General features: G+C 63.1%; 96 protein-coding genes, 1 tRNA gene and 1 riboswitch (2 of these 98 running past the window's edge). Of the genes, 37 read left to right on the forward strand and 60 right to left on the reverse strand.

Features of this window, described 5'->3' with window-relative positions; translation table 11 throughout:
* The 5 genes in view from D9R08_RS09135 to D9R08_RS09155 are tightly spaced (at most 58 nt apart) and all read left to right on the forward strand, a layout consistent with a single transcriptional unit that may run on beyond the window.
* Window positions 1-1,466, forward strand: partial view of a hydantoinase/oxoprolinase family protein gene (locus tag D9R08_RS09135; RefSeq protein ID WP_121897749.1) — the 3' portion only. It extends 610 nt beyond the left edge of the window; only the last 1,466 of its 2,076 coding nucleotides appear in the window; its start codon lies off the left edge, out of view; the stop codon is at window positions 1,464-1,466.
* Entirely contained in the window at window positions 1,463-3,112 is a 1,650-nt protein-coding gene (locus D9R08_RS09140) for a hydantoinase B/oxoprolinase family protein (protein ID WP_121897750.1), read from the forward strand. Before D9R08_RS09135 ends, D9R08_RS09140 begins: the two co-directional genes overlap by 4 nt.
* A 58-nt stretch (window positions 3,113-3,170) precedes the next feature.
* Window positions 3,171-3,962, forward strand: coding sequence for an aspartate/glutamate racemase family protein (locus D9R08_RS09145; protein WP_121897751.1), 792 nt, complete (start codon window positions 3,171-3,173; stop codon window positions 3,960-3,962).
* A complete protein-coding gene (locus D9R08_RS09150; RefSeq protein ID WP_121897752.1) occupies window positions 3,962-5,047 on the forward strand; it encodes a M24 family metallopeptidase in 1,086 nt (361 codons plus the stop codon). Before D9R08_RS09145 ends, D9R08_RS09150 begins: the two co-directional genes overlap by 1 nt.
* Window positions 5,040-6,596 carry a hydantoinase B/oxoprolinase family protein gene (locus D9R08_RS09155; RefSeq protein WP_121897753.1) on the forward strand — a complete coding sequence of 519 codons (1,557 nt, stop codon included), beginning with the start codon at window positions 5,040-5,042 and terminating at the stop codon, window positions 6,594-6,596. Before D9R08_RS09150 ends, D9R08_RS09155 begins: the two co-directional genes overlap by 8 nt.
* A 72-nt stretch (window positions 6,597-6,668) precedes the next feature.
* On the opposite strand, the gene D9R08_RS09160 is transcribed toward D9R08_RS09155, so the two are convergent.
* From D9R08_RS09160 to D9R08_RS09185, 6 genes are all read right to left on the reverse strand, one after another.
* Complete coding sequence (locus D9R08_RS09160; RefSeq protein ID WP_121897754.1) at window positions 6,669-6,878, reverse strand: YgaP family membrane protein; 210 nt, start codon at window positions 6,876-6,878, stop codon at window positions 6,669-6,671.
* A 66-nt stretch (window positions 6,879-6,944) separates the two neighbouring features.
* Entirely contained in the window at window positions 6,945-7,625 is a 681-nt protein-coding gene (locus D9R08_RS09165) for a Crp/Fnr family transcriptional regulator (RefSeq protein ID WP_121897755.1), read from the reverse strand.
* 234 nt (window positions 7,626-7,859) lie between these two features.
* On the reverse strand, window positions 7,860-9,368 hold the full coding sequence (locus tag D9R08_RS09170) for a tripartite tricarboxylate transporter permease (protein WP_121897756.1): 1,509 nt from the start codon (window positions 9,366-9,368) through the stop codon (window positions 7,860-7,862).
* A 20-nt stretch (window positions 9,369-9,388) separates the two neighbouring features.
* Window positions 9,389-9,898, reverse strand: a complete 510-nt coding sequence (locus tag D9R08_RS09175) for a tripartite tricarboxylate transporter TctB family protein (RefSeq protein ID WP_121897757.1) — start codon at window positions 9,896-9,898, stop codon at window positions 9,389-9,391.
* A 100-nt stretch (window positions 9,899-9,998) separates the two neighbouring features.
* Window positions 9,999-10,958, reverse strand: a complete 960-nt coding sequence (locus D9R08_RS09180; RefSeq protein WP_121897758.1) for a Bug family tripartite tricarboxylate transporter substrate binding protein — start codon at window positions 10,956-10,958, stop codon at window positions 9,999-10,001.
* Window positions 10,959-11,049: 91 nt separating this feature from the next.
* On the reverse strand, window positions 11,050-12,246 hold the full coding sequence (locus D9R08_RS09185; RefSeq protein ID WP_121897759.1) for a pyridoxal-phosphate-dependent aminotransferase family protein: 1,197 nt from the start codon (window positions 12,244-12,246) through the stop codon (window positions 11,050-11,052).
* Between the two features lie 124 nt (window positions 12,247-12,370).
* On the opposite strand from D9R08_RS09185, the gene D9R08_RS09190 reads away from it, so the two are divergent.
* Both D9R08_RS09190 and D9R08_RS09195 read left to right on the forward strand, forming a co-directional pair.
* Complete coding sequence (locus D9R08_RS09190) at window positions 12,371-15,262, forward strand: FAD-binding and (Fe-S)-binding domain-containing protein (protein WP_121897985.1); 2,892 nt, start codon at window positions 12,371-12,373, stop codon at window positions 15,260-15,262.
* Between the two features lies 1 nt (window position 15,263).
* On the forward strand, window positions 15,264-15,920 hold the full coding sequence (locus D9R08_RS09195; protein WP_121897760.1) for a GntR family transcriptional regulator: 657 nt from the start codon (window positions 15,264-15,266) through the stop codon (window positions 15,918-15,920).
* A gap of 101 nt (window positions 15,921-16,021) precedes the next feature.
* On the opposite strand, the gene D9R08_RS09200 is transcribed toward D9R08_RS09195, so the two are convergent.
* The 6 genes from D9R08_RS09200 to D9R08_RS09225 form a co-directional block, all read right to left on the reverse strand.
* Entirely contained in the window at window positions 16,022-16,543 is a 522-nt protein-coding gene (locus tag D9R08_RS09200; RefSeq protein WP_121897761.1) for a DUF2478 domain-containing protein, read from the reverse strand.
* An 85-nt stretch (window positions 16,544-16,628) separates the two neighbouring features.
* Complete coding sequence (locus D9R08_RS09205) at window positions 16,629-19,298, reverse strand: arsenate reductase (azurin) large subunit (protein WP_121897762.1); 2,670 nt, start codon at window positions 19,296-19,298, stop codon at window positions 16,629-16,631.
* Window positions 19,299-19,313: 15 nt separating this feature from the next.
* Entirely contained in the window at window positions 19,314-19,868 is a 555-nt protein-coding gene (locus D9R08_RS09210; protein WP_121897763.1) for an arsenate reductase (azurin) small subunit, read from the reverse strand.
* On the reverse strand, window positions 19,865-20,992 hold the full coding sequence (locus tag D9R08_RS09215; RefSeq protein WP_121897764.1) for a cytochrome-c peroxidase: 1,128 nt from the start codon (window positions 20,990-20,992) through the stop codon (window positions 19,865-19,867). Before D9R08_RS09215 ends, D9R08_RS09210 begins: the two co-directional genes overlap by 4 nt.
* An 11-nt stretch (window positions 20,993-21,003) precedes the next feature.
* Entirely contained in the window at window positions 21,004-22,146 is a 1,143-nt protein-coding gene (locus D9R08_RS09220; RefSeq protein ID WP_121897765.1) for a cytochrome-c peroxidase, read from the reverse strand.
* Between the two features lie 184 nt (window positions 22,147-22,330).
* Window positions 22,331-24,502 carry a PAS domain S-box protein gene (locus tag D9R08_RS09225; RefSeq protein ID WP_158598964.1) on the reverse strand — a complete coding sequence of 724 codons (2,172 nt, stop codon included), beginning with the start codon at window positions 24,500-24,502 and terminating at the stop codon, window positions 22,331-22,333.
* An 87-nt stretch (window positions 24,503-24,589) separates the two neighbouring features.
* Here D9R08_RS09225 and D9R08_RS09235 point away from each other — a divergent pair, with 87 nt between their 5' ends.
* The gene (locus D9R08_RS09235; RefSeq protein WP_121897768.1) at window positions 24,590-25,345 is read left to right on the forward strand and encodes a response regulator transcription factor; all 756 of its coding nucleotides are present in this window, start codon (window positions 24,590-24,592) and stop codon (window positions 25,343-25,345) included.
* Window positions 25,346-25,394: 49 nt separating this feature from the next.
* Here the strand turns inward: D9R08_RS09235 and D9R08_RS09240 are convergent, their stop codons facing one another.
* The 15 genes from D9R08_RS09240 to D9R08_RS09310 all read right to left on the reverse strand — a co-directional run bounded on the left by D9R08_RS09240 (window position 25,395) and on the right by D9R08_RS09310 (window position 40,939).
* Window positions 25,395-25,793, reverse strand: coding sequence for a RidA family protein (locus D9R08_RS09240; protein ID WP_121897769.1), 399 nt, complete (start codon window positions 25,791-25,793; stop codon window positions 25,395-25,397).
* 29 nt (window positions 25,794-25,822) lie between these two features.
* Entirely contained in the window at window positions 25,823-27,499 is a 1,677-nt protein-coding gene (locus tag D9R08_RS09245; RefSeq protein ID WP_121897770.1) for a M14 family metallopeptidase, read from the reverse strand.
* A gap of 25 nt (window positions 27,500-27,524) precedes the next feature.
* Window positions 27,525-28,877 carry a M20/M25/M40 family metallo-hydrolase gene (locus D9R08_RS09250; protein ID WP_121897771.1) on the reverse strand — a complete coding sequence of 451 codons (1,353 nt, stop codon included), beginning with the start codon at window positions 28,875-28,877 and terminating at the stop codon, window positions 27,525-27,527.
* Window positions 28,874-29,587, reverse strand: a complete 714-nt coding sequence (locus D9R08_RS09255; protein ID WP_121897772.1) for an SDR family NAD(P)-dependent oxidoreductase — start codon at window positions 29,585-29,587, stop codon at window positions 28,874-28,876. Before D9R08_RS09255 ends, D9R08_RS09250 begins: the two co-directional genes overlap by 4 nt.
* The gene (locus D9R08_RS09260; RefSeq protein ID WP_121897773.1) at window positions 29,587-30,669 is read right to left on the reverse strand and encodes a Gfo/Idh/MocA family protein; all 1,083 of its coding nucleotides are present in this window, start codon (window positions 30,667-30,669) and stop codon (window positions 29,587-29,589) included. Before D9R08_RS09260 ends, D9R08_RS09255 begins: the two co-directional genes overlap by 1 nt.
* A gap of 60 nt (window positions 30,670-30,729) precedes the next feature.
* Complete coding sequence (locus D9R08_RS09265; RefSeq protein ID WP_121897774.1) at window positions 30,730-32,277, reverse strand: ABC transporter substrate-binding protein; 1,548 nt, start codon at window positions 32,275-32,277, stop codon at window positions 30,730-30,732.
* 78 nt (window positions 32,278-32,355) lie between these two features.
* On the reverse strand, window positions 32,356-33,390 hold the full coding sequence (locus tag D9R08_RS09270) for a Gfo/Idh/MocA family protein (RefSeq protein ID WP_121897775.1): 1,035 nt from the start codon (window positions 33,388-33,390) through the stop codon (window positions 32,356-32,358).
* Window positions 33,387-34,322: an NAD-dependent epimerase/dehydratase family protein gene (locus D9R08_RS09275; protein ID WP_121897776.1), complete on the reverse strand. Its 936-nt coding sequence runs from the start codon at window positions 34,320-34,322 to the stop codon at window positions 33,387-33,389. The genes D9R08_RS09270 and D9R08_RS09275 overlap by 4 nt, the downstream gene beginning before the upstream one ends.
* Window positions 34,319-35,221: a dihydrodipicolinate synthase family protein gene (locus tag D9R08_RS09280; protein ID WP_121897777.1), complete on the reverse strand. Its 903-nt coding sequence runs from the start codon at window positions 35,219-35,221 to the stop codon at window positions 34,319-34,321. The genes D9R08_RS09275 and D9R08_RS09280 overlap by 4 nt, the downstream gene beginning before the upstream one ends.
* A gap of 25 nt (window positions 35,222-35,246) precedes the next feature.
* Window positions 35,247-35,750, reverse strand: coding sequence for an ureidoglycolate lyase (locus tag D9R08_RS09285; RefSeq protein WP_121897778.1), 504 nt, complete (start codon window positions 35,748-35,750; stop codon window positions 35,247-35,249).
* On the reverse strand, window positions 35,747-36,658 hold the full coding sequence (locus D9R08_RS09290) for a polysaccharide deacetylase family protein (protein WP_121897779.1): 912 nt from the start codon (window positions 36,656-36,658) through the stop codon (window positions 35,747-35,749). The genes D9R08_RS09285 and D9R08_RS09290 overlap by 4 nt, the downstream gene beginning before the upstream one ends.
* A 30-nt stretch (window positions 36,659-36,688) precedes the next feature.
* Window positions 36,689-37,687: a succinylglutamate desuccinylase/aspartoacylase family protein gene (locus D9R08_RS09295; RefSeq protein ID WP_121897780.1), complete on the reverse strand. Its 999-nt coding sequence runs from the start codon at window positions 37,685-37,687 to the stop codon at window positions 36,689-36,691.
* Complete coding sequence (locus D9R08_RS09300; protein WP_121897781.1) at window positions 37,684-38,175, reverse strand: VOC family protein; 492 nt, start codon at window positions 38,173-38,175, stop codon at window positions 37,684-37,686. Before D9R08_RS09300 ends, D9R08_RS09295 begins: the two co-directional genes overlap by 4 nt.
* 15 nt (window positions 38,176-38,190) lie before the next feature.
* Window positions 38,191-39,393 carry a pyridoxal phosphate-dependent aminotransferase gene (locus D9R08_RS09305; protein WP_121897782.1) on the reverse strand — a complete coding sequence of 401 codons (1,203 nt, stop codon included), beginning with the start codon at window positions 39,391-39,393 and terminating at the stop codon, window positions 38,191-38,193.
* Window positions 39,394-39,418: 25 nt separating this feature from the next.
* On the reverse strand, window positions 39,419-40,939 hold the full coding sequence (locus D9R08_RS09310) for a carboxypeptidase M32 (protein WP_121897783.1): 1,521 nt from the start codon (window positions 40,937-40,939) through the stop codon (window positions 39,419-39,421).
* Between the two features lie 212 nt (window positions 40,940-41,151).
* On the opposite strand from D9R08_RS09310, the gene D9R08_RS09315 reads away from it, so the two are divergent.
* Genes D9R08_RS09315 through D9R08_RS09350 form a run of 8 tightly spaced genes read left to right on the forward strand, consistent with a single transcriptional unit; the run spans window position 41,152 to window position 50,358 of the window.
* Complete coding sequence (locus D9R08_RS09315) at window positions 41,152-42,015, forward strand: DUF4438 domain-containing protein (RefSeq protein ID WP_121897986.1); 864 nt, start codon at window positions 41,152-41,154, stop codon at window positions 42,013-42,015.
* A 3-nt stretch (window positions 42,016-42,018) separates the two neighbouring features.
* Window positions 42,019-42,897: a DUF4438 domain-containing protein gene (locus tag D9R08_RS09320; protein ID WP_121897784.1), complete on the forward strand. Its 879-nt coding sequence runs from the start codon at window positions 42,019-42,021 to the stop codon at window positions 42,895-42,897.
* A complete protein-coding gene (locus tag D9R08_RS09325) occupies window positions 42,894-43,982 on the forward strand; it encodes an Ldh family oxidoreductase (protein ID WP_121897785.1) in 1,089 nt (362 codons plus the stop codon). Before D9R08_RS09320 ends, D9R08_RS09325 begins: the two co-directional genes overlap by 4 nt.
* Window positions 43,979-45,130: a M24 family metallopeptidase gene (locus D9R08_RS09330; RefSeq protein WP_233557386.1), complete on the forward strand. Its 1,152-nt coding sequence runs from the start codon at window positions 43,979-43,981 to the stop codon at window positions 45,128-45,130. The genes D9R08_RS09325 and D9R08_RS09330 overlap by 4 nt, the downstream gene beginning before the upstream one ends.
* Window positions 45,131-45,142: 12 nt before the next feature.
* Window positions 45,143-46,369, forward strand: a complete 1,227-nt coding sequence (locus D9R08_RS09335) for a metal-dependent hydrolase family protein (RefSeq protein WP_121897786.1) — start codon at window positions 45,143-45,145, stop codon at window positions 46,367-46,369.
* Window position 46,370: 1 nt separating this feature from the next.
* Window positions 46,371-47,558 (forward strand): pyridoxal phosphate-dependent aminotransferase, encoded by a 1,188-nt coding sequence (locus D9R08_RS09340; protein WP_121897787.1) that lies wholly within the window; start codon window positions 46,371-46,373, stop codon window positions 47,556-47,558.
* The gene (locus D9R08_RS09345; protein ID WP_121897788.1) at window positions 47,555-48,985 is read left to right on the forward strand and encodes an alpha-amylase family protein; all 1,431 of its coding nucleotides are present in this window, start codon (window positions 47,555-47,557) and stop codon (window positions 48,983-48,985) included. Before D9R08_RS09340 ends, D9R08_RS09345 begins: the two co-directional genes overlap by 4 nt.
* Entirely contained in the window at window positions 48,982-50,358 is a 1,377-nt protein-coding gene (locus D9R08_RS09350; RefSeq protein WP_121897789.1) for a dihydroorotase, read from the forward strand. The genes D9R08_RS09345 and D9R08_RS09350 overlap by 4 nt, the downstream gene beginning before the upstream one ends.
* A gap of 175 nt (window positions 50,359-50,533) precedes the next feature.
* Here D9R08_RS09350 and D9R08_RS18895 read toward each other — a convergent pair whose 3' ends face one another.
* The 3 genes from D9R08_RS18895 to D9R08_RS09365 all read right to left on the reverse strand — a co-directional run bounded on the left by D9R08_RS18895 (window position 50,534) and on the right by D9R08_RS09365 (window position 54,447).
* On the reverse strand, window positions 50,534-52,195 hold the full coding sequence (locus tag D9R08_RS18895; RefSeq protein ID WP_147450648.1) for a glycine-rich domain-containing protein: 1,662 nt from the start codon (window positions 52,193-52,195) through the stop codon (window positions 50,534-50,536).
* A 324-nt stretch (window positions 52,196-52,519) separates the two neighbouring features.
* Complete coding sequence (locus tag D9R08_RS09360) at window positions 52,520-53,461, reverse strand: ABC transporter permease (RefSeq protein WP_121897791.1); 942 nt, start codon at window positions 53,459-53,461, stop codon at window positions 52,520-52,522.
* Window positions 53,462-53,472: 11 nt separating this feature from the next.
* Window positions 53,473-54,447: an ABC transporter permease gene (locus D9R08_RS09365; RefSeq protein ID WP_121897792.1), complete on the reverse strand. Its 975-nt coding sequence runs from the start codon at window positions 54,445-54,447 to the stop codon at window positions 53,473-53,475.
* Between the two features lie 416 nt (window positions 54,448-54,863).
* Here D9R08_RS09365 and D9R08_RS09370 point away from each other — a divergent pair, with 416 nt between their 5' ends.
* The 4 genes from D9R08_RS09370 to D9R08_RS09385 all read left to right on the forward strand — a co-directional run bounded on the left by D9R08_RS09370 (window position 54,864) and on the right by D9R08_RS09385 (window position 59,554).
* Complete coding sequence (locus D9R08_RS09370) at window positions 54,864-55,898, forward strand: ABC transporter ATP-binding protein (RefSeq protein ID WP_233557388.1); 1,035 nt, start codon at window positions 54,864-54,866, stop codon at window positions 55,896-55,898.
* Window positions 55,895-56,863 (forward strand): ABC transporter ATP-binding protein, encoded by a 969-nt coding sequence (locus D9R08_RS09375; RefSeq protein WP_121897794.1) that lies wholly within the window; start codon window positions 55,895-55,897, stop codon window positions 56,861-56,863. Before D9R08_RS09370 ends, D9R08_RS09375 begins: the two co-directional genes overlap by 4 nt.
* Window positions 56,864-57,173: 310 nt before the next feature.
* On the forward strand, window positions 57,174-57,866 hold the full coding sequence (locus tag D9R08_RS09380) for a GntR family transcriptional regulator (protein WP_121897795.1): 693 nt from the start codon (window positions 57,174-57,176) through the stop codon (window positions 57,864-57,866).
* A 134-nt stretch (window positions 57,867-58,000) separates the two neighbouring features.
* Entirely contained in the window at window positions 58,001-59,554 is a 1,554-nt protein-coding gene (locus D9R08_RS09385; protein ID WP_121897796.1) for an ABC transporter substrate-binding protein, read from the forward strand.
* 164 nt (window positions 59,555-59,718) lie between these two features.
* Here D9R08_RS09385 and D9R08_RS09390 read toward each other — a convergent pair whose 3' ends face one another.
* Window positions 59,719-60,588: a Hint domain-containing protein gene (locus D9R08_RS09390; RefSeq protein ID WP_233557389.1), complete on the reverse strand. Its 870-nt coding sequence runs from the start codon at window positions 60,586-60,588 to the stop codon at window positions 59,719-59,721.
* Window positions 60,589-61,420: 832 nt separating this feature from the next.
* On the opposite strand from D9R08_RS09390, the gene D9R08_RS09395 reads away from it, so the two are divergent.
* From D9R08_RS09395 to D9R08_RS09415, 5 genes are all read left to right on the forward strand, one after another.
* The gene (locus D9R08_RS09395) at window positions 61,421-62,455 is read left to right on the forward strand and encodes a sugar ABC transporter substrate-binding protein (protein ID WP_121897797.1); all 1,035 of its coding nucleotides are present in this window, start codon (window positions 61,421-61,423) and stop codon (window positions 62,453-62,455) included.
* A 75-nt stretch (window positions 62,456-62,530) separates the two neighbouring features.
* Window positions 62,531-64,030, forward strand: coding sequence for a sugar ABC transporter ATP-binding protein (locus D9R08_RS09400; protein WP_121897989.1), 1,500 nt, complete (start codon window positions 62,531-62,533; stop codon window positions 64,028-64,030).
* Window positions 64,027-64,995, forward strand: coding sequence for an ABC transporter permease (locus D9R08_RS09405; RefSeq protein ID WP_121897798.1), 969 nt, complete (start codon window positions 64,027-64,029; stop codon window positions 64,993-64,995). Before D9R08_RS09400 ends, D9R08_RS09405 begins: the two co-directional genes overlap by 4 nt.
* Complete coding sequence (locus D9R08_RS09410) at window positions 64,992-65,939, forward strand: ABC transporter permease (protein ID WP_121897799.1); 948 nt, start codon at window positions 64,992-64,994, stop codon at window positions 65,937-65,939. The genes D9R08_RS09405 and D9R08_RS09410 overlap by 4 nt, the downstream gene beginning before the upstream one ends.
* Entirely contained in the window at window positions 65,936-66,802 is an 867-nt protein-coding gene (locus D9R08_RS09415; RefSeq protein ID WP_121897800.1) for an SMP-30/gluconolactonase/LRE family protein, read from the forward strand. Before D9R08_RS09410 ends, D9R08_RS09415 begins: the two co-directional genes overlap by 4 nt.
* 12 nt (window positions 66,803-66,814) lie before the next feature.
* Here D9R08_RS09415 and D9R08_RS09420 read toward each other — a convergent pair whose 3' ends face one another.
* From D9R08_RS09420 to D9R08_RS09450, 7 genes are all read right to left on the reverse strand, one after another.
* A complete protein-coding gene (locus D9R08_RS09420) occupies window positions 66,815-67,900 on the reverse strand; it encodes an ABC transporter ATP-binding protein (RefSeq protein WP_121897801.1) in 1,086 nt (361 codons plus the stop codon).
* Window positions 67,897-68,724 (reverse strand): carbohydrate ABC transporter permease, encoded by an 828-nt coding sequence (locus D9R08_RS09425; protein WP_121897802.1) that lies wholly within the window; start codon window positions 68,722-68,724, stop codon window positions 67,897-67,899. Before D9R08_RS09425 ends, D9R08_RS09420 begins: the two co-directional genes overlap by 4 nt.
* Window positions 68,721-69,623, reverse strand: a complete 903-nt coding sequence (locus D9R08_RS09430; RefSeq protein WP_121897803.1) for a carbohydrate ABC transporter permease — start codon at window positions 69,621-69,623, stop codon at window positions 68,721-68,723. Before D9R08_RS09430 ends, D9R08_RS09425 begins: the two co-directional genes overlap by 4 nt.
* 69 nt (window positions 69,624-69,692) lie before the next feature.
* The gene (locus tag D9R08_RS09435) at window positions 69,693-70,907 is read right to left on the reverse strand and encodes an ABC transporter substrate-binding protein (protein ID WP_121897804.1); all 1,215 of its coding nucleotides are present in this window, start codon (window positions 70,905-70,907) and stop codon (window positions 69,693-69,695) included.
* Between the two features lie 70 nt (window positions 70,908-70,977).
* Entirely contained in the window at window positions 70,978-73,059 is a 2,082-nt protein-coding gene (locus D9R08_RS09440; protein ID WP_199709312.1) for a glycoside hydrolase family 31 protein, read from the reverse strand.
* 4 nt (window positions 73,060-73,063) lie between these two features.
* On the reverse strand, window positions 73,064-73,819 hold the full coding sequence (locus D9R08_RS09445) for an SDR family NAD(P)-dependent oxidoreductase (protein ID WP_121897805.1): 756 nt from the start codon (window positions 73,817-73,819) through the stop codon (window positions 73,064-73,066).
* Window positions 73,816-74,145 carry an EthD family reductase gene (locus D9R08_RS09450; RefSeq protein WP_121897806.1) on the reverse strand — a complete coding sequence of 110 codons (330 nt, stop codon included), beginning with the start codon at window positions 74,143-74,145 and terminating at the stop codon, window positions 73,816-73,818. Before D9R08_RS09450 ends, D9R08_RS09445 begins: the two co-directional genes overlap by 4 nt.
* Window positions 74,146-74,274: 129 nt before the next feature.
* Between D9R08_RS09450 and D9R08_RS09455 the strand changes: the two genes are divergently transcribed.
* Complete coding sequence (locus D9R08_RS09455; RefSeq protein WP_158598965.1) at window positions 74,275-75,327, forward strand: LacI family DNA-binding transcriptional regulator; 1,053 nt, start codon at window positions 74,275-74,277, stop codon at window positions 75,325-75,327.
* Here the strand turns inward: D9R08_RS09455 and xylA are convergent.
* Window positions 75,311-76,612: a xylose isomerase gene (gene xylA, locus D9R08_RS09460; RefSeq protein ID WP_121897808.1), complete on the reverse strand. Its 1,302-nt coding sequence runs from the start codon at window positions 76,610-76,612 to the stop codon at window positions 75,311-75,313. The two genes, D9R08_RS09455 and xylA, sit on opposite strands and share 17 nt — an antisense overlap.
* On the reverse strand, window positions 76,609-78,048 hold the full coding sequence (gene xylB / locus D9R08_RS09465; protein WP_121897809.1) for a xylulokinase: 1,440 nt from the start codon (window positions 78,046-78,048) through the stop codon (window positions 76,609-76,611). Before xylB ends, xylA begins: the two co-directional genes overlap by 4 nt.
* A 133-nt stretch (window positions 78,049-78,181) precedes the next feature.
* Between xylB and D9R08_RS09470 the strand changes: the two genes are divergently transcribed.
* The 7 genes from D9R08_RS09470 to tenA all read left to right on the forward strand — a co-directional run bounded on the left by D9R08_RS09470 (window position 78,182) and on the right by tenA (window position 86,790).
* The gene (locus D9R08_RS09470; protein WP_121897810.1) at window positions 78,182-80,212 is read left to right on the forward strand and encodes a glycoside hydrolase family 31 protein; all 2,031 of its coding nucleotides are present in this window, start codon (window positions 78,182-78,184) and stop codon (window positions 80,210-80,212) included.
* Between the two features lie 261 nt (window positions 80,213-80,473).
* Window positions 80,474-80,689: a helix-turn-helix domain-containing protein gene (locus D9R08_RS09475; protein ID WP_121897991.1), complete on the forward strand. Its 216-nt coding sequence runs from the start codon at window positions 80,474-80,476 to the stop codon at window positions 80,687-80,689.
* Window positions 80,686-83,484, forward strand: coding sequence for a cation-transporting P-type ATPase (locus D9R08_RS09480; protein WP_121897811.1), 2,799 nt, complete (start codon window positions 80,686-80,688; stop codon window positions 83,482-83,484). The genes D9R08_RS09475 and D9R08_RS09480 overlap by 4 nt, the downstream gene beginning before the upstream one ends.
* 238 nt (window positions 83,485-83,722) lie before the next feature.
* Window positions 83,723-83,819: riboswitch (TPP riboswitch) on the forward strand.
* A 52-nt stretch (window positions 83,820-83,871) separates the two neighbouring features.
* On the forward strand, window positions 83,872-84,666 hold the full coding sequence (thiM, locus tag D9R08_RS09485) for a hydroxyethylthiazole kinase (protein WP_233557392.1): 795 nt from the start codon (window positions 83,872-83,874) through the stop codon (window positions 84,664-84,666).
* Window positions 84,663-85,298 carry a thiamine phosphate synthase gene (thiE, locus tag D9R08_RS09490; protein WP_121897812.1) on the forward strand — a complete coding sequence of 212 codons (636 nt, stop codon included), beginning with the start codon at window positions 84,663-84,665 and terminating at the stop codon, window positions 85,296-85,298. The genes thiM and thiE overlap by 4 nt, the downstream gene beginning before the upstream one ends.
* The gene (gene thiD / locus D9R08_RS09495; RefSeq protein ID WP_121897813.1) at window positions 85,295-86,122 is read left to right on the forward strand and encodes a bifunctional hydroxymethylpyrimidine kinase/phosphomethylpyrimidine kinase; all 828 of its coding nucleotides are present in this window, start codon (window positions 85,295-85,297) and stop codon (window positions 86,120-86,122) included. Before thiE ends, thiD begins: the two co-directional genes overlap by 4 nt.
* Window positions 86,119-86,790, forward strand: coding sequence for a thiaminase II (gene tenA / locus D9R08_RS09500; protein WP_121897814.1), 672 nt, complete (start codon window positions 86,119-86,121; stop codon window positions 86,788-86,790). The genes thiD and tenA overlap by 4 nt, the downstream gene beginning before the upstream one ends.
* A 51-nt stretch (window positions 86,791-86,841) precedes the next feature.
* On the opposite strand, the gene D9R08_RS09505 is transcribed toward tenA, so the two are convergent.
* The 3 genes from D9R08_RS09505 to D9R08_RS09515 form a co-directional block, all read right to left on the reverse strand.
* Complete coding sequence (locus D9R08_RS09505; protein WP_147450649.1) at window positions 86,842-87,180, reverse strand: helix-turn-helix domain-containing protein; 339 nt, start codon at window positions 87,178-87,180, stop codon at window positions 86,842-86,844.
* A 106-nt stretch (window positions 87,181-87,286) separates the two neighbouring features.
* Entirely contained in the window at window positions 87,287-88,591 is a 1,305-nt protein-coding gene (locus D9R08_RS09510) for an HlyD family type I secretion periplasmic adaptor subunit (protein ID WP_121897816.1), read from the reverse strand.
* Window positions 88,588-90,258, reverse strand: coding sequence for a type I secretion system permease/ATPase (locus D9R08_RS09515; RefSeq protein WP_233557409.1), 1,671 nt, complete (start codon window positions 90,256-90,258; stop codon window positions 88,588-88,590). Before D9R08_RS09515 ends, D9R08_RS09510 begins: the two co-directional genes overlap by 4 nt.
* A gap of 136 nt (window positions 90,259-90,394) precedes the next feature.
* On the opposite strand from D9R08_RS09515, the gene D9R08_RS09520 reads away from it, so the two are divergent.
* The gene (locus D9R08_RS09520; protein WP_121897817.1) at window positions 90,395-91,045 is read left to right on the forward strand and encodes a class I SAM-dependent methyltransferase; all 651 of its coding nucleotides are present in this window, start codon (window positions 90,395-90,397) and stop codon (window positions 91,043-91,045) included.
* A 58-nt stretch (window positions 91,046-91,103) separates the two neighbouring features.
* Here the strand turns inward: D9R08_RS09520 and D9R08_RS09525 are convergent, their stop codons facing one another.
* From D9R08_RS09525 to D9R08_RS19395, 9 genes are all read right to left on the reverse strand, one after another.
* Complete coding sequence (locus tag D9R08_RS09525; RefSeq protein WP_121897818.1) at window positions 91,104-91,718, reverse strand: class I SAM-dependent methyltransferase; 615 nt, start codon at window positions 91,716-91,718, stop codon at window positions 91,104-91,106.
* An 83-nt stretch (window positions 91,719-91,801) separates the two neighbouring features.
* Complete coding sequence (locus D9R08_RS18900; protein WP_147450650.1) at window positions 91,802-92,107, reverse strand: hypothetical protein; 306 nt, start codon at window positions 92,105-92,107, stop codon at window positions 91,802-91,804.
* Window positions 92,108-92,819: 712 nt separating this feature from the next.
* Window positions 92,820-94,889: a glycosyltransferase gene (locus tag D9R08_RS09535; RefSeq protein ID WP_121897820.1), complete on the reverse strand. Its 2,070-nt coding sequence runs from the start codon at window positions 94,887-94,889 to the stop codon at window positions 92,820-92,822.
* Window positions 94,886-95,917: a glycosyltransferase family protein gene (locus D9R08_RS09540; RefSeq protein WP_233557395.1), complete on the reverse strand. Its 1,032-nt coding sequence runs from the start codon at window positions 95,915-95,917 to the stop codon at window positions 94,886-94,888. Before D9R08_RS09540 ends, D9R08_RS09535 begins: the two co-directional genes overlap by 4 nt.
* A 98-nt stretch (window positions 95,918-96,015) precedes the next feature.
* Window positions 96,016-102,345 carry a peptidoglycan DD-metalloendopeptidase family protein gene (locus D9R08_RS09545; protein ID WP_121897822.1) on the reverse strand — a complete coding sequence of 2,110 codons (6,330 nt, stop codon included), beginning with the start codon at window positions 102,343-102,345 and terminating at the stop codon, window positions 96,016-96,018.
* Between the two features lie 164 nt (window positions 102,346-102,509).
* Entirely contained in the window at window positions 102,510-103,073 is a 564-nt protein-coding gene (locus D9R08_RS09550; protein WP_121897823.1) for a DUF5681 domain-containing protein, read from the reverse strand.
* 17 nt (window positions 103,074-103,090) lie between these two features.
* Complete coding sequence (locus D9R08_RS09555; RefSeq protein ID WP_267898148.1) at window positions 103,091-103,687, reverse strand: DUF5681 domain-containing protein; 597 nt, start codon at window positions 103,685-103,687, stop codon at window positions 103,091-103,093.
* Complete coding sequence (locus tag D9R08_RS09560) at window positions 103,627-104,733, reverse strand: DNA modification methylase (protein ID WP_233557399.1); 1,107 nt, start codon at window positions 104,731-104,733, stop codon at window positions 103,627-103,629. Before D9R08_RS09560 ends, D9R08_RS09555 begins: the two co-directional genes overlap by 61 nt.
* The gene (locus D9R08_RS19395) at window positions 104,727-104,915 is read right to left on the reverse strand and encodes a ParB N-terminal domain-containing protein (protein ID WP_233557401.1); all 189 of its coding nucleotides are present in this window, start codon (window positions 104,913-104,915) and stop codon (window positions 104,727-104,729) included. The genes D9R08_RS09560 and D9R08_RS19395 overlap by 7 nt, the downstream gene beginning before the upstream one ends.
* A 177-nt stretch (window positions 104,916-105,092) precedes the next feature.
* Here D9R08_RS19395 and D9R08_RS19100 point away from each other — a divergent pair, with 177 nt between their 5' ends.
* The 3 genes from D9R08_RS19100 (at window position 105,093) to D9R08_RS09570 (ending at window position 107,310) form a co-directional block, all read left to right on the forward strand.
* The gene (locus D9R08_RS19100; RefSeq protein ID WP_158598967.1) at window positions 105,093-105,236 is read left to right on the forward strand and encodes a hypothetical protein; all 144 of its coding nucleotides are present in this window, start codon (window positions 105,093-105,095) and stop codon (window positions 105,234-105,236) included.
* Between the two features lie 65 nt (window positions 105,237-105,301).
* Entirely contained in the window at window positions 105,302-105,718 is a 417-nt protein-coding gene (locus D9R08_RS19105) for a DUF2924 domain-containing protein (protein ID WP_158598968.1), read from the forward strand.
* On the forward strand, window positions 105,715-107,310 hold the full coding sequence (locus D9R08_RS09570) for a recombinase family protein (protein ID WP_121897825.1): 1,596 nt from the start codon (window positions 105,715-105,717) through the stop codon (window positions 107,308-107,310). Before D9R08_RS19105 ends, D9R08_RS09570 begins: the two co-directional genes overlap by 4 nt.
* Window positions 107,311-107,692: 382 nt before the next feature.
* Here the strand turns inward: D9R08_RS09570 and D9R08_RS09575 are convergent.
* The 8 genes from D9R08_RS09575 to D9R08_RS09610 all read right to left on the reverse strand — a co-directional run.
* Window positions 107,693-107,782 (reverse strand) — tRNA-Ser (locus D9R08_RS09575).
* A 306-nt stretch (window positions 107,783-108,088) separates the two neighbouring features.
* The gene (locus D9R08_RS09580) at window positions 108,089-108,808 is read right to left on the reverse strand and encodes an alanyl-tRNA editing protein (protein WP_121897826.1); all 720 of its coding nucleotides are present in this window, start codon (window positions 108,806-108,808) and stop codon (window positions 108,089-108,091) included.
* A complete protein-coding gene (locus tag D9R08_RS09585) occupies window positions 108,805-111,147 on the reverse strand; it encodes a DUF3772 domain-containing protein (RefSeq protein WP_121897827.1) in 2,343 nt (780 codons plus the stop codon). The genes D9R08_RS09580 and D9R08_RS09585 overlap by 4 nt, the downstream gene beginning before the upstream one ends.
* Window positions 111,144-112,172 (reverse strand): cysteine synthase A, encoded by a 1,029-nt coding sequence (locus tag D9R08_RS09590; protein WP_121897828.1) that lies wholly within the window; start codon window positions 112,170-112,172, stop codon window positions 111,144-111,146. The genes D9R08_RS09585 and D9R08_RS09590 overlap by 4 nt, the downstream gene beginning before the upstream one ends.
* A gap of 60 nt (window positions 112,173-112,232) precedes the next feature.
* On the reverse strand, window positions 112,233-113,381 hold the full coding sequence (locus D9R08_RS09595; protein WP_158598969.1) for a gamma-glutamylcyclotransferase: 1,149 nt from the start codon (window positions 113,379-113,381) through the stop codon (window positions 112,233-112,235).
* Window positions 113,378-113,818, reverse strand: coding sequence for a TrgA family protein (locus tag D9R08_RS09600; protein WP_121897830.1), 441 nt, complete (start codon window positions 113,816-113,818; stop codon window positions 113,378-113,380). The genes D9R08_RS09595 and D9R08_RS09600 overlap by 4 nt, the downstream gene beginning before the upstream one ends.
* Window position 113,819: 1 nt before the next feature.
* Window positions 113,820-115,031, reverse strand: a complete 1,212-nt coding sequence (locus D9R08_RS09605; protein WP_121897831.1) for an SAM-dependent methyltransferase — start codon at window positions 115,029-115,031, stop codon at window positions 113,820-113,822.
* An 87-nt stretch (window positions 115,032-115,118) separates the two neighbouring features.
* Window positions 115,119-115,343 carry the final stretch of a cryptochrome/photolyase family protein gene (locus tag D9R08_RS09610; RefSeq protein ID WP_121897832.1) on the reverse strand. Its footprint extends 1,197 nt past the window's final position, so the window shows 225 of its 1,422 coding nt (coding positions 1,198-1,422); its start codon lies beyond the right edge, outside the window; the stop codon is at window positions 115,119-115,121.

Genomic DNA, 115,343 nt, shown 5'->3' on the forward strand with positions numbered 1-115,343 from the left:
AACGCACCAACACCGCCGTCCTTTCCGCGTTCGTCCAGCCCGTGGCGGCCCGTTATCTGGGCAAGCTCGACGAGGGGCTGAAGGAACAGGGCCTGCCCAAAAGCCCCTACATCATGCAATCGAACTGCGGCGTGGACAGCCTGAAGGCCACCTCCGCCGTGCCGATCACCATGGTCGAAAGCGGTCCCGCCTCGGGGTTCTGGGGTGCGGCGGAACTGGGCAAGCTGATCGGCGAACCCAATATCCTCGCACTCGATATCGGCGGCACCACCGCGAAATGCTCCCTGATCGAAGGTGGCGAAGTGCGGATCATGACCGACTACTGGATCGAACGCAGCCGGACCTCCGCGGGTTATCCGATCATGGTGCCCGTCGTGGATCTGGTGGAGATCGGCAATGGCGGCGGCTCGATCGCGTGGGTGGATGATTTCGGCAAACTCCATGTCGGGCCGCACTCAGCCGGTGCCCTGCCCGGGCCCGCCGCCTATGGCAAGGGCGGCAAGGAGGCAACGACAACCGATGCCAATCTGTGGTTGGGCCGGATCAACCGCGACTTCTTCTGCGGCGGCGAGATCGACGCCGACATGGAGGCCGCCGGTGCAGCGCTGAAAGCGGTGGGCGACAGGCTCGGTGTCTCGGTGGACGAGGCCGCCGAGGGGATCATCCGCATCGCCAACAACAACATGGTCAACGCGCTGAAGCTCGTCAGCCTCAACCGGGGCCATGACACGCGCGATTTCACGCTTCTCGCCTTCGGCGGCGGCGGCGCGATGCATGGTGTGGCGCTCGGTCAGGAGTTGCAGGTGAAAAAGGTCGTGGTGCCCAATGCGGCCTCGGTCTTCTCTGCCTGGGGCATGATGATGTCGGATCTGCGGCGGGACTACTTCGTCACGCAATTGGTCGATCTGGCCGACGGTGCGGGCGATGTGATCGAAGATGTCTTCGCCACGGCCGAAGCGCAGGCGCGCGCCACATTCGAGGCCGAAGGCGTCGCCCCCGCAAAGATCGGCTTCCTGCGCTATGGAAAGTTCCGCTACCAGAATCAGGAACATACGACCGAAGTGCCGCTTGAAGGCCCGGTGACCGACGCCGCGCTCGATCGCATCACGAGCGATTTCCACGACGCGTATGAGCGCGAATACACCTACCGGCTGGACGCGCCGGTCGAGATGGTGGGCATTCATCTGGTGGCCCGCGCCGAGGTCGGCAAGCTGACAATGCAGCCCGCCGAGATCGGACCGCCGGAGGCGAAATCGGCCCTGAAGGGCACGCGGCAGGTCGACTACGCGCTTGAGGGCAAGCATCAGGCCGACATCTATGACGGCGAGAAACTCGCGCCCGGCATGGCCTTCAGCGGGCCGGCAATCATCGAAGATCCGGGCACGACGGTCGTGGTCCATCCCGGCAACCGGGTTGAGATCGACGCCTATCGCAACATCCACATCCATCTGGAGGGCCGGGCATGAGTGGCGCAAACGATCCGATCACGCTGGAAATCATCCAGAACTCCCTGCAGGCCACTGCCGACGAGATGTTCGCGGCGATGCGCAAGACCGCGATGTCCTCGATCATCTACGAGGTATTGGACATGGGGACCGGCATCACCGATGCCCAAGGCCGCATCGCGTCGTCCGGCGCGGGAATTCCGGCTTTTATCGGGGTTCTGGACAAGTCGGTGCAGTTCATCCTGTCCAAGCACAAGGATATCCGGCCCGGCGACGTGTTCATCACCAACGATCCGTGGCATGGCGGAGTGACGCATCTGAACGATCTGGTGTTGGCGATGCCGGTTTTCTCGGGCGAGCAGTTGATCGCATGGACCGCCAATATCGCGCATAACTCCGATGTGGGCGGCATGGCGCCCGGCTCTCTCTCGGGGGATGCGACCGAGATCTTTCAGGAAGGTCTGCGCCTGCCCGCGGTCAAGCTGATCCGCTGTGGCGAGACCGATCAGGCGGTGATGGACATCATCACCACCAACTCGCGAATGCCCGATTTCCTGCTCGGCGATGTATGGGCCGCGATCGCCGCCGTTCGGGTCGGGGCGAGACGTCTAGAGGAGTTGGCCGTCAAATACGGCATCGAGACTTTCATCCGCGCGATGGACAGTTTCATGGAGTTCGGCGAACGAACCGCCAAGGCGGAGCTTGCCAAGCTGCCCCACGGCACGTTCGACCTGCGCGAGGAACAGGATGACGGCCGCATCTTCAACGTGACCGTCACCATCAGCGCCGATGAAATGGTGGTCGATCTGCGCGACAATCCCGATCAGGACCCGGGCTGCACCAACACTTCCCGCGACGGAACACTGGTCTGCGCGCAAATGGTGTTCAAATCGCTGACAGACCCCGAAACCCCGGCCAATGACGGCTCGTTCCGGCCACTGAAGGTCCTGACCCGCGAAGGGTCGATTTTTCACGCGCAGGAACCCGCCGCCATCGGCTTCTACTTCGAAACCGAGGTCCGGGTCTATGACCTGATCTGGCGCTGCCTTGCGCCGCATATCCCCGAGCGTCTGCCCGCCGGGCATTTCAGCTCGATCTGCGGCACCTTCATCGGCGGTATCCATCCGGACACCGGGCGACAATACACGATCATCGAGCCCCAGATCGGCGGCTGGGGCGCCTGGGACGGCCGCGACGGTAATCCCTGCATCTTCTCAGGATTCCACGGCGAGACCTACAACACACCAGCCGAGATATCCGAGGCGCGCAACGGGCTGTTCGTCGACCGCATGGCGCTCAACACCGCGCCGGGTGGCGAAGGCCAGTACAGCGGTGGGCGGGGCCTGATCCTGGAATACCGGATCCGCACCGAAAAGGGCTTCCTGACAGCGGGCTATACCCGCTCCCGGATCAAACCCTGGCCTCTGGAAGGCGGAGAGGAGGGTTCCGGCAATTACGTCGAGGTGCGAAAGGCCGATGGCGCGACGGAAACCTACAGTTTCGTCTCGGGTCTCGATGTCACAACCGATGACGTGATCCGCGTGGTGACGTCCTGCGGTGCCGGCTATGGCGATCCGAAGGCCCGCGATCCCGAGGCCGTGCGCCGCGACCTCAAGGACGGGCTGATCACGCCCGAGCGCGCCCGCGAGATCCATGGCGTGACATGACACCGGCCGGGTCCGGCCCCTCGCCGCCGGATCCGCCGCAAACTCAAGGAGATTGAAAATGGTCAAGATCATGTATCACAACCCGCTCGGAAACAGCAATTACGATCAGGTGTTTCTGGATGCGACCAAGGCCCATGCCAGACCTGGCACCGAAATCCATGTCACATCGCTTCCGCCGGAAGATGGCGCGTTCGAGCATATCGAGTACCGGTCCTATGAAGGCCGCGTGACCACTGGCGTGATGCGGGCGGTCCGCGCCGCCGCGCGCGCCGATTTCGATGCCTTCGTGATCGGCTGTTTCTATGACACCGCCCTGCACGAGGCGCGCGAATTGTCCGGCGACATGATCGTCGTGGCCCCCTGCATGGCCGCCTGCGAAATCGCGACATCGCTGGCCAATCGTTTCGGTGTGATCATCGGGCGGCGGAAATGGGCCAACCAGATGCATGGCAATATCGTGGAATATGGTCACGGCGGTCGATGCACCGGTCTCTACCACGTGGAACTGGGCGTAACCGAATTTCAGGCCGATCACGACGAAACCGAAAAACGCCTGCTTGCGGCCGGACGCCGCGCGGTCGAGGAGGATTACGCCGAAGCGATCATTCTGGGCTGCACGCTGGAGATCGGCTTTCACGAGCGGTTGCAGGACCAGCTTGGCGTGCCTGTCATCGACCCCTCCATCGCAGCCTTCAAACGTGCCGAATATGCAGCCGCGCTCCGGCGCGATTGCGGCTGGGTCCCGTCGCGCAAATGGACCTGCGAGGCCCCGCCGGAAGAGGAAATGGCCCGTGTCGGCGGGTTCGACGTGAACCGACCCTTTGGAAACCATATTTCGGGAGCAGCCTGATGGACAGATTGAACAGACTTCGCCAGGCAATGAAAACGGAAGGTGTGGACCTTGTCGCGCTTGGGCCGGGCGCGCATATGGCCTGGCTTCTGGATGTGCGGCCCCATGGCGACGAGCGGCCGCTGGTGGCGTGTATCACTGCCGATCACGCGGGCTTTCTGATGCCTGGGCTGGAGGCAGACAGCGCCCGACAGCAGACCGATCTGCCCTTTTTCCCGTGGGACGATGCCGACGGGCCGGATGCGGCGCTTGCAAAGCTTCTGAGCGAGTTCAACCTGACGGGCGCGCGGTCGCTGGTTCTCGACGAAACCATGCGAGCCGATCATGCCGCCCTCATTCAGGATGCGCTGCCCGGTGCGACACGGCAATTCACCGCGACCACTGTGGGTGCGTTGCGCATGCGCAAGGACGCCGACGAATACGCAAAACTGAAAGCAAACGCCCGGAGCGCCGATGCCGCGATGAAGGCCGCCTGGGCGGCGATGCGGCCCGGCATGACCGAGGCGGAGGTCGCCGAGGTCGCGCGCGAAAGCTTCCTGTCCCAAGGCGCGAAGCCACTTTTCACCATCATCGGTGCGGGCCCGAACGGAGCCTTCCCCCATCACCATACGGGCCAAACACGGCTGGCCGGCGGTCAGGCCGTGGTGATGGATATCGGCGCGGGCATGGCGGGCTACTCCTCCGACATCACGCGGATGGCGATCCTCGGACAGGCGCCGGAGGGATATGACAGGGTTCACGACATCGTCGACGCGGCGGTGGAGGCCGCCCTTGCCGCCGCACGGCCCGGCGTGCCGGCAAAGGCAGTGGACGCCGCGGCGCGCGGTGTCATCGCCGAGGCGGGGTACGGGGACTACTTCCTGCACCGCACCGGCCACGGCATGGGTGTGGAAGTGCACGAGCCGCCCTATCTGACAGGCGCGTCGGAAACCCTGCTGGACGAAGGCATGGTGTTTTCCATCGAACCCGGCATCTATCTGCCCAACCGTTTTGGCATCCGGCTGGAGGAGATCGTGATCCTGCGGGCGGACGGCCCCGAGATCCTGTCGGATCTGTCCCGCGCAGCCGTGCGGATCGATGCCTGACACCTTCACGCTTTCGGTGGTACAGGCCGCCCTCGAGTCCGCCGCCGAGGAGATGTTCGAGGTTCTGCGCAAGACCGCCATGAGCCCGATCATCTACGAGGTGCTCGACGTGGGCACGGGCATCACCGATGCCGAAGGCGCGCTGGTCAGTTCCGGCGCGGGCATCCCCTCCTTCGTGGGTGTGCTCGACAAGACGGTGACCGCCATCCTGACGCAGGAGGGCTCCACCGTCGCGCCGGGCGACGTCTTCCTGACAAATGACCCCAATCACGGCGGGGTCACCCATCTCAATGATGTCGTGGTGGCCGAACCGGTCTTCGTCGGGGCGGACTGCGTCGCCTGGGTCGCCTCCATCGCGCATTGGGGCGATATCGGCGGTCGCACGCCCGGCTCGATGGCCACCGATGTGACCGATATCGTTGCCGAAGGCTTGCGACTGCCGGTCGTTCGACTGTTCTCCGGCGGCCGGAAGAACGAGGCCGTGATCGATATCATCCGCTGCAACTCGCGCCTGCCCGATCAGGCGACTGGCGATCTCTGGGCGCAGGTTTCGGCCGGACGGCGGGCGGCCGCGCTTGTTCGCGGGCTGTGCGCGCGCTACGGGTCCGATACGTTTCGCGCCGCCATCGCCGAAGCACGCAGGACTGGCCACGCGCGTGCCACGGCCGGTCTGGGGCGCCTGCCCCACGGCACCTTCGGGATTACCCAACCGCAGGATGACGGCGGGATCTGGCATGCCGGGATCACGATCACGGCGGAGCGGTTCACGGTCGATCTGCGCGATGCGCCTGAGCAGACCGAAGGCCCCTACAATACCAGCCGCGACGGCGCGGTCATCGCCTGTCAGATCCTCTTCAAGGCTCTGACGGACCCCGCGCGCTTCGCCAATGCCGGATCCTTCGAGCCGCTCGACGTGCTGACGCGGCCGGGCAGCATTTTCGACCCGGACCCCCACGCCCCCCATGGCTACTATTTCGAAACCCGGATCAGGCTGATCGACATGCTTTGGCGCGGTCTGGCCACGCAGGCGGGCGCAGATCTGCCGGCCGGCCATTTCGCGTCGATCTTCGGGACGGTGATTTCAGGGATCAACCCCGATACCGGCCGCCGCTATGCCATGGTCGAGCCGCAGATGGGTGGCTGGGGCGCGACGCCGGACCGACCCGGAAACGACGCGATGTTTTCCACCAGCCATGGTGATACATTCAACTGTCCCGTGGAGGTCGCGGAGGCACGATACGGCTTTGAAGTCGTGGAAAAGACACTGGGGAACAGATACGCGCAGCCGGGCGAGCGGCCCGGCGGGCGGGGCATCAAAACCCGCCTTCGCATGCGGGCCGCCGCGGTCATGTCCGCGGGCTATTCCCATGCGGTCGTACCGGTCTGGTCCCTGCCGGGCGCAAGCGACGGCGGCACAAACAGCCTGTCGCTTCGTCGCAACGGCCGCGTGTTCGAACAGGCGGGCTTCGTAAGCGGACTCACCCTGCAGCCGGATGACGAGATCGTGCTCACAACGGCTCATGGCGGCAATGCCACCCGGCGGAACTGACATGGGGCAAGCCGGACAAATCCGCCCTGCCCGCCCTGGGCTACATCACCCGCGACCCGCCGCCCGGCGCGGTCAGTTCATGCGACAGGTTTTGATCCCGATCAGGCTGTAAAGCGGGCAATTGCCAAGCACGGAGGTCAGCAGGAAGACCGCCGCGATCGCGATGAAGAGCCAATGCAAAACGCCGGTTGCGGCAAAGCCGGTCCCGAATGCGAGCCCGAGAAGAACAACCGCGACTGCGATCCGTATTCCCCGGTCGATCTTACCCATATTGATGGTCATATCCGTCTCCTTCTGGTCGGTTTTTACCAGTATGACACATTACAGGTCTCGGGCTTGGTGACTTCGTCACCATTCTCCCGCAGATCGCGCGAGGCGTTCCAGCCCTCCGCGCCCGACAAGCCGCAGCTCGCCGCGGGATTGCTCTACCCAGCCCCGGCGCTGAAACTCGGCCAGCGTGCGGGAGATCACCTCTCTGGCGGTGCCCAGCTCCGTGGCGAGCATCTGATGCGTGGCCTGCACCACGTCGCCCGCGCCCGCCAGTTCCAGAAGCCGCCCGGCCAGACGCACGTCCAGACGCCGGAACACGATATCATCGATCAGCGTGAACAGGGCGGTGATCCGCCGCGAATAGGCCGTGAAGATGAAGTTGCGGAACACATCCGACCGCGCGGCGAGAGCGTCGAACGTGGCGCGCGGAATGGCGACTGCGGACACGTCGCTTTCGGCCAGCCCGTCGGCGGAATAGTTCTCGCAAGCCAGCATGCAGGCCGTTGTCAGCACGCAGCTTTCGCCCGCATGCACTCGATAAAGCAGGACCTCGCGCCCGGTGTCAGATTTCTGGTGTACACGCACCGTGCCTTCCAGCAGCAAAAGCAGATTGTCTGCGGGTTGCCCGGGCTCGAAAACCTGCGTGCCGGACGGCACCGACACCACCTTGCTACCCTTGATCAGCTCCGCCTGCATCTCTTCCGAAAGGCTTTGCAACCCTTCGAAATGACGGATCCAGCCCTTGCCCGGATCACCCATGTTTCCGCCCGCCGCGCCATCGTGTCATCGAACAGTTTCGCGACACCCGTCCTACCGGCGCATTCCTGTGCACGGGCCGGCCTGCGCCCACGTCCCGCACAACTGCCACTGTGCCGTTGCGCGTCCTTCATGGCAGAATGATCGGCGTATGGCATGAACGCAAGTTAACTCTGGAGCGGCATCGCCGCCCCGGGGGGTGATCCCCGCGGCCATGCATTGATTTTCGAGCCACTCTTATCCCGTGGCTGCGGGCGAACCCCGGCCCTCCCGATGCCGCTTCCACTGGCCGTAGAAGCCGTAGATCAGGGAAAGCAGGCTGGCGATCAGCAGAACCGCAGTGATGGGGCGGGACACGAAATCCCAGTAATCGTAATCGCTTATCACCAGACCCTGGCGTAGGCTGCGTTCGGCGATCGGGCCAAGGACAAGGCCGATCACGAAGGAGGCGATCGGGTATCTCAGCTTGCGCAGCAGGAACCCGAACGCGCCCATGGCCAGCATCACGCCGACATCAACGATGTTGGAGTTCAGCGCATAAACGCCTGTCATGCAGAGAACGACGATGGCCGGACCGACCAGCGCATAGGGCGCCTTCAGCACCAGCGCGAAATAGCGCGCCGCCCGGATGCCGAAGATCAGCATCAGGATATTGGCGATGAACATGCCGATGAAGACGGTATAGACGAGCTGCGTGTTGGTCTCCATCAGCAGCGGCCCCGGGATGATCCCGTGGATCGTCAACCCGCCCAGCATGACGGCTGTCGTGGCACTTCCCGGAATGCCAAGGGCAAGAAGCGGGATCATCGAGCCGCCGACGGCGGAGTTGTTGGCCGATTCCGGGGCGGCGATACCCTCTGCCACGCCGGTGCCGAAATCCTGCGGTCTTTTCGACCAGCGCACCGCCTCCGAATAGCTGATGAAGGCCGCCGTGGTCGCGCCCACACCGGGCAGTGCGCCGATCACCGCGCCAATGGAGGAGGACCGCAGGAGCGTGAACCGCGTCGCCATGAATTCCTTCATGCTAGGCAGCTTGGTAGAGACATCGGTGATCACCTCGGCCGTCGATGTCTTCTCGCCCGCCCGTTGCAGAACCTCCGCCAGAGCGAATGTGCCTATGATGGCCGGGACGAAGCTGATCCCCGTCAGCAGGGAGAGATTGCCAAACGTGTACCGCTCCGTCCCGGTGATCGGGTCAAGACCGACCGTCGCGATCCCGAGGCCCAGAAGCCCCGCGACCAGCCCCTTGAGGATCGAGCCGCCGCCGATGGCGGAAATCGCAGTGATCCCCAGAACCGCCAGCGCGAAATACTCCGCCGGGCCGAAATTCAGGGCGAATTGCGCCATGGGCGGCGCCAGAAGCATCAGCACGATCGTGCCGAAAATGCCTCCGATCGCGGAGGAGGCGAGCGCGATCCCGAGCGCCTTGCCCGCCTGTCCCTTCTTGGCCATGGGATAGCCGTCGAGCGCGGTGCAGGCCGCCTCGGGACTGCCCGGCGTGTTGAACAGAATGGCCGAGATCGAGCCGCCGAATGTGGAGCCCACATAGACCCCCGAGAGCAGCAGCAGCCCCGCCGTCGGGTCGAACACGAAGGTGAACGGGATCAGAAGCGCAACACCGACGATACCGGTCAGGCCCGGGACCGAGCCGAATGCGATCCCCCAGATCACCGAGAAGATGATCAGCAGAAAGGACGACGGGTTGCCGAAGAGATAGGCAAGCGCTGAACCATAGGCTTCCAACATGGGCGGTATCCTTCCGGAGCTTAGTAGAACAGCACGTTCAGATCATAGAAAACCCCGGTTCCCCGGGGCAGCGGCAGTTCAAGCGCTTGCGTGAAGAACAGGACCAGCACCGCCGTAAAACCCGCCGCGAAGAGCACCCGCGTCAGGTTGTTCCGATAGGGCAGAACGAAGCTTGCCAGCACCAGAAACGTAAACGTCGCCAGGATGAAACCCAGATGCTGGAACGCGACGAAATAGATCAGCACAAGCACGCCCATCCCGCCGATCCGTAGCGCCGAGTTACGGAAATCCCGCGACATCGTGAAGGCCCCCGCCGCCGACATACCGCTGCGGCGCATGTCCCACGCGGAGCGGATGGCCAGAATAGCGGCAATCAGGGCCATCGTCCCGAAGATGATCTTGGGCCAGTAATCGGCATCCGCCTGCGCGAAACGGCGCGATTCCGGAAAGCCGTCCGCGACGACCCACAGAAAGATCGAAAGGCCGCAAAGAAAGACTGCAAAGGCCAGATCCAGCAGGCGATGTGCCATGTTATTCGCTCCTATCGGGATATGAGGCGGGCCGGGGACCACGCGGCGCCCGGTGGCGGGCCCGGCGCATGATCGGCCGGGCCCGCCATAACGGTGCGCGTCAGTTCAGAAGGCCAAGCGCATCCAGAACGCGCGTATAAACCTCTATCTCTTCGTCGATGAAAGCCTGAAACTCTTCGGGACCAAGCAGTTCGGAGCGGAATTGAAGCGCGGCCTGCTCCTGCACTTCCTGATACGCACCGGAGGCGACGGCTTCGGAGATCAGACCGTAAAGCGTTTCGACATGTGCCGGATCGGCATCCGCAGGCATTGCGAAGGCCCGCCAGCGCCCAAGGGTCACGTCATAGCCAAGCTCGACCGCGGTGGGTACATCCGGCAGCACCGGCAAACGCTCGTCGGAAAAGACCACGAGCGGGCGCATGTCGCCTGAGTCGATCAACCCGCGTGCGGGGCCATATTCCTCGTGCATAGCATCCACCTGTCCGCCGAGCGTGTTTGACACCATCTCGGACGAGCCGAACGGCACGGTCGTGACCTCGGCACCGGTTTCGATGTTCCAAAGACCCATCACGGTATCGTCGAACCCGGCGGCGCCGGTGATCCCCACGGTCAGATCGCCGGGGTTTTCGCGGGCATGGGCGATGAACTCCTCGATGGTCTGGAACGGGCTGTCGGCAGGCACCACGATCATCCCCTGATCGTATTGCACGCGCGCCAGCGGCTGGAACGCGTCCATGCTGATCCGGCCAAGGGCATGAGCGATGATCTGGTCGGGACTGATCGCCATCAGCGTGTAGCCGTCAACGCGGCGCTGCTGGAAGTTGGCGAAGGCCGGCATGCCGCCACCGCCCTGGATAGAGATCGGCACCATGGACTGGCCCGAGATCTCCTCGAACGGAACCGCAACGGCCCGCACGAAACGGTCGGTGCCGCCGCCCGGCCCATAGGAGTGAATGACCTCGATCGTGCGCGACGGGTAATCCTGGGCCAGGGCTGCCGGTGCGGCAATGGACATGCCGGCGATTACCGCGGCGATGGTGGTGATTTTCAGAGACAGCATATTCTCTCCTCCAAGAACTTGTCTTTGGCGTGCGGCACTTTCGTGACGGGCGTTCCGGGGCCACACATGCGTGGACCGCCCCCTCAGGTCGTCACTCCGCGGCGAGATGTTGCGGAACGTTCTCCTCCAGAACCTTCATCGCAGCCGCAGTTCCTCCTGTTGAATGCGGGATGCCGGCCTTCGACAGCCCCATCTCGATCCCCGACAGGGTGCCGATCAGCATCGCATCGTTGAAATCCCCCAGATGTCCGATGCGGAATACTCGATCTGCAACCTTGGAGAGGCCATTGCCGAGCGAAATGTCGAAATGCGCCAGAACCGTCGCGCGGAACGCATCGGCGCTGTGGCCTTCGGGCATCAGAACGGCGGTCAGCACGCCGCTTTCCTGTCCCTGCTGGCGGCAAAGCACCTCCAGCCCCCAGGCCCGCACGGCCGCGCGGGTCGCCGCACCGTGCCGGGCATGGCGCGCGAAAACGTTTTCCAGCCCCTCTTCATGCAGCATCGCAACCGCTTCGTTCAGGCCGTAGAGCATGTTGGTCGCGGGCGTGTACGGGAAATACCCCGTTTCATTCGGGCCGGTCATATCCTGCCAGTCCCAGTAGGACCGGCGCATGCCGCCCCCGCGCGAGATCTCCATCGCCTTGTCGCTGACGCAGTTGAACGAGATACCCGGCGGCAGCATCAGACCTTTCTGGGAGCCCGAAACACACACATCCACGCCCCACTCATCGAAGCGGAAATCGACGGATGCGAGCCCGGAGATGGAATCCACCATCAGAAGTGCCGGGTGCCCAACCGCGTCCATGGCCGCCCGCACCTCGGCGATGGGCGAAACCGATCCGGTGGAGGTTTCGTTATGCACCACGCAGACGGCCTTGATCTCGTGGCCCTTGTCCGCGCGCAGACGCTCCGCGATGGCGTCGGGGTCTGCGCCGCCGCGCCAGTCGCCTTCAATGAATTCAGGCGCCAGCCCGAGACGTTTGGCCATCTTCATCCACAGCATGGAGAAATGGCCGGTCTCGTACATCAACACCCGGTCGCCTTCGGAAAGAGTGTTGATCAGGGCCGCCTCCCATGCGCCGGTGCCGGACGCCGGAAAGATGATGACATGGCCCGCATCGGTCTTGAAGATCGTCTTCATACCCTCCAGCGCCGCCTTGCCGACAGCGGCGAAATCCGGGCCGCGATGGTCTATCGTTTGCGCGCTGATCGCCCGCAGAATACGATCGGGCACCGCACTCGGCCCGGGGATTTGCAGGAAATGCCGACCGGCCTTTCTCGATGTCATTGGATACCCTCCCACTGATCCGGCCCGACCAAGACGCGACATATTGCCGAATGCATAATGTTGAATTATGAATACAATTTGAAATGATCCGGTGTCAAGCCGGGACGAGACGGAGGAGATCGATATGCCGCTGGACGCTCTAAAGGGCCGGTTTTCCGGGGAAATCCTCGAAGATGCGTTTTCGCGGGGCCGCTATTCCACGGACGCGTCGATCTATCAGATGATGCCCGCGGCGGTGGCGATTCCCCGCTCAAAGGACGACATCGCGAGCGCGCTCGCGGCGGCGCGGGACGCCGGTATTCCTGTGACCGGGCGCGGGGGCGGCACGTCCCAATGTGGGCAGACGGTCAATTCCGGACTGATCCTCGACAACTCCAAACACTTCAACCGCATTCTGGAGATCGACGTGGAAAACCGCCGCGCCGTGGTGGAGCCCGGCGTTGTGCTGGACGAGTTGAACCGCGCGCTGAAACCCCATGGGCTGTGGTTTCCGGTCGATGTCTCCACCGCGTCGCGCGCCACCATCGGGGGCATGGCGGCCAATAACTCCTGCGGTGGGCGGTCGCTTCGCTATGGCACCATGCGGTCCAACGTCCATGCCATCGACGCGCTTCTCGCCGACGGGACCGAGGCGCGCTTTGCCGAGGTTCCGGGCGGCGCGTTCTCCAATCACCCGGCCCAGGCCATCGTGGATGACATGCTTCGGATCGGCACCACCCATGGCGATCTGATCGACACCCGCTTTCCCAAGCTGAACCGCCGGGTCGGCGGCTACAATCTCGACGCACTGGTCCCTGGCGCGGCACCGGTAAACCTGTCGCATCTGCTGGTCGGCTCCGAAGGCACGCTGGCCTATTTCACGGCAATCGAGCTGAAGCTCTGGCCCCTTGTGGGGGAACGTGTTCTCGCCGTCTGCCATTTCCCCAGCTTCTACCAGGCGATGGACGCAACCCGGCATCTGGTCGCGCTCGACCCGCTTTCGGTGGAACTGGTCGACAGCACGATGATCGGCCTCTCGCGGCAGATACCGCTCTTCCGGCGCACCATCGAGGCCTTCGTGGAGGGCGATCCGGCGGCGCTGCTGCTGGTGGAGTTCGACGAGGGGTCAGCCGCCGCCAATGCGCGCAAGCTGACCGAAATCGAAGTGCGCATGGGCGATCTGGGTTTTTCGTGGCGTGGCGAAGGCCGCAACTGGGGTGGTGTGAAACAGATCACCGACCAGCGCCTGCAAGGCCAGATCGCGGAGGTGCGAAAATCCGGCCTCAATATCATGATGTCGATGAAGCAGGAGGGCAAACCCGTTTCCTTCGTCGAGGATTGCGCAGTCGAACTGACCGATCTGGCCGATTACACCGCCAGGCTGACGGAAGTGTTCGAGCGCCACGGCACGCAAGGCACCTGGTACGCCCATGCCTCCGTCGGATGCCTGCATGTGCGGCCGGTCCTGAACCTCAAGCTTGAAGACGACGTAAAGAAGATGCGGTCGATTGCGGAGGAGGCCTTTGCGCTGGTCGCCGAGTACAAGGGCTCGCATTCCGGCGAACATGGCGACGGCATCGTCCGCTCGGAATTCCATGAACGCATGTACGGGACCGAGATCACCGATCTGTTCCGCGACGTGAAAGAGCGGTTTGACCCCGATGGCGTTCTGAACCCGGGCAAGATCGTCGATCCGCCCAGAATGGATGACCGCAACCTGTTCCGCTACAGCGACGCCTATGCCGTGCCGCCGCTGAAAACCGCCTTCGACTGGTCTGACTGGCCCGGTGCGGGCGGCGGCTTTCAGGGAGCGGTGGAGATGTGCAACAACAATGGCGCCTGCCGAAAGCTGAAAGGCGGCGCCATGTGCCCGTCCTACCGCGTGACCCGGAACGAGCGCGACGTGACACGCGGGCGGGCGAACAGCCTCCGGCTCGCAATATCCGGCCAGCTTGGGCCCGACGCGCTGACCTCCGACGCGATGGCGGAGACCATGAAGCTCTGCGTCTCCTGCAAGGCCTGCAAGCGCGAATGCCCCACCGGCGTGGATATGGCCCGGATGAAAACCGAGGTTCTGGCCGCGCGGGCCGCGAAATACGGGCTGACCCTGCATGACCGTCTGGTGGGTCGGATGCCCCGCTACGCGCCCTTGGCGTCGCGCGTGCCGTGGCTGATGAATTTGCGCAATCGCATCCCCGGCGTCGCGAAACTGACCGAAGGGCTGACCGGGTTTGCGGCCTCCCGCGATCTGCCGATATGGTCCTCACATCCGTTTCGGGATAATGAATTTGCCGATGGCGCACCCGATGTGATCCTGTTCGCCGATGCGTTTAACCGCTATTTCGAACCCGAAAACCTCCGCGCCGCGGGCCGCGTGCTGCGCGCCGCGGGGCTCAGGGTTCAGGTCGCCACGCCCCTCGATGGCACGCGCCCGCTGGATTGCGGCCGGACGCTTTTGTCCGTCGGTCTGGTGGATGAGGCACGATCCGAGGCCGAGCGGCTGATCTCCGCGCTTCTACCCCATGCGGAGGCCGGTCTGCCGGTTATCGGGCTTGAGCCCTCCTCGCTCCTCACGCTGCGCGATGAAATCCCCGCCTTGATCACCGATGGCCGGGCCGAGACGGTTGCCGCGCAGGCCCTGATGCTGGAGGAGTTTCTCGTCAAGCGGGACATACGCCTGCCGCTGCAGCCCTTGGGCAAGAAAATCCTGCTGCACGGGCATTGCCATCAAAAGGCGCATCAGGTGATGACGGATGTGCAGGCGGCGCTTGATCTGATCCCGGGTGCCGAGGTCGAGCTGATCGAGACAAGTTGCTGCGGTATGGCCGGGGCTTTCGGCTATGGCCGTGATACGGTAGACATATCGCTGAAGATGGCCGAGGCCGATCTGCTTCCGGCTGTGCGGAACGCGCCTTGCGACACGCTGATCGTCGCCGATGGCACGTCCTGCCGCCACCAGATCGCCGACGGCGCGGGCCGCGCGGCGATACATGTGGCGCGGGTGCTTGAAATGGCCCTGGCAGAGGGAGACCGCTGAGATGAACCTGTCCACCCCGTTGACCCGCCCGTCGCTTCACGAAGAACTTGTGACCCGTCTGCGCGAAGCGATCGTCCAGGGCACGCTGGCGCCCGGCGCAAAAGTTCCCGAGCGCGAGTTGTGCGAAAGCCTCGGCGTGTCGCGCACACCGTTGCGCGAGGCGCTCAAGGTCATGGCCAATGAAGGTCTGGTGGTCCTTGAATCGAACCGTGGCGCGCGGGTGTCGAACGTCACAATGGAAGAGCTTGAGGCGGCCTTCCCCGTCATAGCGGTTCTGGAAGGTCTGGCCGGCGAACTTGCCTGCGCACGGGCGAGCGATGACGAGATCGCGCGGATCGCCCTGCGCCATCGGGATATGTTCCGGCACTATGAGGCCGGGAACAGACCCGCCTATTTCCAGGCCAACCGCGACATCCATGATGCGCTGATGGCGGCGGCCCGCAATCCGGTTCTGGCGCAGCATTACACGATGTTGTCGTCCCGGGTTGAACGGGCGCGGCTTTTGGCAAACGTTTCGGACAGCCGATGGGCCGAGGCGGTGGAGGAACATCACGACATTCTCGCCGCGCTAGAAGCCCGCAACGGCGCGCGCTTGCGCGATTTGCTGACCGCGCATCTCAACAACAAGCTGGCGGCGTTGAAAAAGGCCCTGAGCTAAGGGATCGGCAGCGCAGCGTTTTCGCCCGCACCGTCCGCGTTTTGGCCGGGGCGGACGCAACGCCCCTGCCCTGCCCCGCCAAACCAACCGGAAATGTTCCGTCAGACAGCGATCCGCTGATCTCCCAACACGTCGTCGATCCAGGCCTGCAACCTGTCAGGGTCGGCGGGCACAGTCTCGGCAAGGCCGGCGGCGAAACTTTCGAATGCGAAACGATTGAGCGTGTTCGCCGCGGTCAGAACCGGCAAGCCAAGCGCAAGAGCATCGGCGATGAGCGGGCGGAAGCCACGGCCCTCGGCCTCGTGTTTGCCAAACTTGTTGATGATGACCAGATCGGTATCCGGCGTCATCCGCGCCCGCACCTCTTCAACCGCGCCTTCAAGCGCGGAGAGATCGAGCCTGCATCCCCGCGACCCCGGCCCGAGCGACTGGCTGATACGAATACCGGGCCCGCCACCGAGCACACGGAGATCCATGTCGCAGCGCCCGCCATCGGCACGGGCCGCATTGGACTGAACCGTGCCGGCAAGACGCAGACCGCCCGCCTCAAGCCGCGCCGCCAGGCCGCGGAGCAGAGCGTCGGCCCCGGCCTTCTGCTGCGGATAAATGACACCCAAACGCATTCTTTTTGACCCCCGCCGCGAAAAGTGAAGGCCCGCCCCGGTCCGCAGGCTGTCGCGGGCGGGACGGGCCATTTTGATGCGCGGCCTAGGACATGATCGGCCGCGGTTTCAGGGACATCTCCAGGAAGTTGTCCTTGTAGGCGCTTTCCCCGATCCTGCGCAGAACCCCGCGGCCAAGCTTGTAGCGGTAGTTTCCGCTGACCGGATCGGGCACCGCATGACAAACCGAGTTAGCCATGGACCCCGGATAGTTGAACGCCGCCTTAGCCACGCCGGGCCGCATCTCGTCGGAGACGATGGCGACCGCCACGAACTGCCCTTCGGTGGTGCGGATATGGCCGTTTTCCATCAGCCTGGAGAAGCTCAAATCTCCGTCGAGCACGCCCACAGGCTCCCCGGTCTGGACATAGACCGTGTCGTTGTAGCCCTCCACCAGATCGCCGCTTTCGATACCGTGGGGCGCGGCATCATCGGGGTGGATCACGATATGCGGCCAGGGCCAGCGCTTGGCCAGGTAGGGTTTGCGCAGATCGTCGAAGCCCGACTGCCATGTCTCGTTGACCCGGCCATTGGTGATCCAGATCTCGCCCTTCTCGGCCCGCGGCTTGATCGCCTCGTAGAAATCCGACCAGCTGTCATTGGTCCACGGGGTCTTGAGCATGTTGGCCTTGCCGGTATGCGTGCCGAAGGCATAGAGCCATTTGCGGTCGAACGTATCGCCTTCGATCTCGCCCCAGTCGTTGGACGGATCATGCAGACGCTGCGTGCCGACCATCTGCCCGTCGACCATGCGGATTGGCGTCTGGATGCCCGTGGTGCCAAGCTCGCGCAGTTTCTCATGCCCGGTCTTGCCCTCGCGTTGGGCCTCGCGAACCAGCACGTTGTAGGACAGAACCCCGGTGCGGGAGAAGCGCGCGGCCTCTTCGAAGATATCGTTGGACTCCTCCCACTCGAACCCCTCGTATCCCATCTTCTGTGCGAACTGACCTATGGCCCACCAGTCCGGTTTCGCCTCACCCGGCGCATCGTTGAACTTCGCATAGAGACGCAGGCGGCGTTCCGCATTGCAGCGGGCGAAATCCACCTCGCCCCACCCGGCCGCGGGCAATACGATATCGGCGTATTGGGTGTTGAGCGGCTCGACCGGGTAGATGTCGCTGTCGACCAGCACCATGCCCCCTGAATCCACCCGTTCCTTGAACACCTCGAACAGGTGGTCGCGATCGACGGAGCGGGGCTGGTTCGGGTTGCGCACCGTCATGTCGGCGACACGGCTGGCCAGTTCCTGCGACGCAAGCATCGCGGGGAACCATGTCAGCCCGATGGTCCACATGAAGCGGACATTGCCGTCCATCACCCAACGGTCCACGTTCAGCGCCTTCTTCCGGCGCCCGGGATGTTTCTCGGGCGAGAGCCATCCGCGCCCGCCACCGGCACTCATGCCACCACGCTGGTGACCGCCGCCGCGGCTGATCACCTGACCCGGCCGGTTGCCCGCGCCGCACATCAGACCAAGCGACGCCAGAGAGGCCGTGTTCATGTAATTGTTGGACCAGTAGTTGCCTTTTTCCAACATGAATGAGGTTTTTGGCCGGGTGCCATCCTCCCGCGGGCGCGCGATCATCTCGGCGGCGCGCCGGATGTCCTCGGCCGGTAGCCCGGTGATCCGGGCGGCCTCTTCCAGTTCTGCGGCCGGTTCATTGGCGATGAACTCCTGAAAATCCTCCCAGTCCGACTGCCAGCGGCCCCAGGTCGTGCGCCACTGCCAGCGGGTGTTGCGCGTGCCGCGCCCATAGCCCGACTCGATTTCCCAACGGTTATTGACCCAGTTGTCTATAAACTCCCGATCCTGCCAGCCGTTGTCGATGATGATCTTGGCCAGCGCCAGATGCAGCGCGGTATCGGTGCCCGGAATGATCGGCAGCCAGAGGCCGCCATTGCGAATGCCGTATTCCACACCCATGGTCCGGTGCGGGGTGACGAAAATCATCTGCTTGCCCGGATTGGCGCCACCCATCATCCATTCGGTGAACAGCACCGTCTTGGTCTCATAGGGATCCACCCCTGACAGAAATGCAACATCGCAGGATCCCCAGTCCTCATAGGAGGCCGCGAAGGAGTTGATCCCCGCATCGTCCAGCCCGGCGGCGTCCTCGGCGGCCTGAGGCTTGTCGTGGGGCGCATAGACCGGCGTGCCGACGCCGCGATTGACCAGCTTCGAGATCGCATAGGTGTTCTCGAAATACTCGTAGGAATAGGTCTTCATGCCCCAGGCATGCTCGCCATATTCGGAAAGGATGTATTGCGAGATATCCGCCATTACATCGGTCACCAGATCCCAGCTTACCGGGGTCAGGATGCCGCCAATGCGGATCTGCGGGTATTTCAGACGGTCCCGTGTTGGGGTATCGGGGTTGTAGATCTTCTGCGCGAGCGTGCCGCCCCGGACGGAATAGTTGCCATTCGGGTTGACCACTTCTGCATCGGCATCTGCGATGATGACGAAATGGTGCGGGCGCCCCTCATGCATGCCTATATTGTGCTGGCTGCGCGCGACCCAGGGCGCGCCGAAAGTGGGAAACTCCACGCCGAAGGCATTCTGGTCGGCGGCCTGTCCACCCTCCCGTCCCACGGGCCAGCGATAGACCTTGTAGGAACAGGCGACGATGCAATAGCTGCACGCCGTGGTCAGAATCTCCGCATCGGGCGGCGGAAGGGGCACGTAATCGCGGTTATTGACGACAGTCTCATTCATGGTCGTGCTCCTATCTTACGCTTCGCCCGAGGGGTTTTGGTTATAGCCGTAGAACAGCCCCATCACGCCCGTCGCCACGATGTCATCGCCATCGATCTCCAGAACGATCTGCGGCAGGCTCTCCACGGCATGGCCGGATACGATCATGCCGTGCTTGGTCAGATCGAAGGTCGACAGGTGCAGTGGACATGGCCCGAGCACCGAATGCTCGGCATGGAAATCGGCGGCCCCCATATAACCGCCCATATGCGGGCAGATGGTGTTGAACGCGACGATATTGCGCCCCTCGCCCACGCCGCCCCCGGCCTCTTCGCCAAGCATCACGAGGACGTTCTCCACGTCGTCATTGGGATAGAGGAAGGTCGTGGCCTCGCCGGGCACAAGCTCCGACACCTTGCCCACCACGGTCCTGACATAGGAGGAGGAGACAAGCTGTTGCGCCCCGGCACCCGTCCCGTAGGTGGCCAGCACCGCGACGGAGGCTCCGCCCAGGATCAGAAACTGGCGGCGGCTGACTGCCGAACAAGGGTGTTTTTGGCCGACACCCTCGGCCTTGGCTTTTTGTGTCATTGGTCGAACTCCGCCCAGGTTGCGGTTTCAGGGATCTCCGGCGGTTCCATCAGAAGCGGCTCGTCCATCGAGAGCGCCTCCAGGAAAGCCACCAGATCGGCCATTTGCTGATCGTCGAGGTTCAGGGGCTCCAGCTCCGCGGTCTGCTCCTCTCCGCCGCCCGCATTGTAGAAGGCGACGACGTCCTCAAGCGTGGCGAAGACGCCGTTGTGCATATAGGGCGCGGTCCATACCAGCTCGCGCACCGACGGTGTTCGGAAGCTGCCGATATCGCCGGGCCGCTTGGTGACATGATAAAGGCCCATGTCGTCGGTCACCGTCCGGTACAGCTCTTCCGACGCGCCCTTGGCATAGGTCTCCCAAAGCATGACCAACTGGAACTCGGGGAACTCGTTGAACTCCGGCGGCGTGGGAACGCCCGTGTTGTAGAACTGCTGGTTGGAGCCGAGCGCACCGTTGTGGCACGCGATGCAGCCAGCCTCGCCGTTGAAAAGCTCCATCCCGCGCAGGGCGCTGTCGCTCATAGCGCCCTGGTCGCCCGCAAGGTAGCGATCGAAGGGCACCTGCTCCGCGTCGGTCACGACCGTCCGCTGAAACGCGGCAATCGCATTCCACGCCTGGCTGACGCGCGGATAGTCCGTCCCGAAGACGTCGTTGAAACGCTCGACATAATCCGGAACGAAACGCAGCCGCATCTCCATCATCGACCCGTCGCCGTTGCCCCCCACGGCCCCACCTGCGGCCGCACTGGCCTGAGCCTCAAGCGAGGTCTGACTGCCGTCCCAGAAAAGCCGCGTGTAATAGGCCGAGTTCAGAATCGTCTGGCTGTTGCGCCAGTGCTGGTTGCCGGAATAGCCGAAGGAAATCGGCGTCCCGTTGCCCCAGCCGACATCCGGCAGGTGGCAGGCCGAACAAGGCATGGTTCCGTTGCCGGAAAGCCGGCCGTCCCAGAACAGCATCTCGCCCAGTTCGACGATCTCTTCGCTCATCGGGTTGTCGGCTGGAATGGGCGGCGGCCCCAAGGTCTGAAGCGGGGGGAAATCCTCCGTGTCGGCGGCCACATTGGCCGCCACCGCAAGCGCGAGCACCGATGCGCCGCCGAGGATGACTGCAAATCGTTTCATAATGTCTCTCCTCAATTCTGGCCCAGGGTGCGAAGCTCGTAATCGGGCAAATCCGGCAGCGTGACATTCGGCGCGTTGCCGGTCAGGCTGTCCAGAAAGGCGACCAGATCGGCCATTTGTTGATCGTTGAGATCTAGCGGCTCCAGCCCCGCGCGATCGTCCGCGCCGCCACCGTCGTTGTAGAAGGCCACGACCTCCTCAAGTGTGCCGTAGACGCCCGAATGCATATAAGGCGCGGTCTGCCCCACATCCCAAAGGGAGGGCGTGACGAAGCGGCCCCAGTCGGCCTCGTCCTTTGTCACGACGTAGTGGCCGACATCTTCGCGCAGGTTCATGTAGTTGGGCGTGCCCATCGTGGCGTAGTGGCGCAGCAGCGTGATCTGCCGCAGCGCGGTCATTTCCGCATCGCCGGCTGTTCCCAGAAGCTCGGGGTGATCCGGCGCGCCCGTGGCGTGAAGCCCGCCATCCGACAACATCGCGCCGGCGTGACAGGCGGCGCATCCCGCCTCCCCCGCGAACAGGTCCATCCCACGCAGCGCGGCCTCGGATATCGCAGCCTCGTCCCCGCGCAAATAGGCGTCGAAAGGGGCCCCTTCGGTGCGGATGGTTTTCAGGTATTCGCCGATGGCACCGTAGATGCGCCCGCCATAGGGCTCGTTGCCATAGGCGTCCTGAAACATCCGGGCATATTCGGGAACCTGCGCCAGACGATGCTGCATCAGGCGGCTGTCCATCAGCATCGTGTGGCTTTCGGTGATCATGTCGCGCACGACCGTGCCCAGATCGGCCCCGTCGAGCCGCCCGTCCCACATGAAATATGTGCGGTTCGCCACGTTGAAGAGGCTGGGCGCGTTGCGGAAATACTCGACGCCGGTATAGCCGGTCGACATCGGCTGGCCATCCGACCAGCCGGCTTCGGGGCTGTGGCAGGTGGCGCAGGAATTGGCCATGTCACCGGACAGGCGGCTGTCGAAAAACAACATCTCGCCGAGGGCTGCCCGCGCCGCATTCACCTCGCGCGGGTCCGGCAGCGGGGCGAATACCTCCGGCGCACCGCCTTGCGGCATTGCGCCACTCGCCATCAAGAATGCGGCCAGGGCCGCACCACCAAGACGACGGGCAGCCCGTGGCAGAAAGGTGGGGGTTTCTCGCATCTTGCTGTCCTTTCAGTTCCTGACGCTCGCACCGGCGGACCCTGGGCGCAGGCAAAAGCGCGCGCCGCAGGATCGCGGGGTCGACTCAAAGGTTAACGCCGACGCTGTTAACGCATGTTGCGGCCGAGGCGACGAAGCGTGAAAAGATGTGACGGGTTGTGACGGCCGTGCGAGGCGCCGTCGCTCAGGACTGCTTGGCTGGCAAGAGCGCTTCATGAACGGCGCGCGCCAGATCGAGCGGGTCGACGGGTTTGCTCAACACCGCCGGCGCCGGGCCCGGCAGATCGAGTGCTGCTCTTTTGAACCCGGTCCACAGAACCACCGGAAGATCGGGCCGCAACTTGCGCATTTCGGTTACCAACTCGGTTCCGGACATGCCCGGCATGACCACATCGGAAATCACCAGATCGACGCGGTCGGGCTTCTCACGGAAGGCCTTCAGCGCGATCTCGGGCGCGGTGAAGGCATCCACGCGATAACCCAGGCGCTCCAGGACCCGGCGGAAGGTCGCGGCGATCTCTGTCCGGTCATCGACCAGCAGAAGCCGGCCATGGCCATGCGGCACCACACCCGCGTCGGGAACCGCCCGTTGCCCGGAGCCGGCCGCGGCCGCAGGCAACAAGACACAGAACCGCGCGCCGCCCTCGGGCGATGTCCCGATCCGCACCAGCCCGCCCATATCCTGAACCAGCCCCTGCACCACCGCGAGGCCCAGCCCCGACCCCTTTCCCAGGGGTTTGGTGGTGTAGAAGGCGTCGAATACCCGCTGCCGCTCGACCTCGGGGATGCCGGGACCGTCGTCATCGACGCAAAGCTGAACCCAGCCATCCGGACGATCGGGCAGATCCGCGGGCGGATCGGTCGGCCGGTCCACCGAAAAGCGGATGGATCCGGGCCGCTCGCCAATCGCTTCGGCCGCATTGGTGCCGAGATTGATCAGGATCTGATGCAGATGGGTCTGATCCGCCAGAACGCAGATCGGGGCATCGTCAGGCGTCTCGATCAAGATGGTCGGCGCAATCGCCGCGCGCAAAAGATCCGCGGCCTCCCCGATCGCGCCATAAAGCTTGATCGGTTCGGATTTCGACGTCTCCCGGCGGGCGAAGCCCAGAAGCTGCCGGACAAGCGCCTTTGCGCGGCGGGCCGCGATGGAGATCTGGGCGATATCCTGCGCCTGCTCCGACCCGGTCGCGGCCTCTTCAGCGGCCAGATGGGCCGAGCCGATGATGGTGGTCAGGATATTGTTGAAATCATGGGCGATCCCCCCGGCCAGCAGCCCCACCGCTTCCAGTTTCTGGGCGCGCGCGACCTGATCGCGGGCCTCGCGGCGGTCGGTGATATCCTCGCCCACGCCCACATAGCTGTGGATCACGCCGTCGGTGCCCCGAAGCGGCAGGATCACCGTATCCACCCAGAAACTCGACCCGTCGCGCCGTAGATTGCGGAACAGGCCCTGCCACCGATCTCCATTTCGCAACAGGCGCCAGATCTCCTTGTAATCGTCGCGCGGCGTATCCCCGGATTCGAGGAATTTCGGCGTCTGCCCGATCACGTCTTCCCGCGGCCAGCCCGAGGCTTGTTCGAAGCGGCGGTTGACATAGCGGATAATCCCGCCGGTATCGGTGATCAGGATCGTGGCCGGGCTCTGCTCCACCACCTCGGCCAGCAGTTTCTCGGATCGCTCGACCCGGGCGCGCGCCGCAAGCTCCTCGGCCAGACGGGCCACCGACCTGCGGACGTTCCGGGCCAGCACGAAGATCAGCGTCGACAAGATCGCCGCCGCGACCACCAGCAGGAACATCGCCACGAACCCCGTGATCGTCAGCGTCTCGCCCCGCCGGACGGCATCGATAAGCCGCGCGGTGCTTTGCCGCCGCGCATCGCGCCAGACCGACTCCAGCGTGGCGAGCCCGGCGATGGCGCGCGCGTCGTCCACCCGCACCAGCCCGTCGGTGCGCTCAGCCGGCCAATTTGCCGCGGCCCCCCTGTCGGCGATGGCCAGGTTGTCGCGGTAGCGCGCGACCGTATCGACGATATCGCCAAGCGCGGCCTGCTCCGCCTCGGACGGCTCACTTGCCCTGTAGGCCGCGACCACACCTTCGAACCGCTCAAGCTGCCGCAGCACCTCGTCGCGATAGGTGGGATCCTGGCGGATCACGTAGTTCTTGAAATTGTGGATAATCCCGCCGTAGCCCAGATGCCCGCGGATCGCGCTGATCCAGTCTCCGGTCTGCTCGGCTTCGCTGGAATAAAGGGTCCAGCTCTCGGTCAGATCCGCAAAATGCCGTCGGGTTTCGGCACCGAAATGCAGCCCCGCCGCAAGCGCCCAGATCAGAACCGCCGCAGATGCGATCATCGCCAAAGACAAATGTTTGATCGAGATCAATGCTGCATCCTCCAGTCCTATTATGGGTAGTTGACGATCCAGGAAAGGCCCAGGTCAATGGCAGATAGCATCCTTGCAGTAGATGACGATCGGCAGCTCACGAAGTTTCTCGACCGGTTTCTGACAAAGCAGGGTTTCGATATCTCCACCGCCGGATCCGGCGTGCAGATGGGCATGGCGATGGAGCATCGCGACTTCGATCTGATGATCCTCGATGTGGGCCTGCCCGATCTGGATGGCTTCGACATCGCGCGGGAACTGCGCAAAAGCTCGTCCATGCCGATCATCTTTCTGACCGCACGCGACGAGATCTATGACAAGATCATCGGTCTGGAAATCGGGGCCGACGATTATCTGACCAAGCCTTTCGAACCGCGCGAGCTTCTGGCGCGCATCCGCACCGTGTTGCGGCGGCGGCACATGGTGGCGGACAAGACCGCGGAGGAGGAGACGGAGCATTACAGCTTCGCCGGTCTCACCCTCGACATTCCGCGCCGCACTCTGTTCGATCAGTTCATCCGACCGATCCCGCTTACCGCCATGGAGTTCGCGATCCTGCGCTGCCTTGTCGAGTCGTCCGGTCAGGTCGTGTCCCGGGATCGTCTGATGCGCGAGTTGTACGGCCACAGTGTGACCGCAACGAACCGGGCGATTGACGCCCATGTCGCGAGACTGCGCAGGAAACTCGGCGAGGCCGGGCTCGACCGGGATCTGATCCGCACCGTGCATGGAACGGGCCATGTCCTGACAGCTGTCGCGAATGCCTGTGCGAACGGCCCCACGCCCGCGGGAGCCGATTTGCTGTCGGCATGAAAGAGAGATCCCGCGCCCGCCCTCTGGCTCCGGCGCGGGAGGCCACGCCCTAGGCGCCTGGCAGATATGCGACCACCTCCACCTCAAGCTTGACCTGCGGCCCGCCGAGGCCCGCGACCAGCAACCCGGTATGAGGCGGCTTGTGATCCCCGAAGAAATCCAGCCGCGCCTTGGTGATCGCCGCGCTGTCGGCCCGGTCGAGCATGTAGACGGTGATCTTGACCACATCCTGCGGTCGGGCCCCCATATGGGCCAGAACCCGGCCGATATTGCGGTAGACCTGAACGGCCTGGGCTCCGGCATCGTCGCCGCCGATCCAGTTTCCGTTTTCGTCGCGGGCCACCTGCCCCGCCACATGGATGAAATCGCCCGCGCGGGAGGCGTGTTCATAGGTCGGGGCACGGGCCACATCGGGCGGGCTGCTGAGCGTGATGGTGGAAGATGTCATGCCGGGGGTCCTTTTCCTTGGTTCCGATCTCAATCAAGCGCGGCGCTCTGCCGGTGAACGCCGCCTTTTTCCGAACGTGCCGTGACCGTGACACTGGCCGCCGGCGCAGTCGCCTTCACGAGCCATTCCACCTTCTTCGTCACCGGGGACCATTGCTGACCCCAGTTGGAATAGGCATAGCGACGCTCGTTTCGCCCGGCCAGGTTGCCAAGCTTCACATCGCCGGGGTTCATAACCAGATCCGCCCCTTCGCAGTCCAGCTCCACGGTCACCGGCTTGGCGACACCGTTCTTCACCGCAACATCCGACAGGTTCGTGGGCAGATAGCCGTGGTTCGATACGACCGCTGTGATCCGGTGCAAATCCGCGCCAAGCGCCTCCACCTCAAGCGTGTCCACGGCGATCCGCGGGGCCGCCGCCGCATGGCGGAGGTTGAACAGCACATTGTTGTGGCAGATCTCTTCCAGCATGGTGCCGGGCGGGTTCCGGTAGCTCCAGATATAAACCATGCCGCCCACCTCCACCGGGCCAAGCTGCGGGTGGTCGAACGCGGTCCACGGGCGGAAGCCGTGCGCGCCGACATTCTCCACCACCCAATCATGCACCAGCCGTTGGGTGGCCGCGTCGCGCGGACCGAGGTTGTAATAGCCTTCCTTGGGCACACCCGCGGTGCGCTCCAGATCCCAAAGCTCGGTCGCGAAGGAGATGATGCCCATCTCCTCATAGGTCCAGTCGGTCAGGGAGCCATGCCGCGCCTTGGTCTTGTCAGGCGTGAAATCCTCATAGACCGAGATCGTGGGATATCCGGTGAGGCGCTCCCCGACCTCGCCAAGCGCCTTGTAAAGCGCCAGATCGGGCGGGCTCATCTCACTGTCGGGCTGCAGCATGGACGGCCGCAGGATGATGCCGCCATGGGTGTGATAGGCACATATGCCGGTGATGTTGGGATGATCCAGGATCAATTTGCCGATGCCCGCCGCTTCGGGCTCGGAAAACGGATAGTCGCCCGCGCCATATTCCTGCGGTGTCCAGTTGGTCGGGAAGTTGCGGTTCATGTTCCCGTCCTGCTGCATTTCGATATGCACATGGACGCCGTCATAATTGCGGATCATACCTTCGGGGTAGAGCCGGTAATAAGTGCCCCCTTCCTCTCCCGGTTCGCGCTGCACCATGATGTCGGGGTTCTCGTCATCTTTCTTCCACTCGCCCTTGCCGTCCGGAACGCGCATTTGGACAATGTATCCGTCGCCATCGATATCCTGCGGGATGAGCCCTTCGATCCTGTCCTCGCCGGGCAGGAAACGGCCGTTTCCGCACCAGGGATGATAGGGAGTGGTCAGCGCGTATTCCGCCCCATCGGGATTGATGCGCGGGACGATATAGAACACCTGCCGGTCGAGAAGCCGCGTCACCTCTTCGTCCCGCCCGTATTTTGTCAGCAGATACCAGCAGGCATATAGCGCGGTGGCGCTGGTCGCATGCTCCTCCGCATGGATCTGCGCGTCGATATAGAAACCCGGCTTTTCCGATGCGGGTCCGGTCTCGGGGTTCGTAATCGTCAGAAACCAGACATCGCGGCCACGGAAGCTCTTGGCGATGGAGGTGAGCGTACACAGATGCGGGTAGGCTTCTGCCAGCGCGTGCAGATGCACGGTCAGTGCCTCGTAGTCATGGTAGGTGTCAAAGGCGATATCGACCTCTGGCATGGCGTTGTCCTTTCAGGCAGACCGCTCAGGTGCGGCCGAAATGGTCCATAATGGCAGCAGCGTATTTGATGCCCTGGATATACTTGTCGATATGGATGTTCTCGTCCGGCGCATGCAGATTGCAGCCCGGGTTGGCAAACCCGGTCAGAACGCAGGGGATCCAGACGTGTTTCAGGATCGCCCCCTCGGCGGAAACGCCGTTGACGATGGGCGGCTCGCCATAGACCTCATGGGCGGCGGCGATGATCGACTGGCTGATATCCTCGCGGGCGGAGATCTTGTAGGGGTCTTCTGTCCGCGCCTCGCCCTTCACCTCGATCCTGTCGAACCCCTGGGCCTTGAGATGATCGCGCAGCTTCACGATCGCCCTGGCCGGCGAGATGTTGGGGATCAGACGGAAATCCATCCTTACCCGCGCTTCGGCCGGAACGATTGTCTTGGTGCCTTTTCCGGTATAGCCGCCCGTGATGCCCTGGATGTTGGCCGTCGGCTCGTAGGTCCGCGCCCTCAGCGCCTCGACCCCATCGCGGCCAAGCGCGAAGGCGTCGACGCCCATTTCCTCCTTGAGGAGATCGAAATCGATCCGCGCGGCCTTGTCTTCCAGATACCCCATATCCTCGGCATCTGGTTCGTAGATACCTTCGGCCCAATCGGGAATGAGAATGCGCTTTTCGCGGTCCATGATCGTGGCCAGCGCATGAACCAGATCCCAGACCGGGTTCGGCACCAGCGGCGCATTCAGCGAATGCACATCCGTCCGCGGCCCCCGTGCGATCAGTTCCACGAACAGCACCGATTTCAGGCCCAGTGACACGTCCGGCACCTCAACGCCGATCTCAAGGCTGCCATCGAGGCAGTGCATTCCGTCCGCTTCGAGCATCTTGGCATTGGCCTTGGCCCATGGTCCGAGATTGGGCGAGCCGATCTCTTCCTCTCCTTCGATGAGAAGCTTGAGGCCCACGGGCACCTCTCCGCGCACCGCGAGAAATGCCTTGGCCGCCTTGTTGAAGGCCAGAACGCCGGATTTGTTGTCGGTCGCGCCGCGCCCGTAAAGCACACCGTCGACCACCGCGCCCGACCACGGGCCGCCATAGCTCCATGCCTCGATCGGTTCGGGGGGCTGCACGTCGTAATGGGAATAGCACAGAAGCGTCTTGCGGGATTTGGAGGGTATTTCCCCGTAAACGACCGGCGGCCCTTCCTCCAGCTCGTGAAAATCTGCCGGAAGCCCGTCGCGGTGCATCATGTCCCGGATAAGCGTCGCGCAGTCGCGCAGACCGATATCCTGCGCCGAAACCGAGGGTTGCCGCACGAAGGCCTGAAGGTCCGCCACGAACTCATCCGCATGGGCGTCTATATAGGCGTAGATGTCTTTCATGACGGATGCTCCTGCGAGAGATCCCAGGCATTGAGGCGCTGGCCGCTCAACGCCAAGTCACGTGCGCTGGCGATATGGGCAAAGGCAGGCGCAAGGCGCGCGGGATCGATCCATTCGGCCTTCAGCTCGGGCGGGTAGTTCGCCTCCGACATCGGTGTGTGCATCGCCTTGCCCGGCGTAATCGTGCAGGACAGGATGCCATGGGCCGCACCCTCCAGAGCAAGGCATTTGGAGAACCCCTCCAGCGCATGTTTCGCCGCGCAATAGGCGGTTTCATCCGCGAACCCCTTGATGCCCGATTGAGAGGAGACGAAGATCAGCGCCCCGCCGCCCTGCGCCTTCATATCGCTCCAGACGCCCTGAGACAGCTGGAAACCGGCCTGGATGCCCACGTCCATCGTCGCCCTGAATGTCGCCAGGCTGACCTGTTCCAAGGGCTCGGGCCGCAATATGGCGGCGTTGTGGATCAAGGTACCGACCGGGCCCGGGATCGCGGCAATCGCATCGGCGGTGGCCTTCGCATCGGCCAGATCCACCGTCAGGGTCGTGGCCCTGCCGCCGGTCTCTGCCTTCACCGCGGCCAGACCTTCGGCGTCGAGATCCATCAGCACCAGCCGCGCGCCCCGTTTCGCGAAGGCCCGCGCAATCGCGGCACCCAGCCCCTGCGCCGCCCCGGTGATAACGACCGTCTGGTCCGCCAGTGCAGGCATCAGACGGCGCCCGACATGTCGAGATCGACCCAGCTGCGGCCGGCGGTCGAGGCGATGACCGCGTCCAGCACCATCTGGTTGCGAAGCCCGTCGACGAAGCTCGCGCCACGCCGCAGCCCGCGGTCTTCGATGATCGCGCCGGTCAGTTCCTGCAACGCGGCCAGAACGGAGACGTTCCAGATCCCCGCATTCAGCCCCTCCAGAGAGGCGTTCGGGTCGTCCACGCTGATATCTTTGAAGCTTTCTCCGGCCTTGGCGAAATAGAGCTTCTCGTCACTGTTCGACAAGGTCAGCGTGCCCCTGGAGCCGAAAACCTGCGTCTCGTTGCCCATATTCGTGGCCGCGACCCCGCTCATGAAGACCTGCGCCAGCGCGCCCGAGCGCATCTCCAGCGTGAAATGAGACAGATCATCGGCCGTCGCCGTCCAGGCCTCTCCGGTCTTGGGGTCGACCCGGTCGGGCAGGACCGTGAGCGCCTGACCGATGACCGACGCGGGCTCTCCCAGCCACCAGCGCAGCATGTCGACCTGATGCGAGCCATTGGCCCCCAACCGTCCACCGCCCATGGACGCATCGGACCACCAGTCGCCCTTGGGGCGCGAGGCCGGATCGGCCCAGGAGGCCCCGATATTCGTGATGTTGACATGGCGGATATCCCCCAGATCGCCGCCGTGGATCATCTCGGCAATCCGGGCGCGGGTCGGGTTGAAGCGCAGCTCGTGGTCGATCATGTGCAGCCGGTTGCCCGCGCGCGCCGCATCCAGCATCCGGCGCGCCTCGCCCGCGTTCATCGCGGTGGGCTTCTCGCACAGCACATGCGCCCCCCGGCTGATCGCGGCCAGCACCATCGGCGCATGCATAACTGTGGGCGTGGCGATGCAGACCAGATCAAGCCTGTGTTCGGCCAGCATCTTTTCCCAGTCATCATAGACCGCCGTGATGCCATGAGGCGCCGCCGCGGCCCGCGCGCTTTCCAGCCGCCCCGACGCAAGCGCCACGACCCGGGCCCCCTTTATATGCGCGAAGGCGGGAAGATAGGCGTCCCGCGCGAAGCTGGCGCCGATGATGCCGACATTTAACATGGGTTCTCCTTCAGAAATGGAGGCGGCGCCGGGGATACCGGCGCCGCCCGAAAGCTCGGGTCACTCCGCCAGGCGGGCATCCCAGAGGTTGACGTGTTCATCGCGCCGGGCCTGCCATACGATCCGGCGGCTGACACCGTAAAAATCCGGCTGGAAATACATGTGCAGCCACGGGCCATAATCGTAGAAGACCTGAAGCATCTCGTTGATAACCTCGCGTTCCTCCTCCGGCGTTGCGGCATTGGCGATGTCTTCCCAACGGTCAAACCAGCGCGGATCGGCCCAGTCGGTGTAGTTCGGGCCGCTTTCCACCGTGGCCAGCACGGCCATGTCGTAAAGCGCGCTCCAGAGTGCACCACCCGAGCCGAGGAAGAACAGCGGGCCCGCGTCATGGCCCCGGATCAGCGGCACGTAGACGGACGACCATTCAAGAAGCTCCACCTCGGTCTGAACGCCGACCTCGGTCAGGAAACTGCCGACCGCAAGCGCCACATTGGCATCGTTCAGATAGCGCCCGCGCGGCGCCTGCAACGTGATCTCGAAGCGCACACCGTCATCCCCACGCGGGTATCCGGCCTCATCCAGCAGCCGTTCGGCGGTTGCCGGATCGTAGGGATAGGGCTCCAGATTGGGGTTGTCGTTGGGCGGGTTCACCAGCCCGGTCGCCCGCTCGCATTCGAAATTCAGGAGTTGCGAACAGATCGCCGGCACATTCACTGCATATTGCAGCGCGCGGCGCACATTCTCGTCGCGCACCGCCTCCCCGGCGATACCTTCGAACTGGTCGGACTGGTTGAAGCCGATATACATCCGCCGCAGCCCCTGAACGACCTGAACATCGGCCACGCCGCTGGCGTTGACCACATCCATCTGGTCGGGCGACACATTGGTGATGATATCCACATTGCCGGTCAGAAGTTCGGCAACCCGGGTCGATGCTTCGGGAATGATACGGAACTCGATCCGATCGAAATTGCCCTCGCCCTGCCATTTCTCCAGCGTCAGGTTCGACCCGATGTTCCAATCCACCAGCCGGTACTCGCCGGACGAAACCGGCGAGCGGGCGATTTCGTCCTCGCTCATGGTCTCGTAGCTGTCCTTGCAGTGGATGAAGACCTGCGAGGTGAAGCCAAGCGCCATGCCGGTGTCGGAGGCGGTGTTGATGGCAACGGTCAGGTCATCCACCACTTCGGCGCCCGCGAACTGCATCGAGGTATAGACGAAGCCGGGCGTGTTGCCCGCGAAGGCATTCTCCGGGTCTCCCGCCCTGTTCCAGGAATAGGCCACGTCCTCCGCCGTCAGCGGTTCGCCGTCTTCGCAGACGCGGCCTTCGGGCAATGTGAATTCCAGCCTTGTGCCATCCTCGCTCATGGTCCAGCCGGTGGCCAGGCGCGGCAGGATCTCCCCGTCATCGCCAATACTGGTCAATGCCGTAAAGATGTGCCGCGCGATGTTGGAGTTATCCATCGAGCGGATCTCGGCCGGCTCGAAGGTGCTTGCATCGGCGCTGAGCCCGACCACAAGCGTGTTTTCGTCCGGTTGAGCTGATGCGATGGCTGGCAGGCCGATCGTCAGCGCGGTTGCAAGAAGCGTTCCCTTGTATCTCATGTCTCATGTCCTTCGTTGTAGCAATACGCCATCGGTGGAACTGGTCATGGGCCCGATTGAGAGGGCTTCTCGGTTTGCTCAGCCCGGCGCCAGCGTGGCGGACCGGACCTCCTCGATCTCGACCGCGGCACGGCGGTCTGAGGCCAAAATGCAGGCTTGCAGCATGTAGAGGGATTGAAGGTGATCGCGCCCGGTGCATTCGGGCGGCGCATCGCCCCGGCAGGTCGCGACAAACGCCTCCAGCAAAGCGGTCGCGTCGCTGATCCAGGGCGTGTGGTCGGGTAAGGGAACGGGTGTCAGCTTAGGCTCCATACGGTGTGCCATCGCCAGATCGCCGAACATCTCGCGCTGGACGATCACGCCTTGCGAGCAATCCGTGCGCCAGTCGAAATGCATCGGCTCATGGCCGGATTGCCATGTCCCCTGATAATTGACGGTCATCCCGTTCTCGAACGCGATCAGGGCCGAGACATTGGCGTCGCCCGCATACATGGTCCAGCTCGGGTTGAAGGTATCGGCCTGAATGCGCAGCGGCTCGGTCCGGTAAACGTACCGCATGAGATCGAAATGGTGGATCGACTGCTCCCAGAGCATCGGATGCGCCATGCGCAGCGGATAGGAGTTCAGCCAGTCCTGCGTGCCATCGCGCCAGCGTTCATAGGTGAATCGCCCGAAACCCGGCGTCCCCAGCCCCCCCTCATCCAGAATGCGGCGCATCGCCCGGGTCACGGCCAGATAGCGGAAGTTCAGACCGACGATCAGGTGAACCCCCGCCGTCTCCGCCATCGCCACGAATTTCGCGGCCGTCCCCACATCGTCGGACAGCGGTTTTTCCGCCAGAATGGCCAGACCGGCCTTGCAAGCCGCTTCAATCTGCGCCTCCCGCCCGCCCGGCGGCGTACAGAGCAGAACCGCATCGGCCCCGGTCCCGACCACATCGGACAGATCCGCGCCGATGGGCAGATCCGGAAACCGCTCCGTCGCACGAGTGCGGGCATCCGCGTCGGGGTCGCAAAGCGCCGCTATCTCGACATCCGGGGAGTTGCCCACGACATCCAGCCAGGTGCGCGACCGGGCGCCAAGCCCGACGATGATCAGGCGCAGCGGCGTCATAGCGCCGCCTCGACCGGGACGAGCCGATCAAGCGCGGCTTCCATCCCGGTCCAGTGGATCGCGGTGAAGACGCTTCCGTGATCGCTGCCCATCGGCGGGCGCACCGGCCGGTGCGGCGGTGGCGCAAGACGGATCAGGGTGCCCCGCAGCCGTTCCGCAATGGCCCGGGCCAGCGCGAGATCGCTCTGCACCGGCGGCGTACCGGCGTGAAGGACGCGCGCGCCGTTTGCGGCGATTGTCCCGATATGCGCCGCGATCCCGTCGGCAAGATCGGGCAGCCAGGACCATTCACGGCACGCTTCGGGCGTGTCCACGGTGATGACGCCGCTGCTCCGCGCCTCCGCCAGCATGCGCTGCACCAGGCAAAGCGTCTGGCGGCTTTCCCGCACAGCTTCATGGGGGCCGAAGACATTTCCGAGGCGCAGGCTCGACGTGGCGAAGCCGTCTTCGGCGGCGGCCTCGGTCAGAAGTTCGCCCGCGCGTTTGGCGGCGGCATAGGCGCAGAGCGCCGTTGGGGTGGTGGCTTCGGTGAAGCGTCCGCCGGGCGCCGGCGCGTCCTGCGGCTCGAACACGCCCATGGAACTGAGAAAGAGAAAGGCGCGCGCGCCCGAACTGCGCGCCATCTCAAGCGATCGGGTCAGAAGCTCCGTGTTGCGCCGGATATGGACGGCCCGCGACAGCCCAAGCCGCTCCGGGGCGGCCGTGATCGCGGCCCCATGGATGACAGCCGAAGGCGCAAGAGCCACCAGAGCGGGCAGCGTCTCGTCCAGCGGTCCTTCGATCCGGCGGATAGTTCCAAGACGCGCGGCGGTCGCGCTGTCGAAATGCCGGTCCGCGGCAAGAACCTGCCGGCCAGCGCGATGAAGCGCCAGCGCGATCTCGGAGCAGACGAAGCCACCCGCCCCGGTGACAAGGACCGGACCCTCGCTCATGGCGGTGTCTGCGCGCCCGCGATGCGCACGGCCTCGGCAATCGCGTCGGCGTGGTGCCGCCCGGTCGCGGTGAAGGGCGGGCGGACGCGGGCATATCCCGCATCCCCGGTCTGAAGCGCCACCGCCGCCTTGATCGCGGGGATCAATGGCAGAGTTTCGAAAATCTTCCGAACCTCGCTCACCTGCCGGTGATGGGCGGCTTGGTCCGGCCCGCCGAGCCCGTCGATCAGGCGGCGGATGCCTGCCGCATTCACGTTAGAGCTGGCGCTGATGCATCCCGCGCCGCCCGCGGCCATATTATCCGGGATCAGCGATTCCGAGGCGGAATAGGTGTCGATCCCGGGGAAGGCCGCGATCACCGCGGCGGTGTTTTCCCAGTTGCCCGAGCTGTCCTTGAGGCCGGCGATGGTGTCCGGAAAGGCCGCGATCAAGCGCTCGATCAGTGACAGTGTTATGGGTACGCCTGACATCTGCGGTATGTGATAAAGATAGACACGCAGATCAGCGCCCACCGCCTCGATCACCTGCGCATAGGCATCGAAAACGCCGTCATCGCTGACACCCTTATAGAAGAATGGTGGCAACATCAGCACCCCCCGGCAACCGAGGCCGGTCGCATGGGATGACAGCGCGATGGTATCCGCCGCCGCCGAGCAGCCGGTGCCCGGGATCAGTTGCGCAGGCGAAATTCCGGCTCCGATCAGCGCTTCCAAAGCCTGCATTCGTTCCGCAACAGACAGCGAGTTCGCCTCGCTCGTGGTGCCGAACGGCGCCAGACCGTGCGCTCCGGCTGCGATCAGCGCTTTCGCATGCGCAACGAAACGGTCCGTATCCACGGACAGATCCGCCGCAAAAGGCGTGATGGCGGGAACAAACAGTTCGGTCTTGCGTAGTGTCATCTTCGATGTCTCTTTCGGGCGCCTGTCATGCGCCGGCCAATGGGTCCATGGGGTCGATCAGGGTCAGGGGGGCGATGGTGCGGAAATCATCGTCCTGCATCGGGCCGCCACGCCACATCAGAACGGTGAAATGGCCCGGTCGGTCCAGCACGGTCGCGCCCAGATGCCAGACGCCGGGGTTGAAGATCACGCCGATCGTGCCGGGCATAAGAAACGCCAGCGCCCGGTCGGGCAGCGGACGCCCCTCGGTGTCGGAGGGCATCACCATCACCGCGTAGCGCGACACGTCGAGGGGGAAAAAGCACTGCGCCGCGAAGGGATGGCGTTCGATGCGGGTCACCGCCAGCGGCAGCGCCTGAGGCGCGACGTTGTTGACATGCAGCACCGGGGCGCTCGTTTCGCCGCGCGCATGCAACGCGGTGCTGTAGAACCGCCGGGCGCCGGGCTCCTCCGGCGGCAGAACCAGATCCCCGTAGGGGGCGAACGCAGCCACATCGGGGGGTTGCAGCTTCAGCACCGGGCCGGTCATCGGCCCTGCCCCGACGGGACCGCATCGCGCCAGAAATCCGCGATCTCGTCACGCCCGCAAACCCAGACATCCGCCCGACCCGCGATATGATCCATGAACCGTATCAGCCCGGCCATCCGGCCCGGGTGGCCGATGATGCGTGAATGCAGGCCCACCGACATCATCCGCGGCATATCTCCCGCCTCGTCCAGCAATATGTCGAAACTGTCGATCAGGAAACTCGCATAGTCGCTTGCCGCGAAGACGTCTCCCGACAGGAACTTGGCGTCGTTGGTGACCATCGAATAGGGAATGACCAGGTGCGGCTTGCCCGACACGTCCGTCCAGTAGGGCAGATCGTCGTTATAGGCGTCGCTGTCATAGGTGTAGCCGCCATGGGCCACCAGAAGATCCCGCGTCGCGGGCGAGGCGGAATAGCGGCAATACCAGCCCTTCGGAGGGCGGCCGACGGTTCGGGTCAGGCTCTCATGAGCCTTCGCGATATGATCGGCCTCGGTTTGGGCATCCAGATGGTAATGCTCGATCCAGCGCCAGCCATGGGCGCAGATATCCCAGTCCGTCGCGGAAATCGCCGCCGCGATGTCGGGGCAGCGTTCCAGCGCAAGGGCGCTTGCGAACACCGTCAGCGGCAGGCCGCGCGACCGGAACAGTCGGTGCAGCCGCCAGAAGCCCACACGCGATCCGTATTCATACATGCTTTCGGCGGCCAGATCCCGGTCGCCTGCGGGAACCCGGCTGGCCCGAACCTCGCTCAGCGCGCTTTCGGAACGGCCATCGCCATCGCCGACGGAATACTCGGAGCCCTCCTCGATGTTCAGCACGAAGTTGACGGCGAGACCCGCGCCGCCCGGCCAGCGGATATCGGGCGGATTGGCGCCATATCCGGCCAGATCGCGGGGCCGGGTCATGAATGCGCCTTGCGCTGGCGGCGGGTCCGTTCAGTCACGCGGCCCCTCCACCTTGTTGAAGAAACAGCACCAGTCGCCCCGGTTGACATTCGGCAGCGCCCGGAGGCCGAAGAACATGCCATCGGCGGGTGCGTACAGCGCGCCGACCTCGTCGCCGAAGATGTTGACGATGGAGGCGATCTTGTCGCCCTTCCGCATCATGGTGAGGAACTCCACGCCCTCCTCGGGCAGGAATATGCCGGATGCAGGCGCCAGAAGCGCCTCCTGCTGGCCCTTGGTGGCGTCGTCGGGATAGGTCGCCTCGCCGTCCAGCATGTCGTAGTGGTAGCAGATGTTCAGGATCGACTTCGCAAGCTCGCGGCCCACGTAGCGGAACCGTTCGGGCGAGGTGTAGGAGCGCCCGCCAAGCTCGACGGTGATCCCCACTTTGCCGGCATTGTTCAGCGCCGCCATCGGGCTGCCCGACTTGGTAAAGTTCGACATGATGCAGCCCCAGCCCGCGCCCATGGCCTTGGCGAGTTCCACACTTTCGGGGCGCTCGTCGACGAAGATCGCCTTGTCGAGGAAGGAATGCGCGCCGCCGGAATGGATCGAGATCTCCAGATCGGCCACGTCCTTCATCGCCTGCCAATGGGCATCGGCCACCCGGTCGGAAAAATAGCCGTCGGGTTTGCCCGGATAGATCCGGTTCATGTCATAGGTGAAGGTATCCAGCGGGTTGCCCCGCTCGGCAGCCGAGAACGCCAGCGGGTTCACGCAGGGCACCATCACCACCGCGCCGCGCAGCTTGGCCGGATCGATCTGCTTTTGCGCCATCATGCAGGCCAGCGGCCCCTCGGGCTCATCGCCGTGGATTGCGGCATTGACCCAGAAGGTCGGCCCGGCGCCCGCGCCATTGATCACCACCACCGGGATCTCGACCCTGATCCCTCCGGCCAGATCGCCCGCGGGGATCGCGCCGCGCACCGTTTCACCAGGTTTCGCCGTCGCGGTGCCCACGCTCAGCGACTGGTTTGCATCCGTGCTCATACCGCTTCGGCCCCCGATTTTTCATAAGCCGCAAGCTGTTCGGGCGTGTAGACCTGCATGAATTCGATCTCGATCCCGCCGGCATCATTGTCGAGAAATGCAACCCAGCCCTCGGGATGGGCGTGGCTGCCATAGACACCGCAGGCCTGACAGATGCGAAGCTCCGCGCCCTGGGATTTCGCGTGTTCCAACGCCTTGTCGATATCGTCGACCTCATAGCAGATATGGTGGAGACCCTCGGCGCCCCGCTCCTTGATCCAGGATGCGAAGCGACCGTCCGGATCGGTCGACTGGCAAAGCTGATACTCGATGCCGCCCAGATAGAAGAGCGCGACCTTGTTTCCGGATTTCGGGAAATGCGTGATCTCGGTCTCTGCAGGCACATGCAGGAACTTCGCATAGGCGCTCAGCGCCTGCTCGGCATCCTTCACGGCAAAGGCCATGTGCTTGATGCTTCTGATATTAGGGTTGTCGGATTTCACATCCATGTCTGCGTCCCTTTCCTAAATGGCTGCAGCCCGCGCATCGGCGCGGAAGCTTTCGACGACCTGCGCCATGCGTTGCATCGCGATCTCGATCCGGTCGACGGGCTGGGTCATCGACATGCGGACGAAATCATCCGTGTGATCGCCATAAATCGTGCCCGGATACATCATCACCCTGCCCTCGGCCAAAAGCCGTTCGCAAAATGCCCCTGCGGTGATCCCGAGGCCCAGGCTGGCGACATTGGCATAAACATAGAAGGCGCCCTGCGGCTCGGCATAGCCCATGCCGATCGCATCGAGCCCCTTGCAGATGGCGCGGCGGCGCGCATCGTAGGTCTGGCGCATCTCCTCCACGCAGTCCTGAGGGCCGGTCATCGCGGCCAGCGCGGCATGCTGGCTGACGGCGGCGGTGGAAATCGCGAAAGCGTGGTTGACCTCGGACATCGGCATGATCAGATCGCGCGGCCCGGCCAGATAGCCGATCCGCCAGCCGGTCATCGCATAGGCCTTGGAAAACCCGCTGAGCGTGATCGTCCGTTCCTTCATGTCCGGCAGCGAGGCGACCGGCAGCACCGTGTTGTTGCCGAAGGTCAGCCGGGAATAGATCTCGTCCGAGATCACGATCAGATCGTGCTTCTTGGCCAGTTCCGCGATCTTGCGCACCTCATCGGGCGGGGTGACAGAGCCGGTCGGATTGTTGGGGTTGATCAGGACGAGGATTTTCGACCGTTCGGTGATGTGGGGTTCGATCATCTCGGCGGTCAGGGTGAAGTTCGTGGCCAGCGTCATCGGGATTTTCACCACGACAGCGTCGGACATCTCGGCGGCCTGCTGATAGGGGTTGTAGCCTGGGCATGGCACGATGATCTCGTCACCGGGGTCAAGCAGCGACAGCGCGATGATGAACATGCCCTGCTGGCCGCCCGGAGTGATCATGATCTCATCGGCCGCGTAATCGGCTCCGCCATAGGCCCGGATGTTGTCGGCAATCGCCTCGCGCAGCGGCGCGATCCCAAGCGGATGGGTGTAATGGGTCGCGCCGTTGGCCAGCGCCTCCTGCCCGGCCTTGATGATATGGGCGGGCGTATCCAGATCGGGGTCGCCGCGGCCCAGCTTGATCACGTCCTCAAGCCCCTCGGCGATATCCAGCATCCTTGTGATCAGCGCCCCGTCGGACAGTTTGACCCGTTTGGCCAGTCGTGCGGTGTTCGGTGTGGTCATTGTCGTTTCCTTGCCAAGCAGGCGATCAGGCGAGAGCGTAGAGATCGGAGTATTTGCGCGTCAGATGCGCGATGTAGGGATCGGGGTCGAGCGTCCGCCCGGTGGCCTTTTCCAACAACTCATCGCGGCTGAAGCGGCGGCCATGACGGCAGACCTTGTCGGTGAGCCACGCCCGCAGAGGGGTGTAGTCCGCGCCGTCCAGCGCGGCTTGAATGCCGGAGTTTTCGTCCGTCGCGGTCTCGAACAGCTGAGCCGCCATGATGTTGCCGATGGTGTAGTTGCAGAACGTCCCGATCTGCCCCGAGGACCAGTGGACATCCTGCAGGACGCCTTGCGCATCATCGGGCACATCCACGCCCAGATAGCTCTTCATCCCAGCATTCCACGCGTCGGGCAGATCGGCCACGGCCAGCGACCCGTCGATCAGAGCGGCCTCAAGCTCGCAGCGCAGCATGATATGGAAATCATAGGTCAGTTCGTCCGCCTCAACCCGGATGAAGCTCGGCTCGGACCGGTTCACCGCCCGGTAGAACTCCTCCTCGGTGACGTCGTCCAGCGAGCCGGGATAGGCCGCCCTGATATCGCCCATGTGATTGGCCCAGAAGGCGCGGCTGCGGCCCACGTGGTTTTCCCAAAGACGCGACTGGCTTTCATGGGCCCCGAAACTGACGCCGCCGACGGCATAAAGGCTGATCAGGTCGGTGGCGAGCGGTGTGCGGGTATAGGCGGGATCGACCCCCTGCTCGTACATCGCGTGACCCGCCTCGTGCAGCGCCCCGAACAGGGACATCGGCATGTAGGATCTGTTGACTCGTGTGGTGATCCGCACATCGTTGCGGGTGAAGGACACCTCGAAGGGATGAACGGTGGTATCCAGCCGGCCGCGATCCGTGTCATAGCCGATCCGCTTGGCCATTTTCAGGGCAAATTCCATCTGCGCCTGAACCGGATACTCGCGGAACAGGAAATCCGACCGCGGCTTCTCCGCCCCGGCGATCGCGCGCACCAATGGCAGCATGCCGTCGCGCAGGCGGGCAAACAAACGGTCCAGACCAGCCTTGGTCGTGCCCGGCTCGAACCGGTACATCAGGGCGTCGTAGGGATGGTCGTCGAACCCGATGGCCTGCGCCATTTCCCGGTTGATATCGACCATCGTGGTCAGCGCATCGGCAAAAATCGAGAAATCGGCCTTCTCGCGGGCCTCCGCCCAGACTTCGTGAGCGGCCGAGCCCAGCTCGGTCTTCCGGCGCAGAAGCTCTGTCGGGATTCGCTCATGGTAGTTGATGGCCTCGCGAACCTGCGCCACGATCCGCGCCTCGGCGCTGTCGGCGGGCTTGTCGGAGATCTCCGCCCCGTCGAGCGCGCGTTTCGTCTCGTCCGAGCACAGCAGGTTGCGGGCCGCGACAGCCAGGGTGGCAAGTTGCTTGGACCGCGTCTCGGCGCCGGCCTTCGGCATCATCGTCCGCGCGTCCCAGGACAGGACCGATCCGGCGTTCAGAAAATCGTTCACCCGGCCCGTCACGTCGATTAATCCTGCATAACTCATCCTGGCTGCTCATCCCTCTCGGATCGGTGCGGATCTGCGGGTTTCCGGGAACCCGATCAGGCTGACGCACGGTGCTTGACTATCCATTCTGCTCGTGTATCTCAGTTGGACAAGAGCAATGTCGACAATATACTGATGGCAAGGAAGAGGCCGGAAGTCAAACCAAAACATTGTTGTCCGCCAGCCGCCCAGAAACGGAGGAGCCGCGCCCGATGCCAAGCCCGAACACCAATGAATCCAGCCTTGTCGAGATGGCCGTCTCGGGCGTGATTACCACGCCAGCGGTGCGACCGGGCCAGTATATCCCTTATCCTGATGGCCACGCGACGGTGCTGCCGGGGATGTACGGGATCACCTATAACGTGCGCTGCGGGGATCGCGCCTTCGGTTGGGCGGGCGATCACGTGGAACCGGGCGTGTCCATCGATGACGAGACCGATGCCGGCCGCCACCATGCGCTGCATTACCTCAACTGCATCGGCAACGAGGCCATGGTGACCTCCGGCATGGCCGCAGGCGAACGCGGCATCGTTGTTGGCGAACATGCACGCATTCTGGTGCAGTTCTCGCCCGAAGCGCATGAGGTGATGGCGCCCGGAGACCGCATTCAGGTGATGACAATGGGTCAGGGCCTTGCGCTGACCGATCATCCCGGCGTCGCCCTGAAGAAGATGAGCCCACGCCTGTTCCACGCGATGGGAATCACCGAACAAGGGTCGCGGCTGCATGTGAATGTGGCCATGGAACTGCCGGTGCGCATCATGGGCTCCGGCGCCGAGCTGAACTCGGAATATGTCGATCAGGATCTGATGTCGGGGGACCGGGCGCTGATGGCGGAGCTTGGCATCGACCAGATGCGTTTGGGCGATCTGATCGCCATCCGCCATGCCGATCACCACTGGGGGCGGTCCTACCGGGAAGGCGCGGTGTCGATCTGCCTGTGCATCCATGGCGACAGCGTGATGGCGGGACATGGCCCCGGCATCCTGACCCTGATGACCGCGCGGGACGGCACGATCGATTTCGACATCAGTGCCGACGCCAATATCGCCCAACTTCTCGATCTCGGAGCCTGATCCATGAGCATTCAAACAAACGCCGCCGATATCGTCACCGTTTCGGTTTTGGGGCAGGTCGCAAACCCGTCCCTGTCCGGTCTGCCCGCCGAGCCCTACCGGCTCGATGCCGATGGCCGCGCCTTTCTCTGGCCGACGTTCGGCGGGATCGTCTACAACGTCACCGTGGGAGACAGCGCCTTCGGCTGGTCCGGCGACTGCATTCATCCCTCCGTCAGCATTGCCCACCCGGACGCCAACAAGAACCGGGGCCTGAACGTTTTTGCCTGCGTCGGGAACGGGGCGCTGATCGTCAGCGGTGCCGCCAAGGGCGCGCGCGGCGTCGTCACCGGCAAATCAGGCCGGTTTTCGGATCAGGTGATCATCCATTTCGATGGCGAGACCCGACGCAAGATCGCCGTCGACGACCGGATTCTGGTCAAGAGCGAGGGTGTCGGCCTATGCGTGCCCGCCTGCCCGGAGGTTCATTTCAAATCCCTGTCGCCAACCCTGTTCGATGCGCTGCCGAAACGGATCGAAGACGATGTGCTGATGATGGGTGTCTGCGCGACGATCCCGCCCCACCTGGTCGGCGCGGGCGCGGGTCTGACATCGGAAGGCGGGTCGCTTCATATCCAGTCCACCGACCGGGCAGAGCTGGCCAAGTTGGGGCTGGACGGGCTGCGCCTTGGAGATGTGGTGGCGATCGAGGACACCGACAGCCGGTACAATCACGGCTATCTGCGTGGTGCGATGGGGATCGGGATCATCGGCCAGACGGATGGTCCGCGCGCGGGCTACGGCCCCGGCATGACAGTGGTGATGACCGCGCCCGCCGGACAATTGGGCGCCTATGACGCGCCCGGCACGAACATCGCCGATATCCTGGGGCTGAAAGCATGACCCGCGCCATCCCCATGACCAATGTCGACCGGGCGCAACTGCGCGCCTTCGTGTCCGAAGGGTTCGAGGCGCTCGGCCTCACCGCGGAGGATGCGGGCATCTTCGCCGATGCGCTGATCTTCTCGGAGTTGCGGTTCCACCCCGGTCAGGGCCAGGGCGTGGCGCGGTTGCGCCGGTATCATGAGCGGATCGGCAATGGTGAGGTGAACCCGCGCGCGGACTGGTCCATCGTCAAGGAAGGCCCCGCACTGGCGCTGGTCGATGCGCATAACGGCATCGGCACGGTGGCGGCGGCCAAAGCGATGCGGCTTGCGATCGGGAAGGCTAAGGAGGGCGGCATCGGCACGGTGATCGTGCGCAACTCCACCCATTACGGCTCCAGCGCGGTCCATGCCTGTCAGGCGCTGGATCACGGCTGCATCGGCATCGCCTTCACCAATGCGGGCCCGGAGATGGCCCCCTGGGGCGGGCGCGAAGGTGTGACCGGCACCAATCCGTGGTCCATCGCGGCCCCGTCCGATCAGGGTTTCCCGACAGTGCTCGACATCGCGATCACGACCGCGGGCAAGGGCATGATGAACTGGCTGATCCGTGAGGGGAAGAAAATGCCGCTGGACTGGGCGATCACCCCCGACGGCGAGGAAACCGACGATCCGGCGGCCGCGCTGAAAGGTCCGCTTTTGGGGATCGGCGGGCATAAGGGCTATGGGCTGGCCTTCATGACCGAGGCCTTGACTGGCGTGCTGTCGGGCGGCGGCTTCGGCCTGACGCCCTATTCCGACCCGAAGAAACTCGATGTGTCCCATTACTTCCAGGCCATCGACATCTCGTGGTTCATGGCCCCCGAAGACTATGCCGCGCGGATGGGTGAGTTCGTCCAGATGGCCAAGAGCCGCGCGCTCCGCCCCGGTTTCGACGAGATCCTCGTCCCCGGCGAACAGGAGGCGCGGCGCACGGCGGCGAAATCCGAAAACGGCGTGCCAATCGATGATGTGGTACTGGCCGACATGCAGGCGCTTGGCCGCGAGTTGAACCTCAAGACCACGCTGGACCCCATCGGCCCCTATACCGGCGACACGCTGTGAAACCGCTCGACGCCGCTTTCCACGCCCGCGCAGGCGACAGGCTGCGGGCGCGGGCACAGGCGGCGGGACTGGACGGGTTATTGCTGCTCCGCGCGGCCAATCTGGCCTATGCGACGGGGCTGTTTCTCTCGGCGAATGAACGGCCCATGGGGGTCTGGTTGCCGGTGGAGGGCACGCCGATCCTGATGCTGCCAGGCTTGGAGCGGGAAAATGCCGAGGGCACGGGCCTGTCCGATCTGCGTTTCTATGACGAGTTTCCGGGCGAGGTGCCGCCGGTGCTTTGGATGCTCGACCAGATCGGACGCAAGCGCGTCGGCATCGACCTGCTGGATGCCGCCCTCCTGGACGCCGTGCGCGACCGGCTGGCGCATCTTGACCTGACCGATCACGCGATGGCCGCGCGCACGATCAAGGAACCGGAGGAGATCGCGCTGATCGCCGAAGCCGCCTCCTTCGCCGACCTCTTCCTGACCCGCCTGCACCATACCGCCGGGGACATCATCGCCCAGGGCGGCACCGAAACCGACCTGATGGCCGATGCCATGGACCACGCGAAGGGCGCACTTTTCGCGCACCACAAGGCCGCCTTCGCGGGCACGCCCATGGGCATCACCGCCTCGGTCCATTCGGGGCCACGCGCCGCCCTGCCCCACGGCGCGGTGCTGGAGCGGGTGCCACAACCCGGCGAGACGCTGATCGCCGGGATCGGGGCCAGCCTCGGCGGGTATCACGCTGAAAGCGGCGTGACCCTGATCCTGGGCGAGATCACCGCCGAACAGCACCGGATCATGCAGACGATGGCGGCCTGCAACGACGCCGCTGTCGCCGCCTGCGCTGCGCGCCGGACCTGCGCGCAGGCCAACGACGCGGCGCTGGAGACCCTGCGCGCGGCGGGTCTCGGAGACGCCATCCGTCACCGGATCGGCCACGGCATGGGACTGGAGGGGCACGAGGCCCCGTGGCTCGCGCCCGGTGATCCCACCCCGATCCGGACGCATATGATCTTTTCCAACGAGCCAGGCGTCTACCGCCCCGGCATTGACGGATACCGCACCATCAACACCATGATCGTGACCGAAACAGGGGTCGATATCCCGTCCCGGTTTCAAGCCAATACGCCGATCGACGCCCGTGTCATCGCAATCTGAGGAGTTCCCGAGATGCCCGAACCAGCCGCCTGGAAATACCAGAAAATCACCAAGCCGATGTTCGATGCCCCCGTCGAGGAACGCCTCTTCTATGGTCGGGTCATCACCTGCGTGGGCGATGAGGTGATCGAGGACGGGTTTGTCCATCTCAAGGACGGTAAGATCGCCGCGGTCGGCGCGCGCGCCGATGCGCCCGGCGGGATCGCCGAGACCGATACCGGCGGCAAGACCCTGATGCCGGGCATGATGAACAGCCACGCGCATCTCAGCTGGGACGGCATTCACGAGTTGAGCCAGCAAAGCATGTTCGATCCGCCCGAAATCCGCGCCTACAAGGCGGCCGGCAACATGCTCAAATCCCTGCGCGCGGGCATTACGCTGGTACGCGACCTGGGCGTGCACAACGCCAACCTCTTTACCAAGCAGGCCGTGGCGCAGGGCATCTTTCCCGGCCCCCGCCTGCTGGTCTCGGGCGAGGCCATCATCCAGACCGGCGGGCACACCTACTGGGTCTGCCGCGAGGCGAGCGGTGCCGATGAAATGCGCCGCGCCGTGCGCGATCAGGTCAAGGGCGGCGCGGATCTGATCAAGATCATGGCCTGCCACGACACGCTGGAATTCACCGATGACGAGTTGCACGCCGTCATCGACGAGGCCCATCGCAACGGCATCCCGATCACGGCCCACGCCACCTACAACGACTGCATCAAGCGCGTGGCCGAGTTCGGCATCGATTGCGTGGAGCATGGCGGGTCGATGACCGACGAGACGATTCAGGTGCTGCTGGACCGCAAGCTGCCCATCGTCACGACCTTCTCCGCCCTGGTCATACAGGCGAACGAGGAAATCGCGCGCGCTTTCGGCATCCCCGAATGGAAGATCGCGGAGCGTAAGCGCGCCGTGGCCGACAAGAGCCGGTTCGACGGTCTGGTCCGCGCCGCGAAGGCGGGCGTGCCGATCGTCTTCGGCACCGACGCGGGCAGCCCGGCGGTGGAACATGACCGGATCGTGCCCGAGCTTGGCTTCATGGTGGAGGTGGGCGTCTGCCCCGACAATCTGGATGCCCTGCGCGCCATCACAGCGCGGGCGGCGGTACTGAACGGGTTCGGCGACAGGCTCGGCACGCTGGAGGCCGGGAAACTGGCCGACATGATCGTGGTCGACGGCAAGCCGGACCAGGACCTCACGGCACTGGAGAAGGTCGAGATGACCTTCATCGACGGCAAAAGGATGCACTGACATGGCCCAATCGCTTTTGCTGCAACGCACAGCGCCCCGCATCGTCGACGAGGACGGATCGTTTCGCACCAGAATGCTGGAGATCGCCTCCGGCCTCGACGATGTCATCGCCCTTGGCCGGGGCGACCCGGATTTTCACACCCCCGCCCATGTGGTCGAGGCCGCGAAGGCCGCGCTCGACGACAATCAGCACCACTATACCGGGCCCACCGGGCTGCCCCAGCTTCGGCAGGCGATCTGCGACAACCTGCGGGCGGATTACGGCCTGGATTACACCGCCGACGAGATCATCGTCACCGCCGGCGTGCAGGAAAGCATCATGTTGTGCATGTTGGGTCTGGTGCAGGCCGGCGACGAGGTGCTGATCACCTCGCCGCGGTTCACCACCTATGACACGGCGGTGCATCTCTGCGGTGGCACACCGGTGCCGGTGCCGACCTACCAGAAAGACGATTTCGCGCTGGACGTGGCCGAAATCGAAAAACGCATCACGCCGAAAACGCGCATGTTCGTGATGGTCTCCCCCAACAACCCCACGGGCGCCGTGACGCCGCCCGATGTGATCCGGAAGATCGCCGATCTGGCGGTCAGGCACGATATTCTGGTCATCGCCGACGAGATCTATGCCAAGTTGGTCTATCCGCCGCACGAGCACCTGTCGCTGGCGACACTTCCGGGGATGAAGGAGCGCACGATCACGCTCAACGGCTTTTCGAAGACCTATGCCATGACCGGCTGGCGCGTGGGCTACATGGCCGCGCCCGCGGATTTCGTGGAGAAGCTGACCGAGCCACGGCACACACTGTCGATCAACACCTGCACCATATCGCAATTCGCAGCGCTGGCCGCCCTTACCGGCCCGCAGGACGAGATGGAAGCGACCTTCCGCGCCTATGCCGAGCGCCGCGCCTATCTGATGGGGGCGCTGACCGAGTTGGGCCTGAGCTTCGGCGCGCCAGGCGGCGCGTTCTACATCTACACCAACATCTCCTCCACGGGCATGAAGGCCAAACCGTTTTGCGAGAACCTGCTGCGGGAGACCGGCGTCATGGTCTTTCCCGGTGACATGTTCGGCGAGCCGGACAGCGATTTCATCCGCATCTCCTATCTGCAACCGCTGCCGGTGATCGAAGAGGCGATGGCGCGGATCAAGGGGTTCATCGCCAGACATGCGGGGGCGGCGGCATGAGCAACATGACCCCAAATCCGGAGGAGAAATTCGTCGGCATCCAGGTCTCGCCGATCAGCTTCATCGACGAGGGTGTGGAGACCGTCCTCGATACGCTCAAGGATCGCGTCGGCGTCAACGTCCTGATGCTCGGCACCGTGTCCTGGCTCGGCCTGAAGACCGGGCGCAGCATCGCGCACGAGCTGGATGGCTGGCCCGATCACGGAGTGCCTGAACCTTTCACCATGAAGGGCGGGGCCTATTTCAACCCCGATCCGCGCTACTACACCAAGACGCTGATCAAGGAGTTCCGCGCCACCGATGCGGAGATGGAGGGGATCGACATCCTCGATCTGGTGATCCCCGAGGCCCATAAACGCGGCATGAAGGTCTATGTCGAACTGATGGAACCCTTCTTCAAATACGCAGGCCACGGATCGGCCAGCGCGGTGGATATCCCCAACCTCGCCACCTGCATGGAGGTCGACGTGTTCGGCCGCCGCAAAGACGAGCCGTCGACCTCGAACACCGACTACCGCAACTGGATGCACGCGATCATCGAGGATCAGGTGCGCAATTACGAGATCGACGGGATCATGTGGTGCAATGAGCGGAACTCGCCGCTGGACCAGATGATGCAGGGCCAGGCGCCGGGCGATTTCTCGGAGGCGGCGCGGGCGGAGGCCACGCTGCGCGGTATCGACGTGGAGGCCTGCCGCAGGGGCTGCATCGCGATGTATGATTTCATGCAGAACGCCCTTGGCGGCAAGGAATTCGACGACGGAGCCTTCATCACCTTCATCCGCACGCTTCTCGAAAATCCCGAAGTGCTGATCTGGGAACGCTTCTGGCTGGAGCGCAACAAGGATCTGGACCGGGAGCTTTACGGGCTGGTGAAATGGTGCAAACCCGCCCTGCCCTTCGGCCTCAATGTCTGGAACCGCAATCATTTCAACCTGTTCCGCCGCGCCCAATGGCCGTGGCACGAACAGACGATGTATGCCGACTGGGTCAAGCCGATCACCTATCAGCACCAGTCGGGCGAGATCTGGCACAAGGAGTTCGGCTTTTTCCGGAACACGATCCTGCGGGATTTCGACCCTGCGGTGGCGATGAAGATCATGGACGGGATCCTCGGCATCCAGGGCTCCGGTATCGACACCGTGATCCAGGACGGTCTGGATCCCGACACCTACGTTTTCGGGCAATGCGAGGCGGCGCTGACGGGGGTGCACGACAAGGCCAAGGTCTTCATGGGTCTCGGCATCGACGCGCCGCGGGTGCGCGCGGATCAGGCAAAATGCACTCCCGATATCGCCTACCGCTCGGTCATGGCCACCTATCGCGCCGGCGGGCACGGGGTGGTGTTGTCCCCCAATTACGCCTCCATGCATCTGACCAATCTGGACGGTGTTGCCAAGGCACTGACCGAACTGGGACTGAAATGACGGCGCTGGATACGCTGATTTCGGGTGGCGACGTGCTGCTGCCCGATGGCCTTCATCGCGTCGATCTGGGGCTCGCGGATGGCAAGGTGGCGGGCCTCTATGCGCCGGGCACCGCGCCGGAGGCATCCCGGATCATCGACGCCCGGGGGAAAACCGTGCTGCCCGGTATCGTGGATATTCATTTTCACGTCCGCGCGCCCGCCTATCCCGAACGCGGCACCGTCCTGTCGGAAACCCGGGCGGCGGCCGCAGGCGGGGTGACGACGCTCTTCGAGATGCCGATTTCCAAACCCTGCTGTTCGACGCCCGAAGAACTGGCCCGGCGCCGCGATCATTTCAGCGAAAATGCCGTCATCGACTTTGCGCTCTACGCCGCGCCTGGTGACCTGACCGAAGCCGGTCGCGACGCGATGATGGATCTCGGCTGCATCGGCTGGAAGATCTTCACCACGCCCTCGCCGCCAGGACGCGCCGACGAGTTCGAGGGGCTGGCCTTTCCCGACGAGGCCGACCAGCTTCGCGCGCTTGAGCTTTTGTCCGACACTGGGCGACCGGTGGTGGTGCATGCCGAAAGCGCCGCGCTGCTGGCTCATTACGAGAATCTTGCCAAGGCGCTTGATCCGGCGGATGCCGCGACCCATGGCCTGTCCCGCCCGGCGATCTGCGAGGCGGTGGCGGTGGCCAAACTGCTGGCGATGAACCTCACCGCGCAGGCGAAGCTGCATATCGCGCATGTCACCTCCGCCGAAACCGTGGCCGTCCTGCGCGGCTTTGCCGGCACCTCGGACTTCACCGCCGAAACCTGCCCGCAATACCTGTTCGCCACCGAAGAGGACGTGGCGCGCGCGGGCATCTACGCCAAGGTGAACCCGCCGATCCGCCATCAGGCCGATCAGGATGCGCTCTGGCAGGCCATCGCCGACGGGGTGATCAACTACGTCACCACCGACCACGCGCCCTTTGCAAAGGCCGAGAAACAGGCCGCCGAGGGGGATTTTCCCGGCGCGCCCCCGGGCGTTCCCGGCATCGAGTTCATCCTGCCCGCGATGCTGGATGCGGTGGCGCGCGGGCGGCTCGACCTGAAACGGGCCCATGATCTGATCTGTGCCAATGGCGCGCGGCGTTACGGGCTCTATCCGCAAAAAGGCGCCCTCTTGCCCGGGTCTGCGGCGGATGTCGCGATCGTGGATCTGGAAGGCGAGACCAGATTCGCGCCCGCCACGATGCACACCCACGCCCGCGACGTGGCGCATCTGTTCTATGGCCGCGTGTTGCGCGGAAAGGTCTGCGAAACGATCCTCGCAGGGCGAAGCGTGTTCAAGGACGGCGCGGTGACCGGCAAGCAGGGGGGCGGCCGGTTCGTCCGGCGCTGACGGCCTGCCGTTTGGCATTCCAGCCCCTTGGGTCGTGCAGCAGGATGGCGCGGTGCAGGCCGTGAGCAACCCTGGCTTTGAGAGGTCTGGATCGCGGGACGAAGCGGCAGCTCGACCGTCTTTGCCAAAGGTCTGCTTTTTGCAAATCGGGTTTAGCGATAGCTATCCTGACGGGTCAGTAACAGATCCTCTGCTGATGGATGATGCAGGTTCCGGGAAGACCCATGTCGCACGAGCGCGTGCTTGCAGTGACACAAGTGCTCCCACCACCAAGGTTTTCCATCATCATTCTATTGTCTATTCTGCTTGCCCTTCTTTGCAGCTCTTCTGGACTCAACCCATCGAAGACGGGTGCTCCGCCGAGACCTCGCTGAGACTCCATGTAGTTCCCGTGCGCCTCAATTTCGCGTTCAGCACGCACTCGAATTTCACGGACCAAAATCTCAATTCTGTCCTCCAAGTCGTCAAGCAGCAGGATGTTATGAGGATTTCGACCGCCAAGATGCTCGACACCATATGCCACTGCAGAGTGGGCCTGCGCCAGCGCTGCTAGACTTTCGTTCAACTCTTGCGTTGATACACCGGCAAAATCAGGGTTCAGGCCAGATTGCTGCTGATGAACATGACTCTGGTTTATCATCCAAATTGTCGCGGACCAAAGTAGGCGTTGGACTGTTGGGTTCGCTAATAGCGCTCCTACTCCGGCTTCTGATACCTCGGGTTCTCGGAGGCTGGTCAAATCAGGTCCAACTGTCCCCGTAGCATTTGCGTAGCTGCTCGAAAGGAGACCCCATGCCTCTGTAGTTTTACTGCTCTGAAACGCTTCAGCGACTTCCTGCTGTTCTGATTGGCTTAGGGGATTGAAAAATAACTCGTTATTGTAAAGGTAGGTGGGGTTCTCCAAGAACTCTATTGCTTGCTCTTCAGAGGAGTTTTGCTCGTGTATCAATTCATAGGTTGCCTCAGCGATTAGTCTTTCGGCGTCGATACCATTGAACACGTATATTATAACTCCCCCATCTGATCCGTGACGGCCAAAAAATGTCTGTGACCCATCACACCAATCCCGATTGTCGTATGGCGCATAACCAGAACCGGGTGGGTTTGTAACTACTCCGCGTGTTGCATCATAAGTACCGCTATCCCCTCCCGATCCAAATCCTATTGGTAGTTCGCCCCCACTGACTCCTGCAATTATAGTGGTTCCTCGAATAATTTCAGCATTTGCGATACCATCAGAGCCAGAAACCCCGGTAGATTGAGCTAAGCCGCCTAAGGGCTTGGACTGTAGAATGAAACCTGCCCCGTTTTCACAGTCACCGCCCCAACAAGTGGAGCTATTGAACGGCGTACCACCACCGCGTCCACCATTGGCTTCGACCGTTACCACATCCGTATTCTCGGATGCGGTTGAAATTGTGACCACAGTGGGTGAACCGTTTTCCCCGGCTCCGGCTTCCCCTCCCCAGTCCGTGCCACGCAGCTCGCACAAGATACGTCCACCACCGCGACCCCCGACTCCAATTTCGACATCAATATTGAATCTGGCTTCGCTTTCTTCCGTGCTGATCGTGTAGAGTTCAATTTCACCCGAAGCGCCGCCGCCGCCTACTCTAACGCGATCATGATAACGGGTGGCATGCCCACCGCCGCCGCCGCCGCCAACAGCGACAATCAGTGCGACCTCACCGTGTTCCAACGTAAGAGACTGACTGCCCGTACTGGAAAACGTTGTTTCTTGGGTGGCAGCGGAAAATATACTCTGAGCTGTTGCTACAGTAGCAGCGCTAAAGACTACGCCGACAGAAACCGATAGAGCTTTTATGTGCTCAATCATTTAAGGCCTCCCACGTTTCCAAGAAACGTCTGAAATGATTTGAAAGACATGTTATCTCGGTTGGGTAGGAGGTCAAGTTATCCGAGAGCAGACCAACAGAACGATTTGATGGAACGATCAACGCTTTGCTTTAGAGCCATTTTGACGTTCCGGAACACTCTGATCGGCGGGTCTAGAATCATTTGTAACGCCCGATCGCCATCCGAGCGAGTTTCGCGGAAGCGGACGCTCGTGCATCGTGCAGCATCGGTCTAAATGGGCTCTTTGCGGACCTTCCACTCGCCGTCGCCCCGACGCCGACTTCAGATCTCCGGAGCGCAGCCCCTACCCGTTCTCCTTGAGCCGCGGGTCGAGGAAATCGCGCAGCCAGTCGCCGATGATGTTGAAGGCCAGCACTGTGAACACGATGGCAAGACCCGGGAACACCGCCAGCCACCATTTGTTCGACAACAGGTGATCGCGGCTTTCCGACAGCATCGAACCCCATGTCGGCACATCCGGCGGCACACCCAGGCCGAGGAAGGAGAGTGCGGCTTCCGACAGGATCACGCCGGCCACGTTGAACGACGCGATCACCGTCAGGGGCGCGATGATATTGGGCAGGATCGTCCGGAAGAGGATCGAGAATGTGCTGTCGCCCATGGCGCGCGCGGCCTCGACATATTCCTTTTCCCGCAGGCTGAGTGTCTGCGCGCGGACGATCCGGGCATAGGTGATCCACTGTCCGATCCCCAGAACCAGGATGATGTTCACCAGCCCGGGGCCCAGCACCACAAGGAACATGATCGCCAGAAGGATGAAGGGAAAGGCCAGCTGGATATCGCCAAGCCGCATGATCACATCGTCGACCCAGCCCCCGAAATAGCCCGATACAAGACCGGCAATCGTGCCGAGCGTACCGCCCACGGCTATCGCGGCCACGCCCACCAGCAACGAAACCCGCGCGCCGTAAAGCAGCCGGGAGAGCACATCGCGGCCCAACTGGTCGGAGCCGAGCCAGTAGGTCAGTTCTCCGGCGCCGGGCTGGCCGGGTTCCAGCAGGCGCATCATGATATTCTGTCTGTTGGGGTCGAACGGGGCCAGCCACGGGCCGAAGATCGCCACGAAGGTCACGATCAGCAGGATCAGCAAACCGACCAGCGCCCACCGGCTGGTCAGCATGCTTTCGAAGGCCCTGCGCAGTTCCCTGCGGCGGTAGGAGGAGGCCATGCCCCCGACGGCCTGGGTGGTGGATGCGGAGCTGGGAGTGGGTGTCGTATCGGCCATGTCGCGTGCCCCTAGAGCTTCACGCGCGGATCGAGACGCGCATAGATCAGATCGACGATCAGGTTCAGCAGAATGAAAATCGCCGCCAGCAGGATGACCGAGGCCTGAACCACCGGAATGTCGCGCTGGTTGATCGCGTTGAAGACCAGACGACCGATGCCGGGATAGGAAAACACCGTTTCCACCACCACCACGCCGCCAAGCAGAAAGCCGAACTCCAGCCCGATCATCGTGACGACCGGCAGCCAGGCGTTGCGCATCGCGTGATGGATCACGACCCGGCGCTCCGAGATCCCCTTGGAACGGGCGGTGCGGACGTAATCCTGTTGCAGAACCTCCAGCATCGACGACCGGATAAGGCGGGCGTTTCGCGCCAGCGTATAGGTGCCAACCGCGAAGGCCGGCATGATCATGTAGTACATTGAACGGGGCAGATTGCTGAAGGCGGTGGCGAAATCGCCCTCGAAGAGCGGTTCCAGAAACGGGACATGGCCGGATATCGGGAACCAGCGCAGATAGAGGCCGAAGAACAGGATCATCATGATTCCCATCCAGAAATTCGGGATCGACTGACCCAGCATCGCGAATGTCATGATGCCGCCATCGGCGGGCTTGCCCCGGTTCAGAGCCGCATAGATGCCAAGCGGTATCGAGAGCCCGATCGCAAGAACCAGCGAGAAGAATGTCAGCTCGATCGTGGCCGGCATCGCCTCCAGCACCACATCCATCGCCGGCTGGCGATAGCTGAGCGAATTGCCGAAATCGCCCTGCAGCGCGTTCCAGACATAGCTGAGATACTGGATATGCAGCGGCTTATCGAAGCCCAGAGCCTCCCGCGCGCGCTGGATCTCCTCGGCGCTCGCGTTTTCAGACACGAACAGATAGGTCGGATCCCCGCCGATCTGCAACGAAATGAAGCTGATCAACGTGACGCCGATCAGCACGACAATGCTCTGCATCAGACGCCGTATCAGGAATGTCCACATCAGGCCGCGCCCTCTATCAGATCAAGTTCGCCAGGGCGCCGGGCGGCCGGTTTGACGGCCGATTCCGAAACAGACCTTGCCCAATCGATCACCGATCCTGCACGATGCGGGTCCGTACATTGCCCACCCTCCGTCTTTTCCGGCGACACCGCCTCGGGATGCTTGACAATCAATTCATTGTTCTCCCAAGGTAGATTTTAGATTGTCGACAGTAGAACAACCAAATCATGCGGACCCGATTGCGTCAAGCACCCAAATCGAGAAACGGAACCGGGCCCGCGCGATAGATCGCGCGTGTATGATCAGGGGGCACAAACGATGAAAAAGGCCGCAAATAATGCATCTGTATGACCGTCTGCGTCGCGTCGCGGAACCAGGAGGCGCCGTCACGGCCGCGTTGCAGGGGAGCGTTACCGGTGCAGCATGAGGAAACCCCGCCATCTCAGGAGCCGCCGCTTCTGGAGGTACGCGATTTGCAGACCACCTTCGATCTGACCAAGACGCTGTCGATCTGCGCCGTCGACGGGGTCAGCTTCGATGTCCATGCCGGCCAGACACTCGCCATCGTGGGCGAAAGCGGCTCGGGCAAATCGGTCACCAGCCTGTCGATCATGGGGCTGCTGCCCAAGGATGTCGGGCGCGTATCGGGCGGCAGTATCAAGCTTGCCGGCCGCGAGATCACGCAACTCAGCGATGCCGAGATGCGGGAAATCCGCGGCAAGGAGATCGGGATGATCTTCCAGGAGCCGATGACCAGCCTGAACCCGGTGCATACGGTCGGCCAGCAGATCGCGGAGATGGTCATCCGGCATGAAAACCTCTCGAAATCCAAGGCCCGCACCCGCGCGATCGAGATGCTGGAACTCGTCGGCATACCCGAGCCTGCGCGCCGGGTCGACAATTACCCGCATGAAATGTCGGGCGGCATGCGCCAGCGCGCGATGATCGCCATGGCGCTCTCCTGCGAGCCGCGCATCCTGATCGCCGACGAGCCCACCACCGCGCTGGATGTCACGATTCAGGCGCAGATGCTGGAACTGATGCACGACCTGCAGCAAAAGCTGGGCATGGCGATCATCTTCATCACGCACGATCTGGGCGTCGTTGCCGAGGTCGCGGACCGCGTGGTGGTGATGTACGCGGCCCAGGTCGTCGAAACCGCCGGTGTGGAAGACATCTTCCGCAATCCCCGCATGCCCTACACCGCGGGGCTTATGAACTCGATCCCCCGGCTCGGCTCCTCGATCAACAAGCAACGGCTTCAGGCGATTCCGGGCACCGTGCCTGCCCTGACCAGCCTGCCGGCTGGCTGCCGGTTCCACCCGCGCTGCGCTTTCGCGACCGATATCTGCAAAGGGGCCGCCCCCCAACTGGAGAAGGCGAGCGAAAGCCATATGATCCGCTGCGCCCGCTGGCGCGAGCTTGACCTGAACGAAAGGCAGGCCTCATGACCGCCCCCCTGCTCGAGGTCGACAAGCTGCGCAAATACTTCCCGATCCATGGCGGGGTGTTGCAGCGCGTGGTCAACAATGTGAAGGCGGTGGATGACATCTCCTTCGGCATCAATCCGGGCGAGGTCGTGGGGCTTGTCGGCGAAAGCGGATCAGGCAAGACAACCGTCGGGCGCACGATCCTGCGGCTGGAGCAGGCCACCGGTGGCACCGTCCGCTTCGGCGGCACCGATGTGATGGGTCTGAACGCCGCCGACATGCGAAGCTATCGCAAGCGGATGCAGATCATCTTTCAGGATCCCTATGCCAGCCTCAACCCACGCGAAAAAGTGCGCGAGGTGCTGACCCATCCGCTGCGCCTGCACAAGATCGGCGACCCGTCGGAGCATGAAGACCGCGCCGCGACGCTGCTGGAAAAGGTCGGGCTGTCACGCGACCATCTGGCCCGGTTTCCGCATGAATTCTCCGGCGGCCAGCGGCAACGGATCGGCATCGCCCGCGCACTTGCCGTCGAGCCGGAGTTCATCGTCGCCGACGAGCCGGTCTCGGCGCTGGACGTATCCATTCAGGCGCAGGTTATCAACCTGCTGGAGGATCTGAAAAACGATCTGGATCTGACGATGCTGTTCATCGCCCATGATCTGGGCGTAGTCGAACATATCTGCGACCGGGTGATCGTGATGTATCTGGGCCGGGTTATGGAAATCGCCTCGGCGGCAGATCTCTATGCCCGGCCGAACCACCCTTATACCAAGGCGCTGCTCTCGGCGGTGCCGATCCCCGAACCGGGCAGACGGCGCAAGCGCATGGTTCTGAAAGGGGATATTCCCAGCCCGATCAATCCGCCCTCGGGCTGCGTGTTCCGCACCCGATGCCCGATTGCAACCGCGGACTGCGCGAAGATCGTGCCGGAGCTGAAACCCGTCGGCGACGGACACACAAGCGCCTGCATCCACACGACCTGATCGCGGTCTTGCCCGCCTGCCCCACCGGCCCTCTGCAACGCGGCCACCATGAATGCTTGACAAGGCTTTCCTACGTGCCGCATTGTCCACTTATGGATTGTCGACATTACACAACAGCGCAGTCGGGCGTATTTCATGAGACAAATGCCACTGGTTGTATCCAATCGACTTGCGCCTTGCCGATTGCTGTTGCCAGTCCGAGGTCTCCCTCCTTTAAGTGTCGCCACCTTCCTGTCGGACTTCTTGCCCGCCAACAGCCAGGTGCGGCGGCCCGTCAGGCAGATAACGATTGCCCTGGAGGACTGATGTAATGACCACGAAACCGATGCTTGCCGCTCCGATGCCGCCCGATATCGCCCCGATCGAAAACGTGCCCTTGCGCGTTCAGGTGGCCGACCGGCTGCGCAGCGCCATCCTCAGCGGGAGGTTGCGGCCCGGAACCGGGCTGGTGGAAACCGCGCTGGCCGAGCAAATGAATGTCTCCCGCGCGCCGATCCGCGAAGCGATCCAGATTCTGGAAAATGACGGGCTGGTCGAAACCATCGCCTACAAGGGCAAGCGGGTGAAACCGCTGACCGCGCGCGAAGTGGCAGAAACCTATTCCCTGCGCGAGGTGTTCGAGGTGATGGCCGTGCGCCGGATCCTGGAAAACGGCGCGCCGCTTGATCTGCTGCGCGAACATTGCGATGCGATGACGGAGGCAGCCGAGGCCGACGATTTCGAGGCGCTCGTGGCCGCCGACGAGGCGTTTCACCACGCTCTGATCATGCTGGCCGATCATGATCTGCTGCTGGCGTCCTGGAAAAACCTCTATCTGCGCATCCACCAGATCATGGCGCTGCGCAATCGCGACGAACACAATCTGACCGAAGTTGCCGGCAACCACCCGCCCATCGTACAGGCGCTGGCCGATGGCGATGCGGATCGTGCCGTCAAGCTGATCTCTGACCACACACGCATTCTGGCCGCCTTCGATCCGGCGACCATCGCGCAAGACCTTTGACACCCGCAACCCCGACATATGGCGCGTCCCGCCTCGGATGGTTGCGGTTTCCAACAGACCCGGACGGACCCAACGAGAACACGAAGACGAGCCCCGGTCCGTCGCCAACCATCCAACAGGTGAAAGGAAAGCCAATGCCAAGACTACACCATCTGCTTGCAGCCGGCGCTGCAAGCCTTGCGCTGACAACGGGGGCGTTTGCGCAACCCGCCGACGATACGATCGTCGTGGGGCTCAGCGCGGATATCAACACGCTCGATCCGTCCGCGATTGCGTCGCGCGACAATTCCAACATTGCCCGCCATATCTTCGGCACGCTCTTCACCATGGGCGGTGACGGGGTGGCCCGTCCCGAGCTTGCGAACACTCTGGAGATTTCAGAGGACGGCATGGGCTATGTCTACACGCTCAACGAAGGCCTGACCTGCCATGACGGCGAAGCGCTGACGGCCGAGGACGCGGCCTATTCCTTCAACCGCGCCGCGGACCCGGAAAACGCCTTCACCGGCAACACGCCCGGTTTCGTCTTCAGCTCTATCGACTTCCAGAGCGCCGAAGCGCTGGATGACCTGCGGGTGCAGATCAATCTTGGCGCGCCCAACCCGATCGCCTTTGGTCTGATCGCAGAGGTCTTCATTCACTGCATGGACAGCTACGAGGCGATGAGCCTTGATGAGGCATCGGGCAACCCCATCGGATCGGGCCCCTACCGCCTTGCGGAATGGCGCCGCGGCTCCGAAGTGGTGCTTGAGGCCGTGGAAGGCGCGGATGTCGGCTTCCAGAACATCATCTGGCGGATCATCCCCGAGGCTTCCACTCGCTCTGCCGAGCTGATGGCAGGCAATGTGGACATCATCACCAATGTGGCTCCGGACCAGATGGAGGTGATCAATGCCAGCGGCGTGGCCGAGGTCAACCCGATCCAGGGCACGCGGCGGATGTATGTCGGGTTCAACCTTAGCGACACGATGGCCCAGGAACCGGGCGGCGATGCCATTCAGGACCCTGCCGTGCGCCGCGCGCTGCAATATGCCGTGGACGTTCCAACGATCTGCCGCCAGTTGCTCAACTTCGAATGCGAGCGGATGACCGGCATCGTCAACCCGCCGAATGCCAACCCGAATATCGAGCCCTACCCCTACGATCCCGAAACCGCCGAGCGGCTTCTGGACGAGGCAGGCTGGCCCCGCGGGGATGACGGCACACGCTTCTCGATCCGCTTCCAGGCCGGCCAGGGCCGCTATCTGAACGACGCCAATGTGGTTCAGGCCATCGCGCAGTACCTGTCCGATGTCGGGCTCGACGTGGAACTCGACATCATGGAATGGTCCAGCGTCTACATTCCGCTGATCCGCGAACGCAATGCAGGGCCGCTCTACTTCATCGGCTCGGGCGGCGCGCTCTGGAGCCCGCTCTACGACATGACCGATCTGGCCACTGTCGATGCAGGCACCAACTACACCCATTGGGACGATCCGCGCTGGTTCGACCGGTGGGCCGATATCGCGGCTGCGGAAAGCGAAGAGGAAGTGCGCACCATCGTCGATGAGATGTTGCAGGTCTTCTATGATGACGGCCCGTGGCTGCATCTCTACTTCCAGCCGGATTTCTACGGCGTCAGCAACCGGATCGACTGGACCCCGCGTCCGGATGAAAAGGTGTATCTGTTCAACGCCACGTTGAACTGAGCCGAGGCTTTCTCCCTGTCGCCTCGCGACGGTCGGGTGCCGGACCTTCGGGTTCGGCACCCTTCTTTTTGACGGGGCTTGCGATATGCGGCAGGCCACCCGCTCCGGCGACCCGACGGGTGAGGCGCGGGGGCCGGATGGTGCGAACCGGCCGATCCGGCAAATCAGTCGGAGAGCAGTCTGGCTTCGTCGGAATTCAGGGTTTGGCGCGCCGCGCCATAGGCGTCGCGGCCTTTGGTCTCGGCCAGTTCGGGAAACAGCGCGAAGATCTCGGCCCGCTGTTCCGCTTCGATACCGTGGAGGGTCCGCTCATTGGGCTGGAAGCTCTCGGTCCAGGCCCCGTTCGACAGCACGACCTCATGCTGCGCGAACATGAAGTGGATATAGGTTGCGCGGGCAGCGGTAACGCGCTGAACACCCGGAACGACATCGATCAGATCCTTCGCTGCCGCAAGTACTTCGTGATCGCCGAAATGCATCGCCGCGCGTGTGCTATGGCACAAGACCCGGTGATTGGGGCTGACCATCATATCGCGCGCGGGCAAACCGTTGCCCAGAGCCCCTTGGTGGATCATTACCGGCTGTAGCTTGGGAACGGACAAAAGCGTGCGCCCGTCGATCTGCTTCGCACCCGTCCAGCAAATCTCCTGCAGGCCGTTGTCGCGGGTAATAGCCCTGTCACCAACCCGAAGCTCTTCGACAGAGACTTCACCACGCAGCGTCGCGATGACGGTACCGGGCGTGAAGCACGGCAGCGTCTCATCGACCTGCGAAACGCGGCAGGGTTGGATGACAGGGGTATTCGAAGCTATCAGCTCTTGTGGCACACGATGATCTGCATCCTTGACGGCGCGGACCTGCTCAAAACTCGCTACTGAATTACTGTTCGGCATGACGACCTCGTTCACTCGATACTCACCCAGATACGCGGGCGATCTTCCCTCTTGGTTCGGTTGCCAATCGTCCTGCCCGACCACCCGCCGGGAGAGCGACATGAAACCGAAGTTTCTTTTCACGATGGAAAGTGTTTCCAACTGCTTTGCGGTGTCGGGCGCACTGCCACGGCAACTGCTGCATAGCTATGCAATATCAAATCGAAGAGATTTGTGAAGTCACGAATCCGACACTTATACGACAGGTTGGGACACGAGGCACGGAAGAGGGTCATCTTCACCGGCCTTTCCGTTAAGGTAAACTCATATAAATATATGATTAACAAAGTATTAAGCCTTTCATTCCGAGCATTAGAGGGGCGGTAATCCTGCCGAGAAATGGTATTCGGACAGCCTGTTCAGTGGATAGAAACAATGAAAAACCTGTCCCTTTAGACAGGTTTTCGGGGCCATTTTCTGGATCGTTCCAAAAATGTTACAGGGACGAAACAGGTATTGAAGCGAAGCGAAGCGTCAAAATCACCGCTCAGCGCGAATCGACACCCTTATCCAAGGTCCGGTTTGGCTGCTCCATCCTTTCGCAATCGGTCATGTTCCGGTGCCGGAGGCATCATGGAAACCGGGCCTCATGTATCAGGATCGCGGCCCCTGCCCCGCAGCCGCCCGTGTCTCGCGAGGGCCGGCAGAGATGATGTCCAGGTTCCGATCCCGCTGCCGCTCCGGCTCCATGACACATATGAGGCATACTGCGCGCCAACCATATGAGCGCCGATCTTCCTCGGCAGAGGCAACCGATACGTCCCGGGGCCCTGCCGAAGTCTCGCGCGCAACCGCGTTGCGATCCCGGACCCTGCGTATGCCTCAAACACACGCGATTACGCATAGCGTATCAACTCTCTAATACAAACGTTTGTATTGCTTGAATCCGCGAATCGTCGTTTGCTGGGCCCATGAACGGCAAGGGAGGGACAAAATGACAGTTTCGATAAGGTTCGCCTGGCGGTTGGTGGCAGCTTTTGCTGCCGCGACCTCACTGATGACGGCCACAAGCGCCATTGCGCAGGAGAGTTGCCTCGGCACAGCCGAAGCTCTGAACCTGACCGACGCGCAGGCCGCCGAGATCGCGGCGCGCGATCTGACCTTCGGTTTTCTGACAAACAACATCTCGGATGATTTCAGCCGCACGCTGGTGGCCGGCGCCGAAACCTATGCCGCGGAGATTGGCGTCGAGCTGATTGTCAACAATGCCGATTTCGATGCCAACACCCAGCTTTCGCAATTCGATGCGCTGGTTCAGCGCGGGGTCGACGGGATCTTTCTGACCGCCGTCGATGCGGGCTCCATCGGGCAGGCCGTCCGCCGCGCCAATCAGGCCGGCATCGCCGTCTTCATCGTCGGCGGCGCGCCGGCGCGCGGCGATGTGATCAGCGTGATGAATGCCGCCAGCTATCAGGGAAGCTATGACGCAACGGCGGCCCTGATGGCCGAAATCGGTGTACCGAACGCACAGATCGCGATACTGGGCATCCCCTTTGCACTGCAAACGATCCGCGACCGGGAAAAGGGTGTGCTAGATGCGGTCGGCGCCTCGGGCGGGCAGATCATTTCGCTGCAATCCGATTTCAGCCAGGACCGGTTGCTGGAACTGGCCGCCAATGTGATCCAGGCCAATCCGGATCTCGCGGGCATCGTCGCAACCTGGAGCCTTGCGGTAAACGCCGCGACCGAAGCGGTCGAGCAATCGGGGCGGGATATCCTCATCGCGGGTTACGATTCCGAGGTGCCCGGATACATGGAGCTTCATTCCGGCGATACCAATATCGTGGCTCTGTCGGGCCAGCAGGCCGCCCTTCAGGGGCGCGCGGCAATCGAAGGTCTGGCGCAGTCGATCCTAGGGGCCGAACTGTGCGAGGAGATCATCACCCCCAATCTGCTGGTCACAGCTGAAAACTACGCCGAGATGTGGGCGATCCAGTATCCCGGTGTCACCCCACCTTGGGCGGAGTGACACCGGCCAGCGTTTCGGGGGGCGCCGCCCCCCGGGACATCGCCCCGCGTGCCCGGCTGGCGGAAGGTCCCCCGCGTGCTTCTTGAACTGTCCCATATCACCAAGCGGTTTCCCGGCGTTCTGGCGCTTGACGATGCGCGGTTCGCCCTTGCCGCGGGCGAGGTTCATGCCCTCATGGGTGAAAACGGTGCGGGCAAGTCCACATTGATGAAGATCGCCTCCGGGCTGTTCCAGCCGGATGCCGGAGAGATCAGGATCGACGGGCGCGCGGTCCGCCTCTCCGGCCCCGCATCGGCCAAGGCCGCGGGCATCCATACGGTGTTTCAGGAATTGACCGTGCTGCCCAATCGCAGCGTCGCGGAAAACCTGATGATCGGGCGCGAACCTGTGCGGGCGGGTGGGTTGTGGCTGGACCGCGGGGCCCTGATCCGCGCGGCGCAGCGCATACTTGACGATCTGGGCATCCCGCTGGAGGCCACCGCGCCCGCCGGGCGGCTGTCCACCGGGCAGCGCCAGATGGTGGAGATCGCCCGGGCCTCTGCGCAGATCCCCCGGGTTCTGATCCTTGACGAGCCGACCTCCTCGCTCGGCCGCGCCGAGGAGGAGCTTTTGTTCTCTCTGGTGCGTCGTCTTTCGGAGCGTGGCGTAGGCATCATCTACATCACCCACCGCATGTCCGAGGTGTTCGCCCTGTCCGACCGGATCACAGTTCTGCGCGACGGGCGCTATGTGCTGAGCGGGGCCACGGCCGATCTGGACCGCACCGCGTTGATCCGCGCGATGGTCGGTCGCGACGTGGCCGAAGACCGGCACGGCACGGCGGACGACGATCTGCCCGTGGTCCTTGAGGTCGAGCGGCTGGCGCGGGGCACGGCGGTGCGCGGCGCCAGCCTGTCGCTGAAGGCGGGTGAGGTTCTGGGCATGGCTGGGCTCATGGGGGCGGGACGAACCGAACTGGCCCGCCTGATCGCCGGAATAGACCGGCCCGACAGCGGCGGGATGACGCTTTTCGGCAAGCCCTACGCCCCGGCGGGTATTGGCGAGGCCTTGGCCCGGGGCGTGGCCTATGCCTCGGAGGATCGCAAACGCCTGGGGCTGGTGCTGCCGCTTTCAGTGGCCGACAACATCGCCTTGCCCAGTCTCCGGCGACTGGCCCCGCTCGGGGTGATTGGCCCGAACCGCATCGCCGGTTTCGCGCGCGACTGGATGGAGCGCTTGGGCGTCAGGGCTGCCGGCCCGGGCGTGGCGGTCGACACGCTTTCGGGCGGCAACCAGCAGAAAGTGGCGCTGGCGAAATGGCTGGCGACGGCTCCGCGCGTCATCTTGCTGGATGAGCCGACCCGTGGTGTGGATGTGGGCGCCAAGGCGGAGATCTACGCGTTGATCCGGCAGCTTGCCACCGATGGCGCCGCGATTCTGGCGATTTCCTCGGAACTGCCGGAATTGCTCCAGATCTCCGACCGGATCGCGGTCATGGCGCAGGGGCGTGTGGCCGGCATCCTGCCGGCGGAAACCGCGACCGAGGAAAGCCTGCTGGACCTCTCCTTCACCGAAGCCGCGGAGACGGCCGCATGACGCGGGCAGCCCCAGGCGTGCGCGGCCCGGGTCTGGCACGGCTGATCCGCGATCTTCTGCCCTATGCCGGACTTTTGGGGGTGATCGTCTTCTTCGCCCTGTCCAGCGAATACTTCCTCAATCTGCGCAATTTCGAACGCCTCGTGACGGACAGCGCCACATTGATGCTGGTGGCCTTCGGCATGACGATGGTGATCCTTCTCGGAGAGATCGACCTCAGCGTCGGTGCGGTCGTCTCGCTGCTTGCGGTGATCCTGGCGCAGATCATGGAGGCGGGCGCGGGATGGCCGCTGGCGGTGGCGGCCGTTCTCGCTCTGGGCATACTTATCGGCGCGCTCAACGGCGCGCTCACGGTGCTGGGCGATATCCCCTCCTTCATCGTCACTCTTGGTGTGATGGCCATCGCCACGGGGCTGGCCTATGTCTTCACCGGCGCGATCTCCATCGCGATCATGAGCGAGCCGTTTCTGGTTCTTTTCTATGATGCCCGCGCCCTTGGCCTGCCGGTCCCGTTGTTGATCGTGGCCGTCACCTTCATCGCCTGCCTGGCCTTTCTCGACCGGACCGTGGCCGGGCGGGAGCTTTTCGCCGTCGGCGCGAATGCCGACGCGGCGCGGCTGTCGGGTGTGCCCGTTCGCCGCCGCAAAATCATGGTCTTCGCCATCATGGGCGGGCTGGTGGCGATGGCCGCGGTGCTGTCGGCGGCCCGGCTCGGCAGCGGCGCGCCCGCGTCGGTCCCCGCCCTGACACTGGATGCCATCGCCGCCGTGATCATCGGAGGCGCCAGCCTTTTCGGCGGCCGTGCATCACTCCTGCGCACGTTGATGGGGGCGGCACTGATCGCGGTTCTGAACAATGGCATGGTGCTGATGAACGTGAATATCGACCTGCAATATGTGGTCAAGGGCATGATCATCCTTCTGGCAGTTGTGCTGGAACGTCTCGCCTCGGGGGCGCGGTCATGAAGCCGGCGCGCCGGCAGATGGCCGATTACGGGCTGGCCGCGGCGCTGCTTGTGGTGCTGGCGGCGCTGATGCTGCTCAGCCCGGCCTTTCGCGACCCGGCCAACCTGATCGGAATCGGGCGGCAGGTCGCCATCCTTGGCATCGCCGCCGCCGCGATGACATTCGTGATCCTGGCCGGCGAGATCGACCTCAGCGTCGGGGCGGTTGCCTCTGCGGCGGCGGTGGTGACAGCCATCGCGCTCGCCGAGGGGTACGGGATCTGGGCCCTCCCGATCGGCCTGGCCGTGGGTGCGGGCTTCGGGCTTCTGAACGGGCTTCTGGTCGTCTATGTCGCCATCCCCTCCTTCATCGCGACGCTGGTCAGCTTCTTCATCGCGCAGGGCGTGGCGCTGACGCTGACCGGTGGCCGGACGATCCTGTTCGATGCGGAATGGTTCCGCCAGCTGTTTGCGACCGGGGTCTTCGCCGGCAACCGCGCGGCCTTCTGGTGGCTGCTGGCCGTGGCGTTGCTGATGTGGTGGCTTCTGGCCCGCACCCGGTTCGGCGCGAATATCTACGCGCTTGGCGGAGACGCGGAAAGCGCGGGCATGCTGGGCCTGCCGGTGGCGCGGCTGCGGCTGGCGATCTTTACCCTGACGGGCGCGCTGATGGGGCTGGTGGGGATGATCCTGATCGCGCGGATCGGCAATGCGCGCGCAGATGGGGCAATCGGCCTTGAATTCGATGCCATTGCCGCCGCGGTGATCGGCGGCACACGTCTGGGCGGCGGCGCGGGCTCGATGCCGCGCACGATGCTGGGCGTTGCGCTTATCGGCATCCTCAACAACGGGCTCGCAATCCTGAATATCGATTTCAACACCCAACAGGTGATCAAGGGCGTGCTGGTCATTGCCGTGGTTCTGATCGACCGGTGGGCACGTGGCGGCAGGGAGGTCCCGGAATGAGACTGTGGACGGGTGACGTGGAGCAACTGGCCACCGGGTTCGGCTTCACCGAGGGGCCTTGCTGGATCCCCGGGCTCGGCGCACTTTTGTTCACCGATATCCCCGGCAACACCATTCAGATATGGCACCCCGGGGACAATCGTGCGGAAACGCTGATCGGGAATGCCCATTTCGCGATTGGCCTGGCCCTGTCGCGACATGACGAAATCCTCTGCTGCGAACACACCACCCGCAGCCTGACAGCGCGGTCGACCCGCGATTTCAAGCGCCGCGTCCTCGCCTCGGGCTACGGGCCGCATGTCCTGAACTCCACCAACGACGTGATCTGCGCCTCGGACGGGACGATCCTGTTTACCGATCCGCCCTTTGGCGTGCGCCATCTGGACGGCACTCTGCACGGCTATCAGCAGGCGCAGGAGCTGGACGGGGCCTGGGTGTTCCGCGTCACCGACCGCACCGACCGGCCGCAGCCTCTGATGACGGAGATTTACCGGCCGAACGGACTCTGTCTCTCGCCAGATGAGAAAATCCTGTATGTCTCCGACAGTTCCGAGATACATCACAAGGTGCTGGCAATGGATGTAGCCCCCGACTGGAGCCTGTCGGGCCTGCGCGATTTCGCGGTGATGCCTGTGGGTGTGCCTGATGGTATGCGCGTCGATATCGAGGGGCGGCTCTGGGTTGCCGGGGGCGACGGTGTCCATGTCTACGGGCCGGACGGTGCGCCGGTGGACCATGTGCCGGTGCCCGAGATGGTGACGAATGTGGAATTCGGCGGCGCGGACCTGTCGGAGCTGTTCATCACCGCGACCCGTTCGCTTTACCGGGTCAGGACCAAGACGCGAAGCGGCAGGGCTTGGTAGGCCTGCGCATGTTCAGAGTTTAGCGGATCGGAGGGAGGCGCCAGTTTCCGGCTCGAACAGATGCACGCGCGCCGGGTCTATGGAGACGCCGATCGTGTCGTCGGCCCTGATCGCGGCGGTGCCTTCGGTGGTGACGATCAGCTCCGGCTCCCCTTCGGTGAAGAGATAGCTGGCCGCGCCCGTCGTCTCGACCGCGCTGACCACAAGCGGTACGGCATGGGGCGCATCGAGGGGGCCGAGCACCATATGTTCTGGCCGGATGCCGACCTCCACCTCCAGGCCTGGCGTGCCCGCGATCGCGGTTTCCAGCACCGGATTACCCGGCAGCGCCAACCGGACGGCGCGGCCATCCCCGGCGATGACGCCGGGCATGAAGTTCATCGCCGGACTGCCGATAAACCCCGCGACGAACCGGTTTGCGGGCCGGTCGTAAAGCGCCATCGGTGTGCCCTGCTGTTCGATCCGGCCGGCCTGCAGCACGACCACGTGATCGGCCATTGTCATCGCCTCGATCTGGTCGTGAGTGACATAGACGCTGGTGGCCCCGATCCGGTCGTGCAGCGCGCGCACCTCCTTGCGCATACGCACGCGCAGGGCCGCATCGAGGTTCGACAGCGGCTCGTCGAACAGAAAGGCGCGGGGCTGGCGGATGATGGCACGGCCCATTGCGACGCGCTGGCGCTGCCCGCCGGACAATTCGCGCGGGCGGCGGTCCAGCAGGGTTTCAAGCCCGATGACGGCCGCCACCTCTTCGGCGCGCCGGGCCCGTTCCGCCCGGGACACCCCCTTGAGCCGCAACGCATAAGTCAGGTTGTCGCGGACGGACATGTGCGGGTAAAGCGCATAGGACTGGAACACCATGGCCAGATCGCGCTTGCGCGGCGGCAGGTCGTTCACCGGCTCGCCCGCTATGCGGAGCGTGCCCGAGGTGATGCGTTCCAGCCCTGCGATGGAACGCAGCAAGGTGGACTTCCCGCAACCCGACGGCCCGACAAGGGCCACGAACTGGCCCTTGGGGATCGCCAGACTGATCTCCTTCAGGGCATGAAAGCGGCCATAGTGCTTTTCGACGCGGTCCAGCTCGATCTGATAGGTCATTTCAGGGCTCCGGCGGTCAGGCCATTGACGATCTGGCGCTGCAACAGGACGAACGCGGCCAGGATCGGGGTGACATAGGTGGCGGCAAAGGCCATGATCGCGTTCCAGTTCACCACATTGGGCTGCAGGAAATTGGTCATCCCGATCGAGGCGGGCTGCAGACGGTTATCGGCGATGATGGAGGCGGAATAGACGTATTCGCCGAAGCCGTTCATGAACACCAGAAGCGCCGAGATCAGCAGCCCGTTCCGCGCTAGCGGCAGCACGATCATGAAGAAGGCGCCGACGCGGGAGTTTCCGTCGACCAGCGCCGCCTCCTCCAGTTCGCGCGGCACGGTCATGAAGGCGGCCCGGCACAGGATGACGAAAAACGGCATCGTCTTGGCAGAGAATGCCAGGATCGTGGCAAAGCGCGGGTATTCCAGAAGGCCGACCGACGCGAAGCCCACGAAAATCGGCGTGACCATCAGCGACGGCGGCAGCACCTGCAACATCAGCACGGCGAAGAGGGCCGCATCGATCCAGCCGTTGCGATAACGCGCCAGAACATAGGCGCAGCCCGATCCGATCAGCGCCGTGATCAGCGTGACGCCCGAGGCGATGACAAGGCTGTTGCCGATGTAGCGCGGGATATTCGCCACCTCCCAGATGGTGGCGTAGTTGTCCCATTGCGGCGCACCGGGCAGGAATTCCGGCGGTACGGCGAAGATCGAGGATTGGGTCTTCAGGCTGGTGACATACATCCAGTAAAGCGGAAAGAGGTACACCGCCGCCAGCGCCAGCGCCACGGCCAGCAGCACCCGGTTCGTCACCGCCCCGCTCACAGCTGCGTCTCCGCCTTGGTGGAGCGGACATAGATCAGCGACACGAACAGCACCACGATGATCATCAGAACCGAAATCACCGCGCCGCGCCCGAAATCGAATTCGCGGAAGGACAGCTGCCAGGACCAGTATTGCGCCACGGTGGAGGAGCCCGCCGGCCCCCCTTGCGTGATCGCGGCGAACAGATCGAATTGCTGCAGGGTGAAGATGATGCCCAGGGCCAGAACGGCGCCGATGGTGGCGCGCATCATCGGCAGTGTGATGGTCCAGAACCGCTGAAACGCGTTGGCGCCGTCAAGCTCCGCCGCCTCGTAGAGATCCCCGGGGATCGCGGCGAGGCCCACTGCCAGCAGGATCATGTTGAAGGGCGTTCCGTACCAGATATTGGCAATTAGCACCGCATAGAGCGAGGTCTCCACATTCGAGCGCCAGAAAACCGGGTCCTCGATCAGCCCGAAGCTCTCCAGAAGATGGTTGATCACCCCGAAATCTCCCGACAAGAGCCAGTTCCAGAGAACACCCACGACCAGCCCGGGCATGACCCATGCCGCCAGAAACAGCCCGCGGATCCATGTCGCGCCGGTGAAGTTCTGGTGAAAGAAAAGCGCCAGCGCGAAGCCGAGCGTGAACTGCAGCGCGACCGAGCCAAGGGTGAAGACGATGGTCTGCCAAAGAACCCGGCCGGCCAGCGGATCGTCGAAGATGGCACGATAATTGTCGAACCCCGCATTGGGGTGCCAGAGCGTCCCGAGGCTGAACACATCCACGGTCTGAAAGCTGATGATCACATTGTAGATCAGCGGCAGCCCCGCGAAGACCAGCAGATAGCTGAGCGCTATGATGACCAGCATCACATCGAAGCCGATCCCGTCGCGCAGGCTGCGCAGAATGCGTGTCATGGTCTACCTCTCGGGGCAGGAACAACCGGGGGCGGCACGGCTGACGCCGCCGCCCCCGGTCTGGGGCGTCTAGTTGATGATCCCATCGATGCGCTCGGCCGCCTCGTCCAGCGCCTCCTGCGCCTCGGCCTGTCCGGTCAGGACCGATTGAAATGCAGTCTGGATTTCCTGACTGATGCGCGGCCAGTCGGGATGCGGACCCCGGTTGCGGGCATAGCTCAGCTGTTCGGTAAAGACCTGCGCGGCCGCGTCGATCCGCGCGTCGCCCGTGGGCGCCAGCGCAACCCCCGCGACCGAGGGAAGCCGCGTGAATTCGGGCCAGACCCGGTCCACCTGGCTCATGTAGTATTCCAGAAACGCGAAGGCCTCGTCCGGGTGGTCGGTATTGGCGAAGATCGCCAGGTTGAAATCGCCAAGCGCCGAGGCGCGCACGCCCCCCTCTTCGCGAACCGGCAAAAGCGTGACACCCCAGTCGAATGCCGCGTCCGAAGCCATGCGGCCAAGCTCCCACGGGCCGGAGATGACCATCGCCGCATTGCCGCCATTGAAGGTGCCGGTGGAATCCCATTGGCCGCGGGTCAGCGTATCGGGGCTGGCCAGCCCCTCATCGAGGAACGCTTTCCAAAGCGCCAGGGCATCGGCCACACCCTCGGCGTTGATATTGTCGAAACTGCCGCCGGCCATCTGGGCCCAGGGCAGAAACTGGAAGGTCCCCTCCTCGGACGCGCGGGCCGAAAAGGCGATGCCGTAGACATCGTTTTCCGGGTCGGTCAGGGCGCGCGCGGCCTCCAGCAGCTCATCCCATGTCCGGGGCGGGCTGTCCGGGTCCAGCCCGGCGGCCGCAAAGAGATCGCGATTGTAGTACAGCGCGATGGTGTTCGAGGCGCGCGGTATTCCATAAATGCGCCCGTCCCATGTCAGGCTGGCGCGCGGCCCGTCGAACACGGCATCGATATCGATCACATCCGATGCCGCCACCTGATCGGTGATGTCCAGAAACGCCCCGCGCGAGGCAAAGGCCGCGTGATCGGGGTTGTCGATGGCGATAAGGTCTGGATTGGTGCCGGTCGCCACCGCGCGCAGCGTATCGGTCACCAGATCATCGAAGCGGATTTCCCGTATCTCGATGGTGACCCCGTTGTCGATCGCCGAAAACTCCTGCGCAAACACCGATTCCGGCGCGGTCGCACTTTCTGTCCAGAGCGTCAGGGTCACATCCTGCGCCGCCGCCCCGCCGGCGCCCGTCATCAGCGCCAGAACGGATGCATATACAAGTCTCGTCATGAGAGTCCTCCTTGGTGTCGGGTGTCGTTCTGCCCCGGTCCACTTGCTGGCGGCCGCGGTCTTTTATAGCTCATGGCACGGTGCCTTCGAAAACCGGCAGCAGCGCCTCGGCCCTGTCTTTGCGGATAAACACCGGTATCCGACCCCAGGGGGCGTCGATATCGGCGGTGGTGCCTCCGGAATAGGCAATCCCGGTCCAGGCATGGACCCAATCCTCCCCCGCGGGCAGAGCCACCGGCCGGGCGGTGGCCCCGGCCTCCAGCACCGGCGCGACCAGGATATCGGGGCCCAGCATGTAGGCGTCGGCCCGGTCGAACAGGTCCCGCTGGTCTGGGTGGTGATAAAAAAGCGGCGCCATGACCGGATCGCCGGTCGCGGCATAGGTGGCGAAAACGGTCTCCAGATAGGGCCGCAGCCTTTCGCGCAGGCCCAGAAGCTCCACCAGAACCGTTTCCACCTCGGGCCCGAAGGACCAGACCTCGTTCGAGCCGCCGGTGTCGGTGAAGATGTTGAATGTATCCTGACCGTAGGTGACCGGCTCACCCGGCGCCGGCGGCGGTATGTCATCGGGCACGCGGAACCCGTGCAGGCGGCAGATCGGGGAGAAGACCCCGAATTCGAACCAGCGCACCAGCAGATCGCGGAAGGCCGCCGATCCGCCATGGCCGTCGTAGAAGCCGCCGATATCGGTGGTCCACCAGCCCATTCCCGCCATGCCCGCATGCAGCCCCGCAGGGATCTGCGCCCGGAACCATGCCCAGTCGGACCAGACATCGCCGGACCACAGGATAACGCCGTGGCGCTGCGATCCGGCCCATGCCGACCGGCAGAGCAAGACCCCGTCGGCCGCCCCGGCCTGTGTCAGACCCTCGCGATACCCGGCCTCATGCACCAGTGGATAGGCACAGAGCATTTCGGCCCCGTTGCCAAGCGCGGTACGGATGTTTTCGGGATGGGCTGGCCGCATCTCCGGCTCGCAGGCATCAAGCCAGAAATGCCGGATGCCCTTGTCGAGATAGTTCCGCCGCACGAGATCCCAGTGAAACGCCCGCGCGGCAGGGTTGAAGGCATCGTAATAGGTGAAGAAACCGGCGCCGAACGGGTCCTTGTCGGGGAACGGAATGATCGCGGGAATGCCCCGCTCCGTGCCAAGCAGCAGCCCCTCCTCCGTCATCTGCCGGTAGTGGATCGACGAAGCGGAAACCGTGGGCCAGATCGACACCATGAGCTCCACACCCATTTCGGCCAGTTCGGCGACCATGGCCTCGGGATCGGGCCAGTCCTTCGGGTCGAAGCGCCATTCGCCCTGACGGGTCCAGGCGAAGAAGTCGATGACGATGCAGGACAGCGGCAGCGCGCGGCGCTTGTATTCGCGCGCGACCGACAACAGTTCCTCCTGGTTCCGGTAGCGCAGTTTGCATTGCCAGAACCCCAGCACCCAGTCGGGCACATCCGGGGAAAGCCCGGTGGCGCGGACGTAGCTGCGCAGGATTTCAGCGGGGCTGTCGCCCGCGGTGATCCAGTAATCAAGACCGCCCGTCGCCTCCGCCGTCCATCGGGTGACGTTGCGGGCGAATTCCGCACGCCCCGTGGCCGGGTTGTTCCACAAAAACCCGTACCCGCGGGAGGAGACCACGAAGGGAATGACCGCATGAGCGTTTTGCTGCAGCAGGGTCGTGGAGACACCCTTGAGGTCCATCGCCCCGTGCTGCGGCTGTCCCATGCCCCAGAGGCTTTCGTCTTCATAGGCCAGGAACTGCGCCTCCAGCCGCCAGGATCCGCTGGCCAGCGCCTTGAAGCTGCGGGTGCGGGGGCCCGCGAAATGGCTACGCGTTTCGGCCAGAAGCTCCTCCCCGGTATCGGCGCGCAGGAACCGGATCACCGCCTCCCGCTTGATATCGGCGCCATAGCGTTCGGTCAGCGTGATCTCGGCGCGTATGCGCCCATGGGTAAGGCTGGCGCGATCCGTCCCGATCTCGACCTCCGCGCGTCCCTCCGGCGCGGGCAGCAGCGCATCGACATGGGGCGCAACCAGATCCCGGCCCGGGCGCGCCCGCACCCGCACCGCATCCGGCCCCCACGGCGCGACCCGGATCATCTCGCCCATGAACCGGCATTCAAGACCACCGTCGACTTCCTGGAACACCGCCATCAGATCATCCGATCGCCAGATAGGCACCGTCAAGAATGACGGCGGTGCCGGACATGTAATCCGCCTCCTCCGAGGCGATGAACGCGGCCAGCGCCGCGACCTCCTCGGGCCGGGCGGCGCGCCCGGCGGGGATGCCTGCAAGAACCTCCTCGATCACGTCCTCGGGGATGTCCCCGATCGCATCGGTGGCGATCAGACCCGGGGCGATGGCCACCGAACGGATATCGGGCGCGTGATCCAGCGCCAGCGACCGGGTCAGCGCCAGCACCGCGCCCTTGGTTGCCTGATAGGCGGAAAACCCCCGTTCGCCCACGAAGCTCTGCACGCTCGCGGTGTTGACGATAACGCCCCTGCCCCCCTGCCGCCGCATCTGTTCCACGGCGACCTTGGCACCCATCCAGTAGCCGCGGATGCCGATACCGGTGATCCGGTCGAACTCGTCCAGCGTCTGCTCGTGGATCGGCTTGAAAACCGCCGAAAAGGCGTTGTTGTGCCAGATATCGATGCGCCCGAACCGCTCCACGGTGCCGGCCGCCAGGTCTCTCACCTGATCCGGGTCGGCCATGTCGGTCCGGTGAAAGACGCCGCCAAGGGTTTCGGCCAGATCGGCGCCCGCGGGGTCGATATCGGCGATCATCACCTGCGCGCCTTCGGCGGCGAAGCGTTCCGCGCAGGCACGCCCGATCCCTTTTGCACCACCGGTGATCACATAGACCCGGTCCCGGTGGCGGTCGGCGACGGGAAACATGCGCGCGGTCATGGCGCGCCACCGGGCAGGATGACATGCTCCTCGGTCACCAGAAACGCGATGCTGGCGGCGAAGGCGGCGGTGTCCTCTCCGGCGATGCGCCCGGCTTCGGAACTCAGCCCGGCCTCCATCGCGGCGCGGTCGTCGAACCAGATTTCGGCGGATCCATCGTAGGCGGCCGGGTCCATATCGCCGGGATCCCCGGCAATGTTGATCCGGTATCCGCGCAGCCCCGGAATGGCGGCGGCCAACGGCGCGTGGCGGTCCAGCCAATAGTCGCGAAAGGCCTGCGTCGCCATCCCCGGCTTTTTGCGTACCAACGCCACGAGCTTGACCATGTCGCTCCCACCTCCTGTCTGCAAGAAGACGATGATTCCGCGAACCGGTCAATACAAACGTTTGGATTTTGTTCCCTCGCCAGCGCGATCTGCATAATGTACACAAGTTCGGAGCGCCAAGGAGGACCTATGCAGAAACGGGTGGGCCTGAAAACGCTGGCATTGAAACTGGGTATGGATGTCTCCACCGTCTCGCGCGCGCTGCGCGACGACCCGCGGGTGAAGGAGGCAACACGCCGCGCGGTCCGCGAACTGGCGGATGAGCTGGATTATCGCCCGAACGCCGCTGCGCGTGCTTTACGCATGGGCAAATCCGGGCGGGTGGCCGTGCTGTTGTCGCCCCCGCAGCAGCGCTTCGCCAGCCCGATTTTCCTGGAGCTTCTATCGACGCTGGATCAGCATCTGCGCGATGCCGGTCTGAGTCTGGCGGTTTTCGCCGCCCGCGAGCGGGCGGAGGAGGTCGATATCGTTCGCCAGATCGTGGACGAGCGGCTGGCCGACGCCATCATTCTGGGCCGGACCCGTAAGAAAGACCCGCGTGTGGCGCTGCTGCTGGAATCGGGCATGCCGTTCGTGACCTTCGGCCAGACTGACTGGCAGGAGCGTCATCCAATGGTCGAGATCGACTATGCCGAGGCTGGGCGGCTCGCGATCCGGGCGCTGCACGCCTCCGCCAGCGGCCCGATCGACGTTCTGGCGGCACCCGAGGGTCTGAACTTCGCCGACAACTATGTCGCCGGCGCATGTGCCGAAGCGGCCCGTCTCGGCCTGCCGGAGCCCACGCTGCACCGTATCGAGATGACGGAACAGGCCGGAGAGGATGTTGCCCGGAAGATCCTCGCCCCCCACCCGCAGCAGCCCGCCTTCGCCTGCATTCAGGATTCGCTGTCATTCGGCGTCTACCGGGTTGCCGCCGCCGCCGGGCTGATCGTGGGCCGTGACCTGACGGTTTTCGGCGGACAGAACTTCCCCGGCTCGGAACATACCGCGCCGCCGCTTTCCACGTTTTCAACCGAAGACAGCCATGTCGCCGAGTTGCTGAGCAAGGTGATGCTGCGCCGTCTTGCAGTCGACGGCACGCCCGTGGACGGAACCTTCGAGCATCACGAGATCGCGCCGAAGCTGCTGCTGCGCCAGTCCCACCGGCTGATCGAACGGGCGCCGCTCACACGAACCGGTTGACCAGATTTTCCAGCCGCTCCTGACCGCCGGATACCGGTTCGGGGTTGATCTCCTCGGCGATGACGCGTTCGGCAATCGTGTCGAGATCGCTGCGCAGCATGGAGTGCGCCGCGGGCGTCTCCCAGCCGGCATAGCGTGCCGCACGCGCCGCCTCCAGCCCACCATCCTCCAGGATCGCCGCCGCCGCTTTCAGGCCCCGCGCGCAGATATCCATCGCCCCTGCATGGGCCAGGATCAGATCCGCCGGGTCGAGCGACTGGCGCCGCAGCTTGGCATCGAAATTCGTGCCCCCCGTCGTGAACCCGCCTGCCCTGAGGATCTCGTAATAGGCCAGCGCAACCTCGGGCACTGCGTTCGGAAACTGGTCCGTGTCCCAGCCGGACTGATAATCGTTCCGGTTCATGTCGATCGAGCCGAGGATGCCGAGCGATGCCGCCAGCGCCAGTTCATGCTCGAAACTGTGACCGGCAAGAATGGCATGGCCCTGCTCGATATTCACCCGCACCTCGCCCTCGAGTCCAAAATCCTTCAGGAAGCCGTAAACCGTCGCCACGTCGTAATCATACTGATGCTTGGTGGGCTCCTGCGGCTTCGGCTCGATCAGGATGGTCCCGGCGAAGCCGATCTTGTGCTTGTAGTCCACCGCCATCTGAAGAAACCGCCCGGCCTGCTCCCGCTCGCGGCGCAGATTGGTGTTGAGCAATGTCTCATAGCCCTCGCGTCCGCCCCAGAGGACATAGTTCTCGCCGCCAAGCTGATGCGTGGCATCCATGCAGATCTTCACCGTGGCCGCCGCGAAGGCGAAGACATTCGGGTCGGGATTGGTGGCCGCACCGGCCATGTAGCGGCGGTGGGAAAACAGATTGGCCGTGCCCCAGAGCAGCTGCAGGCCCGTCTCTTCCATCCGGGCCTGAAGATAATCTGTCATCTCGCGCAATCGCGCGGTGTTCTGGGCGAAGCTGTCGCCTTCGGGTCGGATATCGGCATCGTGGAAGCAGAAAAACGGCGCGCCCAGCTTCTGAAACATCTCGAACGCCACATCAGCCTTGAGACGGGCATGTTCCATCGTGTCCCCGAACCAAGGCCGCTGGAACGTCTGCCCGCCGAACGGGTCGCTGCCGGGCCATGCGAAATTGTGCCAGTAGCAGATCGCGAAGCGCAGATGGTCCTCCATCCGTTTGCCCAGGATCCGCGCATCCGGGTCGTAGTGACGAAAGGCAAACTCGCTCTCGGTCTCGACACCCTCGAAGCGCAGCGTCGGAATCCCGTGGAAAAAATCGGTCATGTCACTCCCTGAATTGCTGTTCGCGCCTTGCGGTACCGGGCATGCCCGGCCCTGAAGGCGTCCGTGAAAGAGGCCTCGGGCGCGATGATGCGGGCGGTCGCGGGCGGCTCCGCGATCTCCGCGCCGACGTCTTCGGCGGCCATCAGACCCAGAAGCGCCGCGCCATAAGCCGCGCCGAACTCCCCCGCGACGGGCAATGTCACCGGGCAGTCCAACGCCGTGGCGATAGCTGCCAGCCAATAGTCCGACCGCGCCCCGCCGCCGGTGGCAATCAGCCCGTCGATCCGGGTGCCCGTGGCCGCCAGCGCGTCCCGGCAATCGCAGAAAGCAAAGGTGACGCCTTCCATCACGGCGCGCGCCGCCGCGGCCCGGTCGGTCGCGTGGGCAAGACCCAGAAAGGCACCACGGATCGCGGCATCGTTGAGCGGTGTGCGCTCCCCCCCGAGATAGGGCAGAAAAAGCGTCTCCCCAGGCGCGCGCAGCGGGCCGAGAGAGGTGGCCAGCCGGGCCGCATCCTCCCCCACCAGCCCGGCATACCAGTTCAGCGCATCGGTAGCCGAGAGGATCACCCCCATCTGGTGCCACATATCGGGCAGCGCGTGGCAGAAGGTGTGAACCGCCGTCTCAGGCGCGGGCGCGTAGGCGTCATTGGCCGCGAACAGGACACCGGAGGTGCCGAGGCTGACAAAGGCCTGCCCGGCCCGCACCACGCCCATCCCCACGCCCGTCGCCGCATTGTCGCCGCCGCCGCCCGCGACGGGGATATCTGCGGGCATGCCGAGCCTCCCGGCAAGCGCCGGGCGCAGGTGCCCGGACACATCCGAGCCCTCGACAAGGCGCGGCAGTTGCCCGGCCGACAATCCGGTCGCCGCCAACAGGCTCTCGTCCCAGAGCCTGCGGCCTGTATCGAGCCAGCTTGTACCCGCCGCGTCGGACATTTCCGCTACATGCTCGCCCGTCAACCAGAGCCTGAGGTAGTCCTTTGGCAACAGGATCTTGGCGACGGAGGCGAAGACACGGGGCTCCGCATGCGCGACCCATCGCAGTTTGGGGGCGGTGAAGCCGGGAAACACGATGTTGCCGGTAACCGCGCGAAACTGCGGATCGGCATCCATCTCTGCAGCCTCCCCATGGGCGCGCGTGTCGTTCCACAAGATGCAGGGCCGCAGCACCGCATCGGCGGCATCCAGCAACACCGCACCATGCATCTGCCCCGACAGGCCAATGCCGCGCAGGGCGGACAGGTCCCGCTCCGCCGCCAGTGCCGTCAGCACCGTTTCCGCCGCGCGGATCCACGCCGCCGGATCCTGTTCGGACCAGCCCGGATGCGGCCGGGACACCGAAAGGGGGGCTGTCGCCTCGGCCAATAGGCGCCGCTCCCCATCGATCAGCACCGCTTTCAGACCGGTCGTGCCAAGATCGAGTCCCAGATACATGTCGCCCTGCCTTTCGCGTCTCGTCCGCGCATCCTGCAATCGGGCGTGGGACCGGTCAATACAAACGTTTGTAATTCATCGCCGCTATGTCTAGCCTCCTCCCTGAGGCATCCTGCACAAAACGAGGTCCGGAATGCAAAAGGTCTTCAGCCGGGATGGCGACCGCATCGTGGCGCGCCATAATGGGGAAACGCTCTGGCTCGACCCGATCGGCCCGAATGGCATGCGTCTGCGGGCAACGAAAAACGCCCGGATCGACACCGGGCGTCCGGGCGCGCTGCTGGAGGCGTTGCCGGCCCATGACGCGGCGATCGACCTCACCGACGAGGCCGCGATCCTGACGAACGGGCGTCTGCGCGCCGAATTGCACCTCGTGCCGCGGGGGATGGGCCCCGCTGTTGAACTGCGCGTGAGCGATCTGGTCAGCGGCGCGCTTCTGCTGGAAGAGGAGATGCCCCATATCCTCTGGCCCGGCACACGCCACTACGCCGCCGAGGCCGGCGATCTCTGGGCCATCGAGACCCGGTTCGCCGCGCAGGACGGGGAACGGTTTCACGGCCTTGGCCAGCATCAGCACGGGCGCTTCGATCTCAAGGGCTGCGTTCTGGACCTGATGCAGAAGAACACCGAGATCACCATCCCCTTCCTGATGTCGTCGCGCGGCTATGGCCTCTTGTGGAACGCCCCCGGTGTCGGGCGGGTGGAGCTTGCCGAAAATCGCACGAAATGGGTGATGGAGGCGACGAAACAGCTTGATTACATCGTGATCGCGGGCGCCGGACCCGCCGATCTCCTGACCGAATACACCGGATTGACGGGGCGGCCGCCCGAGTTGCCGGACTGGGCGCTTGGGTTCTGGCAATGCAAGCTGCGCTATGAAACCCAGGACGAGGTGCTGCGCGTGGCGCGCGGCTACAAGGCCCGCGGTCTGCCGCTTGACTGCATCGTCATCGACTTTTTTCACTGGACCAAGATGGGCGAATGGACGTTCCGCAGCGACGAATTTCCCGACCCCGCCGCCATGGTGGCCGAGTTGCGGGACATGGGCGTGGCGCCCATGGTTTCGGTCTGGCCGACGGTGAACGCCAATGCCCACACCTATGGGACATTCATGCAAAACGGCTGGCTGGTGGACAGTCGCCGCGGCGCGATGGACGGATCGATCTTCTACGATCGGGAGCCCGACGGGATGAATCCGCTGCGGTTCTACGATGCGACAAACCCGGAGGCGCGCGCCTTTCACTGGCAACATGTGCGGGAGGGGTACGCGCGGCACGGCATTCATGCGTTCTGGCTCGATGCGAATGAGCCCGAGATGTATCCGATGCATCCCGACAATCTGCGCTTTCATCTGGGGGACGGGCGTGATGTGGCCAATATCTATCCGTTCCTGCATCAGCAGGGATATGCCGAGGCCTTCGCCGCCGATGGCCTGACTGACGGGCTCATGTTGTCGCGCTCCGCATGGGCCGGGTCGCAGCGGTTTCCGCTGGTGGTATGGTCCGGTGACGTCAGATCGAGCTTTGCCGATCTGGCACGGCAACTGACCGCCGGGCTGAACATGGCGTTTTCGGGGATCAGCTGGTGGACCACGGATATCGGTGGCTTCAAGGGCGGCGATATCGGCGATGCCGGGTTTCGCGAATTGCTGATCCGCTGGTTTCAGTGGGGAGCTTTCTGCCCGGTCTTCCGGTTGCACGGTTTCCGGCAGGATGCGGCGCGTGACCCGCGGTTCGGGCATGAATTCAGCTTTGGCGGGGCCGATAACGAGATCTGGAGCTTCGGCGCGGAGGTGGAGAGCATCCTGACCCGCTATCTGCATCTGCGCGCCGGGCTCAAACCCTATCTTCGAAACCAGATGGCCGTCGCGGCAGACCGGGGAATACCACCGATGCGGCCCCTCTTGGTGGATTTCCCCGCGGATCCCGTCGCCGCAGCGATTGCCGATAGCTATATGCTTGGTCCCGACCTTCTGGTGGCGCCAGTTCTTACCGCCGGGGCTGAGACCCGCCAGGTCTATCTGCCGGACGGAACCGACTGGGTCTGCATGTGGACCGGCACCCGGCACGCCGGTGGCCAGCGGATCGAGGCCCCCTGCCCACTTGAGCGGATCCCCGTCTACCGACCCACGGGGGCCGAGATGGCGGGGTTCGGGACCTCCTGACCGGAGGGCGCCAGAACCGAGCTGCGGCCGGACAGCACCCGGATCGCTCTCCCGTGGCCTCCGCCTTCCCGGTGGGCGCATCAGGCCAGCAACGCCCGGCAAGCATAGCAGGTGTTCGACCAGGAAACAGGCAGCGCCGGGCAGTTCTTGTGCTTTCAGGGCGGTTGACAGCATTTGAACAGGATTGAGATGCGTTGAGACTTATCAACAGCCGGTCGCGACATATATTGCACTGCAGCGTCGATGTTTCAGGAGCAGATCATGTTGAGCAAACCGTTCATGACCACGCAGGAGATCGCGAAGCTTCTGAAAGTCCGGGAGCAGACGGTGCGAAGCTGGATTCACCTGCGGGATCTGCGTGCCGTGAAGCTTGGCCGGGAATTCCGTGTCGCCGTGAAAGACCTTGAGGCGTTCGTGAACGCGCATGCAACGCGCCCGCCGAGCTGGACCGACGGCACCGGGCCCCGGATGTCATGACGGAGCATCCCGCGCGTATCGCCGCCGACGCCTCCCCGGTCGAAAGCCACCCCGCCCCCGCGCCTACGGCCTGGCACAGCAGACCGGTCGAAAGGGTGCAGGGCGAGATGAAAACCGGGTCTGCGGGCCTGTCCGTGGCGGAGGCTGCGGACAGGCTGGAGAGCCACGGCCCCAACAGACTGCCCGAGTCCGCACAGGCCGGCCCAATTGCGCGGTTTTTGCGTCAGTTCCGTAACCTGCTGATCTATGTCCTGCTTGCCGCGGCGGCAGTGACGGCGGCGCTTGGCCACCTTGTCGATACCGGCGTCATCCTGGCCGTGGTTCTGGTCAACGCAGTGATCGGCTATGTGCAGGAAGGCCGGGCCGAGCGGGCGCTGTCGGCGATCCGCGACATGCTCGCACCCGAGGCCCGGGCGCTGCGGGGCGGCCGCAGGGTTTCGGTTCCGGCGGAACAGCTCGTACCGGGCGATATGGTGCTGCTGGAACCGGGCGACAGGGTGCCGGCCGATCTGAGAATCACCGCCGCCTACGGGCTGCGGATACAGGAAGCGGTGCTGACCGGCGAATCCGTCGCGGTGGAAAAGGCGCCCGACCCCGTCGCCGAGGATGCGACGCTTGGCGATCGGCGGTCGATGGCCTTCAGCGGGGCGCTGGTCGCCGCGGGCGGCGGCCGGGGCATCGTCGTCGCGACCGGCGCGGAAACCGAGATCGGGCGGATCAGCGGTCTGCTCGAAACAGTCGAAACCACATCCACCCCGCTTCTGAGGCAGATGGAGGGGTTCGCGCGCACCGTCACCTTCGCAATCCTCGTCGTGGCCGCGCTGATCCTCGTCTTCGGGTATTTCGTGAGCGGGATGAGCTTCAGCGACATCTTCATGGCGGTGGTGGGCCTGTCGGTCGCGGCGATCCCCGAAGGGCTGCCCGCGATCCTGACGGTGACACTGGCCATCGGGGTGCAGGGCATGGCCGAGCGCCGCGCCATCGTCCGCCGCCTGCCCGCCATCGAGGCTTTGGGTTCGGTCTCGGTCATCTGCTCGGACAAGACCGGCACCTTGACCAAGAACGAGATGACCGTCGCCTCGGTGGTCACGGCGCGGCGGATGTATCAGGTCACCGGCGCGGGCTATGCGCCTCATGGCGGGATCACCTTCGAGGGGCGCGATGTGGATGTCTCCGCCCATCCGCTTCTGTCCGATCTGGCCCGGGGCGCGATCCTGTGCAATGACGCCGAAGTCAGCGAAAGCGACGGGATCTGGTCGGCCAATGGCGACCCGATGGAGGGCGCGCTCGTCACCTTCGGGTGGAAGGCCGGGCAGGATCCGGATGCGCTCCGCCAGTCGAACCCGCAAACCGATGCGATCCCCTTCGACGCACGCCATCGCTTCATGGCATCCCTGCATCACGACCACGAGGGCGGCGCCGCGATCCACGTCAAGGGCGCACCGGAACGCATCATCGCCATGTGCGCCACCCAGCATGGCGAAGAGGATGGCGGCCAGCCGCTCGATGCGGCCTATTGGCATGCCCGCGCGCATGAGATCGCAGCAGAGGGGCAGCGGGTTCTGGCCATCGCCACCCAATCCGCCAACCCCGAAAAGCAGACGCTGAGCTTCGACGATGTAGATGGCGACCTGACGCTTCTGGGGCTCGTCGGGCTGATCGACCCGCCGCGAGACGAAGCGGTGGCCGCGGTCGCCGAATGCCGTGCCGCCGGTATTCGTGTGAAAATGATCACCGGCGATCATGCCGGTACCGCGCTTGCCATCGCCCGCAGGCTGGGACTTGAAAACAGCGACGAGGTCCTGACCGGCGGCGAGATCGACGGGCTGGATACCGACGCTCTGCGCACCGCCGCCGAACGCGTCGATGTCTTCGCGCGGACCAGCCCCGAGCACAAGTTGCGGCTGGTCGAGGCGCTTCAGGCGGGCGGCGCCGCGGTTGCGATGACGGGCGATGGCGTGAACGACGCACCCGCGCTGAAGCGGGCGGATATCGGTGTGGCCATGGGACGGACCGGAACCGAAGCCGCAAAGGAAGCGGCCGAGATCGTGCTGGCCGACGACAATTTCGCCACCATCGCGGCGGCCGTGCGCGCGGGGCGCACCGTCTACGACAACCTGAAGAAGGCCATCGTCTTCCTGCTGCCGGTCAACGGCGGCGAGGCGCTGGCCCTGATCCTTGCGCTGCTGCTTGGGCTGACGCTGCCGATCACGCCGGTCCAGATCCTCTGGGTCAATATGGTCAGCTCCGTGGTTCTTGCCATGGCGCTGGCCTTCGAGGGGGCGGAGCCAGACATCATGCGCCGCCCGCCGCGCCCCGCAGACGAGCCGATCCTGTCGCGCTTCGTGCTCTGGCGGGTCGGCTTCGTGTCGCTTCTGTTCTGCGCCGGCATCTTCGGCATGTTCACCCTCGCCCAGTCGCGCGGCGCAACCCTTGAAGAAGCTCGCACGATCGCCGTCAACACGCTGGTGGTGATGGAGATCTTCTATCTGTTCTCGGTGCGGTTCCTGAACACCACATCCCTGTCGATCCGGGCGATCCTGGGCACGCGCCCCGTTCTGATCGCGATCGTGGCGGTGACGGCGCTGCAATTCGCCTTCACCTATGCGCCCTTCATGGAGGCGTTTTTCGACACCCGCCCGCTGAGCCTCAGCCAGGGGCTCATGGTCGTTGCGGTTGGCCCGGTTCTCCTTCTGGTGCTGGAAATCGAGAAGCGCGCCCTGAAGGCATGGCGGGCGAGACAGCGCCCTCCGGCACCGGGCGCGCGGGCGTCATCCCCACCTCGGCGGACATGAAGAACGCCGCATCTGAGCCGCCTGCCCCACGGAGCCGGAGCGCGGAAATCTGGCAGGGGATCTGACCCCGTGATCACGGTAGGTATTGGCGGATTTGCCGCCCTTGCCCGTGGCCGCCGGCATGCAGGATCTCGGCCTCGCCCCCCCGCAATTTCAGCCCTACCCGAATGCGACAATAGGATCCCCCTGCCCCGCCGCAACACCGGATGACAAACACTGCAGGCCGTGTATGGTGGGCCACGAGACACAGGGGCGTCTGCCGTTTGGCGGGCTGAGAAGAACCCTTTGAACCTGAACCAGATCATGCTGGCGGAGGGAGTGGCTCGGCGCTTCAACGGGCTCATTTCCCGCTTCGAGTCGCCTGGCCTCCGCCCAAAGGAGGCCATAGTGACCACATCTCCCGCAGACGCTTTCGCCGCGACACGTGCGGCCACGCCACTCGTCCACTGCATCACAAATTACGTGGCGATGAATGTCGCCGCCAACACGCTGCTTGCGGCGGGCGCGTCGCCGGCGATGCTGCATGCGGCCGAGGAAGCCGGCGAGTTCGCGGCGATGGCAGATGCGCTCACGATCAATATCGGAACGCTCTCGCCGTCATGGGTGGAGGGCATGGTCGCCGCGATCGACGGGGCGCAGAGGGCAGGACGCCCCTGGGTTCTCGACCCCGTGGCGCTTCAGGCCAGCGCGTACCGGCGGGACGCGGCCATGCGGTTGATGGATCTTTCGCCGACGATCCTGCGCGGCAACGCCTCGGAGATCCTTGCAGTAGCGGGCGACAGCGGCGCCGGGCGCGGCGCCGACACGACCGACAGCGTGGCCGCCGCGGAAAGCGGTGCCCGGAGGCTTGCGGTCGAACGCCACTGCGTGGTCGCGGTGACCGGTGCCGTGGACTTCGTAACCGATGGCTCCCGCGCCGTGAGGATCACCGGCGGATCGACATTGATGCCGCGGGTGACCGCACTTGGCTGTGCCCTGAGCTGTCTCGTCGGGGCCTTCGCCGCCGCCGTGCCCGACCCGTTCGATGCGACCGTTGGCGCCCTGGCCAGTTTTGCCACCGCGGGAGAGATCGCCGCAGAAAAGGCCGAAGGGCCGGGATCCTTCGGCTGGCGGTTTCTTGATGCGCTGGCAGCGCTGGACGCGGCGGCCTTCCACGGGCGCACCCGGGTGACGCCCGCATGACCCGGTTCGACCTGTCGCTCTATCTCGTGCTGGACCCGACGCTTTGCGGCCCGCGCGGGATGGTGGAAACGGCGCAAGCCGCCGTCGCCGGCGGTGCAACGATGGTTCAGTTGCGCCACAAGACGGCATCGACGGCGGAGCGCACCGCCCTTGGCCGGGCCCTGAAGTCCGCGCTTGCGGGCACCGGCGCGGCGCTGATCGTCAATGACGATATCGAGGCCGCGCGCGCCTGCGATGCGGACGGGCTCCATGTGGGGCAGGACGACATGCCGGTGGCCGACGCCCGCGCCCGGATCGGCCCCGACCTGATCCTGGGCCTGTCGGTCGAAACCGTCGACGCCGCCCGCGCCGCCGACCCCGCCCTTGTGACCTATGTGGGCGCGGGGCCCGTCTTCGCCACCGCAACCAAGCCGGATCACAAGCCGCCCATCGGCTTCGACGGCCTGGCACGGCTGGTTGCCGCCGCACCGGTTCCGACCGTCGCCATCGGCGGTCTGAACGGCCGGCACGCCGCCGGTATCACCGCCGCGGGTGCCGCAGGAATGGCGGTCGTATCCGCCATCTGCGGCACCCGCGATCCGGGAAAAGCGGCGCATTCCATCGCATTGGCACTCAAGGAGGCCCATCAATGATCCCCAATGTCCTGACCATCGCCGGCACGGATCCGAGCGGCGGCGCCGGTATTCAGGCCGATCTCAAGACCTTCTCGGCGCTCGGCGCCTATGGCATGTCGGTGGTGACAGCACTGGTCGCGCAGAACACGCAGGGCGTGGCGCGCATTCTGCATCTGCCACCCGATTTCGTTGCGGCGCAGATCGACACGCTCTTTGCCGATGTGCGGGTCGATGCGGTGAAGATCGGCATGATCGACACCGCCGAGGTTGCCACCGTCGTGGCCGAAAGGCTCCTTCATCACAATGCGGATGTGGTCATTCTCGATCCGGTGATGGTCGCCAAGAGCGGCGACCGGCTGCTTGCCGCAGAGGCAATCGACGTGCTGCGCACCGTGCTTCTGCCGCTGGCGACCCTGATTACCCCGAACCTGCCGGAGGCAGGTGTCCTGCTCGACTGCGCGCCGCCCGACAGTCCCGATGCGATGGAGGACGCGGCGCGCGCGCTTTACGAGCTGGGCCCGCGCGGCGTGTTGCTCAAGGGCGGCCATCTGACAGGCGGAACCAGCCCGGACATCCTGTTCGACGGCGACAGCCTGACAAGCCTTCCGGCCATGCGGATCCGGACCCGCAACAGCCACGGCACCGGCTGCACGCTCTCGGCGGCAATCGCGGCGCTCAGGCCACAGCGGTCATCGATGGCCGAGGCGGTCGCCGATGCCAAGAGCTATCTGACCCGTGCCCTGCAGGAGAGCGACGCGCTCGATGTCGGGCAAGGGCATGGGCCGGTCCACCACTTTCACGCGCTCTGGGCGCCCGCAAAAACCAAGGAGATCTCAGCATGACAACATTCAGCGACCGGGCGCGGCAGGACACGACGGCGCTTCGCGACCGCATCCTGGAGTTGCCGTTCAACCGCGAGCTGGCCGCCGGGCGCCTGTCCCGTCAACGGTTCCAGTTCTACATGATCCAGGATGCGCTCTATCTGGAACAATACTCCCGCGCGCTGGCCATCGCCTCGGCCAAGGCCCCCGACACCCGCGCGATGGAGCAATTCGCGCGCTCCGCCCAAGGGGCGCTGATCGTTGAAAGAGCGCTCCACGAAGGCTTTTTCGAAAAATTCGGCATTGCCCCGGTCGAAGCCGCACAATTCGCACCTTCGCCAACCTGTTACGGATACACGAATTTCCTTCTGACCGTGGCCCATCAGGCCAGCTACGAGGAACTCGTGGCCGCGGTTCTGCCCTGCTTCTGGATCTATTGGGACGTAGGCAATCATATCGCCGCCGACACTGTGCCCGACAACCCCTATCGGGCCTGGATCGACACCTATAGCGATCCGTCCTTCGGCCAGTCCGTCAATGCCGTGATCGCCATCGCCAACGAGGCTGCGGAACGGTCAACCGAAGCCCGCCGTGTCGCCATGCTGAACGCCTTCAAACGCTCGGCGCAATATGAATGGATGTTCTGGGACAGCGCCTATCGCGAGGAGAAATGGCCGGTGTCTGCCTGACCCGGCGCCCGGTGGGGATGCCGTCGACAATACGCCGCCACGTCTTTCGCATCAGAATGGGATCCGGCCTGCGGTCGGTTCATCCCGCGGGTGCGGGGAACAGACTGGCTGGAACTCACTGATCCCAAAGAGTATTCGCGATGTCAAAGAACGCACCGGCCGATTGCCCCGTTTTTCCACATCGCAAAGGGTCAGTTCAAAGGGTCTTTTGGGGAGGAGCGGCACCGGTTCGAGCGCTGCCATCTGAAGGGAAACGGCAGGCTGGCCGATACCCGTCAGCGCCGCCGCACGCGGAAAGCTCAACTCGTCGGCAACGTTCAGAAGATGCGAAGAGGGCGCAGGTTCATCACAGATCCATGCCATAGCGCGCAACAGCACTATAACCCCCATGCCAAATGCTCTTTCCAGATGGGTGGCGGTGCTGGCAGACCAATTCGAACCAATCTCCGTTGGGAAAGTCAAACCGTCCGGTTTTCGACGCCCGATGCCACGAGGATCATTCTTCCCTGAAGGCGCGCTGGAAATACACGGTCAGCGGATGCGTGAGGTAGGACAAGGGCGCGCGGTCTTCGGTCTTGAGGAAGGTCTCGACCGGCATTCCCGGCAAAAGCGCGAGGTCGGGCGTCGCGGCGATGGTGTCCTCGTCAGGCACGATGATTGCCTGGTAGTAGGTGACGCCGCGCGCTTCGTCCGTCTCTGCGTCGGCCGAAACACGCAGCACCGTGCCGGGGACCTCCGGCGTGGTCCTGCGGTTGAAGGTCGTGAACATCAACGCCACGTCCTGCCCCGGATAGACCTGGTCGATGTCGATCGGATCGATCCGCGCGGCTACCTGCAGCGGCTGGTCGCCGGGCACGATGTACATCATCGGCTGGGCCGCCTGCACCACGGACTGCTCCGCGAAGACGCTGGAGGCGAAGACAACGCCGGGGACAGGCGCGCGCACATCGAGCCGCGCGATGCGCTCGCGGAGGCTGATGCGCCGTTCCTGCAACTCGATCCGGCTGAAGCCGAGGTCGCGGAGCCGGGTGATCGCCTCTTCGCGGCGCTGGTCCGCGAGGCGGAGGCTTTCGATGACCAGCCCCGAAATCCGCGTCTCGGCCTCGGCCACTAGCGCGGTGAGGTTGCCGATCTCGCCCTGAAGCCGCGCCTCCTCGCGCAAAAGTTCGGACAGGCGCGGGCCCTGAACCAGTCCGCGCTCGAAGAGCGACTGGACATCAACGACCTCGCCGGAGATCAGCTCGAGCTGCCGGCGGAGCGCCGCGATCTGCGCCTCCATCCCCTCTATCTGGCGTTCGATCTGGCTTTGTTGTTCCGCCAGTTGCCGCTGTTCCTGCGCAAGCGAGGCCCGGCGCGCTTCGAACAGCCTCCGCTGGCCGTCGATCAGTTCGACGATCGTCGCCTCGTCGACGATTTCGAACTCGGGCGCTTCACCGAAGTCCAGCGCTTCCGCCCCGTCGCGTTCCGCCGAAAGGCGGGCGTTGCGCGCGAAAATCTCAGCCAGCTGGCTCTCCACGATGGCCAGTTCGGAGCGCAGGAACGTCCCGTCGAGGCGGACGAGCACGTCGCCGGCCGCGACCCGGTCGCCGTCCCGCGCAAGGATCTCGCCCACGACGCCGCCGTCGGGGTGCTGGATGACCTGCCGCTCGCTCTGGACCTCGACGACACCGGGCGCCACAATCGCGCCCGCGATCTGGGTGCCGACGCTCCAGGCGCCGAGGCCGCTCAGCATCAGGAAGATGGCCGCGAATCCGACAAATAGCGGGAAGCGCGCGCTCCAGTGACGGGTGGATCCGCTCATTGTTGACCTTCCTTGATGACGCGCTGAACCTCACCGGCATTCTTCATGAGCTTCTTTATGATCTCATCGCGGGGACCGAAGGCGGCGACCGATCCGCCGTCGAGCACCAGCAGGTTGTCGCAGGTCGATATGGCCGTAGGCCTGTGCGTCATGATCAGGACCGCCCGTCCCTCGGCCTTCATCGCGGTGACAGCGGCGTTGAGCGCCTCCGAGCCTTCGGCGTCGAGCGCGGAGTTCGGCTCGTCCAGCACGAGGATGACGGGATCGTCGTAGAGCGCCCTTGCGAGCGCGAGGCGCTGTTTCTGCCCGCCCGAAAGCGATATGGCAGCGCCGTTCACCTGCGTGTCGTAGCCATCGGGCAGGGAGAGGACGATGTCGTGCACGCCCGCCTTCTTGGCGGCCTCGACGACCTTCATGTCATCCGGTGCCGTTGCCATGCGGGCGATGTTCTCGGCCACGGTGCCGTCGAAGAACTGCACGTCCTGCGGAAGGTAGCCGACATATTGACCGAGACGGTCGGCCCCGTATTGTTCGAGCTTCGCGCCGCCCAGTCTCACCTCGCCGGCCGAAGGCGCGATGAGGCCGGTGATGATCCGCGCGAGCGTCGTCTTGCCCGACCCGCTCCGGCCGATGATGCCGATGGCCTGGCCGGGTTTCACGTCGAAGCTGACCTGCGACAAGACAGGCTTCGCGCCGGGTTTCAGCACCATTGTCACCGAGCGCACGTCGAGATGGGCCTCGGGCGCGGGAAGAACGGTGTCTGGTTCGCGCACGCCTTCCTGCGTGAGAAGCGACTTCAGCCCCTTCCAGCTGCCGCGCGCCCGTTGCACCACACCCCATTGCGAGACGCCCGTCTCGACCGGCGCCAGCGCGCGGCCCAGCAGGATGCTCGCCGCGATCATGGCGCCTGCCGTCATCTCCCCCCGCAGCACGAACCACGCACCGACCGCGAGCATCGCCGACTGCAGGAACAGCCTGAAGGCCCGCGTGAAGGCCGTGAAGGACCCGGTCCAGTCATTGGCCCGCATCGACAGGTCGACCGCCTCGTCCTGCATGCGGATCCAGCGTTCCATCATCGCTCCGCGCATGCCCTGCGCGACGACGTATTCGCCCGAAAGCTCTGCCTGCCGGGCGAAACGGCCCGCGATCTGCGACTGTTCGGCGGCCTTTCCCGTCTTCCGCCAGGTCAGCAGCTGGTTGAGGATGGCGGTGCAGATCAGGATACCGCCGCCCGCCACAGCGAGCCAGCCGAGCATCGGGTGGAAGATGAAGATCGCGGCAAGGAACAGCGGCGTCCAGGGCGCATCGAAAAGCGCCAGGATGACCGGTGATGCGAACAGGCTGCGCACCGCGTCGATGTCCTGCAGCGAGCCATGCGAAAACGGCTGACGCCGCGCCGCGCGGTCGATCACGGCGCGGAAGGTCGGCGCATTCAGCGCGTCCTGAAGCCGCGCGCCGACGCGTGATATGACGCGTCCACGGGCGTATTCGATCAGCCAGTAGAAGAAATACAGCGCCCCCACGAGAGCGAAAAGCGCGACCAGCGTCTCCTCGGACCGCGAGGCGAGAACCCGGTCGTAGATCTGCAGCATGAAGAGCGGGCCGGTCAGCATCAGCAGATTGGTGAAGACCGAGAAAAAAAGAGTGTTCAGGAGCAGAACCCGCACTCGAGCCTTCAGCTTCGGCGTGATTTCCGTACTTTGCAATGGAGCCTCCAGACCAAAAAAATATCTACACTACAAAACGCGACACGCTTGGGGTACTCTGCACGAAATAAGTTCAAACACGAGCACGTGAGGCACCATGTCGCAAGAAAAAAAGGAGTTTGACCAGTCTGGTTATTGGATCGACAGACATCGCCAATACATTGGTGATCCAAGATCAATCGGGAACATGGGAAAGACCAGAGCGGAAAACGAGCAAGGCGACATCATCGTGCAGTCACTATGCCAGAGGATTGCTCAACACTATTCGAAAAATCTTTCAAGTGTTTTGGATCTTGGATGTGGATACGGCCGCATTGCCGGAAGTTTTATCGACCAAAGTATGAAGTATACAGGTCTAGACGTGTCCGTTCACGCACTTCAGCAAGCCAAACGGAAACACCCGAAGGGACGGTTTATTCAGAAAGATCTAAATGAGTGGAACCCGACCGGTACCTTTAACCTCGTCTGTGCACTTTATATACTTGTGCACTTCGTCGACGACAGTCTTTGGAAAGCGTTCTTTGGGAAGGCCGCCAAAAGTGTGATACAAGGCGGATATCTGATTATTGCGGATGAATTTCCGGCGCAAAGGCGCTCGTCAAAGCACTATGTCGCCAGGCCTTTCCAAGAATATCTCGGGATAATGGAAAAAGAAGGACTCGAACTCGACACTAGCGCCTGGGACGACGTGTTTGGCGACGACCAACCCGGATCCGCGAAGGCCTTTAAATTCTTGAAGAAGACCTGACAGCATTCCGATACCGCAAGTTACAGTTACGCAATGGGAACCAATTTTTTTTGCAGCACTAGTTTTCTGAAATCGGCTTTATACAAAATGAAAAATGAGCACTAGGGTCCAACGTAAGATACTCAAACTCCCAACTATCCTCCAAACAAAACTGCATCACGGATTCTACGACGCCGTACGGAATTGCTGATACAACATTTCCGGTGCAAAAATCATGACCAGCGATTCTTCCATCTGAGACAAGGCAAGATGCGCAAAGCCTTAGCTCTTCAATTGTTGTTTGATAAGAGTGGTTAGTATCTATGTATGCCCAATCTATTGAATTCGGCGCAAATTTCTTCAATACTTCAGTCGAAAGTCCTTGGCGGACCTCAACAATGGACCGTTCTATCTGGGACGCGAACTTGTTTTGAATGGCAGATAGCCCATCACTGTACCTATCTGATGCCCACGCATCGACGAGAAACAATTTCTTTGGAGCGCAACGTTCAAGAATTTCCTGAGAATAATCGCCGAACGCCACACCGATCTCGGCGACGGTTGCTGCCTTTGGCATAGCATCCAATAGGTGATATCGGTCGGGGAGAAGCCGGCAATTTCTCGTGTGAACGGAATGCAAGTGAATGCGCGGCATCGCATTTTTGATTGCTCTGCGTTCATCAGCAGTTTTCAATTCAAAGACCTTCTAGCGAAGTCAGAACTCACAAACTAAGTCACGACGTATTTCATTGGACAAAGCCAATGCATCACGCCTTATCAGTACGAATCCTGGAGAGCCTGCACCAGTTCAACTGACGGCGCATCGAAATTCGCGCCCAATGCACCAAGGAAGTCTCCCTCAATACTTTCCAAGAACGTTCTCAATTCAACCGCCAAAGGATCGGCTCCCTCCAGCAATGCCGGGTTCCGCTCTATGTAACGCATTAAAGCTTCCCAATCTTCGGCCAACACGAAGCGTTCAAGTTCTAAAAGGTTTGTAAGAGTGTATGCGGCCTGCGCAGACGGAGTTCCCGCAACGAGAAGAAGCGCCGTCAATGCAGCGAGAAGTCGTTGATTTGCCATACTTGTACCCTGTTACTAACCTTCGCCTACAGTAGTACATCATCTCTGCTAGATAACGTCAACCGAGACGATGAACCCAGCCCATCAATTGGGAAGATCTATCGTAGCGATAGCCTCCCCCCTAACGATGCGAGGAACACAGGTTACACTCTGGGATCATTTGTGCATCAATGGAAGATGTCTGGATGTTTCTACAAGATCTCTCGCTGAGATATTTCCACCGCGACAACCCTGCTCAAACGTCAATTCTTGCTTTGTCTGCGAGTTCAGACGAGTGTCCTGACGTCTGAAACGTCGATAACGAACGAGATGTTCCAAAACGCGCACAGTTCCGCTTCGAAATCTTTTGACGCCAATTGAGCTGGCGTGTGGATCTTCTCAACGCGAAACCCATACTGTTCGAAACCACTCCACGGCACGTACGAAAAAATTACGGGCACCACGCCTCGCTCAATTGCCACAGCCCCAAGTTGCAAAGCAACGTCCGCCACATTGAAATCGCCATCGAGTACACGGACACCAATATGGGTCGACGCAGGTGCATCAGTGTTCCAAAATTTCCCGGAAATTGCTCTGCCGCTCTCGGGAAACTCCCTTTCCCACAATGCGAGGTCACGACCACACTGATTCGGTGGAGACAACTTGAGTAGGAAATCGATATCCTTACAGCGTCTTGACGTAATACGTGATATAACGCGAAGCCATTCGGACCTCATTGATGAACCACCTCTCCAACGATTCTCGCAGCCGCGGTTTGACCAAGCTGAGGTAGTTGAAGCTCATGGAGTCGCGCCGAAATTCGATCAACCTCACCGCTTTCCAGAAATCGAGAAACGTGTCTCAACAGCGACCATATATCTTCCGCGCTCGTTGCCGCTCCAATTTCCCGCTCCACAGCAGACCGCGCGCGCCGCTCCTGGTCATCCATAAAGGGAGCCATCTGAGGCACAAAAATTGCAGGTATCTGATTGTAAATCACTTCATGAAACGAATTGTAGCCAGCTGCGGAGATCACAAAATCTGCCGCTTTGCAAAAGTGCAAGGCGTGCAAAGTCCGCACCGGGATACTATTTCTCCAGCCATGAAGGCTGGGCGACAAAGTTGCGTGTGGCCATACTACCACGAGGTTCAGGACATCATCCCGTCTTTCGAATGTTTGGCAAATGGCTTGTAGTTGAGCCGATCGGTCGGCTGCGACACCGCCGCCTAGCATTGTGACAACCAAACGAGAAAACTCTATCTCCAACTCTTCCGACAGAGCCTTTCGCAGTTCCTCACGCGCTTTGGAGTTCATCGAAACTGTCTGCACGATTGGACCAACGGGGTGAAGTGGTCCTGTTTGAAAGTCGATTTCGTTGAGCTCATCGAATGCCTCGGTTGGCACGATAATCCGCGAAAAAACCTTGCGCCTTTCGAGCGCCGTTGCGTTCGATTGCCCCACTTGCCATAGGCCACGTCGGATCCAAACCGACCTTAATTCGTTTTCTAAGGTTGCGCGAACGATAGAGTCGAAAACGTAAACACCATCAAAAACCAGCACATCGCCACGATGAGTATGGTTAACAAGCCGTCGAAAATTCACCAGGTCATTTGCAAAAGAGTCTGCGTGTGCGTCACTTTTTTGGACGAGTGGTAACGTGTCGAAGCCCTTATTTTGGAGCATAGGAACGCAACTGGGAAACGCAGCAAACGCAACCTCATTCGAGGATGATAGCTCTCCAGCAACCAAGGCGCTACGTTGCGCGTGCCCAAGCCCCACTCCATTTGTCGGCATGAAAAGCACGCGGCGTTTCGTTGGACTCTTCTTTGTTTTATTGGTTGGTCGCCCGATGTCGAGCGCATCTTCGAGCTTCTTGATCGAATTGGACGCGAGCCAGTCGTTCTCCCGAATCTTTTTTGAAATTAGGTTCATCTGACTGTCGACAACCTTATTCAAATAAGGAAGCAGAGCCCGGAATTCAGCAGGAACTCGAATCGCAGGAGCTCCAGCAGTAGTGATCTGGCCTGACTCCGTGCCATCCAAGATCACGCCGCCCCTACCGACAAGGTTCACTAAGAAAACTGCCATCCTATCACCAGGCACACTTTTCCCGAAAAAACTTGCCATGCAACACATGTTCGTAAGCGCCTCTGGCGTAACTTCCGAGTAGGAGTAAGCTTCGATCTCGGAGTACCGCAGCAATCTAAGTCGTTCCTTGGCCTTTCCGGAAGTTACAACCGCAAATGGCTGACGTGATGCCGTAGCCGTGAGAAACAGGCTTTCCATGGCAGAGTCTTCATCAAAAAAACCTTCCTCCAAGAAGCACAAATGCTTTTGCTCTGAAACAGGGGGAGCAAGATTGAAAGTATCCGGAACCGCAGCGGGCACAGTTCCCGACTGATTTATTGCGTTCGGGAAAAGATCTTTCAGATCAATGACGTTCGGTTCATAGCCCGACGCGTAGGCGATCTTCGACTTGGCGGATATTCTTTCCTGGGTCGAGGGGAAACGCCCAATAGCTACAATTTCGCCGGATGCGTCGAGTTTAACGTCTCTCAGGCGAGTCTGCGTAGCACCATCAGTGTTCTCTGCGCCCAAGACGATGACTCTGTCAAACTTGGTATCCCGACAGTCTCGGACGAACGCGAGCGCCTCATACTTTTGATTTCTGGTCATTTGATCAGGCAAATCCGCTTCGTCGATGAGAACTTCATATCCGTGGGAAGCCAATTGTCGCGCAAACAGGACACGGGCATCCAATGTTGCCTCGGCTTTTCCGGCACACTCGATTTTCATTTTCATGGCTTTTTCGCACCTTGTAGCGTACTGGAAAACAAGTCGATGAAGCGTCGGCTCGAAAAGTTGGCGAGAACACCTTGGGCGCGTTTTACCTGTTTGACGTACTTTTCCGGGTTATTAATCATCTCGAAGATGAGTTGATCCACCTGTTTTGGGCTTGCCGTGAGAACAGCTCCTGGGAAGGAAGACCCTGTTGCACGGTCACATATCACAACCTTGCCAGCCGCGATGGCCTCGGCAATGACCCTGCCAAAACTTTCACGCCACGTGGGTGCCGTAAAATACACCATGAAATCGATCATTCCAAAGAATTGCTCGGGAGCGATCTCAGCAAATTTCAACAGGGTCCAATGGGGTCGCCGGATGCCATGATATATGAGCGTGTCGGCTCCGAGGATCACATTTTTTTCCGCTACCTCTGAAAAGCAAAGGTCGAGGTCTTCCGTTTTTGGAAACTTCTCGAATCCGGGTCGCGACAACCTGCCTCTGCGATCTGCCGGTTTCCGAGTCGGAGCTTTCAGATCAAAATCGCAGATATTGAACCAGTTTTCATCGAGAACGTCCCAATGTCTAAAGAGGCGATCGTTGGCCAACCATTCTTCGACAATCTTGCGGTTATGTTCCGATACCGGCGCAATGGACTTCCTCAAAGCGACTGATGCCTGATCTATTCGACCCAAGCATCCCAAGACGTCAAAAGCTTCGTGCCCCCCCGGGCGCAGGAAATTTTCATGGGCAACAACAACGAGATGGCGCGCGATGATCCTTGTGTCGAGCGAAGCATTGAACTTCAAGAAAGAAGGATTGTGCAGTACAACGAGGTCTGCCGACACGCTCAAAGGATCCCAATCCATGGGAAGCTCCAGAGCGTGGCAGGCGTCTGCGACCGCCCGGGCCACACCACGACCCTTGAACATGCGAGATTCGATCGCACAAATCTGAGGTCGCACTTGGGTAGATATGGCATGCAGCTCCCTGGCGACCGCGGATGATGTTCCACCAGGAAACCGGGGATCAATAACCAGTGCCACGCTTCCAGATGCGTTCAAATTGTCCCCCGAACGTATCTACTCTTTCTCATCGGACCTTGAGTCACACGCGTAACAAACCACGTGCTGGGTTGAAAAGTCTATACGAAGCTGAAGTCGGCATCTGTGAGATCTGTTGCGAGGATGCCCTCGAGGCGGATGGAGTTGCCGTTTGCGTCGCTGACGAAGGTGCGGCTGCCGTCGGGCGTGATCGTCAGGTCGCCGAAGCTCAGGCCCGTCGATCCCAGATCCATCACGTCAATCCCATCCTCGAAGTCCGCGATGATGTCCCGGCCCCAGTTCGGATCGAACACGAAGCGGTCCGCGCCCGTGCCACCGAGGAACCAGTCGTTGTCCGCACCCCCGTTGATCTCGTCCGCGCCGGCGCCGCCGTAAAGACGGTCGATCCCTGCCCCGCCAGACAGCGTGTCGTTGCCGCCCTCCCCAAAAAGCCGGTTGTCCGCACCGTCCCCCGTCAGCACGTCATCGAAGGCCGTCCCCTGCACGTTCTCGATGAACACGAAGCTGTCCCCGGCAGCCCCGGCCGCGCCCGTGCCGGTCCCGAGATCAACCTCGACGCCCACGCCGCTGAAGCCATAGCTCACAACGTCCTCGTCCGCGCCGCCGTCAAAGCTGTTCGCGCCTGACCCGCCCACAAAGTAATCCGCACCCGCGCCGCCTGAGAGGTCATTGTCCCCAGACCCACCAAAGATCTTGTCGTCCCCGTCCCCGCCAGAGATCGTGTCATTGCCACCGCCCCCGATCAGGCGGTTCGCAACCCCGTTGCCCGTCAGCACATCCCCGAAGCCAGACCCCGCAAGGTTCTCAATCGAGATCAGCGTGTCACCCGCCGCCTCCCCGCCCGTGGCCGTCCCGGCCTGAAGGTCGATCTGCACCGCCGCCGAAGAGCCCTCGTAGACCGCCATGTCGATGCCGTCCCCGCCGTCCAAAAGGTCCGCCCCCGGGCCACCCTCCAGCCAGTCGTTGCCACCCTCGCCATAGATCTCGTCGTCACCGTCCCCAGCGCCGATCCGGTCAACACCCTCGCCGCCATGAAGCGTGTCGTTCCCGTTCAATCCATAGAACCGGTTGTCCGCGCCATCTCCCGTGATCGCATCGTCGAACGCAGAGCCCGCAACGTTCTCGATCGATATGAAGCTGTCACCAGCCGCATCACCGCCCGAGGCCGTGTTGGCCAGCAGATCCACCGTCACCCCAGAGGCAGAGCCCTGGTAGGACACCATGTCGAGACCCGCACCGCCATCAAAGCTGTCTCCGCCCGGACCCCCGTCAAACCAGTCGCCGTCCCCGTCCCCGAAGAGCTGGTCGTCCCCGTCCCCGCTCTTGATCCGGTCCACACCGTCCCCGCCAGACACGATGTCCGCGCCACTCAGCGTGTAAAACCGGTTGTCTCCGCCATCGCCGATGATCTCGTCGCCCTGTGACGAGCCCACGATGTCCTCGATGCCGGTCAGCACGTCTCCCGCCGCATCGCCCGCAGAGCCCAGACCCGTCGCGAGGTTCACAACAACCCCAAGCGCCGAGTTCCGGTAGGTCAGCTGGTCCGTGCCAAGCCCCCCGTCGATCTCGTCCGCCCCCGCGCCGCCGTCGAGCCGGTCGTCATCCTCGCCCCCCTCCAGCGTGTCATCCCCATCCTCACCAAACAGACGGTCCGGACCCAAGCCGCCGATCAGGTGGTCATTGCCGCCCTGCCCGTAGAACCGGTTCTCGAAGCCATCCCCCGTCAGCACATCGCCATGCGCCGAACCCAGAAGATCCTCGATGCCCAAAAGCACATCCCCGGCAGCCGTCCCGCCACTTGCCGTCCCGGCCGCAAGATCAATCGCCACACCCTCAGACGAGAACTTGTACGACGCCTGGTCCCGACCCGGACCGCCATCGACCAGGTCCGCCCCAAGACCCCCCGTCAGGAAGTCGTCGCCATCCTCACCGTAAAGCTCGTCATCCCCCGAACTCCCAGCAAGGTTGTCATTGTCCAGACCTCCACGAAGAACATCGTTGCCACTCTGGCCGTTCAGACCGTCGTCGCCAGACCCACCGTCCAAAGTGTCGTTGCCCAAACCGCCAAGGAGAACGTCGGAGCCGCCCATGCCGTAGATCGCGTCTAGTCCAGGGCCGCCATCAATGACATCCAACCCTTCCCTTCCAAATACAAGATCGTCGCCCCCGAGGGCGTTGATTGTGTTTGCGTTGTCGTCGCCGACCACCTGATCGGCCGCTTCGGTTACTGCAAGCTGCGCGTTCGGCGCATGAAGAACAACCGTACCGCCTGGGCCAGCATGCCAAAGGAAGGCATTGAGATCGTATTCGCCTTCGATCCGAGTCGAATAGTCAATGACACCATCACCGTTAACATCCAGATCGATGATCGCTGATCCATCGCGGAACAAGATGTCTTGCACACCCTCACCGAGATCGGAAAACAAAACCTGGATGTTCTCTGAGCCAGTTACCGAGAATTCATTGAGCGCCTCAGCCGTACCCTCCACGCGGTCCCAGATCTCGGAGGCCGTGGTGGTGACTTCGTCCAGTAGATTGCTACCGAAGCTGATCGCAGAGCTTGTGATGGTTTCAACGGCGCCAAAGGTTGCTTCTGAGAGCCCAACAACCACACGGGGTACGCTAAACAGAGGGGAAAATGTATCGATGAACTCTGTCGTAAACGTTTGTGCGACGATAAAAGCGAACTCAAGCGTATCCCAAGTTTCTAGTGCGTAAGTGCCCTCTTGCCCTTGCCAGAAAGCAAGCTCGTCAGCTGCGGAACGCGGTTCGAAACGGTAGAAATCGGTGAGCTTTTGAATGTTAGAGTTATAGACAGGTCTGCCATGCGTGGCTCCAATTGGATCAAGGCCAAACACAGTGTTCTCTGTGTCAGCCATAACAACTGTATTCCCTTCGCGAGAAAGCGGCTGACCGATAAGTTGATTTGCGAGGCTTGAAACAGTCGAAAAAGGGTCGTCAATGCCGGCTAGCAGAACCTCAGTCTTTAGCTTTGCAGCATCCACTGTTTCGTTCTCGTCGAATACAAACCCGAAAAGATCATCAGAGTGAAGTGCTGCCACCGGATCGGCAATATTGACGAAATTGATCAACCGGGAGTCGTCGATAGCGTTGCGAGGAGATCCCGGCGAGCCGAATGTCACGCCATAGGCGCCCTGCGCCAATGGAGACGATGAAAACTGCGAGGAAGCAAAGTACTCCTCGACAAGAATACCTCCAAGGCTGTGTCCCGTGAGGAAGACATTCTGAAACGCGTCTTCACCCCGCAGAGTGGCACCATTCGCCCATGTCAGGACTGCATCGATAATTCCGGCTTGGGCCTCGTAGAGCGTGTCCCAGCTACCAGCCTGCAGCGCGATGTCCCATTTGAAATCTTGGGTCCCACTGAACGCGAAAAAGAGCGATCTCTCTCCGTCCACGTCAGCTTCATAGAAATGCAGATTGTTCTCGAGCAGACCTTCTGCCACGTCGACGTTCACGAAAGAATTCTCTAGCCCGGAGATCCCGGGATCAATGGGTTTGAACCCCAGTGCCTCGGCAGGCGCCGTTGACTCGAAATAGGCTGCGTCTGCGAGTTTTGCCAGCTTCACGATGATGTCATCGGTGAAGTTGCCGCTCGGGGTCCCTTCCGCCTCTGCGCTCGGGCCGAAATCCGACACCCGCACGCGAAAGTCGCCCGTCGCACCAAGGCGCGCACCATCACCGCTGTCACCGGCCTCAACGGCGAGGAAGAATTGACCGCCTCCCGCTGGGAGTGCGGCTGTATCGAATTGCATCTGAGGGGTTGCGCCCGTCACGGACATCCCGGGCACAGGCTGGCCAGACGCGTCGAACAGCGTGATCGTGACCTGCCCTGTGGAAAGGTCCATACTCTCGGCCTCGAACGTGTAGACACGCCCCTCGGTGAGCGACACCGCGTACCAATCCTTGTCGACAAAGCCACCAAGGCCATCGCTCTCAACTCCGTCACCGGCCTGTGGCTCGGCATCGATCTTGCCGCTCCGCCATTGGCCCTCGAAGAGAGTACTTTTGGTATCGGTGCCTTCCAGCACTGTATCGGTCGGTCCTGCCTCGGCGATCAGCGGCGTGTAGCGGACTGCGTAGTTACCAGTTGCGAGGCGGAAATCGTCATTGTTGGCATCTCCGGCGCTGATGGCGAGATAATAGTTGGCCGTCCCTCCGAACAATCCTGCGGTATCGAAGTCGAAGCTGGGCGCAGCTCCCTCCACGAAAGTGCCAGCGACCGAATTGCCGAATGCATCATAGAGGCGCATGGCAACAATACCGGTGGAGAGGCTGAGGTTCTGTGCCTCGAACCTGAAAACCCCGCCTCCGGCTAGGGCAACCTCGTACCAATCCCGGTCGATGAAACCGGCCACGCCATCCGACGCAACGCCATCACCTTGGATCGGCTCAGGGTCGATCCGTCCGGATATCCAGGCCGCGGCGCTTAGTGACGCGGTTGTATCCGTCCCTTCACGCACCGTGTCCGTGGTGGTGATCGGAAACTCCGAGATCGTGAGGTATTCGCTCCGAGCAAGATAAGTCGTCACCGGATCATTCGGGTCGGCCTGCAGGATCGCACGGAAGCGTTCACCGCCGTCGACCACACCATCCTGGAGAATGTCGAGCGTCACCGTGGCCGTCGATTGCCCGGCGGCAAAAGTGACGGGGATGTTCACTGGCTGTGCACCGCCGGGAAGGCCGTAGTCGCCCTCATCAAAGGACGCCGTCGCAGATAGGGTTGAGAAGTACAGGGTTTCAGAAGTGCCTGAGTCAGCGCGCGCCAATTCAAACTGAAGCCTGGTTCCTTCGTTCACAAATAGGTCTGATTGAAGAAAGGCATAACCCTCAGTTGGCGGTGTAGGCTCGTTGTTATCGATGCGATCTTGACGAAGCCTGTAGGACATATCGTCAAAGAACAGACTGCCTGTGGCAAGCAGCGTCACATAACTGATGTTGTCACCATAGACTGATAGAGTCTGGCCGGGACTACTGAAAGCGTCTGGTCCGACAGAAACACTGTCCAACACGTTGTCGTTGCCATCGTAGGCCGTCAGTGTGAAGACATCGCCATCTCCACCATCATCAAATGCGCGAACCGAGAACTCTGTCGCAAAAACAGGTGAAGTATCGATGGGATTTACAAAGTCTATTCGGATGCTATCGTCCAACGCAGACCCTGTTTCACTCCATCCATTTCCAAATACATGCGAATAGCTTCCGATAGTCGGGTCAGCACCAAACCATATAACACCCCCCGGCAAATCGCTCGAAAATACAACGCCCAAACGAACGAGATCATCGGTCAGTTCGACTTCGTGCTGCGGAGCGCCGAAATCGACCCCGAAATCAATCTCTTGGAGCAGGCCGTCAGAAAAGACTGGCAATTGTATAACTTGGTTCGGAGCGAACCACTCGCCATCTGGAATCTGACCAAGATAAGTTATGCCATCAAAAAACGCTTCGGCCTCCGCTGCACCCATTTTTTCCGGGAGGCCATGATGCGTAAACGGGAAAATGTACTGTTGTCCGGTCGCGGAGAAGAAGACATTCAGAAAATCGTAGGTCGCTCCTCCACTGAGGATGCGACCAACCCCGATGCTCGCATCCTCAATCGACAAGCCTCCATTGACAACACCTGAAACGAGCGGGTCACCGCCGAACTCAACGACGGGTAGTCCAGACAGTTCAAAACCGGTGATCGAATAGCTCACAACCGGATCAGTTGTGCCAAAGCCTAGCTCAAGGTTGGCTGGACCGCTGAATGATGTGATCCCAAGCGCCGGGTCAAAGGTGTATTGAAAGCCTTGGAGCACAAATTTGGAGGCCACAGCCGGTGCGTAGCTTTCGAAGTTCTCGACGAACGCAACCGGATCTACCCAATCAGACGGCGCACCGGCTGGATTATACCCATCATCTGAGGTCGGAAGCGTGTTACCAAGGGTGATTTCGAGATGAAGATGCGCGGCCTCAGAATATCCAGACGACCCAAGTGTACCGATCTGTTGCCCTATGCTGATCTCCTGACCAATCGTCATACTAGCAACTGTATCGAGATGTGCGTAAAGCGAGTACACGTGTGAAACGGACTGGCCGCCGATCAGCCGCGGCTCTTCGAAGTCATGACGCAGAACAATGTAGTTGCCGAAGCCAGTCGTCGCACTGCCCTGGTCCGCAACCACTGACACAACCGTCCCGTTTGCTACTGAGAAGACCGGGTCACCGAGATCGGTGTCGCCGCCACCCTCGCCGTTCCAGTCAGCGCCTAGGTGAAAGGATCCGGCAAGTTCTGGATTCGGTTCGTTGAAGCCAAAGGCGACATAGAAACCATCACCGTCGTTCAGTGGAGTGGTCAGCCCGTTTCCAAGGGGATGTCTAAACGCATCAGCAAAAATGGTCGTTGGCATGAAATGGACCCGCAATCGTCAAAATAATGATGAAAAGCGTATTGCACCACGAAGTTCAAATCAAAACATTTCTGCTGATTGCGATCATGCAAGTCATCCTGGCACGAGTGCCCTGCCGCACGCGAAGTAATGCTGGAGTATCGAAGACCTTTTCAGCCGGATGTCTATTCCGGCAGTTCCGTCCACCACTCCGGCCATTTCACCTTTCTTGGCGTCCGGGTCGCTTCAACGACGGTCCGTTGTTCTTCTGGCGACAGCTGCCGCTCCCCTAGGCGCGCGAGCGCTGCCTCGACAATCCATGGCTCGAGAGCCATGCGCGCCGTCGGCCCGTATCGGTCCAGCTTTCGCGCCATCCGCAGCGGTTCGAGAGCTGAGGTCACACTTCCCGGGCTGGCGAACTTGTAGACAAGGCGGATTTCCGTGGTGTCGTTCTTCAGGAGCCGCTTCGCGCGCGCGTCTTCGATAGTCGCAAGGGTTTGCCGCGCGGCCGCGGTGTCGCCCTCGAGGCCCTGTTTCGCAAGACTGAGCAGGAAGGCCTCGGCGGCGGTCATGGTCTTCTCCGCGCCGTCCTCGCGGATGGTGACTGTCTGCCCGAGCACGGCATCGTAGGGGATCTCGGTCTTGCGCCCCTTGGGACGGCCGTGCGGATTGCCACTCTGCCCCTTCTTGAACCGCGTCGATTTGGGCGGTCGACCATAGCCCACGTCATGGTCTTGCTGTTCGCTCATCCGTCCGTGCCCCGTGGCTAACGCAGGCCGTCAGGATCCCGCGTACAACGCCGGATGTCCTCGATGTCCTTCTTGTCCAGCTTCGAGCCGCCACGCCGCCGGCTCAACGCCGCCTGAACCGCCCAGGGCTCCAGCAGCAACCGTTCGTATTTATCATTGGGCCCGTAGTTCGTTGGATCCCGGCAGGCGATTCCGAGGATCAGGAGCGCGGCATTGGCGTTGTCCGGATCCTCCTCCTGAGCCGTGGTGACCGTGTACGCGGGTGGCGGCGCGAGCTTGGCCAACGCCTGCTCGCGCTTCGCGATCATCTTCAGAACCTCCCGACGCGCCGAGCGATTGCCCGCGATCGCGTCCCGGTAGGTGCGATGCTGCAGGGCCTCTTCGACACTCACCTCCCGAGGCACGCCGTTCTGCGTGATCGTCAGCGTCTTGTCCACGATCACGTCAAACGTCGAGGCCGATCCAGTGGTCAAAGACTTTCTGGGGCGACCCTTCGGATTGCCGCTCTGACCCTTTTTGAAGCGGCTGTGCTCGGGAGGTTCGGGCTTCCTGGTCAGCGTACCGCACCTCCGGTCTGGACGCGTTCTGGCGCCTTGCCCGTCATCGCCGACCAACGCTCCAGCGCCACATCGACGTAGGCTGGGTCCAGGTCGATGCCGCGGAACCGCCGCTCGGTGCGCTCTGCGGCAATCAAGGTCGTACCCGACCCGAGGAATGTATCGAGCACGAGATCCCCACGCCGCGTGACGTCGCAGATCGCGTCCGCCACCAGCCCGACTGGCTTCACCGTCGGATGCAGGTCGAGGTCGGCCCGACGGCTTCCCTTCAGCGAGTTGACCGAGGCATAGTCCCAGACATTCGTGCGATTGCGGCCATGTCGGCCAAGCTCAACCATGTTGGCATGCGGGGCCGATCCCACGCGATAGACGAAGACCAGCTCGTGTTTCGAGCGGTAAAGCGAGCCCATGCCCGCATTGGACTTGTTCCAGACGCAGAGGTTCAGGCGCTCACCGTAAACCTCCGCGCCGACCACCGAGACGTCATCCATATGCCGCCAGTCCATGCAGACGAAGTGCACTGCTCCTTCACGCGAGACCGCTGCAGCTGCTCCCAGCGTTTCGCGCAAGAAGTTCCGGAAGGCTTCTTCCGTCATCTCACCGGACGCCATGGCAAATTCTCGGTGCCGACCGCGAGCATTGGCATGGCCGTTGATGCGCACGTTATATGGAGGGTCGAGGAAAGCCGCGTCGATCTGGCATTCGCCCACGACCGCGCGCAGGAATGCAGGATCGCGGCTGTCGCCGCATCCAACTCGATGCGGTCCAAGCGCCCAGATGTCCCCAGGCTTCGTACGCGGCGCCTTCGGTGTCGCCGGGATCGCATCGTCCTCCGGATCGGGAGTGTTCCCAAGCAGCACATCAAGCTCACCCGTCGAGAAGCCGGTCAGGGTGAGATCGAGATCCACATCGAGATCGGACAACTCACCGAGCTCCATCTTCAGCAGGTCAAAGTCCCACCCGGCGTTCAGCGCGATCTTGTTGTCGGCGATCCGTAGTGTGCGCTTCTGGGTCTCCGAGAGACCGGCCAGCGTGATTGTCGGAACCTCTGCCAGCTTGAGCTCTTTCGCGGCGCGGAGACGACCATGCCCTGCGATCAGCACGCCTCTTCGTCGGTCAGGATCGGATTGGTAAAGCCGAAGGCTTCGATCGCCGACGTCAGCTGCCCGATCTGCGCCTTCGAATGCGTGCGCGCATTCCGGGGATCCGGCTTCAGATCCGCCGTTGGCCGATAGACCACCGACAGCGTGCGCGGGATTCGATCTGCTGCCTCCATGATGGCCACCCATAGACAATGCAAACAATTGCCGCACAATATGTGGTGGCCAGCGGATGGTTTCAAGACCCCTTCGCCAAGACTGGACTTCCTGCGCCTTCGGAGCGTTTCTGTTCTTACGCCCGGTCGACCCGGGCGCTTCGCGGTAGCGGCGAATGGATCGCCGCGGGAACCACGGAGACCCCAATGACCACGAGCAAGAAGGCGCCCACCGGAGAGACACCGGCGGCACCGCCAAGCAAGATCGCCACTCACATCGAGCTTCTCACCAAGGCGACGGGCTGGCAGCCCCACTCCGTCCGCGGTGCCCCCGCCGGCACGCTAACGTGAAGGGGTTACTGGATAACCCCGGAGAAGATGAACCACATCCACCGCTACAGGATCGCGGGGCAGGAATGAGCCGCCCCATTCCCGGCCATTCAGACGTGGTGGTACTCGACCCGCTCACGCTGGACGAGCTTCGCGAGGTCTGGCGCGCAGCCTACGGCCCGCGGCCCAGACTGCGCTCAGTCGAACTCCTCCGCCTGATGCTGGCATGGCGACTCCAAGCCGACCGTCTTGGTGGCCTCGACCGCGAGACAAGGCGCAAGCTTGCCAGCAAGGGGCCAGTGCAACCCGCGGGACTCGATCTCGGCGTCGGCACCGTGCTCTCGCGCGAATGGCAGGGCCGCCGGGTCGAGGTCATCGTCGAGCGCGACGGATTCCGCCACGACGGGCACCTCTATGCCAGCCTCTCCGCTGCGGCGACCGTCATCGCCGGCGCGCGATGGAACGGGCCCCGCTTCTTTGGCCTCCGGAAGACCCAGACATGACCCGCCCCCGCATCCGCTGCGCCATCTATACGCGCAAAAGCAGCGAGGAAGGGCTCGAACAGGACTTCAACAGCCTCGATGCACAGCGTGAGGCCTGCGAGGCCTTCGTCCAAAGCCAGGTGGGCGAAGGTTGGCAGGCGATGAGCGAGCGGTATGACGATGGTGGTATCTCGGGCGGCACGATGGACCGTGCTGGCCTGCAACGCCTGCTGGACGACGTGTCCCGCGACCGTGTCGATGTCATCGTTGTCTACAAGATCGACCGGCTGACACGGTCCCTGCCCGACTTCGCCCGCATGGTCGAGATCTTCGACCGCCACAAGGTCAGCTTCGTGTCGGTCACGCAGGCCTTCAACACCACGTCCTCAATGGGTCGGCTCAGCCTCAACGTGCTCCTGTCCTTCGCCCAGTTCGAACGAGAAGTCACAGGCGAACGCATCCGCGACAAGATCGCGGCCTCCAAGGCCCGCGGCATGTGGATGGGCGGCAACCTGCCCCTCGGCTACGACCGGCCGCGCGATGGTACTCGGAGGCTTGTCGTCAACGAGGGGGAGGCCGAGACAGTGCGCAGCATCTTCCGGCGCTATCTCGACCTTGGCTCCGTTCATGACCTCGCCCGGGCGCTCGAGGCCACGGGGGTACGTTCGAAGATCCGGCGAGACAAGGATGGCGCCCGGATTGCCGGCAGGCCCTTCAGTCGCGGGGCGCTGTTTCATCTGCTTCGCAATCCCGTCTATCTCGGTCTCATCCGGCACAAGGGCGTCCTGCACGAAGGCCTGCACGCGCCGATCGTCGATCGGACCCTTTTCGATGCCGTGCAAGAGCAGCTGACCGCCAGCACGCGCCGCGGAAACAACAGACACTCTGGTGCAAGGTCCCGAAGCCAGCTCACCGGCCGTATCTTCGATGCCACTGGAGAACGGATGTCGCCGACCTTCGCAATCGGCGCGCGCGGCAAGCGCTACCGGTACTATGTCTCCACCTCCCTGCAGCAAGGCGGCAAACGCCGTGGTGATGACGTTCTGCGTCGCGTGCCCGCCGACTTCCTTGAGCAGGCCCTGATCGACCGTTTGCGCCGCATCGACGGGATCGATGCCAAAGCACCCCTCGAGCATTTGCGGCGGGTCGATGTGCAAATGGGCCACGTCTTGCTCACTCTTCCGAAGGCCCTGCATCTTGCCACGCGTGCAAGTCTCCGCGACGATGAAGGCTTCGTGGAGGGTCACCCCGATGCCCAAGGAGTTAGTTTAAGAGTACCGGTTGCGTTCCCGCGGCGTGGCGGCGCGACCGAGGTGAAGCCAGGTCCGGCAGAAGGACCGCAACCGGACACAACCCTCATCAGGGCCCTCCGAGCGGCCCACGCGATGCTCGAGCGTGATGCATCCGGCCGCCCCATCCTGCACGAGAGCCCGATCTCGCCGCACCGCCGGCGGCTCATCAGGTTGGCGTTTCTCGCCCCTGAACTGCAGGTCGCCATTCTATCAGGACGGCAACCGCCAGGCCTGAGCCTGTCACGGCTGCTCGCCGACGGGTTTCCGATCGCCTGGCAGGCTCAGATCGAGCGTTTCGGGCGTCCACGGCGCGACGTGTAAATCCCCTGTTCTGACAAACCAGAGCCCTGTTAATTCACAATAACAGTCCCTGTTCTGTGCATTTCGCACCCTGTTCCGCAGAAAAACAGGGAACCCGGAAAATCAGCGCATATGTGACTGTTATTATGATATTTTTCTGATCAACATGATCGACGCGGCCTCTAGGAGCCCCTGTTTTTCGACCAGTTCGCTGTAAATTCCCTGTTCTTGCCGAAACTCACCCATCCATCGGACGGCCAGAGACAGCCCGGTCAGACCGCGCCAGAAACGGCCGTCACATGACCAAGAACGCCCGCGCAGGTCGGGAATGAGCCGAAAAATGCCCCCTGTTACGCGGCCTTACAACCAGCGCAACCAAGCCAAGCACAGTGCGAGGAGTGGGTGGCGGAGCGACAGGGATTCGAACCCTGGAGACGGTCTCCCGCCTACACACTTTCCAGGCGTGCGCCTTCGACCACTCGGCCACCGCTCCGACAGGGCGCACTTAGACGAGAACACACCGCGCTGGCAAGAGGGCGCCGAAAGTTTTGCGCCTCCGGATGATCGTGCCATGCGGGCGCAGGGCATATCGGCGCCCCATGCGCGGCCCCGGGGGCGTTTCCGCCCCGGTCAACCTGCCTTTGCAAACGGTTTGCATCACGCCGCGGACCCCGAGCCCGGACGCCGGCGATGCATAGGTTCGCTGGACCCGGTTTTGAGGACGGATGCCGGGCCTCGGGCCTCCGCGCGCATCCCGAGGAGCGGCCGGTATCGGCAGAAATAACTGCCGCCCGTCCGATTACTGCGCCAAAGCCACGGTCACGCGACGGTTCTGCCGGCCCTTGCTTTCGATCTTTGCGATGGTGACGGGCCCGATCTCGGCGGTGTTGGCGACATGGGTGCCGCCGCAGGGTTGCAGGTCGATCTGCCGGTCACCGGTTCCGATACGGACCAGCCGCACCCGACCCGCGCCCTTGGGGGGCTGGACGGACATGGTTTTCACGAGGCCGGGATTGGCGTCGAGTTCCTCGGCGGTGATCCATGTCTCGGACACGTCGAGACCCCGCTCTATCAGGGCGTTCATCTGCCCCTGCAGCACGAGCTTGTCATCGGGCGGTTCGGGCATGGCGAAATCCAGACGCCCCTTTTCCGCCGCGATCGCTCCGCCGGTCACCGGAAGCGGGATCACCACCGACAAGAGGTGCAGCGCCGTATGCACCCGCATATGGCCGAAGCGACGATCCCAGTCGAGCCGTTGTTCGACCTCGGCCCCCACGGGCGGCAGGGCGGCGGGCTCCGCCGGAACCAGAACGATATCCGCCCCCTCCCCCTTCACCGCCATGGCAATCGGGATCCGCCCGCCATCCCAGTGCAGCACGCCGCTGTCGCCGGGCTGGCCGCCGCCGCGGGCATAAAACAGCGACGCGTCCAGAATGATGCCGCCCTCGTCGGTCAGGCCCGTAACCTTTCCGGGCGCAGTCTTGCGGTACATGTCTTGCAAAAACAGCGTCTCGGTCATGGGTCGGGGTCTCCGTCGTTGCTGGTTGCCGCGCGCAGGGTTTCGGGATTGCGAAGCCAGACATCGCGCTGCGCGAAGGGAATCTCGATGCCTTCTTCGGTGAAGCGGGCCGCAATCGCATGGTTCAGATCGCTTTTCACACTGAGCAGGAAATTCACATCGCGCAGGATCGCCCGGATCTCGAAATCGAGGCTGTCCGCCCCGAACCCCTGAAAAAAGATCGACGGCGGCGGGTTCAGAAGCACCATCGGATGGGCCTCCGCCACCTCGCGCAGAACCGCCTCGACCTTCCTGGTATCGGTGCCATAGGCCACACCCACCGGCACGATCGCCCGTCCGGTATTGTTGTGGTGGGTCATGTTGATCACCACGCCCGAGATCAGGTCGGCATTGGGCACGATGACGTCGGAGCGGTCGAAGGTTTCGATCCGGGTCGAGCGGACAGAGATGTCGCGCACATAGCCCATCATCCCGTTCACCTCGATCCAGTCGCCTTCCTTGATCGGGCGTTCGATCAGCAGGATGATACCCGAGACGAAATTCGACACCACGGTCTGCAGGCCGAAACCGATCCCGACCGAGAGTGCACCGGCGACAAGCGCTATGGAGCTGAGATCGATCCCCGCCGCCGTGATCGCGATGATCGCGGCCAGAAAGATGCCCACATAGCCGGTGCCCGACAGGATCGCCATGCGCCCGCCCGCATCCAGCCGCGTCTTCGGCAGGACCGAGCTTTTCAGCGTCGCCTGAAGCATGCGGGTCGCGGTGTAGCCCGCCGCGAAAACCAGCGCGAAAACGAGGAAATTGCGCGGGCTGATGGTGACGCCGCCAATCGCGAACCCCTCGATCAGGTTGCGCCAAAGATCCAGCAGTTGCGCCGCGCGCACGCCCCAGATCATCGCGAAAAGCGGCAGCGACAATAGCGCCAGGACAAAGCCGATCAGCGTGGGCGTCAGCGCCTCGTCCAGCCCTTCGTGGCGGCCCGTCAACGTTCCGTAGAGATTGACCACCAGCCGTTGCAGGATTCGCACCAGCGCAATCAGGGCCAGGCTCATCGTGGCGGGCAGCAGGAAGCTGATCCCGGCAGTGGAATAGCCGATGGCCGCAAGGCTCGGCCCGATCACGCCAAGCGCCATGGCGGCCCATCCCAGCACCCGAATGACCTGCGCATTGACGCTGAGATCGGCACCCTCGCGGGTTTCCTGGCGCACATGGCTGATCAGCAGGCGGCCGATACGCAGCAGCAGCAATCCCAGCATGACCAGGATCGGAAAGAAGAGGATCAGGGTTTCGCCGTCGCTGAACCCGCCATTTTCGGAAATGTCGTCGATCGCCGTACCCAGACCGATCGTGACCCCGATCGCTATGACCGTCCAGCGGCCCTGCCGCCGTTCCCTTTCGCTCAGTGTCAGCGGGCGGACGGCCGTTTCGCGGGCCGGGAACACCTGGCGCCCCAGCCAGACCGCGACCATCACGAAGACCGCAAATGGCGTGATCAGATCGACAAGGACCTGCGACCGGATCCCGGTGAAATCCGTGGCGATGATGGCGGCCGCAATCGCGCCCACCCCGATAACCGGCATCAGGCATTGCAGAAGCGACAGGAAGAACAGCACGAGCCTCGCCCCGGGCGAGGTTTCCTCGCGCCGGATGAAGGGCATCATCAGGCGCCCGACCCATCGCCAGCCGCGGGCCAGCAAAACCAGAGCGATTATCAGGTAAATGGTGATGACCGGGGCGTTTTCCCGCAACTCCGCCTGTCGCAGGTCGGAGGTCGCCAGACGGTCGACCTCAAACGCCGTATCGACCAGCCAGTCCGCCAATGCGCCGATGGCGCCCGGCCAGTTGGCCGGATTCAGGGGCGACGGCCCGAGCGACAGCAATTCACCGGCCAGACGCTCGGCAATCAGCGCATCGATCTCGCTGATCAGCCCCTGGGCACGCCGAAGCTCCGCTTCCGCACGCCGTATGGGCGCCTCCGCTTCCGCCAGTCTCGTGTTCAGTTCGGCCCGTTGCTCGGCGATGTCGTCCGGTTCGGTCTCACCCTCGGCCGGCGATGGGCCGAGCGCATCAATCTGGGCTCGAATACTTTCGATACGCGGCGCATTTATACGTTCCGCCTGTTGGAACTCGGTTCGCCACGCCACCAGTCTGGCGCGCAGAGTTTCCAACGCCGCATCCGACGCGCGCTCCCCGTCGATCACCCATTCCGCGCGATCGGCCATCTCGTCCCATTCCTGATAGTCGGGAAGGTCCTGCGCCCGTCCGGGCAGGGCCAGCGCCAGCGCCAGCAGCAGCACCCCCGCCGCCAGCAGGTGCCAGAAACGGCGCGCGATCATTCAAAGACACTCGGCAGCTCCGCCCCCACCCCCTCCAACCACGTCGGAACGGGCAGGCCCTTCTCCCGCAGGAAAGCGGGATTGAAGAGCTTCGACTGATAGCGCGTGCCATAGTCGCAGAGGATCGTCACAATGGTGTGGCCGGGGCCCATGGCGCGGGCCATCCGCACCGCGCCCGCCATGTTGATGCCCGAGGATCCGCCAAGGCAAAGCCCCTCGTGAGCCAGCACGTCGAACACGATCGGCAAGGCCTCGGTATCGGGGATCTTGAAGGAATGATCGGGGCGGAACCCCTTGAGGTTCGCGGTTTCGCGCCCCTGCCCGATGCCTTCGGTGATCGACCCGCCGTCGGCCTTGAACTCACCGGTCGTGTAGAAACTGTGGATGGCCGACCCTTCGGGATCCGCCAGCCCGATGGAAACGCCCTTGGGTTGCAGCGCCATGCCCACACCGGCCAGCGTGCCGCCGGTGCCCACCGCGCATATGAACCCGTCCACCTTGCCCCCCGTCTGGGTCCAGATCTCGGGGCCGGTCATCTCGATATGCGCCTGACGATTGGCGATATTGTCGAATTGGTTTGCCCAGATCGCACCATTGGGCTCCGTCTTGGCCAGCTCCGCCGCCAAACGCTCCGAATAGCGCACGTAATTGTTGGGGTTCTTGTAGGGGGCCGCCGGCACCTGCACCAGATCCGCCCCCGCCAGCCGCAGCATGTCCTTCTTTTCCTGGCTCTGCGTCTCGGGGATGACGATCACGGTCTTGAACCCCATCGACGCGCCGACCAGAGCCAGCCCGATGCCGGTGTTGCCCGCCGTGCCCTCGACGATGGTGCCGCCGGGCTTCAGATCGCCCCGCGCGATCGCGTCGCGGATGATGTAAAGCGCGGCGCGATCCTTGACCGACTGGCCCGGATTCATGAACTCCGCCTTGCCAAGGATTTCGCAACCGGTGGCCTCGCTCAAGGCGCGAAGACGGATCAGGGGCGTGTTGCCGATGGTCTCGGCCAGATCCTTGTAGACATTCATCCGCGCGCGCTCCCGACCTTTGGAATTGTCCACAAGGGATAGGCGCGCGGGGCGGCAAACTCAAGCGGTCAAAGACCCGCCGCGCAGCGTTTCGCGGTGTCGTGCGAGCCATTGGACGGAGATGATCAGCGGCGCCACGGCCAACTCACCGCTCGTCAGCATCTCCAGCGCGGCATCGAGGCTGACAAGATGGGACCGGATATCCTCCCCCTCCGCGTCAAGTCCGCCGATAGCCGGCAGATCATCGGGCAGATCGGCGATCCCGACATAGGAGATCAGAACCTGCGCAACCCCGCCCGGCGACGGGTAATATCGCCCCACCGGATGCAGCGCACCGATCTGCACGCCCGCCTCCTCCTGCGCCTCGCGGCGGGCGGTCGTCTCCTCGCTCTCGCCCGCGTCGATGATGCCTGCCACGGGCTCCAGCAGCCAGGGCGCGGGATCGCCATGTGCATAGGCCCCCAGACGCACCTGTTCGATCAGAAGAACCCGGTCGCGCTCCGGATCATAGGGCAGAACCGTCACCGCATCCGCCGCACGGAACACCGCACGCGACACCGGCGCGGAGAGGCCGCCGCCAAACAGGCGGTGCCGGGCGCTGTATTCCTCGATGGCGAAGAATTTCGTATAGGGTCTGTCCACCCGGTCCAGCGCGATATCGGCGCGGGTGAACCCGGCCCCGACAGTTTGCGGCCGATGCCAGGCACCGCTGCGCAACCGGGATTGCGCGCGGGCGCGGATCATCCCAAAACGGGCGGCGATGCTCTCCGGCGTCTCGGTTCCGTAAAGCCCCATGACCTCGGCCGCGGCCTCCAAGGTCAACAGGCCCCAGTCGCGCACCCAGTCCCCGAGAGACCATCGCGCGCCCGCGGTCCAGGCCGCGGCGTCGGGCAGATAGACCTCCGCCGCTACCCTTTCGCCGCCGCCGGTCCGCACCTCCACCTGCGCAAGCCTGTAGGCGAACGCACCCTCGTAGTGATCCAGACGCGCCCGGTCCTCCGCGGTGATCCCGGTTGCCAGAACGCCCGTGGCCGTCGCTCCGGCACATCCTTCGATCATCGGGAAGCTCTCGCCTTCGGCCCAGCTGACCAGATGGTCGGCAAGCGTGGCGTCCACCAGGTCGGGAACCCGGCCCAGAACCAGCCCGAGCAGCGGCGCATATCGCAGCGTGCCATAGAAAAACAGCGCATCCATGGGCGGGTTTGTCACCTCCAGGTGCGCGCGGCCATTTCGGTCAACACGCCCGCGATGAGCCCGCCCGCGGCCAGCGCGATCAGAACCGGCGCAGTCTGCATCTGCCAGAAATACTCCAGAAACAGCTCCAGCGCCGCGGTCACCGCCTCCCCCGGCTGGTCATAGCGCAGATTGGCCGATCGCCGGAACATCTCGCGCAGCGCGTAGAACGCAAGACCGAAAAAGGCGATCTGGACCGAGGTGCGGAACCCGTTGCCCAGCGCCGCGGAAAACCCCGCACCCGCGCGTCCGCCCATCACGTACCACCCCTGCCACAGGCCGATCACTGCGATCGACGCGGGGAAATACGTGGCAAGCTGGCCTTCCGGGAAGGTGTCGGTCACCAGATAGCCGGCGACGTACCCCACCCCGGCAAACAAGATGGCGCCGACAAGTTTGGCCGCCGTCAGCATCTCAGCGTGGCCGGGTCACGGTGATCTGCGTGACATCGCAATTGCCGAAATGGAAGGACGCCGCGCAGGAGGTGAGGTAGAAATTCCACATCCGGCGGAACCTGTCATCAAAACCCAAGGCTGCGACCTCCTCCCAACGTCCGTTGAAGGTGTCATACCATCTGCGCAGCGTCTGGGAATAGCTTTCGCCAAATTCGATCGCGCCTGTGACTTCAAGGCCCGCCTTGGCGACCTCGGCCCTCAGCACGCTTGGCGAGGGCAGCATGCCGCCCGGAAAGATGTATTTCTGGATGAAATCGACGCCGCGCCTGTAGATCTCCCACCGCCTGTCCTGCACGGTAATGATCTGAAGCGTGGCATGCTTTCCGGGTTTCAGCCTGTCCCGCAAGCTCTTGAAGTAGACGGGCCAGTATTTCTCGCCCACCGCCTCGAACATCTCGATGGAGGCGATGCCGTCATAGGTGCCGCGCTCATCGCGATAATCCTGCATCTTGATTTCGACCCGGTCGCTCAGCCCGAGGCGTTCCATGCGGGCCACGGCATAATCATGCTGTTCCTGCGAGATGGTCAGGCCGGTCACTTTCAGGCCGCGCTCCCTGGCGGCGTATTCCGCAAATCCGCCCCAGCCACAGCCGATCTCCAGCACGTGGTCGCCGGGCTGCGCGCCCATTTCGTCCACCATCGAGGCATATTTCTGGATCTGCGCGGTTTCCAGCGGCTCCTGCCCGGTGACGAACAGCGCCGAGGAATAGGTCATCGTGTCGTCCAGCCAGAGCCCGTAGAACTCATTGCCCAGATCGTAGTGATGGGCGATGTTCTTTTTCGCCTGCCGCTTGCTGTTCGACTGCATCCAGAACCTCAGCCGCTCGTAAGCGCGGATCAGTTTCATGCCCAGAAATCCGTCATAAATCTCGTCGTTTTCGGCATGGACCAGATCCATGAAAGCCTGAAGGTCCGGCGTCGACCACCAGTGGTCGAGATAGGCCTCGCAGAACCCCAGATCGCCTTCGCGGATCAGGCGGGCGAAGATGTCGGGATTATGGATATGCAGTTCGGCTACAGGGCCCGGCGCGCGCCCCTCGGCGCGAAACACCCGGCCATCTGGCAGGTGCATGTCGAGTCGGCCATTGGCCATGTCCCGGGCCTGATCGAAGACCGCACCGAAATAGCGCGGCAGTTCGGTTTCTCCCTTGGTGGTTGTTTTTATTGTCATTGTTTCCCCGTTTTTACTTGAGCCATCTTGCGCGAAACCGCCTTGCAGCCTCAAGCGAAATAGACCGTCGATAGTCCCGCCGCGGTATCAGAAATCGCGATTCTCATAGGCCTCCAGCGCCCGCGTCCGCCCCTCCGACAGACCCACCACCGGCGCCTCCGGATAGGCGTCGTCGGGCGCCATATGCCAGTTTTCCGGGATCGCCTCAAAGTAGGACAGTGCCTCCTCCCCCGGCGCATCGGAGAGCTCGGCCACCCATTTGCGGCGGTACTTCTGCTCCGCATCGAACTTTTCGGCCTGGGTCTCGGGGTT

This window comes from Rhodophyticola porphyridii (assembly GCF_003688285.1).
Taxonomy (GTDB): domain Bacteria; phylum Pseudomonadota; class Alphaproteobacteria; order Rhodobacterales; family Rhodobacteraceae; genus Rhodophyticola; species Rhodophyticola porphyridii.

What these genes read in the sequence shown, in the direction of transcription:
- D9R08_RS09195 (WP_121897760.1), top strand. Translation starts at nt 15,264, where the DNA reads ATGAACCTGTCCACCCCGTTGACCCGCCCGTCGCTTCACGAAGAACTT.
- thiD (WP_121897813.1), top strand. Translation starts at nt 85,295, where the DNA reads ATGATCCCCAATGTCCTGACCATCGCCGGCACGGATCCGAGCGGCGGC.
- D9R08_RS09290 (WP_121897779.1), bottom strand. Translation starts at nt 36,658, where the DNA reads ATGACCCGGCCCCGCGATCTGGCCGGATATGGCGCCAATCCGCCCGAT.
- D9R08_RS09170 (WP_121897756.1), bottom strand. Translation starts at nt 9,368, where the DNA reads ATGTTGGAAGCCTATGGTTCAGCGCTTGCCTATCTCTTCGGCAACCCG.
- D9R08_RS09605 (WP_121897831.1), bottom strand. Translation starts at nt 115,031, where the DNA reads ATGACAATAAAAACAACCACCAAGGGAGAAACCGAACTGCCGCGCTAT.
- D9R08_RS09505 (WP_147450649.1), bottom strand. Translation starts at nt 87,180, where the DNA reads ATGGGGGTTATAGTGCTGTTGCGCGCTATGGCATGGATCTGTGATGAA.
- D9R08_RS09585 (WP_121897827.1), bottom strand. Translation starts at nt 111,147, where the DNA reads ATGATCGCGCGCCGTTTCTGGCACCTGCTGGCGGCGGGGGTGCTGCTG.
- D9R08_RS09360 (WP_121897791.1), bottom strand. Translation starts at nt 53,461, where the DNA reads ATGGCCGATACGACACCCACTCCCAGCTCCGCATCCACCACCCAGGCC.
- D9R08_RS09320 (WP_121897784.1), top strand. Translation starts at nt 42,019, where the DNA reads ATGAGCATTCAAACAAACGCCGCCGATATCGTCACCGTTTCGGTTTTG.
- D9R08_RS09145 (WP_121897751.1), top strand. Translation starts at nt 3,171, where the DNA reads ATGGTCAAGATCATGTATCACAACCCGCTCGGAAACAGCAATTACGAT.
- D9R08_RS09215 (WP_121897764.1), bottom strand. Translation starts at nt 20,992, where the DNA reads ATGAAACGATTTGCAGTCATCCTCGGCGGCGCATCGGTGCTCGCGCTT.
- D9R08_RS09285 (WP_121897778.1), bottom strand. Translation starts at nt 35,750, where the DNA reads ATGACCGGCCCGGTGCTGAAGCTGCAACCCCCCGATGTGGCTGCGTTC.
- D9R08_RS09175 (WP_121897757.1), bottom strand. Translation starts at nt 9,898, where the DNA reads ATGGCACATCGCCTGCTGGATCTGGCCTTTGCAGTCTTTCTTTGCGGC.
- D9R08_RS09205 (WP_121897762.1), bottom strand. Translation starts at nt 19,298, where the DNA reads ATGAATGAGACTGTCGTCAATAACCGCGATTACGTGCCCCTTCCGCCG.
- tenA (WP_121897814.1), top strand. Translation starts at nt 86,119, where the DNA reads ATGACAACATTCAGCGACCGGGCGCGGCAGGACACGACGGCGCTTCGC.
- xylB (WP_121897809.1), bottom strand. Translation starts at nt 78,048, where the DNA reads ATGTATCTGGGACTCGATCTTGGCACGACCGGTCTGAAAGCGGTGCTG.
- D9R08_RS09405 (WP_121897798.1), top strand. Translation starts at nt 64,027, where the DNA reads ATGACGCGGGCAGCCCCAGGCGTGCGCGGCCCGGGTCTGGCACGGCTG.
- D9R08_RS18900 (WP_147450650.1), bottom strand. Translation starts at nt 92,107, where the DNA reads ATGGCAAATCAACGACTTCTCGCTGCATTGACGGCGCTTCTTCTCGTT.
- D9R08_RS09345 (WP_121897788.1), top strand. Translation starts at nt 47,555, where the DNA reads ATGAGCAACATGACCCCAAATCCGGAGGAGAAATTCGTCGGCATCCAG.
- D9R08_RS09185 (WP_121897759.1), bottom strand. Translation starts at nt 12,246, where the DNA reads ATGACATCGAGAAAGGCCGGTCGGCATTTCCTGCAAATCCCCGGGCCG.
- D9R08_RS09295 (WP_121897780.1), bottom strand. Translation starts at nt 37,687, where the DNA reads ATGAGCACGGATGCAAACCAGTCGCTGAGCGTGGGCACCGCGACGGCG.
- D9R08_RS09270 (WP_121897775.1), bottom strand. Translation starts at nt 33,390, where the DNA reads ATGACGCCGCTGCGCCTGATCATCGTCGGGCTTGGCGCCCGGTCGCGC.
- D9R08_RS09440 (WP_199709312.1), bottom strand. Translation starts at nt 73,059, where the DNA reads ATGGCGGTGTTCCAGGAAGTCGACGGTGGTCTTGAATGCCGGTTCATG.
- D9R08_RS09315 (WP_121897986.1), top strand. Translation starts at nt 41,152, where the DNA reads ATGCCAAGCCCGAACACCAATGAATCCAGCCTTGTCGAGATGGCCGTC.
- D9R08_RS09535 (WP_121897820.1), bottom strand. Translation starts at nt 94,889, where the DNA reads ATGAAAATGAAAATCGAGTGTGCCGGAAAAGCCGAGGCAACATTGGAT.
- D9R08_RS19100 (WP_158598967.1), top strand. Translation starts at nt 105,093, where the DNA reads ATGACCACGAGCAAGAAGGCGCCCACCGGAGAGACACCGGCGGCACCG.
- D9R08_RS09385 (WP_121897796.1), top strand. Translation starts at nt 58,001, where the DNA reads ATGCCAAGACTACACCATCTGCTTGCAGCCGGCGCTGCAAGCCTTGCG.
- D9R08_RS09210 (WP_121897763.1), bottom strand. Translation starts at nt 19,868, where the DNA reads ATGACACAAAAAGCCAAGGCCGAGGGTGTCGGCCAAAAACACCCTTGT.
- D9R08_RS09420 (WP_121897801.1), bottom strand. Translation starts at nt 67,900, where the DNA reads ATGACCTATCAGATCGAGCTGGACCGCGTCGAAAAGCACTATGGCCGC.
- D9R08_RS09600 (WP_121897830.1), bottom strand. Translation starts at nt 113,818, where the DNA reads ATGCTGACGGCGGCCAAACTTGTCGGCGCCATCTTGTTTGCCGGGGTG.
- D9R08_RS09580 (WP_121897826.1), bottom strand. Translation starts at nt 108,808, where the DNA reads ATGACCGAGACGCTGTTTTTGCAAGACATGTACCGCAAGACTGCGCCC.
- D9R08_RS09275 (WP_121897776.1), bottom strand. Translation starts at nt 34,322, where the DNA reads ATGAGCGAGGGTCCGGTCCTTGTCACCGGGGCGGGTGGCTTCGTCTGC.
- D9R08_RS09350 (WP_121897789.1), top strand. Translation starts at nt 48,982, where the DNA reads ATGACGGCGCTGGATACGCTGATTTCGGGTGGCGACGTGCTGCTGCCC.
- D9R08_RS09570 (WP_121897825.1), top strand. Translation starts at nt 105,715, where the DNA reads ATGACCCGCCCCCGCATCCGCTGCGCCATCTATACGCGCAAAAGCAGC.
- D9R08_RS09375 (WP_121897794.1), top strand. Translation starts at nt 55,895, where the DNA reads ATGACCGCCCCCCTGCTCGAGGTCGACAAGCTGCGCAAATACTTCCCG.
- D9R08_RS09435 (WP_121897804.1), bottom strand. Translation starts at nt 70,907, where the DNA reads ATGACGAGACTTGTATATGCATCCGTTCTGGCGCTGATGACGGGCGCC.
- D9R08_RS09200 (WP_121897761.1), bottom strand. Translation starts at nt 16,543, where the DNA reads ATGCGTTTGGGTGTCATTTATCCGCAGCAGAAGGCCGGGGCCGACGCT.
- D9R08_RS09470 (WP_121897810.1), top strand. Translation starts at nt 78,182, where the DNA reads ATGCAAAAGGTCTTCAGCCGGGATGGCGACCGCATCGTGGCGCGCCAT.
- D9R08_RS18895 (WP_147450648.1), bottom strand. Translation starts at nt 52,195, where the DNA reads ATGATTGAGCACATAAAAGCTCTATCGGTTTCTGTCGGCGTAGTCTTT.
- D9R08_RS09455 (WP_158598965.1), top strand. Translation starts at nt 74,275, where the DNA reads ATGCAGAAACGGGTGGGCCTGAAAACGCTGGCATTGAAACTGGGTATG.
- D9R08_RS09325 (WP_121897785.1), top strand. Translation starts at nt 42,894, where the DNA reads ATGACCCGCGCCATCCCCATGACCAATGTCGACCGGGCGCAACTGCGC.
- D9R08_RS09410 (WP_121897799.1), top strand. Translation starts at nt 64,992, where the DNA reads ATGAAGCCGGCGCGCCGGCAGATGGCCGATTACGGGCTGGCCGCGGCG.
- D9R08_RS09245 (WP_121897770.1), bottom strand. Translation starts at nt 27,499, where the DNA reads ATGCCAGAGGTCGATATCGCCTTTGACACCTACCATGACTACGAGGCA.
- D9R08_RS09260 (WP_121897773.1), bottom strand. Translation starts at nt 30,669, where the DNA reads ATGTTAAATGTCGGCATCATCGGCGCCAGCTTCGCGCGGGACGCCTAT.
- D9R08_RS09165 (WP_121897755.1), bottom strand. Translation starts at nt 7,625, where the DNA reads ATGGGTGATCCGGGCAAGGGCTGGATCCGTCATTTCGAAGGGTTGCAA.
- D9R08_RS09380 (WP_121897795.1), top strand. Translation starts at nt 57,174, where the DNA reads ATGACCACGAAACCGATGCTTGCCGCTCCGATGCCGCCCGATATCGCC.
- D9R08_RS09510 (WP_121897816.1), bottom strand. Translation starts at nt 88,591, where the DNA reads ATGAGCGGATCCACCCGTCACTGGAGCGCGCGCTTCCCGCTATTTGTC.
- D9R08_RS09445 (WP_121897805.1), bottom strand. Translation starts at nt 73,819, where the DNA reads ATGACCGCGCGCATGTTTCCCGTCGCCGACCGCCACCGGGACCGGGTC.
- D9R08_RS09590 (WP_121897828.1), bottom strand. Translation starts at nt 112,172, where the DNA reads ATGAATGTCTACAAGGATCTGGCCGAGACCATCGGCAACACGCCCCTG.
- D9R08_RS09140 (WP_121897750.1), top strand. Translation starts at nt 1,463, where the DNA reads ATGAGTGGCGCAAACGATCCGATCACGCTGGAAATCATCCAGAACTCC.
- D9R08_RS09250 (WP_121897771.1), bottom strand. Translation starts at nt 28,877, where the DNA reads ATGAAAGACATCTACGCCTATATAGACGCCCATGCGGATGAGTTCGTG.
- D9R08_RS09520 (WP_121897817.1), top strand. Translation starts at nt 90,395, where the DNA reads ATGTCGCAAGAAAAAAAGGAGTTTGACCAGTCTGGTTATTGGATCGAC.
- D9R08_RS09340 (WP_121897787.1), top strand. Translation starts at nt 46,371, where the DNA reads ATGGCCCAATCGCTTTTGCTGCAACGCACAGCGCCCCGCATCGTCGAC.
- D9R08_RS09450 (WP_121897806.1), bottom strand. Translation starts at nt 74,145, where the DNA reads ATGGTCAAGCTCGTGGCGTTGGTACGCAAAAAGCCGGGGATGGCGACG.
- D9R08_RS09310 (WP_121897783.1), bottom strand. Translation starts at nt 40,939, where the DNA reads ATGAGTTATGCAGGATTAATCGACGTGACGGGCCGGGTGAACGATTTT.
- D9R08_RS09430 (WP_121897803.1), bottom strand. Translation starts at nt 69,623, where the DNA reads ATGACACGCATTCTGCGCAGCCTGCGCGACGGGATCGGCTTCGATGTG.
- D9R08_RS09550 (WP_121897823.1), bottom strand. Translation starts at nt 103,073, where the DNA reads ATGAGCGAACAGCAAGACCATGACGTGGGCTATGGTCGACCGCCCAAA.
- D9R08_RS09180 (WP_121897758.1), bottom strand. Translation starts at nt 10,958, where the DNA reads ATGCTGTCTCTGAAAATCACCACCATCGCCGCGGTAATCGCCGGCATG.
- D9R08_RS09335 (WP_121897786.1), top strand. Translation starts at nt 45,143, where the DNA reads ATGCCCGAACCAGCCGCCTGGAAATACCAGAAAATCACCAAGCCGATG.
- D9R08_RS09150 (WP_121897752.1), top strand. Translation starts at nt 3,962, where the DNA reads ATGGACAGATTGAACAGACTTCGCCAGGCAATGAAAACGGAAGGTGTG.
- xylA (WP_121897808.1), bottom strand. Translation starts at nt 76,612, where the DNA reads ATGACCGATTTTTTCCACGGGATTCCGACGCTGCGCTTCGAGGGTGTC.
- D9R08_RS09475 (WP_121897991.1), top strand. Translation starts at nt 80,474, where the DNA reads ATGTTGAGCAAACCGTTCATGACCACGCAGGAGATCGCGAAGCTTCTG.
- D9R08_RS09155 (WP_121897753.1), top strand. Translation starts at nt 5,040, where the DNA reads ATGCCTGACACCTTCACGCTTTCGGTGGTACAGGCCGCCCTCGAGTCC.
- D9R08_RS09545 (WP_121897822.1), bottom strand. Translation starts at nt 102,345, where the DNA reads ATGCCAACGACCATTTTTGCTGATGCGTTTAGACATCCCCTTGGAAAC.
- D9R08_RS09280 (WP_121897777.1), bottom strand. Translation starts at nt 35,221, where the DNA reads ATGACACTACGCAAGACCGAACTGTTTGTTCCCGCCATCACGCCTTTT.
- D9R08_RS09305 (WP_121897782.1), bottom strand. Translation starts at nt 39,393, where the DNA reads ATGACCACACCGAACACCGCACGACTGGCCAAACGGGTCAAACTGTCC.
- D9R08_RS09365 (WP_121897792.1), bottom strand. Translation starts at nt 54,447, where the DNA reads ATGTGGACATTCCTGATACGGCGTCTGATGCAGAGCATTGTCGTGCTG.
- D9R08_RS19105 (WP_158598968.1), top strand. Translation starts at nt 105,302, where the DNA reads ATGAGCCGCCCCATTCCCGGCCATTCAGACGTGGTGGTACTCGACCCG.
- D9R08_RS09235 (WP_121897768.1), top strand. Translation starts at nt 24,590, where the DNA reads ATGGCAGATAGCATCCTTGCAGTAGATGACGATCGGCAGCTCACGAAG.
- D9R08_RS09225 (WP_158598964.1), bottom strand. Translation starts at nt 24,502, where the DNA reads ATGATCGCATCTGCGGCGGTTCTGATCTGGGCGCTTGCGGCGGGGCTG.
- D9R08_RS09160 (WP_121897754.1), bottom strand. Translation starts at nt 6,878, where the DNA reads ATGACCATCAATATGGGTAAGATCGACCGGGGAATACGGATCGCAGTC.
- D9R08_RS09415 (WP_121897800.1), top strand. Translation starts at nt 65,936, where the DNA reads ATGAGACTGTGGACGGGTGACGTGGAGCAACTGGCCACCGGGTTCGGC.
- D9R08_RS09220 (WP_121897765.1), bottom strand. Translation starts at nt 22,146, where the DNA reads ATGCGAGAAACCCCCACCTTTCTGCCACGGGCTGCCCGTCGTCTTGGT.
- D9R08_RS09240 (WP_121897769.1), bottom strand. Translation starts at nt 25,793, where the DNA reads ATGACATCTTCCACCATCACGCTCAGCAGCCCGCCCGATGTGGCCCGT.
- D9R08_RS09265 (WP_121897774.1), bottom strand. Translation starts at nt 32,277, where the DNA reads ATGAGATACAAGGGAACGCTTCTTGCAACCGCGCTGACGATCGGCCTG.
- D9R08_RS09300 (WP_121897781.1), bottom strand. Translation starts at nt 38,175, where the DNA reads ATGGATGTGAAATCCGACAACCCTAATATCAGAAGCATCAAGCACATG.
- D9R08_RS09255 (WP_121897772.1), bottom strand. Translation starts at nt 29,587, where the DNA reads ATGCCTGCACTGGCGGACCAGACGGTCGTTATCACCGGGGCGGCGCAG.
- D9R08_RS09395 (WP_121897797.1), top strand. Translation starts at nt 61,421, where the DNA reads ATGACAGTTTCGATAAGGTTCGCCTGGCGGTTGGTGGCAGCTTTTGCT.
- D9R08_RS09480 (WP_121897811.1), top strand. Translation starts at nt 80,686, where the DNA reads ATGACGGAGCATCCCGCGCGTATCGCCGCCGACGCCTCCCCGGTCGAA.
- thiE (WP_121897812.1), top strand. Translation starts at nt 84,663, where the DNA reads ATGACCCGGTTCGACCTGTCGCTCTATCTCGTGCTGGACCCGACGCTT.
- D9R08_RS09190 (WP_121897985.1), top strand. Translation starts at nt 12,371, where the DNA reads ATGCCGCTGGACGCTCTAAAGGGCCGGTTTTCCGGGGAAATCCTCGAA.